This is a genomic window from Streptomyces sp. cg35, from assembly GCF_050410835.1.
GTDB lineage: Bacteria > Actinomycetota > Actinomycetes > Streptomycetales > Streptomycetaceae > Streptomyces.
This window is the reverse complement of the sequence record NZ_CP191268.1, coordinates 3,230,789-3,344,964: the sequence shown is the minus strand read 5'-3', so window position 1 is coordinate 3,344,964 and position 114,176 is coordinate 3,230,789. Positions and strand designations below refer to the sequence as shown.

The following is a 114,176-nucleotide window of genomic DNA, read 5'->3' as shown; positions in this document are numbered from 1 at the left end:
TCGCCGAACGCGTCCAGGCCGCCGCCTCCTGGTCCGCCGGCATGCGCCGCCACCTCGCGGGCAGTACGGGCGCGGAGCTGATGCCGGCGGGCGGCGGCGGCCGCGTCGTGGCCGTCACCGGCGCCAAGGGCGGCGTCGGCACCACCCTCGCCGCCGTCCAGCTGGCCCTGGCCGCCCGCGCCTCGGGCCGCTCGGTCGCCCTCCTCGACCTCGACCTCCAGTCCGGCGACGTGGCGTCCTACCTCGACGTCCAGTTCCGCCGCTCCGTCGCCGACCTCGCCGCGATCCGCGACATCACCCCGCGCGTCCTCCAGGACGCCGTCTTCACCCACGAGACCGGCCTCGACCTGCTCCTCGCCCCCGCCGACGGCGAGCGCGGCGAGGAGGTCACCGACCGCGTGGCCCGCCAGGTCGTGCACGCCCTGCGCGCCCGCTACGAGGTCGTGGTCGTCGACTGCGGTACGCAGATGGGCGCGGCCAACGCGGCGGCGGTCGAACTCGCCGACCAGGCCGTCCTGCTGGTCACCCCGGACGTCGTGGCCGTCCGCGCCGCCAAACGCATGGTCCGCCTCTGGGACCGGCTCCAGATCCGCAAGGCCGAGGAGACCCGCACCGTCGTCAACCGGCAGGCGCGCACCGCCGAGATCCAGCCAACTCTGGTGGAGCGCGTCACCGGCACGAAAACGCTCCGCACCACCGTCCCGGCCGCGTACAAGGAGCTGCAGGCGGCCGTCGACGCGGGCCGCATGCAGGACCTCGACAACCGCTCGACCGTCAAGCAGGCCCTGTGGGCCCTGGCCGGCGAACTCGGCCTGGTCGCCGCCCCCGCCCCCGACACCACCGGCCGCCGCTCCCGCCGCCGCGGCGACAAGGGCGCGGTCACGCTGGAGTTCGCGGCGATGTTCCCGCTCGTGCTGCTCGTGATGGCGCTGATGTGGCAGTGCGTGCTGTACGGGTACACGTACTCCCTGGCCGGGAACGCGGCGGACGAGGCGGCGCGGGCGGCGACCTCGGCTGCCGCCGGGAACGGGGACGCCGCCGGGGCCTGCAAGGCGGCCGGCACGTCGCATCTGCCGTCCGCGTGGCAGGCGGCGCAGATCGGGTGTGCGGACGACGGCGTGGTCATGAAAGCCACGGTCAAGGTGAAGGTGCCGCTCTTCTTCCCCGGGGTGAACCCGGGCTGGTCGGTCACGGGCGAGGCGGGCGCGGCCTCCGAGCAGGACACGTCCCAGTGACGGGCAAGCGTTGCGCGGGGCCGCGGAGAACAGCACCCGCAGGGGTGCGGGGAACCGCGCGACCAGCCACGACGAAACGGCAACCGCCCAAGGGAGATCGACCCGCGACGACGAGAGGGCGTCTGCGGGGAGACGACGGAGTCTCCATGCTGGAGTTCGCCGGCTTCCTCCCGTTCCTCCTGATCATCGGCATGGCCGCGATCCAGCTCGGCCTCGTCGGATACGGGGCGAACCAGGCGGGGAGCGCGGCGCGCGCGGCGGCGCGGGCGGAGTCGCTGAACCAGGGCACGGGTCAGACGGCGGCCGCCGCGTCGGCGAGCGGATGGCTGCACCCCTCGGCCGAGATCGGCGCGGGCGACACCGTCACCGCCACCGTCACGGTCCGCGTCCCGGCGATCATCCCGCTCTTCGACGGCTGGGACCTGACGCGTCACGCCACCATGCCCAACGACCGCACGAACGACGGGAGTTGAGCAGAGGATGAGCCTACGATCCCGAGTCGTCGCCACCCGCGGCACCCCGGAAGGCCCCGGCACGCCCCCGGACCGCGACGAGGGCCTGATCGCCGTCTACCGCGCCAAGCTCCTGGAGGAGATCGACCTCGCGGAGATGTCCTCGCTCCAGGCCGCGGACCGCCGCGTCCGCCTGGAGCGCGTCCTCGGCCACATCATCAGCCGCGAGGGCCCGGTCCTCTCCTCCGCCGAGCGCACCCAGCTGATCCGCCGCGTCGTCGACGAGGCCCTCGGCCTCGGCATCCTCGAACCGCTCCTCGCCGACGCCTCCATCACCGAGATCATGGTGAACGGCCCCGACGCCATCTTCGTGGAGCGCGCGGGACGGGTGGAGCAGCTCCCCATGCGCTTCGCCTCGCCCGAGCAGCTCATGCAGACCATCGAGCGCATCGTCTCCACGGTGAACCGGCGCGTCGACGAGTCCAACCCCATGGTCGACGCCCGCCTGCCCACCGGCGAACGCGTCAACGTGATCATCCCGCCCCTCGCGCTCACCGGCGCCACCCTCACCATCCGCCGCTTCCCGCGCGCGTACAGCCTCACCGAACTCCTCGAACTCGGTTCGCTCGACGAGCACATGCTGATGCTGCTCGCGGCCTGCGTACGGGCCCGCTTCAACATCATCGTCAGCGGCGGCACGGGCTCCGGGAAGACCACGCTCCTCAACGCCCTCTCGGCGCTCATCCCGCCCCACGAGCGCATCATCACGATCGAGGACTCGGCGGAACTCCAGCTCCAGCAGGACCACGTCATCCGCCTGGAGTCGAGGCCTCCCAACGTCGAGGGCAAGGGCCAGGTCACCATCCGCGACCTCGTCCGCAACAGCCTGCGCATGCGCCCCGACCGCATCATCGTCGGCGAGGTCCGCGGCGGCGAGACGCTCGACATGCTCCAGGCCATGTCCACGGGCCACGACGGCTCCCTCGCGACCGTCCACGCGAACACCGCCGAGGACGCCCTCACCCGCCTCCAGACCCTCGGCTCCATGTCCGAGGTCGACGTTCCCTTCGAGGCCCTGCGCGACCAGATCAACTCGGCCGTCGACGTCCTCGTCCAGCTCACCCGGCACGCCGACGGCTCCCGCCGGATCAGCGAGATCGCGCTGCTCGTCTCGCACGGCCGCGAACAGTTCACCATCGCCACGGTGACCCGTTTCGTCGCCCAGCCGTACGTGTCGGGCGCCGCGGAGCCGGAGCAGCGCCGCGTCCACGGCTACTACGAACACCTGCCGTTGCCGCGGCGTCTCGCGGACCGGCTGTATGTGGCGGGGGAGGCGGTCCCGCCGGCGTTCGGGGTCGTCGAGGCCGTCGACATACGGAACACGAGAGAGGCCACGGGATGACCAGGACAGACGCACGCGGGGCGGGCGGCGCAGCATGACGACCCCCGCGCTCATCGCCCTCGGCGCCACCGCCCTCACCTGCGTCCTCGCCATCGCGGGCCTGCACATCCACGCCTCCGGGCGCGCCCAGCGCCAGGCCCTCGTCGACCGCCTGGACGACTACCCGGGCGGCGGCTCCGGCGGCCCGGCGGGCGGCCGGGCACGCCGCTTCACCACGGTCGACCGGCGCCTGCGCCGCACCCGCCTCGGCCGCGCCGTCCACCTGCGGCTCTCCGCGACGGGCCTCGACCTGACGGCGGGCGAGTTCACGGTCTACGTGGCCGTGGTCGTCGTCGCGCTGTGGCTGCTGGCGGCGACGACGCTGGCCCCGTTCTTCGGCCCGATCGCGGGCGCCGTGGCGGTCTGGGCTGCGGTCATCTTCCTCAACTGGCAGCGCCAGAAGCGCATCGAGGCCTTCATCAACCAACTCCCGGACGTGGCACGCCTCCTGGCCAACGCGACGGCTGCGGGCCTGGCCCTGCGCACGTCCCTGGCGATGGCCGCGGAGGAGCTGGAGGCTCCGGCGGGCGAGGAACTCAGCCGGGTCGCCGACCAGCTGGCACTCGGCCGCTCGGTCGACGACGCCCTGGACGAACTGGCGGCCCGCCTCCCCTCCCGCGAACTGATCGTCCTCGTCACCACCCTGGTCCTGGCCAACAAGGCGGGCGGCACCGTCGTCTCCTCGCTCCGGAACCTGACCCAGACCCTGGAGGACCGCAAGGAGACCCGGCGCGAGATCCGCACGATGCTCTCCGAGGTGAACGCGACGGCGTTCACCGTCCCGCTCCTCGGCCTGGGATCCCTGCTCCTGATCAACTCCTCGAACGACGGCGCACTGGCCCGCGTCACCGGCTCCCCCCTCGGCCAGACCCTGATCCTGATCGCCCTCGGCCTGTACGCCATCGGGTTCTTCGTGATCCGCCGCCTGGGAAAGATCGAGGTCTGACCCATGCCGACACCTCTTCTGGGCCTGCTCCTCGCCCTCCTCGCCGGCGCGGCGGTCTTCGGTCTCTTCGCGGGCATCCGCATGTACCGCGCCGAGGCCAAGGTCCCCAGCGACCTGGCCCTCGCCCTCGAAGTGGGCGCCACCCGCGTCTCCACGGCGGGCTCGGCGGTGGACCGGCTCGGCATGCGGTTCGCGCCGCTGGTCCTGCGCCTGATGGGCCCGCGCCGCGTGGACGCCAAGCGCCGGAAGATCGACATGGCGGGGAACCCCGGCGGCCTCACGATCGACCGCTACGCGGCACGCCGCGCCGTCTACGGCCTCTTCGGCGTCGTCATGGGCCTGGTCTTCCTCACCAACGGCCAGCCGCTGCTCGGACTGCTGACCCTGGCCTTCGGCGCGCTCGCCGCCGACGCCCTGATCTGGCAGGCGACACGCGAACGCAAAGAGGTCATCGACCGCACCCTCCCCGACTTCCTCGACGTGCTCGCGGTCGTCGTCTCGGCGGGCCTCGGTTTCCGTCAGGCGCTGGACCGGGTCGCGGAGAAGTACGAGGGCCCCTGGGCCGACGAACTGCGCATCACGCTCCGCCAGATGGACATGGGCGTCCCGCGCCGCCAGGCCTTCGACGAACTCCGCCGCCGCAACGCGTCCGAGCAGGTCGCCCAGTTCGTCTCCGCACTCCAGCAGGGCGAGGAGCTGGGCTCACCCATCGCGGACACCCTGATCCAACTGGCCACGGACATGCGCCGCACGGACGCCCAGAACTCCCGCCGCCGCGCCGCGAAAACCATCCCGAAGGCAACGGTGGTGACGCTGGTCTTCATGCTTCCGGCGACCATGATCCTGATCGCTACGGGCATGTTCCTCGGCTCCGGAACCAACTTCGGCTCAATATTGGGTCGTTGAGGCACTCCTATGTTGACACCGGACTGGCTACAGTGACTTCGAGCAAAGGTTGGCGAATGCGAATTCCTGGCCCTGGCGGGCCGCCGATCCCGTACGAGGGGAGCTGACATCCGATGACGACCCGGGCAACCCCCAGACAACTTACGGTCAAGCCCGGCCCCCAAATTGGCGAAACCAAGTGCACACGGTCGCAGTTCGCGTACGTTGCGTGTGTTGTTTTGGTTGTCGTGGAGGAAGGGGGATCCCGTGATCAAGGACCGAGTGCTCGGGGCGTGGACGACGTGGACGAGTTCGTTGGGGGAGCGTCTTCGGGGGGCCCGGCGGGATTCTGGGGCCGGGTTCGTGGAGTATGCGGGGTTGATGATTCTGATCGCGGGGATCTTCGTGGCCATCGACAGTCTGGGCCTGGACGGATTGATCTCCGGCGCGGTGCTGGACGCCATCAGCAACGTCATCGGCGGCTGACGGACCTCCGCCTTCGGGACGACCGGGGGTCGACGCTCCCGATCTACATCTGGATGACGGCGATCCTGCTGTTCGCCGCGTTCGCGTTCTTCGCGTTCGCCCAGGCGGCCTCGGCCCGTAACGGAGCCCAGTCGGCCGCTGACGCAGCGGCGTTGGCAGCTGTGCAGTCCGTCCGCGACGACGTGATGGACCGCCTCGGCGAGGCAGTGGGGAACGAAGACGACTGGCTCGACTGGCTCACCGGGGACGACCTCGACGGGCTCGGAGGCGGGGCTGCTGCCGCTGCGGGTGATCTGGCGGCGCAGAACGATGCCACGGTCGTCCGCGGTCCGGACGACGCGGAGGTCAACGGACACCCCGGCTACTCGGTGGAGATCCGGACCGATTACGCGGTGGGCGACACCGTCATCCCCGGAACCGAGTCCATGCATGCGACGGCACATGCCACGGCCGTGCTCGAACCCCGCTGCGACTTCTCGTTGGACGCCGATCCTGAGAAGCCCCTCGAACTCGACTGCGAGGGCGGGGATTTCACCATCGACCCCGAGGACTTCGACCCCTTGGACCTGCCCGACGCATCCGACCTGTTCTCCGTGCACCTGGCCGACTGACGATGCGAACGACGAGAAAGAGGGAAGCCCCAGCCATGAAACTTCGGCGTACGACGACGACCCGTCGGCCACTGACCGTGGCGGCGATCACGGCGGGGCTGGTTCTCACGATCGCCGGTTGCGGAGGCGACGGAGGAGGCGACGGCGACAAGGCGAAGGACTCCTCCGCGCCGCCCACGGCCTCGGCCGGCAAGGGCGGGGGCAAGGAGTCCTCGGCGGCCCCGAGCGCGCCCGACAAGGTGCTGGCCGAGGTGAAGGGCGAAGGCGGCATCACGCTGACGATCACATCGGCAGCCCGGGACGCCGGTGGCTTCGTCACCCTGCAGGGCACTGTGGTGAACGGCACCGGGAAGGCCTGGGTGCCGGTCAACTGGCGTGGTGACGAACGGGAGCTGATGGCCAACGGCGGTTCGATCGCCGGTGCCGCGCTCCTGGACGAGGCGGGCAAGAAGAAGTACCTCATCCTGCGCGACACTGAGGGGCGCTGCCTGTGCACGCGCTTCACCGGCGGCGTGCGCAACGGCCAGACCGCTGACTGGTACGCCCAGTTCCCCGCCCCGCCCGAGGGCACCGACAAGCTCACCTTCCAGGTCGGCGCCATGCCCCCCGCGTCGATCGAGATCACAGAGGGCGAATGACGATGCCCCGACGACATCTGACCGCCACCGCGGCGCTCACCACGGTCGCCGCCATCGTTCTGGTCGCCGGCCCGGCGCACGCCGACGACGACCCCACCGGCGCCCCACCCGGCAGCACGACGACGTCTCCGCCGCCAGAGGTGGACGCCAACAGCCCGGGCCTCAAGCTCGCCGACGGCGCGACCCTCGCCCCCGCCAAGGTCCTGGACATCAAGTCCGTCGTCGAGGACATGTCCGGCGACGAGCGCCGCACGGACACCAGTGAGGACATCACCTTCGCCCTCCAGGCCGAGGTCCTGTTCCCCAAGGACAGCGCGAAACTGAACCCCGACGCGAAGGTCCGCATCCAGGCGATCGCGGTCGAGATCACCAGCCAAAAGGCGGCGACGGTCAGGGTGTTCGGCTTCACGGACAACCTGGGCTCGTACGCGCACGGCCTGACGCTCTCGAAGAAGCGCGCGGAAGCGGTCCACGACGCGCTCCAGTCGGCACTGGGCGGGAACGGCGGCAACCTCACGTTCCAGGTCCGCGGCTACAGCGAGGACTATCCGATCGCGGACAACGGCACGGAAGAGGGCCGCAAGAAGAACCGCCGAGTAGAGGTGTCGTTCCCGAAGAGCGACTGACCGGCTAACTCACCAGTCTCACCAGCACCGAGGCGAGATCGGCGAGGAACTGAAGCCAGGGCCGGACCCGCTCGGCCCGCCGTTCCAACCGCTTGCGCCGCCCACCGGCCCGCACGTCCCGCCGCCGCTGTACCGCCCTGTCCCGGGCATGCCGTAAGGCCGTGATGCGCCTCGCCCCGATGCGTTTACGTCGCCTCATGCCGCGACGTTAGCGACGCCGGGGTCCGGGACGCAGGGCGGCGGACCACCAAAGCGGTCGGGGAGTTATTGGCGGTAACCGTAGAACGGGGAGCCCGTACCGTCCCGGGACTTCATTCACCGCTTGGCGAAGGAACTGTGAGGCGCTCGGCATGACAGAGCCCATCCGCTGGCAGAGGTCGACGTTCTCCGGGGGCGGAGACGGCAACACGTGCGTCGAGGTCGCCACGATCGACGGATCGATCCACCTCCGCGAAAGCGACGACCCGGGCACCGAGATGGCCACCACCCCCACGGCCCTCTTCCATCTCCTCAGCGCGCTCAAGACCAACCGCCGATGAGCAGCGCCACTCCCACGAACCTCACCTGGACCCGAGCCGCCCCCGACGGCGCCGAAGGGCCTGGCCCGTGGATCGAAATCGCTTACGGAGAAGATGACTTGGTGCATGTCCGAGACACCTCGGCTCCGGCAATGATCGTCACCACCACTCGCAGGAAGTGGGACGCCTTCGTGCTCGGAGTGCAGGCAGGCGAGTTCGACCATTTCGTGGTGGACCTCTGACGGCGGCCGTCGATGTGCCGGGCTTACCGGAATGTGTGGGCGACGATCCAGTACTCGTCCTCTTCGGCGGTGACAGCGTGCAGAACCCTGTTGCCCATTGAGAACAGCAGAATTCGGGTCTTCCGAGCACGGCAGCGACGCGGTGGCGGCGGGGCTGACGTTCCCTCCGGTGGCCGCGAGAATCGCAGTGGAGGGGGCTGTCGCGCCGTGAAGGGATGGCGTCCCCGTTACTTGTCGGCACCTCTGGAGGAGTGACTCCCAGTCCTCCAGCGTTCACGGCAGGCGTGGAACGAGGGAGAGCCACAGTTCTGCCTCCCTTCTCGTAGGCGTGCCGGCCGGGATCGAGTCCTCCAGCCCTATGAGCGGGGTCAGGGTGTTCTTGATTCTTCTCAGGTGCAGGATCTCTGGCCGAGACAGCGTTTTCCAGTCGGTGGTCATCCTTGATACGTCGGCATAGGGCGCACGCGCGCTTTCGATGACGTCCCGGAACAGTCCTTCGGGGTCGCGGTGCGGATCACGGGCAGCGGGGCCGAAGACTCTGATCATCGTTGCTCTGATCCAAGCGGCGTCAGCGGCTCGCTTGTGGGCCTCGTCCGGCGAGGGAGCGGACTTGTTGGAAATCGCGGCAAGAGCCAGTACGGCCCAGCGCATCCGAAGCGACTCGCCCGACCCGGGGAGCCTCATCCGGGTGGCGGCCAACTCCCTTACGGCTTCCCATGTCTGGTCGTCCCGGCGCGGTTCGTCAGGGCGCTGTGCGTATGCCTCCAACTGCTCCAAGGGGAGTGCGGAGATGTCCTCCCCCTTCAAGAAGCTTGTCCGAGTGCGTCGATGATTCGGATCATGTCGTTCTGGGCGGCAGCGCAAAAGCCTTGGTCGTCTCGCGCGATGGCAACTGCCGCTTCGTTGAGGAGCTCTCCGGCAGGACCCGAATCCTCGACGAGACGAGTCGGCGCGATCATCCAGTTCCGGGCGACCCTGAAGGTCCATGCGGTGCGGGTCGGCGCATCGCGGACAGCCGAAGTAAAGCTGTCCGTCCACGCCTGCCGCGGATTTCTGAAGCGCCATTTGGCGAACGGGACTTGATGATGCCCCAGCAAAGGGTGCCGCGGTACGGCCGCGCCGAACCAGGCCAGATCGTCGAACCCCGTCAATGCCTGCTGGACGCGTGCGTGAGCGTGGGGCATGAAGGCCCTCCTCGTCATGTCACCGACGGCCGGCCCTACGTCGCCCGCCACACCGTCAACGCCCCCGACAGGAAACTGGCCCCGCTCTTGGGGAGCGCCGTCGACTTCGTCGCGACCACGAAAAGGCCGATGTAGCCGTCGGGATGCTTGAAGCAGATCTCGCTGCCGGTCGTGATGATGGCGAGCGGCAGGCGCGTGTCGGCGCCCTTGCCGACGAGCCAGGCGCGGCAGTCGTCGAGGGTGGCGCCCGGTTTGCCGTACACCGGGGCGATCACCGTCCCCCGGGTGGTGGTCTCCAGCGCGCAGCTGAACTCCTTGGCGCAGGTGAAGCGGATGTCTCCCTTGCGGTCCTTGCGCTCGACGCCGTCCGTGATGCTCAGGGAGTTCTTCTCGTTCAGCAGCTTCATGGGGTACGGGGTGGCCTGCGGCGACGACGACGCGTTGGCGGCGGGGCCGGAGTCTTTGGATGTGCCGGACCCGCTGGATGTCCCGGATGCCGTACCCGCTGTATCCGAGGTGTCCGCCGTGCTCGACGTGCCCGACTTGTCCATCGAGCCGGTCCCGCCGCCTCCCGACGACTGCGACGCCCCGGCCGCACCGCGCCCCCCGATCTCGCCCCGCGCGTCCCAGACCTTCCACCCGAGCCCGCCCAGCACCAGGACCGCCGCCATGGCGCCCGCGACCCCGATGAGCGTGTTGCGGCGTCTTCGTGTCCGCACCTGCGCGGGGGTGGGCCACGGCGTCCGGATGTCCGGTGCGCGCCACGGCGACAGCGGCTGGGTGCCGTACGCCTGTGTGGACGCCGGAGCGCTGGGCGCGGCGACCGGCGGCGGGACGGGCACCGCCGGGCCCATGACCTCCTGCCAGACCGCGGGGCCGGCGCCCGCGTCCGCGTCCGGGCCGAGTTCCCGGCGGCACCACTGCACGATCTCCGACAGGGAGGCCCGGTCCGCGGGATCGGCGGCGAGGCAGCGGGCGATCAGCGGGCGGAGCTGTTCGGGCAGGAGCGACAGGTCGGGTCTGTCGTGCACGATCCGGTAGAGGACGCCGACCGCGGGGCCGTCCCCGTACAGCGGTTCGCCGAGCGCGGCGAACGCCGCCGTCTGGCCGAGCGAGAAGACATCGGTCGCCGCCGTGATCTCCCCCGCGCTGCCCGCGGCCGCCTGTTCCGGAGCCATGAACTGCGGGGTGCCGATGGACGTGCCCGTCACGGTGTGCGAACTGATGCCGGAGGCGAGGGAGATGCCGAAGTCGATCACGCGCGGCCCGTCGCACGCCAGCAGCACGTTCGACGGCTTCAGGTCACGATGCACGATCCCGGCGTCGTGGATGGCCCCCAGCGCCTCGGCGATCCCCGCCATCAGCCACAGCACCGCGGGCACCGGCAGCGGCCCGCGCCGGGCCACCGCCTCCGCGAGCGAGGGGCCCGGCACGTACAGCGTCGCGAGCCAGGGCGGCACGCCGTCCGCGTCGCCGTCGATCAACTCGGCGGTGTACGCGCCCCGCACCCGTCGCGCCGCCTCCATCTCCCGCCGGAAGCGGCGCCGGAAGTCCGGGCTGTCCGCCAGCTCCGGCCGTACGACCTTGATCGCCACCGGCCGGCCGCCCTGCGTGTGCGACAGATAGACCCGGCCCATGCCGCCCGCGCCGAGCCGCGCGGCGAGCCGGTACCCGGCCACCGTCCGCGGATCGTCCGCCGCCAGCGGCTCGAAGACCTCTCTCGCCTCGTGCATCCCCTATGCCCCCTGATCCCCTTGCTCCCCTGAGTGCAGAAGCCTAAGGCGCGGTGCGGCCGGGGCCAACGGAGAGGCGGGCCGTGGTGGGGGTGGGGGCCTTCAGTCCTTCAGCCGGACCGGCAGCGAGTCCACCCCGTACACGATCGACAGCTTCCGGAACTCCAGCTCGGCCGGCGTCACCCCGAGCCTCAACTCCGGGAAGCGGCGCACCAGTTGAGGGAACGCCGCACGCAGCTCCATCTTGCCGAGCTCCGCCCCGATGCAGCGGTGGATCCCGTACCCGAAAGCCAGGTGGGACGAGGCCGGCGGACGGGCGGGCAGGAACGCGTCCATGTCGTCGCCGAGGCGCGGATCCCGGTCCGCCGCGCTCAGCGAGACGATCACGATGTCGCCGCCGGATATCCGGACACCGCCGATCTCGGTGTCCTCGCGCGCGAACCGCGGGAACGCCGTCTGCACGACCGTGAGATGACGCAGCAGCTCGTCGACGAAGGGGGCCGCGACCGTCGCCGGGTCCTCCGCGTCGCGCAGCGCCTCGAAGTGCTCCCGGTCCTGGAGCATGATCATGGTGCCGAGCGCGAGCATGCTCGCGGTGGTCTCCAGCCCGCCGGTGAGCACACCGTCGGCGAGGCCGGTCAGTTCCTCGTCCGTGATGGTGTCGCCGTGCTCGCGCACCAGCATGCCGAGCAGGCCCTCGCCGGGGTTGCGCCGCTGCTCGGCGACGACGCCGCGCAGGTAGTCGAGCGACTGCGAGACCGCGCCGAAGGACGCGCCCGCGCCGCCCAGCACGTCGAAGCGGGCGACGGAGAACTGCTGGAAGGCGTCGCGTTCCTCGTACGGGACACCGAGCAACTCGCAGATGACCAGCGCCGGCACCGGCATCGCGAAGTGCTCGACGAGGTCGGCTGTGCCGTCGGCCGACTCCTGCGCCGCCTTCTCCAGGTGAGCGAGCTGCTCCTCGACGATCGCGTGGATGCGGGGCGTGAGGCGCGACAGGCGGCGCATCGTGAACTCGGGAGTGAGGAGCCGGCGCAGCCGCGTGTGGTCCGGCGGGTCGCAGAAGCCGAGGCCGCCCGGATTCTGGTCGGCCCCGGCGCCGCCCACGCCGACCAGATGGCGGAAGTCGTTGCTGAAGGCCTTGGCGTCGCCGAGGACTTCCTTCGCCTCGTCGTAGCCGGACACCAGCCACACCGTCATGCCGGGGATCGGCAGTCTGCTGACGGGCTCACGCTCGCGCAGCTCGCCGATCTCGGGAACCGGGTCGACGCCCTCGCGGCGCAGCGGCAGCAGCGCGGCGTCGGGCAGCTTCGCCAGCACGGACAGATCGAGGCTTCCCCCCTTCTTCCGCAGCCGGGAGAAGTAGAGGCGGGTCAGCCAGGTCGCTATCGCGGAACGTACGGACATGTGCTCGCATCTCGGCGGTGGGACGGACGGGCCTGCGTAGGAAACGCGGTACGTGTGGGGCCGTGGTTCTGACGGTGGCGGGGGTCCGCCAAGGGTACGTGCGTTCACCGGGTCCCGCGGAAGAGGGGCCGACCCCCTGATCCGCCCTGGGGACACCCCCACCGCCGCCCCCGGCAAATACAGATGAACCGGAACCCGGTCCTTGCGACCATGAGGTCCATGAGTTCGGACGAGCACCCCCACGCACACCCCCAGACACACCCCCACCCCCAGTCTCAGACCCACCCCCACGCATCCGCATCACCCGGCCGCTCCTTCGACGAGCTCGTCGCGGAGGCCGTCGCCGCGCCCACCGAGGGCTGGGACTTCTCCTGGTTCGAGGGGCGGGCCACCGAGCAGCGCCCGTCCTGGGGGTACGCCCGCGCCATGGGGGAGCGCCTCGCCCGCGCCGAGGCCGCCCTCGATCTGCAGACCGGCGGCGGCGAAGTGCTGAACCAGGCGCCGGAGCTGCCGCCGCTGATCGCCGCGACCGAGGGCTGGCCGCCGAACGTCGCGAAGGCCACCCGGCTCCTCGCCCCGCGCGGGGTGGTCGTCGTCGCGTCGCCCGAGGACGCCCCGCTGCCCTTCGCCGACGCCGCCTTCGACCTGGTCACCAGCCGCCACCCGGTCAAGGCCCACTTCGCCGAGATCGCCCGCGTACTGCGCCCCGGCGGCACGTACTTCGCCCAACACGTCGGCCCCAGCAGCGTGTTCGAGGTCGTCGAGTACTTCCTGGGCCCGCAGCCGGAGCAGGTCCGCCGGGCCCGCGACCCGTACACGGAGCAGGCGGAGGCCGAGGCCGTCGGCCTGGAGATTGTCGACCTGCGCGCGGAGCGGCTGCGGATCGAGTTCCACGACATCGGCGCCGTCGTCCACTTCCTGCGCAAGGTCGTCTGGATGGTCCCCGGCTTCACGGTCGAGGCGTACCGCCCCCGACTCCTCGCCCTGCACGAGCGGATCGAGCGGGACGGCCCGTTCGTGGCGCACAGCACCCGGCATCTGATCGAGGCCCGCAAGCCCGCCGCGTAGTGCGCTACGGCGAATCACGGCGTCCGCGGCCCGGCAGCGGGCAGGACGCCGCGATCCCGCGAGGTGAGGGCCCTCCCGCCGGTCACCTGAGGCAACCGATTCCGCATCGTTATCGGGACCCACTCGATCCTCACGTAAACCTCACGTAAGTTCAGACCAACGGCAATTCGCGTGAGCAAAGCTGCGCGGCGGTACCGCGCGGCGGAGGGGGCTGCGCGGTGCCGCTTGCCCTCGCGGGAGTCCCGGCCGGCCGGCACGGGACCCGAATGCGCCATATCCGTGACGGTGCCCCGCCCGGCCGAACGCGCGTCAACCGCGTGCATGACACGGGAGGGGGACGCCGAACCCCCGGCGGCGCACCAGTGAATACGGTGTCAAAGACGCCTGTGAGCCCTCTGTGAAGCGGCCTGAAAGCTACCTCCACGCGTCGCCGGACGACTGCGGAAAGTAGTTGTGGCACGCCGATGCACGCAGCATCACTTACGAAGGGTTATGGTGGAAACCCCCCCTCGGGCCGGTCCGTCTCCCCCCCACGGACCGGCCCGTTTTTTTGTCCGTACAAAGGACGCCACAAGCCCCGCTCAGGGGCCCGTGGCGTCCGCGCCGGGTCAGCTCCGGCCGGCCCAGATGTTGGTGCCGGGCGTCGAGACGGCGAACGAATCGATTTCGGTCAGCTCCTCGTCCGTCAGCTTCGCCGCGGCGAGCGCCGCCACGTTCTCCTCCAGCTGCTTCACGCTGGAGGCGCCGATCAGTGCCGACGTCATCCGCTCGTCGCGCAGCACCCAGCTCAGCGCGAGCTGCGCCAGGGACTGGCCGCGGCGCTGCGCGATGTCGTTCAGCCCGTTCAGCCGGCGCACGACCTCCTCGCTCAGCAGATCCGGGTCGAGCGACTTGCCCTGCGTGGCCCGCGAGCCCTCCGGGATGCCCTTCAGGTACTTGCCCGTCAGCAGGCCCTGCGCGAGCGGCACGAAGGAGATGCAGCCCATGCCGGCCGCCTCCAGGGTGTCGAGCAGCCCGTCGTCCTCGGTCCAGCGGTTGATCATCGAGTAGGACGGCTGGTGGATGAGGGCCGGAACGCCCATCTCCTTGAGGATCCGCGCCGCCTCGGCCGTCTGCTCGCTGGTGTACGAGGAGACGCCGACGTACAGCGCCTTGCCCTGCTGCACCGCCGACGCGAGCGCGCCCATCGTCTCCTCGAGCGGGGTCTCCGGGTCGAAGCGGTGCGAGTAGAAGATGTCGACGTAGTCGAGACCCATCCGGTTCAGGGACGCGTCGAGCGACGACAGCAGGTACTTGCGGCTGCCCCACTCGCCGTACGGGCCGGGGTGCATGAGGTAGCCCGCCTTGGTCGAGATGACCAGCTCGTCCCGGTACGGAGCGAAGTCCTGCGCGAACATCTTCCCGAAGTTCAGCTCGGCGGAGCCGGCCGGCGGCCCGTAGTTGTTCGCCAGGTCGAAGTGCGTGACGCCCAGGTCGAAGGCGCGGCGCAGGATCGCGCGCTGGGAGTCGAGGGTGCGGTCGTCACCGAAGTTGTGCCACAGGCCCAGCGAGATCGCGGGCAGCTTCAGGCCGCTGCGGCCGGTGCGGCGGTACTCCATGGAGTCGTACCGGTCCGCGGAGGCGACGTAAGGAGAGGTGTCGTTCATGGGTACGAAGCTACGTCAGTCCACTGACACCCCCTACCTGGCACCTGGTTTCACGGGGGTAGGCTTTCGCCCTCGGGGACTGCCGTCTGCACGGAGGGGCAAAAAGACCGTGAACCTGCGGGAGAGGCTGCGCGGCCTGCTGGTCAGGCTGTACGCGCGCCGGGTGGAAGGCCACCTGGACCACGACCGGGCGCCCAAGCACATCGGGGTCATCATGGATGGCAACCGACGCTGGGCCAAGGCCGCCGGATCCACCACCGCCCAGGGCCATCAGGCGGGCGCCGACAAGATCGAGGAGTTCCTCGGCTGGTGCAGCGAGACGGACGTCGAGGTGGTCACGCTGTGGCTGCTGTCGACGGACAACTTCGACCGGCCCCAGGAGGAACTGGTCCCGCTGCTCGGCATCATCGAGGACACCGTCCGCTCGCTCGCCGCGGACGGCCGCTGGCGCGTCCACCACGTGGGCGCCACCGACATCCTGCCGTCGGGCCTGCAGACCGTCCTCAAGGAGGCCTCGGAGGCCACCGCGCACGTCGACGGAATAGTCGTCAACGTCGCGATCGGCTACGGCGGCCGCCAGGAGATCGCCGACGCCGTCCGCTCCATGCTGCTCGACGCCGCGGAGCAGGGGCAGTCGCTGGAGCAGGTCGCCGACACCGTCGACATCGACCTCATCGGCAAGCACCTCTACACCAGGGCGCAGCCCGACCCGGATCTCGTCATCCGCACCAGCGGCGAGCAGCGCCTGTCGGGCTTCATGCTCTGGCAGACGGCCCACGCCGAGTACTACTTCTGTGAAGTCTTCTGGCCCGCGTTCCGCAAGGTCGACTTCCTGCGCGCGATGCGCGACTACGCGGCCCGGCACCGGCGTTACGGGGGCTGACCCCACGTCACGGGGGACGCAGGTCATCAGGAGTTAACGTACGCGCCGTCCTATGCCGTGGCATGGCTGCGCGTGTTCGAGGGAATAACCCTCCCAGGTCGGTGTCCGAACCACGGACGCCGGTTCTCAGCGGACGGCACGGGGCCGTCCGCCCGGGAGGCCCCTTGCACCAGGACGACCGTACGCAGATGAGTACGGATGACGACTTGGAGGGCCGGCTCTCGGCCCGTGCAGCGCGGCCGGAGACCGGTGAGTCTCTCCCGCCCTCCCGGCCCAGCAAGCCCTCCGTCGCTCCCCGACCTCATCCGAGGGGGTACGTCCTTCCGTGGTGACCAGCAACAAGCGCCACAAGCCTGACCGGCGCACCTATGTTCTCGACACCAGCGTCCTGCTGGCCGATCCGAACGCCATGACCCGATTCGACGAGCACGAAGTGGTGCTTCCCGTCGTGGTGGTCACGGAGTTGGAGGCCAAACGGCAGCATCCGGAGCTGGGGTACTTCGCCCGGCAGGCCCTGCGCCTGCTGGACGACTACCGCATCCGCTTCGGGCGTCTGGACGCCCCGATCCCCACCGGGGAACTGGGCGGCACGCTGCGCGTCGAGCTCAACCACTCCGACCCCAGCGTCCTGCCCTCGGGCTACCGCCTCGGGGACAACGACTCCCGCATCCTCGCGGTCGCGCGCAATCTGCAGGCCGAGGGGTTCGACGTCACGGTCGTGTCGAAGGATCTGCCGCTCAGGATCAAGGCGTCCTCGGTCGGCCTCCTCGCCGAGGAGTACCGCGCCGAGCTCGCCATCACGGACTCCGGTTTCACCGGAATGTCCGAACTGACGCTGCCCGCCGAGCAGGTCGACCTGCTCTTCGAGGAGGACAGCCTCTACGTTCCCGAGGCCGCGGACCTTCCCGTGCACACGGGTCTGACGATCCACTCCGAGCGCGGCAAGGCGCTCGGCCGCGTCACACCCGAGGGCAACGTCCGGCTGGTGCGCGGCGACCGGGAGGCGTTCGGCCTCAAGGGGCGCAGCGCCGAGCAGCGGATCGCGCTCGATCTGCTCCTCGACCCGGACATCGGCATCGTCTCGATGGGCGGCCGGGCCGGCACCGGCAAGTCCGCGCTCGCCCTGTGCGCGGGCCTGGAGGCCGTGCTGGAGCGGCGCCAGCACAAGAAGGTGATGGTCTTCCGTCCGCTGTACGCGGTCGGCGGGCAGGAGCTCGGCTATCTGCCGGGCACCGAGGCCGAGAAGATGGGGCCGTGGGCGCAGGCCGTCTTCGACACTCTCTCGGCGGTCACCTCGCGCGAGGTCATCGAGGAGGTCACGGCCCGCGGGATGCTGGAGGTGCTGCCGCTCACGCACATCCGCGGCCGGTCGCTGCACGACGCGTTCGTGATCGTGGACGAGGCCCAATCCCTGGAACGGAACGTCCTGTTGACCGTTCTGTCCCGTATCGGGGCGAACTCGCGTGTGGTCCTCACTCACGACGTCGCCCAGCGCGACAACCTTCGGGTCGGGCGCTACGACGGTGTCGTCGCGGTCGTCGAGAAGCTGAAGGGGCATCCGCTGTTCGCGCACGTCACGCTCACCCGCTCGGAGCGGTCGCAGATCGCGGCCCTGGTGACCGAAATGCTGGAGGACGGTCAGATCTGAGGTAGACAGCACCAGTTGGTCCCATTTGGCGCCGTCCGGAGAAGCCAGAGAGCTTAGCCGGGCGGCGCCTCGCCGCGTGCGCGTTTCCGGAAAACCCCTGGGGCAAACGGGGTGTGACGTTTGCCACCCGGCACAGAATTGCCTTGCGGCGTCCCGATACGGCAGAGTCACGGTCCTGTCAGGCCCCGCATACGACACTTGTGTACCCCCAGCGGTACGGCATCACCGCAGCCTCGGCTGCAACTGAACTTCATAGAGACCGTCGTATGCCGCCCGAGCACCACGCGGCGCTCCCGAACGGGAGTTGCCCACCGGGCCCGTGCCTCCCGTGACCCGTCAGGTGGGAGGCCAGTGCTGGGGGCACGATTGCGTCCGCGAGGGTCACACTCCAGCGGGCGATGCTGGAAGGAAACCGTGTGAGCCGGATTTCGGTCCGGGGATTCGCAGTGGCCTCGGCCACCGCGGTCACCACTGTCGGCGCCGTCGTGGGTGTTGCCTCGGGCAGCACCGCTCAGCCCTCGAACGAGGCTGAGGCAACGGCCGGCGACGCGACCCTCCTCGCCGACATACCCGCCGGTCAGCAGGCGCAGGTTCAGACCGCGTCGCTGACTCAGCAGGCACAGACGCAGGCCATCGCGGCCGACAACGCGGCGCAGAAGAGTGCGGAGGAAGCGGCTCGCAAGCAGGCCGCCGAGGACGCCGTCGCCAAGCAGAAGGACGCGCAGGCCGCGAAGGAGAAGGCCGAGCAGGAGGCCAAGGAGCGCGAGGAGGCCAAGAAGGCCGCCAGCCGTTCCGCGACCCGCGACGCCTCCAGCTTCGCTACGCAGGCCTCGTACTCGGTCAGCCAGATCCAGGCGATGGCGCGTCAGATGGTGCCGTCCGGTCAGTTCCAGTGCTTCAGCAACATCGTGGACCACGAGTCCAGCTGGAACTACAAGGCCACCAACGCCTCCTCCGGCGCCTACGGTCTCTTCCAGGCACTGCCCGCCTCCAAGTACTCCTCGGCGGGCGCCGACTGGCAGACGAACCCGGCCACCCAGATCAAGTGGGGCCTCAACTACATGAACGGGCGCTACGGCAGCCCGTGCGAGGCCTGGTCGTTCTGGCAGGCCAACAGCTGGTACTGAGCAGGACACCGCTCAACCCTGCGGAGCCCCTCACCGTCCTACGGTGAGGGGCTCCGTCCATGTACGGTCGGAGCCACGGACTCCGGGGGGAGTGGTGAGAGCGCACGGGGGAAAAGGACGAATCATGTCGCGTGTTCCAGGCTGGCTCGGCAGAGTCGGCGCCGGTATCAGCAAGGTGGGCGAGCGTCTGGACGAGCGCCGCGCCGAGGCCGAGCGGTCGGACGGGGATCTGCCCGGCCCGCCCGCTCCAACTGCCGTGCGGCGCACGGAGACCGAGGCGGTGTCCGACAAACCGGCAGCCGACGATCCCTCGCAGGACCACGTGCCCGCGCCGCCGCGGTACGCGCCGGCCATAGCGGCCCGGCCCGAACCGGCCACGGCGGTGCCGTGGGGACTGCGGGTCGCCGCGGAGGCCGCCTGGCGCCTCCTCGTGCTCGCCGGCACGGTCTGGATCCTGATAAGGGTCATCAGCTCGGTGCAGCTGGTGGTGTTCGCGTTCGTCGCGGCGCTGCTCATCACCGCGCTGCTGCAGCCGACGGTGGCACGGCTGCGCCGCCGCGGCGTCCCGCGCGGACTCGCCACGGCCCTCACCGCCATCCTCGGCTTCGTCATCATGGGGCTGGTCGGCTGGTTCGTCGTCTGGCAGGTCCAGGAGAACATCGACAACCTCTCCAACCAGGTGCAGGACGGCATCGACGAGCTGCGCAAATGGCTCCTCAACAGCCCGTTCCACGTCACCGAGGACACGATCAACGACATCGCGAAGTCGCTGCGCGAGGCCATCGGCGCCAACACGGACGAGCTCACGACGGCGGGTCTGGAGGGCGTCACCGTCATCGTCGAGGCGCTGACCGGCATTCTGCTGGCGATGTTCTCGACGCTGTTCCTGCTCTACGACGGCCGGCGCATCTGGGAGTGGACGCTCAAGCTCGTCCCGGCGCAGGCCCGGCCGGGCATCGCGGGCGCGGGCCCGCGGGCGTGGCGGACGCTGACGGCGTACGTGCGCGGCACGGTGATAGTCGCCCTGATCGACGCCATCTTCATCGGCCTCGGCATCTTCTTCCTCGGGGTGCCGATGGCGGTGCCGCTGGCCGTCTTCATCTTCCTGTTCGCGTTCATCCCGCTGGTCGGCGCCGTCGTCTCGGGCGCGCTCGCCGTGGTCGTGGCGCTGGTGACGCAGGGCGTGTTCACCGCCGTGATGGTGCTGGTGGTCGTCCTCGCCGTGCAGCAGATCGAGGGCCACATCCTGCAGCCGTTCATCCTCGGACGTGCGGTGCGGGTGCATCCCCTGGCGGTCGTGCTGTCGGTCGCCGCCGGTGGGATGGTGTCGGGGATCGGGGGAGCGGTGGTGGCCGTGCCGCTCGTCGCCGTGACCAACACGGTGGTCGTCTATCTGCGGTCCTGGTCCCAGGAAGCCGCGATCAGGCAGGCGCCGGCGCCGCACGGCGCGACCGCGATGGACCTCGCGCCGGTGAGCGCACCGCCGGCTCACACCGACGGCGCGTCAGGCTCCACAAGCCCCTCCGGCCCGTCCGACCCCACCGGTTCCGCAAGCCCCTCCGGCGACTGAGGAGCGGGGCCCCGTGGCCCCACAGCACAAAAGTCTGGCCCCGCCGCGAAAGCGACGGGGCCAGACCTTTGTGTGCGGCTTACGCCAGGACATCCTCGGCGTCGACCGTGACGGCCACCGCCTGGATCACCGAAGCGATCTTGAACGCCTCCTGGACGACCTCGCGGTCGACCCCGGCCTTGCGGAGCACCTGCTCGTGCGAGTCGAGGCACATGCCGCAGCCGTTGATCGCGGAGACCGCGAACGACCACAGCTCGAAGTCGACCTTGTCGACCCCCGGGTTGCCGATGACGTTCATCCGCAGGCCCGCGCGCAGCGTCCCGTACTCGGAGTCCGAGAGCAGGTGGCGGGTGCGGTAGAAGACGTTGTTCATCGACATGATGGCGGCGGCCGACTTGGCGGCCTTGTACGCCTCGGGCGACAGGTTCGCCTCGGCCTCGGGCGCCAGCTCGCGCAGGACGCGCGGCGAGCGGGAGGCGATGGCGCACGCCAGGACCGTGCCCCACAGCTGCTGCGGCGGCAGGTCCGAGTTGCCGATGACCGAGCCCAGGTTGAGCTTCAGGTCCTTGGCGTAGTCCGGTATGGCGGACTTCAGTTCGTCAAGTGCCATGTCAGAAAGCTCCGTTCACTCGCCGGAGAGCAGCGCGACCGGGTCCAGGGTCTCGTCGCCCTTGCTCCAGTTGCACGGGCACAGCTCGTCCGTCTGCAGCGCGTCGAGGACCCGGAGGACCTCCTTGGGGTTACGGCCGACGCTGCCGGCGGTCACCATCGTGAACTGGATCTCGTTGTTCTGGTCGACGATGAAGACGGCGCGCTGCGCGAAGCCGTCCTCGCCCTCGATGCCGAGGTCACGCATGAGCTCGTGCTTCGAGTCGGCCAGCATCGGGAAGGGCAGGTCCGTCAGGTCCGGGTGGTCCTTGCGCCAGGCGTGGTGCACGAACTCGGAGTCACCGGAGAAGCCGAGGACCTGCGCGTCGCGGTCCGCGAACTCCTCGTTCAGCTTGCCGAAGGCGGCGATCTCGGTGGGGCACACGAAGGTGAAGTCCTTGGGCCACGCGAAGACGACAAGCCAACCCTTGTCTTCGCGGTTCTTCTTCAGCCATTCCGCATCGATCCGCTCGAACTCCTTGCCCTTCTCGAGCGAGACGCAAGCCTGAAGGTCGAACTCGGGGAACTGATCTCCGACAGAAAGCACAAAAGCCTCCGATGGTGCTGGGTTGGACGAAAAGAACCCTGCCACATCGTGGATCATGCAGGGAAATCGATCATTCCGGTGACTCTGATAGGTGATGGCGATCAGTCGAGGGCTGGGCCACCGGCACTTCTTCCCCATGCCGCCAGTAGCGCAAGCTGGTCCTGATACGTCTGCTGTATCAACTCGCCTATGCGGGCAGCGTGTTCTCGTGTGGCACACCACAGGCGCTGAGCGAGCGCGTAGCCGCTTTGGTGGGGCGCGACGACGAGGTCGGGCCAGAGCGGGTCGAGGCCGAGTACGGTGCGCCGAATCTCCGGCTCGAAGTCGCCATGCCAGCCGACGGGGCGTACGAACTCTGGGGTGGAGGAGGCGCGTCCAAACCATCGTTGCAGGTCGCGCGCACAAGCATCCCGAAGTGCCTCGTCCCTGGACGGTTCCCGGACCAAGTCCAGCAGACGACGCGCCGCGCGGGGGTCGTCGAGGACGACGAGTGGCAGGCGGTGCGGGCGGGACGTGCGGTGACGGCGCGTTCCCGTGTCGTCGAGGAGCGCGGCCGTACGGTCCGTGACCGTAGTGAAGCGGGTTCCGGCATCCGTCAGCCGGAGCCACAGATCCCAGTCCTCCAGCCCCACCCCGGGACGCCAGCCGCCCACCCGCTCGACGAGGCCGCGTCGGTGAGCCACCCGCGACGGCTCGAACAGTGGGGCGAAGAGCTGGAATTCAGGGTGCCAGCACATGTCCAGGGAGGTCGAGGCGGCTGTGCGTGCGCCGTCGCGATCGACAGTGACGTTTCCGGTGGCCACCGCCTCCGCACCCTTGTCGAAGGTGGTCAGCAGTACGGCCAGGTGTTCGGGAAACCACGTGTCGTCATGATCCACGTAGGCGACGATCTCTCCGCGGGCGTGCTCCAGGGCGAGGTTGCGTGGGCCGCTGGGGTGGCCATGGCGGTTCGCGCGCAGAAATCGGATGCGGGGATCGTGGCGGGCGGCCGTCCGCACCACGTCGTCGGTGTCGTCGTCGCTGCCGTCGGAGATCACGATCATCTCCCAGTCGTCGACCGACTGTGCCTGTACGGACTCCAGTGTGGGCACGATCGCCGGACCTCTGTTGTACGTGGGGCAGACGACCGAGACACGAGGCATGGGCGGACCTTTCCGCAGTGGGCCGGGAGACTTGAGAGATTTGGCGACCTGAAACGGTGCCGTTCTTGGCGTGAGGGTATGCCTGTGCCCGAGTTTTTGGCCACGTCCGAGGAACCGGGCGATCGGGCCCCATCGGAAGTAGGGGTAACCCCATCCCCTGGTAGGGGAAGAAACCGGCCCCGGGTACGGGGATTCCGTGTGTGTCGAGCCATAGATTTCTTCTTGCCGGTCGGCGCAGGGGGATGCCGGTCACGGCACGGATCGAAATGTTCCGCGCATACAGAATTCTGGTGCGCGGCATTCAGAAGGTCGGGGGGACATGACCGAGTACTCGGTGCTCATGCCGTTCCTGCCGCGTAGGCCGGAGCAGTTGCTGCAATACGCCGCGCTGGTGGAGTGGACCGGGGCGCGTCGGCTGTGGCAAGGGCAGGCCATGCTGGTGGAGCCGTTCCAGGGCTTCGCCTCCGCGGCCGGCGCCGGCTTCCGGGTGCCGACCGGACTCGGGGTCACGCTGATGCCGCTGCGGCATCCGTACGAGGCGGCCCACCAAGTGCGCTCTCTCGCCCTCGCCACGGGGGAGTCGGTGGTGGCCGGATTCGGCCCGGCGGGCCGGTCCTTCCAGACCAGCCTGATGGGCGCCCCCTACCGAAGCCCGCTGACGGCGGTGCGGGAGTACCTGACCATCGTGCGCGGACTGCTCGACGGCGCCGAGGTCGATGTGCGGGGCGAGTACTTCTCCTGCCGTGCACGGATGGGGCCGGCTGTCGCGCCGCCGATCGATCTCGGACTCGGAGTGCTGCGACCGGGTATGGCGCGACTGGCCGGAGAGATCGCGGACGTCTCGATCACCTGGCTGACCCCGGCGTCGTATCTGGAGCACACCGTGTTGCCCGCGATGCGCGACGGCGCGGCCACCGGCGACCGGGCGACACCGCGGCTCTCGGCGATCGTGCCCGTAGCGCTCGACCGGCCGGACAGGGCGCCCACGGACATGGTGATCGCCAGCAATGCGGCACATATGCAGGCACCGCACTACATCGACATGCTAAAAAAAGCCGGAATCGACATCTCCGGCCTCGAACTGCCGGATGCGGCTCGCCGAATGATCGACGGTGGAGCATTTGTGCACGGCGACATCGGTCAGATCGCGGACAGGCTTTCGGAGTATCGCAAGGCCGGTGTCGACGAAATCATTCTGAATCTTACGGGCGTGTGCAACGTGTACGGCCCGAAAGCTGCCATGAGCGACCTCAAGACAATTCTGGGTGCACTCGCATGACGGGGAAGGTGGAAAAGGTGAGCCGGAATCGGCTTTCTCTGGCCAGGCGGCACCTGATGTCCTGGGGGACCGGGCAGCCGCTGCCGGGCGCGGCCCATGCCGGCATGCAGGGCAGTGTGACGGTCGTCGTGGAGAGCGACGCCCACCTGGCCGCCGTGCTCGCCTCCGATCTCGTCGGGCCCGGCTCGGCCGTCTTCGCTCCGGGCGCGCCGGCGGACGCCGCCGCCGACCGCCGGGTGGCGCTCGTCATGGGGTACGAGGGTTCGCTGGGCGAGCCCGGCGGCGACCTCGTCCTGGAGGACGACGACACCTTCTACCTGCAGACGCAGGACTACGGCACGTCCGCCTACATGTCGGTGATCGGAGCGACGCTCGTCCGCGTCATGGAGGACGGGGACTTCGAGGCGTTCCTCACCGACGCCGACGCGGCGTTCAGCGAGGGCACGTTCCCCTCGTTCGTGACCGACCCCGCCGTCCAGCTCACGGACGTCGCCGCGCTGGGAGCCGATCTTGCCGACGACGGCCCACGCACCCGGCTGTATGTACGGGCCGACGGCTCCATCAGCACCGGACCGGGGGGTCTCGAGCTGGCGCGCATCGACGACGGCCCGCACCTCTTCGGTGCCGTGACCGAGCGGTGGGAGAAGGCGAACACTCTCAGTGCACTGCCGTGCGCCGCCGCCCTCGCAGATGTCGTCGACGACGGCATACGGGTACGAGAGCTGGCCGGCCGCCCCTGGATCGGGCGTTACCTGAAGGCGATCGAGGCAGTACGCGAACTGCGGGCGCGAGGGGAGTCACAGATCCGGGTGTCGGGATTCGGAGGCCGGCTTGCTCCGGTGCCCGCGGAATCCCCTGAGCCCGTCGTCGGCTGCCATGACGTCGATGACGCCGCCGTGCCGCTGCTGCTGTGGACGGATGACGCCGCGTTCGTCCGGGCGGAGGGCCGGACCTTCCGGATCAGCCGTACGGCGGGCGAAGCGGTGGAAGCCCTGCTGGTCCGGGGTTCTCTGGACGCGGCGTCAGCCGTCGCGGACCGGGTGCTGCTCGCCGAGGTGGTCCGAACCTTCGCGGCCGGCGGAGTGCGGCTGGTGCCCGTCTCCGGTGAAACCGCCGGTAGCGGCGACGAGTTGGCCGGAGCGACAAGGTGACGTCCCCCACCGATACCGTCCCTGCCCTCGGCCGGCTGCCGGGACGTGCCGGAGCCCTGCTGGCGGAACTCGGCGACCGGGCGGAACTGCACGACCTGTACGACGAGGCGGGGTCGGCGGTCTACCACGACATCACAGCGAGCGACACGCACGAGGTGCGGGAACTGGTCGCCCTGGTACGGCAGTCGACCGGACCGGTCCTCGAACTCGCGGCAGGATCCGGTCGGCTGACCCTTCCACTGCTTGCCACCGGGCGTCATGTGACCGCACTCGAACTGTCCCCGGGCATGCTCGCCGCCCTGGACGAGCGTCTGGCATCGGCCCCCGTGCGGCTGAGGGAGCGCTGCACGCCGGTGCGTGGCGACATGAGCCGGTTCGATCTGGGGCAGCGCTTCGGCGCGATCGTCCTGGGCACGACATCCGTGTCGCTCCTCGACGCACCAGGCAGGGCAGGACTGTTCGCGGCGGTGCGTGAGCACCTCGCTCCGGGCGGACGCTTCCTGATCTCCACGGTCGATGACGCCCTGCCCGGGAACGGCGTGGAGGGCGAGGACGGCGAGGGGCCCGGATCCGACGAGAACGTGTATGAGCTGGCCGGCGCCAGCGGGCGCGTGTACCGCATGCACGAGTACTGGCCGTCCGGTGCCACCACCCGCAAGGTCACCGTCTTCCCCGGTGACACCGACGGAGCGCAGGACGGGCCGGTGCCCGTCTTCACGAGCTCCATCGCGATCGTGCCCGCCGACCTGCTCATCGATGAGACGACCGTCGCCGGACTGTCGCTCGTGGCCCGCCATCCGCTGCCCACGGGCGGCGCACGGCACCGCGACGTCCTGCTCGAAATGGAGGTGACGGCATGAGCGCCACCGGTGCGGACCGCCGACCACCCGCGGTCGCCGAGGGCACGACCGCCCTGTGGCCGTCCCTGCTGTCCCCCGCCGATCACGGCAGGGACGACCTGTGCGCGGTCGCCGCCGAAGGAGTGAGGGTCCGCTTCGCCGACGGACGTCAACTCCTCTGTGGTTCGAGTGGGTTGTGGAACACCAACCTCGGCTATGGCAACCCCGTGATCGCGGACGCGACCGCGCGGGCCCTGCGCGACGCCTCGTACCTGAGCGTCTTCCGGTACGAGAACGCCTACGCCCGCCGGGCCGCGGCGGAGCTGGTCGACCTGTGCGGCGCCGGGCACTACGGCAAGGTGCTGTTCTCCACGTCCGGCGGCGCGGCCAACGACCTGGTGATGAAACTGGCACGGCAGTACCACGCGCTGCGGGGCACGCCCCGGCGCAAGGTCGTGGTCGGACTGCGCGGCAGCTATCACGGACTGACCTACGGCTCGTTCTCCCTGACCGGTGACGACCTGGGGCAACAGGTGTACGGGGTCGACCAGCGACTCGTGCGGCACGTCACGCCGAACGACCCGGACGAGCTGGCGACCCTGCTGCAACGGCAGGGCGCGCAGATCGCCGCCGTCGTCGTCGAACCAGTGCTCGGCACCGGGGCCGTACCGCTCGACGACGCGTACGTCGCCGAGTTGCTCCGACTGCGCGACGTCCACGGGTTCCTGCTGGTGGCCGACGAGGTGGCCACCGGGTTCGGCCGTACCGGCAGCTTCTTCGCCTCGCAGCGCTGGCCCGGACAACCGGATCTGCTCGTCGCCTCCAAGGGCCTGACCAACGGCACCTGTGCGGCCGCGGTCGTCATCGCCTCACACCAGGTCGCGGACGAGTTCACCGGCTCCGGTGCCCTCCTGACCCACGGTGAGACGCAAGCCGGTACACCGGTGACCTGCGCGGCGATCCTGGCGACGCTGGACGAGATGCGCAGGCTGGACGCGGTGGCGCGCGGCCGTCGTCTCGCCGACCGGCTCGACACCGAACTCGGGCGGCTGGTGTCCGAGCACCCCGACGTATCCGCGACCACCGGCATCGGCTGTTTCCGCTCCGTGCGGGTGCGCGGGGCCGACGGCTCGGCCCTGCCGAACTCCGAGGTGCCGGCGCTCGTCGCCGCGATCCGCGACGCGGGCGCCATCGTCCACCCCGGCCTGCACGGCATCCAGCTCTTCCCGGCCCTCACCTACACCGAGGACGAACTGACCGAGCTGATGGAGTGCGTCCGCACGGGCCTGACCGCGTACGCGCGGACGGCACGGAACGCGGAGGGCGGCGCATGACGCTCGGCTGGCACTGCCCGACGCTCATGATGTACGGCTGCGACGGCCTGGCGCCTTGGCTGCGCAACCGTGCGGAACGCGCGAGCACGCTCGTCGTCGACGGCGCCGTGGCCGATGCTCCGGTGACCACCCGTGTCCACGAGCAGCTCGCCAGGGCCGGCCATGAAGTCGAGACCGTCGAACTCTCGGGTTCCGGCGGTCTCGCGGAAGTGGAGACGCTGGCGGACCGCCTCTCCGGTGTGCGGCTCGTCGTCGGGGTCGGCGGCGGCTCGCTGCTCGACCGGGCGAAGCTGGCCGTGCAGATGAACGCGGTCCCTGACACCCGGGCCCGGCTCGCCACACCGCAGCGCAGCGGCCTGGTGCTGCTGCCGGCCGTTCCGGCACCGGCCCGCGCGGCACTCGTCGCCGTACCGACCACGCTCGGCACCGGTTCGGAATGCAGCTCGGTGGCGTGCCTGACCGTGTCCGGTGCCAAACGCCTCGTCATGGGAGCGTCCCTGTACCCGGACGCGGCCGTGATCGACCCGTTGGCGACATCGACCCTGCCGCACGAACTCGTCGCGGAGGGCGTCCTCGAGGTGCTGTTCCGGCTGACGGGGCTGTACGTCGGAGACCACGGGGACGCGCCCACCGAGGACGCGCTCGCCGAGACGCTGATGATGCGCGCGGTACGGCTCGGATGGGAGTTGCACGCGGCGCGGACGGCCGGGGACGAGGCCGGGCACGCTCGGCTGCGCGCCGAGGCGGCCAAGGTCAGTGGGCTCAGCCACGCGGGCTGGGTGGTGCTGGGACGTCCGCCGTACGCGAGCAAGGGCTGGTACCTCGCCAACGAGCTGTCGTCGGCCCTCGGGGTCCGCAAGATGACGGCCGTCACCGCGCTCCTGCCGCCTCTGTGGCAGGCCGTCACCGACGGCGACAGCAGGCTCGGCTCCGGCCCTCGCCTTGCCCGGTTGTGGCAGGCGCTACGGACGGCCGGACCACGAGAGTTGTCCGTCGACCCGGCCACCGGCGTGGCAGAACTGGCCGACGCCTGGCGCGTGGACCGGAGCCTCACGGCGGACGACGCGCAGCTGAAGGCCGTATCGGCCCGAGCGCTGCGCGCCTGGGGCGCGGGCCTGCCGATGCTCGACGGCCTCACCGCCGCCGACATCACGGGCCTGCTGCGCCAGGCCACCCGGGACGAACCCTCGTAGGGGAGCCCGCACACGAAGACTTCCGTCGCCGCATGCCCGGGCGTACGACGGCGGATGCCCTGAAGGAACAGCACAGACAAGGAGGGGGGACAGATATGCAGGCGATCGAGAACGCCGCGCAGGACTTCACGCCCGCGCTGGAGCTCGGCATGCAGGAGCTGGAGGCCATGGAGGCGCCGGGCTTCTGGTCCGTGACCGGCTACGTCAGCGGCGCCGGTGTCAGCGGCGCTGTCACGTACAGCGTCGTGGCGACCGTCCTCACCTGATCTTGGTCCCGGGCCGTCCCACTACGGCCGCCGGTACCACCGAATCGTCACGAGCCTTTGAGAGGAGGTGAAGAGCATGCAGGAGAACAACCTCGACATCTCCGCGCTGGAGCTGGACATGCAGGAGCTGGAGGCCATGGAGGCCCCGGGCTTCTGGTCCAACTTCAAGGACGGCGTCACGGTGTCCGTCGCCGTGAGCGCCATCTACGGCGGCGTCGCCGTCACCTGAGCACCACCCGTCCGCCCGCGGTCACACCCCGAGCTGTGACTGCGGGCTGAGGGACCAACCCGGTTGCGGGCGGGCAGCTGACCGCCCGCAACCGGGTCCGCGGCCATGTGAGCGCGGCATCAAGCAACCGAGAGGGAAGGCATGTCGAAGAAGCAGGCTCAGACACGGGCCAAGTCCAACCAGAAGATCGCCTATGCGATTCCGCTGCTGGTCGTCGGGCTCGCCTTCTGCCAGATGACGCTCGACGGAACCGCGGCCCGGATCGGACAGGCCGCCTTCACGATCGCCCTCCTCGGCTGTGTCGTCCGTATGACACTCAACGTGCGCGCGGCGAGGAAGGCATGACCGGCGGCCCGGTCGTCACCTGCACAAGGCTGACCAAGAGCTTCGGCCGGGTGACCGCTGTCCAGGACGTCACCTTCGAGGCCGGTTCCGGCCGGATCGTCGGCCTGCTCGGCCGCAACGGCGCGGGCAAGACGACCACCCTGCGCATGCTGCTCGGACTGACCGCTCCCACCGCGGGCGAGGCCACGGTCTTCGGCCACCGGTACGCCGAACTGCCGCACGCCGCCCACCGGATCGGCGTCAGCATGGACGGCATCGGCGCCCTGCCGGGGCTCAGCGGCCGGCGCGACCTGCGGATCTGGGCGCGCATGCTCGGACTGCCCGCGCGCCGCGTCGACGAGGTACTGGAGCGGGTCGGTCTCGGCGACCGGGCCGACCGTAAGATCAATGGCTACTCCACCGGCATGAAGCAGCGCCACGCCCTGGCCTCCGCGCTGCTGGCCGACCCTGAACTGCTGATTCTCGACGAGCCCGCCAACGGCCTCGACCCCGATGGAATCCGCTGGCTCCGCACCTTCCTGCGTTCCCTGGCCGACGAGGGACGTACGGTCCTGATCTCCAGCCATCTGCTGGCCGAGGTGGAGCAGACCGTCGACGACGTGGTCGTCATCGACCGCTCCCTGCGCTACAGCGGTTCCCTGCACGACCTCACCCGCGGTGGCGAGGTCCGACTGGAGGACCGCTTCTTCGAGCTCGTCGACGCTGCCACGACCGAGGAGTCCGTCCATGCGTGATCTGCTGGCCGCCGAATGGGCGAAGGTGTGGTCCGGACGGGCCGCCTGGTCGCTGGCCCTCATCGGCACGGTGCTGTGCGTCCTGGCCGGCAGCGGATACGTCGCCAGTGGTGACGCCGACATCGCCAAGGGCGCCACCACCATCCAGGACGTCACGGACCAGCTGGTGCGCTCCTGGTTCATGATGCTGTTGATGTCCGCGCTGCTCGGCGCCGTCTACGTGAGCCGTGAGTACCAGGCGGGCGCGGTCGGCCGGTCGGTGCTGCTCAGCGGCGGCCGGACCCGGCTGCTCGTGGCGAAGCTGGCCGTCGGCACCGCGATGGGGGTCGCCTTCGGGCTGCTGGCCACCGTCTGCGCGGCCGTCTCACCATGGATCTTCCTGCGGAGCACCGAGCACGATCCGGCGTGGACCCAGGAGACGACGCTCACGCTCGTCGGCGTGTTCGTGGTGACGGTGCTCGGCGCGCCCTGGGGGGTTCTGCTCGGCTGGATCCTGCGGAACCAGGCCGCCGCGGTGGCGACGGTGCTCGGGCTGACCCTGTTCGTCGACGAGGCGCTGCTGCGGGTGGCGCCGGTCATCGGCAAGTTCACCATGACCATCGCCATGAGCTCCGTGTACCGCGACGGCAAGCCCGAACTGCTCGCCGAACCCTGGGCGTTCGTGGTGATCGGCGCCTGGCTGGCCGTCGCCGGGTTCCTGGCGCACCGGTTCCTGCACCGTCGGGACGTGCTGTGAAGCGCGGCGGCGCGCTGCTGACCCGCCCCCGCGGCAAGGCAGCGGAGCCCACCGCCGAGGAGCGTGCCGCGCTGCTGGCACGTCCCCGCCTCGCCCCCGACGTCCAGGTGCACGACCCCATCGAGGACGGGGCACCCTGGCTGGTGCAGCGCGGATCCCAGCACTACATCCGCGTCGGCGCCGACATGGTGCGGCTGCTGCGGTCCATGGACGGGGCACGCGACCACGCCGGTCTTGTGCAGGTACTCGGGCCGCCGTGGCGCGAAGGTGATGTCGGGCGGGCCGTGGAGCGCCTCGACCGGATGGACCTGATCGCGGACGGCATGAAGCGCCGCCACAGCGGAGCCCGGTTCAAATACGTGCCCCCGCTGACGTTCCAGTTCACGGTTCTTCGTCCGGACCGCCTGCTCCAGCGGCTGACGCCACTGCTCGGCCTGCTGGCGGGCCGGGCCGGTGCCGTGTGCGCCCTGCTGCTCTCGGTGGGCGGTGTGCTGGCTCTCGCACTTCAGGCCCCCGACGTCTACCGGGCGCTCGGCGAGCCCCTGCCGCTCAGCTATCTGGCAGCCCTTGCCTGCGCCTCGATCGTCACCACCGCGCTGCACGAGCTGGGGCACGGTCTCGTCCTGGCCCACCACGGCGGCAAACCCAGCCGCATGGGCGTCATGCTCTTCTACCTGACGCCTGCCTTCTTCTGCGACGTCTCCGACGGCTGGCGGCTGCCGCACCGGCAGCAGCGTGTCCAGGTCGCCGTCGCGGGCATCGCCACCCAGACGATGATCGCCGGCACCGCCGCGCTCACCGCGTGGGCGGCAGGCGGGACCGGCGGGGCACTCAACGCCTGGGACGCGGTCCTCGTCTTCGCCGTCTCGACCTATACGACAAGCCTGCTCAACCTGCTGCCGTTCGTGAAGCTCGACGGTTACATCGCCCTGATGAGCCACCTCGACCTGCCGCACCTGCGAGACCGGACCATGACGGACGCCCGCTCCTTCCTGGCCAGGTCGCTCTTCGGCGGTACGGGGTACACCCGTGAACTTCCGCAGCTGCGCTGGTCGGTGGCGTTCGGCCTGGCCTCCATGGCGTTCCCGCTCTACCTGATCGCCGTCGCCTGTTCGCTCTGGCTCGGCCTCATCCAGGGCACCGGGCTCGTCGGCGCCTCGCTCGTTCTCACGGGAGTCTGCGCTCTCTTGTACCGCGCCTGGACCGGGGGCCGTCGGCTGACCCGGCAGGCACGGGAGGCCGGCGCCCGCACCGGCCGGATCACGGCGGTCTGGCTCCTCGTCGGCGGGGCGGCGACAGCCGTGGCGGCCTTCGTGTCCGTCCCGTACACGATCACCGGCGGTTACGTCACGGAAGGCGGGCGCACGACGCTCGTCCTGTCCGGTACGGCTGACCGGGACGCGCTGCACGCGGGGGCGAAGGTCTCGCTCGAACGCCAAGGCATGGTCACCCGTGCCGACATCGCCACGGCGCAGATCACCGAGTCCACCGGGACGCAGGGCACCGCGCCCCTGTCCGCGTTCGTGCCGGTGCGTGAGGGCGACACCGTGCCGGTGCCGGCCCACCGCGTCCCCATGCGGGTGACCGACGGTGAACCGGAAGGCGCAGGCGCGGCGCGGGTGTCGGCCGGGCAGCGGTCGCTGGGCGCATGGCTGTACCTCAACTACATAGCACCTGCCTGGCGTTGAGCTCACGCGGCGCCCGGCGTACACCGCAGTGCTCCCCTGGAGCGGAGAAGATCATGGACATCTTTCAGTACCTGGCGTTCTGCCCGCCCGGCACCCCGTATTTCGATGTGCCTTCGTCGCGGGGCGCCGCCGAGGACGACTATCCCCTGGCCCAGGACGAGCTGCCCGACGGCTGGACCCGCACCCTCGGCACGGAGTGGGCGGTGCTCGCGCCGCCGAGCCCTCGACTCCCCGCACAGGGCTGGAAGATCCATGTGTCGGCGACGCCGGGGAACGCCGAGCACGTGCTCGGCGTCGTCGCGAAGTACTGCACCACCGAGCAGGTGATGTTCAAGTTTCTGCGTGGTCCGGGAACGCTCAAGCGGCGCAACGGCAAATACGGCGACCGCAGCGGCAGCGGGAAGTTCGTGACGATCTATCCGCGCGACGACGGCCATCTCGCGCGCGTCCTGGCCGAGTTGGGTGACCTTCTCGACGGGGAGCCAGGCCCGTACATCCTCAGCGACCTGCGGTGGCGCTCGGGTCCGCTCTATGTGCGCTACGGCGGCTTCGTCCTGCGCTCGAAGCTGTCCCCGTCCGGCGAGACCGTGTACTGCATCGAGAATCCCGACGGCGAACTCGTCCCCGACCGGCGGGGCCCGGGCTTCCGGCCGCCCGAGTGGGTCACCCTTCCCGACTGCCTGACCGAGGCGGTCGCGGCACGCAACTCCGGTATGCTGCGGGACTTTCCGTTCACCGTCACCCGCGCCCTTCACTTCTCCAACGGCGGCGGCGTGTACCAGGGAACCGACACGCGTGACGACCGCAAGGTCCTGGTGCGGGAGGCCCGCCCCCATGCCGGGCTCGACGGCGACGGACGGGACGCCGTCATCCGACTGGGGCAGGAACACCGGGCCCTGGAAAAGCTGCAGGGCTCGCCGTGCATCCCGGAACTGATCGACCATCGCAAGGGGCACGAGCACTACTACCTGATCCGTGCATACGTGGAAGGAAATCCGCTCTCCAAGGAGATGGCCCGGCGCAATCCGCTGGCGCGCGGCAGCCAGGACCCCGCGGAGTTCGCCGAGTACGCCCGCTGGGCCGTGCACGTGCTCGACCAGATCGACGAGGGCGTCGCGGGCATGCACGAGCGCGGCGTCGTCTTCGGTGACCTGCACCCGGGCAACATCCTCGTCGACGAGGACGGCAAGGTCACCTTCATCGATTTCGAAACCGCCAGCGACGCCGACGGCGGGTCCGTCCAGCACATGGGAGCGGTCGGCTTCATGGCCCCCGCCGGATACACCGGACGGGCCGTCGACCGCTACGCGCTGGGCTGCCTGCGACTGGCCGTGTTCGCCCCGCTGGCCGGCGCGGTGACCTGGTCCCCGCACCACAAGGTCGCACAGCTCCTCGATCTGCTGGCCGCGCACTACCCGCTTCCCGACGGATTCGCCGCGCAGGTGTACGCGGATCTGGGGCCCGCACTCGCTCCGCAGGCGGCCTCCACCGTGAAGGAGATCCCCACTTGGCCGTCGCCCAGGTCGGCCGAATGGCCCGTTCTGCGAAACGAGTTGACCGAAGGGATCCTCGAATCCGTCTCGCGGGAGCGTACGGACCGGCTGTTCCCCGGTGACGCCGAACAGTTCGCACGTTCCCTCGGCGGAGCTGCCTTCGCGTACGGCGCGGCCGGTGTCCTGTGGGCCCTGCACCACGCCGGTGCGCCGATGCGGCCGCAGCACCTGGACTGGCTGATCACCGCCGCGCGGTCGGCGGCGGAGTTGGCGCCGGGGTTCCACCGAGGGCTCTCGGGCATCGCCCACACTCTGGCCGAAGTGGGCCGAGAGGAAGAAGCCCGCGAACTTCTCACGCGCATCACGCCGGCCGACCTCGACCGGGCCGACGACAGCCTCTACGACGGGCTCGCCGGAATCGGGCTGACCCAGCTGCACCTGGCGTCGCGCACCGGGGACAAGGAACTGCTCGCGGCCGCGCAGGACCTGGCCGTCCGCGTGGCCGAGCAGCGGCCGGCGGAGGCAGTGCCGTCGTACGGGCTGCTGCGTGGCCCGGCAGGCGGTGCGCTGTTCCTGCTGCGTATGTACGAACACACCGGCGAGGCAGGACTGCTGACGGCCGCCGAAAGGCGTGTGCGCGCTGATCTGGCGGGGCTGGGCTGGCGCGAAGGAGCCTTCGAGGCCGGCGCCGCCGGACGCCTTCCGCTGTTCGCCGGCGGCAGCGGAGGCACCGCCATGGTCCTGCACGAACTGCTCCCTCGACTCAACGCTGAAGTACCGGAGTTGGTGGCCGCACGAGACGCCGTCCGGCACGCCACGGCACTGCCGTTCACCACACAGGGCGGGCTGTTCCACGGCCGGGCCGGAGTCCTGATGGCGCACCTGCGGCTGTCGGGCGGCAGCCCCGATGAGGAGGTGGTCCGTCGCCACCTCGACGGATTCGGCCTGCACGCCGTGCACCTCTACGGCCGCCCCGCGTTTCTCGGCACCGAGTGCCTGCGGGTCTCCACCGATATGGCCACCGGAACCGCCGGCGTCCTGAGCGCGCTGGGCTCGGCGCTGGGCGGCAGCAGGTCCTGGCATCCGTTCCTGTGACCACCCCTGAGGAAAGTGCCCCGTGATCGACTTCAATGCCTCCCTCGATCCCGTCAACGGACTGGTCGACACCTCCGTACTGCTGCCTCCGTCCCCGCCGGTGGACTTGCTGTGGCGCTCCATGGTCAGCCTCGTCGGCGCTGCCGAGGGACACCCCGGCGGTACCGCCACGGGCGGCGGGCGAGCGCTGGACCCGCAGGTCGTCGGTGCCTACGGCCACTCGCGCCGCGACGCCGTGACGCGAGGCGTGGGGGAGGGCGTGGAGCGGTACGCACTGTTTCCCCACCGGGCCGCGCCCGCAGGGGCGGTGCGCCGCAGACGGAGCGAACTCGACGGCTCTGCACTGGAGTTCGAGCGCGCGGACGTGGCGCTCGGATCACCGGAGGCGGTAGACGAGAGGATGAACTGGTACCCGGCCCGCCGCGTCGTCGACGACACCCGGGTGTGGGTCCCCGCGCCGCTGGTCGATTACCCGGTCGCTGTGCCACAACAGGGAGCGGAGTTGCGGCACTTGTTCGACCCGAGCCCGTCCGGGGCGGCGTCCGGGCAGGGGACCGGGCACGCGCTGCGTTCGGCACTTCTGGAGATCGTCGAGCGCGATGCGCTCCTGGTGGCCTGGCAGCGGCAGTCGGCACTTCGCCTCGTCGACCTGGATGCGTCGCTGACAGGCCGTGACAACGCGAACTGGCGGCGCCTCGCCCGGCTTCGGGAGGCCGCGCGCCGGGCCGGCCTGACCCTGCTGGCGGCGGATCTGCCGACGGCGATTCCCGGCGTGGTGTGCACGGTCGGGATCGTGCTCGACACGACCGCGTCCGTGCCCTTGGCCACCGTCGGGTGCAACGCCACCGACGACGTGGCCTGGAGCATCCTCGGTGCGCTTCAAGAAGCCCTGCAGATCCGCTCGGTGATCGTCAACGCCTGGCAGGCGGGGTGGGGCGATGCCCCGACTCCCGCCCCCACGACGATCCTCGACGACGCCGACCGGCTCCGGTACGTGGCGTCGCGGGAGAACTTCCATGCGGTACGGCGCTGGCTCTCGCATTTCCGGCCACCGCTCGCGCCGTCCGTCGAGCATCGGGTGAGGACGGACGACATCGTGCGGGCCATGGCGGCCGACGGCGCCGATCCGCTGGTGGTGGAGCTCACCCACCGACTGCCCACGCCGCTGCAGGACATGGGGTGGGCGGCGGTCAAGGCGATCGTGCCCGGTTATCAGCCGCTGCGCATGATCGAGCGCCTGGACTTCACCTGGAACCGTTCGCGCCTTGCCACCGCCACCCAGCGCACGGGGCTCCCCGCTGTGCCGTGCGACCCTCACCAGGGGGAGGATGCCGGCCCGGGGCCGCATCCCTTGCCGTGACGTTTTGACCAGCAACGACCGGAGAGCACCATGACCATGAACATCACACTGGGCGAGCAGGTACTGCTCCTCTGCCTCGACGACTCCGGGACGGTGCGGCAGCAGCCGACGGCCGAATACATGATCGCGGCCGGTGCTCTGCTGGAACTGGCGATGGCCGACCGGGTCCACCTGGACGGCGCGAGGCTCGTCACCACCGACACCACCGCGGTGGGATCCGCGTCCCTGGACCCCGTACTGGCCCGGCTCGCGGAGCCGGCGAAGAAGACGGGCGACGCCCAGGAGTGGATCTTCGCCCTGCACAAGGAGGCGTTCGCGGCCGCCCGCCAGGATCTGCTCGGCAAGGGACTCGTCCGGGAGGAACGCGGACGCACGCTGGGCATCATCAAGACCACCCGCTACCCCGAGACCGACGGCAGGGCCCGCGCCGAGGTACGCCACGCTCTCGATGAAACGGTCGTCCAGGGCGCCGAACCCGATGAGCGCACCGCGGCTCTGATCACGCTCATCCACCACGGCGACCTGCACGGCATCGCCTTCCCCGACGCCGACTCGGCGGCGGTGAAGCGGCGTTGCGCCGAGGTGGCCGAGGCCCACTGGGCCCGGCCCGCGCTGCGCGCGCTCGTCGACGCGGTGGCGGCCTCGGTCGCGTACTTCATGAGTCTGGTGGCGGTCAATGCGGCCGTGAACTCGTAGCGGCGGAGCGCGACTCGACAACCGCGTCGGTGGGCGGGGCACCTGGTGCCCCGCCCACCGACTTCTTTGTTTGCAACTCCAATGCCTCATCGCGGAGTTGGAGCATCTGTGAATTTGAGGTGGATCTGAGATTCCACCCAACTGGAATTTCCGGTGTGCTCAGAGGGTGTCGATGCAGTGTGCATCGTGTTAGTTTTCGGAAACGATCACGCCGTGCTTCGATAGAGCGCTTGTGCGGTCAACCGGGCCTGACCAGCACGGAAGTCATGCCGCGGCGTGTTTTTGGGTGCTATCTGGCCCGCGTGACTTGCGACAGGAAAAACGGGGAAGCATGGAACGTATAGCCCTTGTCACCGCCGCGCCGTCGTTGCAGCGGCGGCTGACCGATGTGCTCACGTCGAAAGGGTGGGGAGTGATCGACTGGGACTTCTCTCCCGCGGCCGAGAAGTCCGCCGTCGATGTCATCCTGGTCGAATCGGGATCATTGCCCCGGCATCCCCAACTTCCCTGGTCCGAACGCCCTTTCGTCGTCCTGGTCTATGGTGCGGACGATCCGTTCTGGCAGTCGCCGTACGCCCACAAGGCCATGGGCGTCGTCGACCGGGATGATCCCGATCAGGGCTTCGTCGACGCGGTGGCCCAGGTGCTCAGCGGGCGCGGCTGGCTCTCGCCCGAGCTGGTGCCTCGCGTCCTGGCCAGCATTCCGGTTCGAGAGCGCAGACAAGGGTCGGCGGCCGAGGGAATGGACCGCCTGACCGACCGCGAGCGGGACATCGCGCTCCTGGTGGCGCAGGGTCTTTCCAACTCGGAAATCGCCCAGCAGCTCGTCATAGGGCATTCCACTGTGAAGTTCCACGTTTCGAACGTGCTGCAGAAGACCCAGTGCCGCGACCGTGCGCAGCTCGCGGTCCTGATGCACTCGGCCGGTGCGGCAAAGACCCGTATCGCCGCGTGACAGGTGGACGGGGCGGGACGCTGGTCCATCCGCCCCGTCCATGCCCGTCCACAGACGGGGGCGAGCCCCGACCGACGGCGGAAGCCGGTGCGACCGGGCGTCGTTAGCCTCGGTCATCAGCCCGCGCGGAAGGTGATCGGACATGCGAACCCCAGCCCCACATGTCTCCGTGGTCTGTCCCACCTTCAACCGCTCGGCGGCCATCGGGGCGACCCTCGACTCCGTGCGCGGCCAGTCCGTGCGGGACTGGGAACTGATCGTGGTCTCGGACGGCAGCACCGACGACACCGACGACCACGTGCGCGCGGCTGCCGCCAGGGACCCGCGCATCCGGCTGATCCGCACGGCGCGACACGGCCATCCCGCCGAGCCGCGCAACATCGCTCTGGCACAGGCGCGGGGCAGTGTCATCGCCTACCTCGACCACGATGATCAATGGCGCCCCGGGCATCTGGCCGCGGTGACCGCAGTTGTCCACTCCGGCGCTGATCTCGTGGCCACAGGGTTCGAACTCCGCGACGCCGACGGGACGACGACGGCTGTCTCCCAGCCGCACGAGATGTGCTGGCACCCCGAGTTCCAGGTCTTCGGAGTGATCTTCGAACCGTCCCGGGTCGCCCACCGGCGCGGAGTCGCCGAACGGGTCGGCGGCTGGCGCGCGGGTGCCGGCATGGAGGACTGGGACCTGTGGCTGCGCATGACGGACGCGGGACAGCGGTTCACCACCGTCGCGGACCGCACCGCGGTGCTCTTCGACGACACCTCGACCCGCAGGCACCGGATACCCGCCCTGCACCACGTGCCCGTCGCTACCTTCGACGATCCGGCTCACGCGCGGGACGCGCTGCGGGAGGTGCACGACCCACGTCACGCTGCCGCCCTGCGAGCCGCGCACCGGCAGGACACCAGGGCGTGGCTGGCACGCCTCGCCGCATCAGAGGACTTCGTCCGACCCGTGGGCGTGCAGGCCGACGTGCTTCCCGTCCTTGCCGATGCCATGACGGACGCCGCGCCGTCCGAGACGGATCTGGTGCTGACTCGGCGCGGCCGAACGTTCGTCCTGGCCAAGCCGGTACGGTGCGCCAACGCCGCCCACGCGGATCGGATCGGAAAGTTGGTCCGCACGGCCCAACCGCACGTTCTCGCTCTGCTGCGGGAGCTGGCGCACGGCGCGCTCCCGAGCACCGTCGGACGTGCCCGGTGAAGGCACTGATCCTGGCCGGCGGAACAGGCAGCAGACTGTGGCCCCTGACCCACACCACCGCCAAGCAACTGGTCCCTGTGGGCGGCCGGCCCGTGCTCTTCTACGCTGTCCAGGCCATCGTGGAAGCAGGCATCACGGACATCGGCGTGGTGATCGGCGCCACCGGTGACGAGATCCGGGCCGCCCTTGGGGACGGCTCCCGTTTCGGCGCGAGTGTCACCTACCTCCAGCAGGAACGCCCCCTGGGGCTCGCGCACGCGGTACGCGTCGCCCGGGACTGGCTGGGCGACGACGACTTCGTGATGTACCTCGGGGACAATTTCGTCATCGGCGGCATCAGCGAGGTGGTGCAGGGGTTCCGTGCCGACCGCCCGGACGCGGGCATCCTGGTGACCCGGGTGCCTGACCCCTCGCTCTTCGGCGTCGTCGAGCTCGGCCCCGACGGAGGGGTGGTCCGTCTCGAGGAGAAACCGGCACAACCGCGCAGCGACCTCGCTCTCGTGGGGGTCTACCTCTTCACGCCCGCTGTCCACGAAGCCGTCGCCGCCTGCACGCCGTCGGCGCGCGGTGAACTGGAGATCACCGACGCCGTGCAGTGGCTCGTCGATCACGGCCGCACCGTCACGGCGACCCCGATCACCGGCTACTGGAAGGACACCGGGAACGTCGCGGACATGCTGGAGGTCAACCGTTGTGTCCTGGAGAACCTTTCCCCCGAGAACGAGGGCAGCGTCGACGCGGCGAGCGAGATCGTGGGCCGTGTGCGGATCGAGAAGGGCGCCCGCGTCGAGAACTCGCGCATCGTCGGGCCCGCGGTGATCGGAGTGGACACGGTCATTCGCGACAGTTACATCGGCCCCTCCACGTCCATCGACGCGAACTGCGCCGTGCACGGCAGCGAGGTCATGTTCTCCATCGTGCTGCGCGACTCGCGCATCGAGCACGCGGGGCGTGTGGAGGGCTCTCTCATCGGCCGGTCGGTCCGCGTCGTGGGCACCGTGCGGACGCCGCATGCCCACCGACTGGTCCTTGGCGATCACAGCCGTATCGAAGTAGCCGTCTGACGCGCCCCGTCCCGCGAGCGTCACGGGCCCGTGCCCCTGAACCCCGACACGAAAGACCTGCACCGCATGAGAGTTCTCGTCACCGGAGGCGCCGGATTCATCGGCTCCCATCTGGTCCGGTCCCTGCTGTCCCCGAGCGACGCCCGTGGCGCAGGGCCTGACGTGGTCACCGTCCTGGATGCGCTCACCTACGCCGGCAACCGGGCCAATCTGGGCGACGCCGTGCGCGACCGGCGCCTGCGGTTCGTGCACGGGGACATCCTCGACATCGAGCGCGTGACGGCGCTGATGGCCGACCACGACGCCGTGGTGCATCTGGCCGCCGAATCACATGTCGACCGCTCCATCGACAGCGGTCGTGCCTTCGCGGCCACGAACGTCCTGGGCACGCAGACCCTCCTGGAGGCCGCTGTCCGTGCCCCGCACCCCGTGACCTTCCTGCACATATCCACCGACGAGGTCTACGGTTCCATCCCGGCCGGATCATGGTCGGAGAGCCGCCCGCTCGAGCCCGCGTCCCCGTACTCCGCGGCGAAGGCCGGATCCGACCTCCTGGCTCTGGCCTACCACCGCACGCACGGCCTCGACGTCCGCATCACCCGCTGTTCCAACAACTATGGCTCCTACCAGTTCCCCGAGAAGATCATTCCGCTGTTCGTCACCAACCTGCTGCGCGGCCGGTCGGTCCCGCTGTACGGGGACGGCGGACAGGTACGCGACTGGCTGCATGTCGAAGATCACTGCCGCGCGATCCGCCTGGTTCTCGAAGGCGGCCGTCCCGGTGAGGTCTACAACGTCGGCGGTGGGCTTGAGTTGACGAACCGCCAACTCACGGAGCGGATCCTGGCGGCCTGCGACGCGGACTGGACAAGCGTCGAGCATGTCGCCGACCGTCCGGGGCACGACGCCCGGTACAGCGTTGACTGGTCGAAGATCCGTGACGAACTCGGTTACGCGCCCCGCCGCACCTTTGACGAAGGACTCGCCGCCACCGTGGACTGGTACCGCACCCACCGATCATGGTGGGAGCCGCTCGTCGGCGCGCGTCCGGCCCTGGTACGAGAGTGACCACCTGGCTGGTCACCGGTGCCGGTGGCCTTCTCGGACGGGACATGTCAGCCGTACTTCCGCCAGGGCGGACAACGGCCCTGACCCGTCAGGGCCTGGACATCACCGACTTCGAGGCGGTCGCGGACACCGTGGGCCGACTGTGTCCGGACATCGTCGTCAACTGCGCGGCGTGGACGGACGTGGATGCCGCGGAGAACCACGAAGCCGCCGCGACCGAGGTCAACGCCACGGCCGTACGCAACCTCGCGCGAGTCTGCGCCCGCACGGGAGCCCGGCTCCTCCACATCTCCACGGACTACGTCTTCTCGGGGGCCGGGCCCGGCGGAGAGCCGCGGCGCACGCCGTACCCCGAGAACGCCGATCCCCGGCCGCTGACCGCCTACGGCCGCAGCAAACGGGCCGGTGAGAGGGCGGTGCTCGACGTGCTGCCCGACGCCGCGACAGTGATCCGTACCGGCTGGCTCTACGGACGACACGGCCGCAGTTTCGTCCGGACCGTGCTCGACCGGGCACGATCCGCCGAAGAGTCCCATGTGGTCAACGACCAGTACGGGCAGCCGACGTGGAGCAAGAGCCTGGCGGGTCGGCTGAAGATCCTGGGCGAGGCGACTTCGCGACCCGGCGTGCTGCATCTCACCAGCACAGGACACGCCACCTGGTACGAACTCGCCCAGGAGATCTACCGATGGGCCGGTGCGGATGCGGCATTGGTCAGTCCGATCAGCACCGCCGATCTCGGCAGGCCCGCACCGCGACCCGCGTGGAGCGTGCTGGCTCATGACCGCGCCTCGGCCGCCGGGCTCGGCGTGCACCACCACTGGCGCGACGAGCTGCGCCGCGCCCTGCCTCATCTGGTCGACGGCCTGAAGGGGCGTACTCCGCAGCGCAACAGGGATGAGGAGACGCATGGCCACCGCTGACGAAGGCGCGAAGCTCCGACCGCTCGCGATCGACGATGCCTGGATCGTGGAACCGGTTGTCCACCAAGACGACCGGGGCAGCTTCCACGAGTGGTTCCGAGCCCCGGACGTCATGGCGTCCACCGGCGCCTCTTTCCGGACGGCGCAGGCCAACTGTTCGGTTTCCCGCCGCGGGGCGCTGCGAGGGATCCACTACACCAACGCCTCGCAGGGGCAGGCCAAGTACGTCACGTGCGTGCGTGGCGCCATCCTCGACGCGGTCGTCGACCTGCGGGTGGGGTCACCCACCTACGGCATGAGCGAGCTGATCCGGCTCGACGCGGACCATCGGCGCGCCGTCCATCTGAAGGAGGGACTGGGGCACGCCTTCCTGGCGCTGACCGACGACGCCACGGTCGTCTACCTCTGCTCCGCTTTGTACGCCCCGGACCATGAGGGAACCGTCCATCCGCTCGACCCGGACCTGGGGATCCCCTGGCCCTTGGCCGATGTCGGTACGCCGATCCTGTCGGCCAAGGACGCCGCGGCTCCCACGCTCGCGCAGGCGCGTCGGTCCGGAGGGCTTCCTGTTTACGCCCGCGACGCCGTGCACGCCCGCGACGCCTCCGAGGCTCATGCGCCGGACGGCGAGAGCTTGAGGCACAGAATGCATTGATTACGGAAATAGCTAGACTCGGTCATGTTGATCGGAGGTGGCTATCAGTGGCCGTACAGAACGGAAAGCCCGTGGGGGCGCGGAAGCGGCAGCCGAGCCTGGCGCAGCTGCGGGCGTTCGCCGCGGTCGCGGAGCATCTGCACTTCCGGGACGCGGCCGCCGCGATCGGGATGAGCCAGCCCGCCCTGTCCGGCGCCGTGTCGGCGCTGGAGGAGACGCTCGGGGTGACCCTTCTCGAGCGTACGACGAGAAAAGTGCTGCTCTCGCCGGCCGGGGAACGGATCGCGGTACGGGCCAGGGCCGTGCTCGACGAGGTCGGCACGCTCCTGGAGGAGGCCGAGGCGGTGCGGGCGCCGTTCACCGGCGCGCTGCGGCTCGGGGTGATCCCGACCGTCGCGCCCTATCTGCTGCCCACCGTGCTGCGGCTCGTGCACGACAGGTATCCGGACCTGGACCTCCAGGTGCACGAGGAACAGACCTCGTCCCTCATCGAGGGCCTGACGGCCGGCCGGCTGGACCTGCTGCTGCTCGCCGTGCCGCTGGGGGTGCCCGGCGTCACCGAACTCCCGCTGTTCGACGAGGACTTCGTGCTCGTCACCCCGCTCGACCACTGGCTCGGCGGGCGCGAGGGCATCCCGCGCGAGGCGCTGCGCGAGCTGAACCTGTTGCTGCTCGACGAGGGGCACTGCCTGCGCGACCAGGCACTCGACATCTGCCGGGAGGCCGGCCGTGGTGACGCGCCCGTCACCACGACCGCCGCCGGTCTCGCCACCCTGGTCCAACTCGTCGCCGGCGGACTGGGGGTGACGCTGCTGCCGCGGACCGCCGTCGCCGTCGAGACCAGCCGCAGCAGTCAGCTGCTCACCGGGTACTTCGCGGAGCCGGCGCCCACGCGCAGGGTCGCCCTCGCGATGCGCACGGGGGCGGCCCGCTCCGCGGAGTACGGGGAACTGGCCGCGGCCCTGCGCGTCGCGCTCCAGGGGTTGCCGGTCAAGATCAGCCCCTCCGGCGACTGAGGAGCGGGGACCGGGGCGCGGCCCCGTGACCCGAGCACCGTCGCCGCTCGCTACTCGGTGCGGAGGCCGTTCGCGCGCATGAGGCGCCACAGCGGCGGCATCGACAGCAGCGTCACCACGACGATCAGGGCGCCGCCGATCGCCGCCAGCGGGAGGAACAGCAGCCAGTCCGAGACCGGCTTGCCGATCATGCGGAGCATCAGCCAGCCGATACCGAGACCGCCCGCGACGGCCAGCACCATGCCCAGGACCACCGGGATCGCCGTCTGCCACAGCACCGACCAGGCGAGCGTCCTGCGGCGCGTGCCGTAGGCGACGAGCACCGACAGCAGGCGCCTGCGCTCCCGGAGCTGCTCGATCTGCGAGACCAGCATGGACGCCGCGATGAGGGTCATCGTGACGGCGGCCGCCGTGAACAGGCCGGTGCGGATGCTCGCGTACTCCTTGTCCCGGGCGACGGCCCGGAACGTCCACACGCTCATGCTCGGATCGATGCGGAACGCGGTGTTGCGGGCGAGGTCGTAGGCGTCCGGCACGGACTCGTCCAGCACCATCTGCGCGGACGTCACGGCCGTGTGCAGCCGGGCCGGGTCGAGGGCGCCCGGGGTGGTGAGGATGCCGCTGAACCGGTTGCCCGCCGGGTCGCGGCGCGAGGTGACCGTCGTGGTGTCCTTCGGCAGCGTCCAGCGCACCGGCTTCTTGTCCTTGACGCCGGGCGTGTACGACTTGCCGTCGTCGACGGTGAGACGGGCGCCGGGCCGCGCCACCGAGGCGAGCTCCTTCTCCGAGTACGCGTCGCCCGAGCCGGTGACCCGGAACGTGTCGCCGTCCGCGCACGACGTGATGCGGGCCAGCTCGCGCAGCGACGCGCAGTCGCCGACGTCCACCGAGACGCTCGGCACGTAGTCGTCGGCGTCGGGCTTCGCGCCCACCACGCTCGCCGTGGTGCCGACCGTGCCGATGACGCTCTTCACGCCCTCGGTCGCCCCGAACTCCCTGACCATCCGGGCCGCCAGCTCACCGCTCGGGAAGCTGGCGGACGCGCCCACCTGGGCCCGGCTCGGGTCCTGGCCGGTCACCCGGTTGAAGTCGTCGTTGATGCCGACGGTGAACATCTGCAGGGCGATGCCGCCCGCGACCGCGATGGTGATGCCCGCGACCGCGCGGGTCGCGCCGCTGCTGCTCAACTGGAGCCTGCGCGTGGCCAGTTGCCAGGGCACCGGGCCGCCGCGCATCCGCCGTACGGCCACCTCGACGAGCCAGGGCAGCACCGCGATGAGGCCCGTCAGGCTCAGCACGATGCCGGCCACGAGCCGGATCATGCCCAGTCTGCCGACCGTGTCGTCGGCGTCGGAGGTGAGCAGGAGCAGCACGCCGACCACCGGCACCGGGATCCGCCACCACACCCGGCGGGCCCGGGTCCGGCCGCCGCGCACCACGCCCAGCGGCTCGATCGTCACCGAGCGCAGCGCGAACACGGTGACCGCGACGGCGGACACCGGGACCGCGAGCAGGATCAGCACGGCGAGCGCGGGCGAGGGCACGAAGTCGCCGGGGAACGCCGACAGCCGGTAGACCTGCAGCACGGCGAGGAGCTGCCGCCCGGCGAAGAACACGCCGAGGCCGATGGCGAGGCCGACGACCGCGCCGAACAGCGCCTCGCCCGCCGCGATCCGCCGGGTCATCCGGGCGTCGGCGCCGACCAGGCGCAGGGCCGCGAGCCGCCGGTCGCGCCGTTCGCCGCCGAACCGTACGGCCGTCGCGATGAAGATGGCGACGGGAACGAGCAGGACCACGCAGGCCAGCACGACGAGGAGGATGAGGATGGGACTGGTCTCGTCGCTCATCGGCTTCGCGCCGAAGTGGTCGAGCCGGTAGGCGCCGCGGTCGGTGCTGAGCGAGTCGCTGCCCACGTACACGTACAGGTCGAAGGGGTCGCTCAGACCCGTGTCGCCGATCGTGCCCACGACGCGGTAGTCGTAGCGCTCCTTGAGGAGCTTGCCCTCGGGCGAGCCCAGCAGCTCCTCGAGGGCGGGCGAGACGACCATCTCGCCGGGCCCGGGGAGCCTGCTCACGCCGGGCGGCAGGACCGGGTGTTCGCCCTCGGCCTGCAGCAGATGGCCGCCCACGGTGTCGCCGCGGTACTGCGACGAGGCGTCGGCCTGCAGGACCGTGCTGTCGCTCGCCGCGACCGCCGAAGGCTCGGGCGCCATCCGGGCGTCGAGCCGGGCGTCGCGGTTCTCCAGGAACGTGGGGACCGACGCGGCGCCCAGCAGCACGGCCACGCCGAGCCCGACGCCTATCGCGGTGAGCAGCGTACGGATCCAGCCCTCACGGCCGCCCGACGCGGCGAAACGGATGCCGAGGCCGAGGTCGCGCAGCCAGCCGGAGGGGCCGGGCGCGGCGCCGGGTGCCGCCGCCCGCGCGGTGCGTTCGCGGTCGTCCAGGAGCGTCATCGGGCGAACTCCATGTCCCGCGTCTTCCCGTCCCGTACGACGATCTCGCGGTCCGAGTACGCCGCGACCCGCGTCTCGTGCGTGACCAGGACGACGGCGGTGTTCGCGCCGCGCGCGGCGTCGGTCAGCAGCTCCATCACGCGCTCGCCGTTGAGCGAGTCGAGCGCGCCGGTCGGCTCGTCCGCGAACAGCACCCGCGGGTTCGTCACCAGCGAGCGGGCCACGGCGACGCGCTGGCCCTGACCGCCCGACACCTCGCCGGGCCGCTTGCCCGCGAGGCCGTCGACCTCCAGGCGCTCCAGCCAGGACGCGGCCCGGCGCTCGGCCTCCTTGCGCTTGACGCCGGTCAGCCGCAGCGGCAGCGCCACGTTCTCGACACAGGTCAGCTCCGGGACCAGCTGGCCGAACTGGAAGACGAAGCCGAACTCGGTGCGGCGCAGGGCGCTGCGCTCGGCGTCCGACATCGCGGTCAGGTCGCGGCCGTCGTACGTGATCGAGCCCGTGTCCGGGAGGACGATGCCGGCCAGACAGTGCAGCAGCGTCGACTTGCCCGAGCCCGAGGGGCCCATGACGGCGACGATCTCGCCCGGGTGGATGGCGAACGAGGCGCCGTCCAGGGCGGGCGTCGGCCCGTACGACTTGCCCAGATCGCGGGCGGCGAGGAGGGATCCGGCAGGGGTCATGAGGGGCGCACCTCCGCGGCGAGCCTGTCGAGGCGCGCGGCGGTCAGCTCCAGCCAGCGCAGGTCGGCTTCCAGGTGGAACAGGGCGTGGTCGCAGATCAGCTGGTCGGCGAGGTCGCCCTTGCGCTTGCGGTCCGTGAGGATGCGCATCAGACGCAGGTGCTCGGCGCGCTGGGTGTCGAGGATCTCGCCCGCGTCGCGCTCGGTGAGCAGGGCGAGGACGACCTTGGTGTAGAGCGTCGACTGGAGGTACGGCTCCGGCTTCTCCGGGGTCGCCAGCCACTGCTGGACGTCCGTGATGCCGGCTTCCGTGATCGCGTAGCGCTTCCGCTCCGGGCCGCCGCCGGCCTCTATCCCGTCGACCTCCACGAGGCCGTTCTTCAGGAGGCGGGACATCGTCGAGTAGACCTGCCCGTAGTGCAGCGGCTTGTCGTGCCCGAACGTGTCGTCGAAGGTGCGCTTCAGGTCGTAACCGTGGCGGGGCCCGGATTCCAGGAGCCCGAGAAGGGTGTGGCCGATGGACATGCGGAGCACTGTACACGGTGTGTATACCCGAGGTGTATAGGTGGGGTTCGTCACCGGGTGCGGGTGCGGGTGCGGGTGCGGGTGCGGTGCGGGGCGGTGGGGGCTGGTCGCGCAGTTCCCGCGACCAGCCCCCCCCGCTAGCCGTCGGCCGCCGAACCGTCCGTACCGTCCGGGCTCCGGGGCGGACGCCCCCGCCGCGGGATGGGCCCGGCCGAGCCGGGCAGCCGCCCCGCCTCGGCGAGGGCCCGGCGCAGGACGAACTCGATCTGCGCGTTCGCGGAGCGCAGCTCGTCCCCGGCCCACCGGGCCAGCGCCTCGTGCACCGCGGGATCGAGCCGCAGCAGAACCTGTTTGCGTGCCGGAGGCGGCGTCACTGGTAGAGCGTCCCGGTGTTGACGACCGGCTGCGCGGCCCGGTCCCCGCAGAGCACGACCAGCAGATTGCTCACCATCGCGGCCTTGCGCTCCTCGTCGAGGGCGACGAAGTCCTGCTCGGTGATCCGGGCGAGCGCGTCCTCGACCATGCCCACCGCGCCGTCGACGATCAGCCGGCGGGCGGCGACCACGGCGCCGGCCTGCTGGCGCTGGAGCATCGCCGAGGCGATCTCGGGCGCGTACGCGAGGTGCGTGAAGCGGGACTCGATGATCTGCACGCCCGCGGCCTCGACCCGCGCGTGCAGCTCGACCGCGAGCTTCTCGGTGATCTCCTCGGCGTTGCCGCGCAGCGAGAGCCCGCCCTCGTCGTGCGCGTCGTAGGGGTACTCGATGGCGATGTGCCGGACGGCCGCCTCGGTCTGCGTCGAGACGAACTCCAGGAAGTCGTCCACCTCGAACGTGGCCTGCGCGGTGTCCTCGACCTTCCAGACGACGACCGCGGCGAGCTCGATCGGGTTGCCGTAGGCGTCGTTGACCTTCAGCACGGCGGTCTCGTGGTTGCGTACGCGCGTCGAGATCTTGGTGCGCGAGGTGAGCGGGTTGACCCAGCGCAGGCCGTCCTCGCGGATGGTGCCCCGGTAGCGGCCGAAGAGCTGGACGACGCGGGCCTGGCCCGGCGCCACCATGTTCAGGCCGCCCATGGCGAAGAGCGACGCGATCGCGAGGAGGATGCCGACGACGATCAGCGCGGCCTTGGCGCCGGCCGAGGTGAGCGTGGCGCCGGTCGCTACCAGGACCACGCCGACGATCAGGCCGATGAGCCCGAGCAGCAGCGCGAGCCCGCCCCCGATGCTGTGCGCCGTGAACTCGCGCACACGGGCCTTCGGCATCGTCGGTACATCCGGTGTGGCGTCCGTCTCGGACATGGCAGTCCCCGTTTCTCTGAGCTGGAGGTTCGTGGCCGTCGCGGCCCGACCCTGTCTAGCAAAGTGATATCACTTTACTCCGCTCGGCAACCATAGGCACCCCTGGATCGTCGGTTCCCATGGGGCAGGTGCTGATTGTCACGTCCGGAAATGACCGGATCGGCAGGGTTTTGCCTTAAGTGGCGGTGTTAGCTTCATGAGCTGATTCGGCACAGAAGTGCACGGAAACACCAGTCGTGATCACGAACGAGAAGCGGAGCAACTGAGGTCATGGGCCGAGCGGATGCGAGGAAAGCGCAAAAGCGCGCGGCGCGGCCGTCGGGCATACGCCGCTTCTTCACGTGGAAGAAGCTCCTGGGTGCGTTCTTCGGGTTCGTGCTGCTGTGCATGGGCGCGTTCGTGGTGCTGTACCTGGTGATCGACGTGCCCGAGGGCAACCCCGACGCCAAGCTGCAGAGCAACGTCTACAAGTACAGCGACGGCACCACCATGGCCCGCACCGGTGAGGTCAACCGCGAGATCGTCGACCTGTCCGAGGTGCCGAAGCCGGTCCAGCGGACCTTCGTCGCCGCCGAGAACAAGACGTTCTACAAGGACAAGGGCATCGACCTGAAGGGCACCGCCCGCGGTGTCCTCAACACGGTCACCGGCAAGGGCAAGCAGGGTGGTTCGACGATCACCCAGCAGTACGTGAAGAACTACTACCTCACGCAGGACCAGACCGTCTCGCGCAAGCTGAAGGAACTGGTCATCTCGCTCAAGGTCGACCGCAAGAAGTCCAAGGACGACATCCTCGCCGGCTACATCAACACCAGCTACTACGGCCGCGGCGCCTGGGGCATCCAGGCCGCCGCCAACGCCTACTACGGCATCGACGCCTCGAAGCTGACGGTGGAGCAGGGCGCGTACCTCGCGGCGCTCCTCCAGGCCCCGAACCAGTACGACTGGGCGATCGCCTCCGACACCGGCAAGACCCTGGCGAAGCAGCGCTGGAACTACGTCCTCGACAACATGGTCGACATGCACTGGCTCAGCGCGAGCGAGCGTCAGGGCATGAAGTTCGAGGAGCCCGAGGCGCCGAAGGCGGCCGCCGGACTCCAGGGGCAGGAGGGCTACCTGTACACGGCCGCGAAGGAAGAGGTGCAGAAGGACCTCAACCTCACGGACGAGCAGTTCGCCGCGGGCGGCTACACGATCACCCTCAACATCGACCGCAAGAAGCAGAAGCAGCTGGAGAAGTCGGTCAAGCAGCAGCTCTCCGACAACCTCAACCGCAAGAAGAAGCCGGACTCCCGGGTACAGGCCGGCGCCGTCTCGGTCGACCCGAAGACCGGCAAGGTGCTCGCGCTGTACGGCGGCGAGGGGCTCAGCAAGCACTACGTCAACAACGCCACGCGCACCGACTACCAGCCGGCCTCCACCTTCAAGCCGCTGATCCTCGCGGCCGCCCTGGAGAGCAACGCCAAGACGCAGACCGACCAGTCGATCAAGGCGAGCACGGTCTACGACGGCACCAACAAGCGCCCCGTGGTCGAGAACGGCAAGAAGGTCGGCTTCGCCCCGCCGAACGAGGACAACCGCAGCTACGGTCCGGTCACCGTGCAGACCGCCATGAACAAGTCCATCAACTCCGTCTTCGCGCAGATGGGCGCCGACGTCGGCATGGACCAGGTCATGTCGATGGCGAAGAAGCTCGGCATGGACGACGCCGACCTCAAGCCGTACTACGCGCAGACCCTCGGCACCATGGGCGCCAGCCCGATGGAGATGGCGGGTGTCTACGCGACGCTCGACAACCACGGCAAGCAGGTCACCCCGCAGATCGTGAAGTCGGTCTCCAAGCAGGGCCAGCCGGTCGATCTGCCGAAGGCGATCGGCGAGCAGGTCATCAGCCGCGGCGCCGCCGACTCGGTCACCTCGGTGCTGACCGGCGTGGTCGACGACGGTACGGCGAAGACCTCGGTGCGGGACAACCCGGCCCGCGACGGTCAGCAGGTCGCCGGCAAGACCGGTACCTCCGACTACAACCGTTCGGCCTGGTTCACCGGGTACACCCCGGACCTGGTCACGTCGGTGGGCCTGTTCGGCGAGGGCGCGCTGAAGACGTCGGAGGCGGGCAAGCACGTCTCGATGGAGGGCGCCGGCGGCCTTCCCCGCGTCGACGGCGGCAGCTTCCCGGCCCGCATCTGGGCGCAGTACATGTTCAACTCGACCAGCGCCAACAGCAAGTTCGACCTCGACACCGACATGGGTGCGGGCGTCGAGCCGACCACGACGGCACCGTCGACGCCGACCCAGGAGCCGTCGACCCCGTCGACCCCGAGCGACACGCCGACCACGACGCCGCCGTCGACCCCGTCGACGCCGACCGAGACCCCGACCACCGGGCCGCCGACGGACGAGCCGACGGACGGCACCCCGTCGACCCCGTCGGACACCGGCTCGCCGACCTTGGGCATCCCGGAGAACCCGCTCGACGGCAACAACGACGACGGCAGAGGCGACTAGCAGAGGCGACTAAGGGCCACCCGCCCGAGACCGCCTCATATGCCGAGGGGCCGGAACCCAGCTGGGTTCCGGCCCCTCGGCACTGCGCTGTCCGGCCGCTGCCGCGCGGCCCGGCTCACTCCCCGTCCGGGGCGCGGTCGCCCGCGGGCCGCGCCAGCTCGAACCAGACGACCTTCCCGGTGCTCAGCCGGGTCGCTCCCCAGCGCCGGGCCAGCCGGTTCACCAGGAACAGGCCGCGCCCGCCCTCGTCGGTGGCCCGCGCCTGCCGCTGCCGGGGCAGCTGCGGCACGTCGTCACCGACCTCGCAGCGCAGCACATCGGTCCGCAGCAGGCGCAGCGTCACCGGCCGCGAGGCGTACCGCACCGCGTTCGTCACGACCTCGCTCACCAGCAGCTCGACCGAGTCGGTCATCTCCTCGAGCCCCCAGCGGGCCAGCGCACTGCGGGCCAGCCGCCGCGCACGGCCCGGCGCCGCGTCCTCCGGCTCCAGGAACCAGTACGCGACATCGCTCGGCGCGATCCCGTCGAAGCGGGCGGCGAGCAGCGCGATGTCGTCGTCCCGGTCGCCCGGACCGAGCATGTCGAGGACGTCGTCGCAGAGCGCCTCCAGCGGCGGCGGATGGTCCGGGCCCGTCAACTGCGCCGTCGCGGCGAGCCGTTCGCGCAGCTGCTCTATGCCGGTCCACACGTCCCGCAGCCGCGACTCGACCAGCCCGTCGGTGTACAGCAGCAGCGTGGCGCCCGCCGGGGCGTCCAGCTCGACGGCCTCGAAGTCGACGCCGCCGACCCCGATCGGCGCGCCCGGCGGCACCCGCAGCACCTCGGCGCGGCCGCCCAGGTGCAGCAGCACCGGCGGCGGATGCCCGGCGTTGGCGATGGTGATGCGGTGCGCGACCGGGTCGTACACCGCGTACAGGCACGTCGCCATCCGGTCCGTGCCGAGCCGCTGCGCCTGCTCGTCGAGATGGTGCAGCACCTCCTGCGGCGGCAGATCGAGCCCGGCCAGGGTCTGCGCGGTCGTGCGCAACTGGCCCATGATCGCGGCCGAGGTCATCGAGTGGCCCATGACGTCCCCGACGACCAGCGCGACCCGGCTGCCCGGCAACGGGATCGCGTCGTACCAGTCGCCGCCGACCCGCGCCGTCTCCGCCGCCGGCAGATAGCGCGAGGCGAGCCGCACCCCGGTCGGACGCGGCAGCGTCTCCGGCAGCATCGTGCGCTGCAGTTCGTCCGCGATGTACGCCTCGCGCCCGTACAGCACCGCCTTGTCTATGCCGAGCGCGCTGTGCGTGGCCAGCTGCCCGGCCACCAGCAGATCGTCGCCGTCGAACGCGGCCCGGTCCGGGCGGCGCAGGAACACCGCCGCGCCGATCACCCGGCGCCGCCCCCGCAGCGGCGCCAGAATCGCGCGACGCCCCGTGGGCAACGCCCTCTCCCCGCCGAGGAGTTCGGGCAGCGCGGCGAGCGCGGCGGGCGAGTCCGCGAAGACCGGCCGCACCCCGCGCAGCACCTCGGCCAGCGCGCCGCCGCCCCGCACCTCGCACAACTCGGCGCTGTCCGGAGCGAGTTCGACCTGCGGCACAAGGATGCTGGGCGCCGGGACGCCGTCCGCGTCCAGGTCCTCGGCGGCGTCCGGAACCCGGTCGCTGCGGCGCAGCCGCAGCACCATCGGGCCGGTCGGGCGCTCGTCGCCGACCGGCAGCGGCTCGCGCAGATAGACCAGGATCGCGTCCGCGAACGTCGGCACCGTCGCCCGGCACAGGCCCATCACGATCTCGTCGAGGTCGATGCCGCGCGCGATGCGCCGGGTCGCCGCGCCGACGAAGCGCAGCCGGTCACCGTCGCGGCGCATCGCCGTGGGCTGGCCCGGCGGCCGCGGCTGACCGGAGCGCCGCTCGCCGCCGTCCGGCGGGCCGGCCGGACGCACCGGCTCGGGCGAGGGCGAACGCGGCTGCGAGTGCTCCGCGTCCGCCGAGGCCGACGGGACGGAAGAAGGGGTGGCAGCGCGCCGTGGCTGCTGCGGTAAGCCGTCGCCGGCCGGGGTCCCGGAGGCCTGTGGGGTACGCCTGAGGGCCCCGCGGGGCTCGGCGGGGCGGGCCGCCGTGCCGTGGTGGCGGCCTTCGTGGGAGCCTTGATGAGAGGCTGAGTGCTCCGTCACGCGTGTCGAATCCGTCCGTCCGGGGCTGCGCGCCGTGTCACTGGCCGGTGCGTCGGCAGTTGAGGAACAGCTGGTGCTCGGGTGGGGCGTGGGTGCTGGCGGGAGCGTACGCGTACGTCTCCTCCCCGGTGATCTCGAAGCCCGCATCGCGTACGACCTGGCGCAGTTCGTCCCGCAGGAAACCCGATACCCGGATTGTGTGGCCCAGGAACGGAATTTCCGCGTCATCCAGGTCGGCCTCGACCATGGACAACGCCAACAGGCCGTCAGGCCGCAGCAGCGAGCGCAGCAGCCGCAGCGCGTCCGGTATCTCGGCGCGCCCCAGCATCAGCAGCGTGAAGAAACAGGTGACGGCGTCGAACTGCCCCAGACCGTCCGGGCCCTGGGCGCTCAGCGTGGTCAGGTCGGCCTGGTGGAACTCCGCCTCGGGCACCTGCTTGCGGGCCAGCTCCAGCATGCCGGCGGACAGATCGACACCGACCACCTGGTGCCCCGCGTCCACGAGTTGACGGGCCGTCGGCACACCGGTGCCGCAGCCCACGTCGAGGACCCGCGCGCCGGGCCTCAGCTGAGACAGGAGCCGCTGCACGGCCGCCAGTTGGCCCTCCTTGTGCGGAAACGCTTCGTCATAGCGTCCGCCGATCGCGTCGAACGCCGCGGCCTGACCCGACCGGTCCGTCCTGTCCGTTCCGCCCACGTTCACGGTCTCCCGCCGCCCCTCGATGACCTCATTGACATCGTTGACATCGTGTCAGACCCACCGTATGCGCGAAGAGTTGCTGCTGGAGCCGCTCTTTGTGCTGCCTCCCGCGACACTGTGCGCTCTTGCGGAGGACGATCCTACGTTTCCCCCATGGGGGCGCATCAAGGGTCTCATGAGGACACGTGCGCGGGCGTACGGTCCCAGTCCGCCGGAAGCGCCGGGACCGGCCACGCGGGGTCGGGCCGCCAGTGCTGCCAGCCGTCCGAGAAAGGGTGCCCCCAGTCCTCGATCACCTCGATCGCCCGCTGCCCCGCGGCCCGCACCCCGGCGGCCCCCGCGGCACTCATCAGGCCCACGGCCTGCGCCTGAGCGAACTCGTCCTCGTCGTGCCAGCGCCAGCTCCCGTCCGGGTACACCGACAGATCGAGGAAGTGGTCCTCCGAGTCGACGCCCCCGGACCAGCGCACGCGCGGCTCCTCCAGGTTCACGTACCAGTTGCGGAACGACCAGTCCGGCTCCCAGAACAGCCACACCGACCAGGGCTCGCCCGGCCGCGCCACCTTCAGCACCCCCGCGCCGAACCAGCGGTCGCGCTGCACCGTGCGCGGCTTCGTGTAGCGGGTGGCGAGCGGCTCGCGGTGCACCGGGGTGCCGTCGGCGAGCACCGGCTTCACGCACTCGGTGCCCGGCGCCATCCACACGGCGAGCAGCTCGGGGGAGTCCTGGACGACCGTGACGGGACGACAGATGTGAAAACCGTCTCCCCCATTGGCGCGGTAGCGCCACAGGATCGACTCCCCGGGCACCCAGCGCCCGCCACCCTCGTCAGCCCGGTCGTAGTCCGTCATGGACAGATATTAGGTGCCGTTGGCATAGGACGCTGCGGTGCGCGTCACGAAATACGTCAACCGGCCACGAGCTGTTACGGGTGGGTCATCCGCAGGACATCCAGCGCCTCGTCGAGCTGCTCCACCGTCAGGTCCCCGCGCTCCACGTACCCGCCCGCCAGGACGACCTCACGGATCGTCCTCCGCTCGGCGAGCGACTTCTTGGCGACCTTCGCGGCCTCCTCGTAGCCGATGTACTTGTTGAGCGGCGTGACGACGGACGGCGACGACTCCGCGTACTCGCGGGCCCGCTCGCGGTTGGCGGTGATGCCGTCGACGGTGCGGTCGGCCAGCAGCCGCGACACGTTCGCGAGCAGCCGGATCGATTCCAGGACGTTCTTGGCGATGACCGGCAGCATCACGTTCAGCTCGAAGTTGCCGGCGGCGCCCGCCGCGGCCACCGTCGCGTCGTTCCCGGTCACCTGCGCGGCGACCATCAGCGTCGCCTCGGGAATGACCGGATTCACCTTGCCCGGCATGATCGACGAACCGGGCTGCAGATCCGGCAGGTTGATCTCGGCGAGCCCGGTGCGCGGGCCCGACGCCGCCCACCGCAGATCGTTGGCGATCTTCGTCAGGCCGACCGCGATGGTGCGCAGCTGCCCGCTGGTCTCCACGATGCCGTCGCGCGCGCCCTGCGCCTCGAAGTGGTCGCGGGCCTCCGTCAGCGGCAGCCCCGTGGCCCGGGCGACCTCGGCGATGACGGCGGCCGAGAACCCGGGCGGCGTGTTGATCCCGGTGCCGACCGCCGTGCCGCCCAGCGGGAGTTCGGCCAGCCGCGGCAGCGACGCGGTGAGCCGCTCGACGCCGTAGCGGACCTGCGCCGCGTAGCCGCCGAACTCCTGGCCCAGCGTCACCGGCGTCGCGTCCATCAGATGCGTACGCCCCGACTTCACGACGTCCGCGAACTCGGCGGCCTTGCGCTCCAGCGACGCCGCGAGGTGCTCCAGGGCCGGGATCAGGTCGTGCGTGACGGCGGCCGTGGCCGCGATGTGGATCGAGGACGGGAAGACGTCGTTCGACGACTGCGAGGCGTTCACGTGGTCGTTCGGGTGGACGTCGCGGCCCAGGCGCTCGGTGGCGAGCGTGGCCAGCACCTCGTTCGTGTTCATGTTGGACGAGGTGCCGGAGCCGGTCTGGAACACGTCCACCGGGAACTCGTCGTCCCAGCGGCCCGCGGCGACCTCGGCGGCCGCGTCCGCGATGGCGCCGGCGATGTCCTTGTCGAGCACGCCGAGCTCCGCGTTCACCTTCGCGGCGGCGGCCTTGATCCGGGCGAGCGCCTCGATGTGCGCGCGCTCGAGACGTGCGCCCGAGATCGGGAAGTTCTCCACGGCGCGCTGCGTCTGCGCCCGCCACTTGGCGTCCGCGGGCACCCGCACCTCGCCCATGGAGTCGTGCTCGATCCGGAACCCGTCGTCGTTCGGCATGCTCGTCTTCCTCCTCGTGGCTCTGTCCGTGCCAGCGTCGCGCACCCGGCGGGTATTCCGGCCGTGTCCGGTGCGGGTGTCGTGGGAACCCGCGGGACATGACGACGACACTCGGAGGATTCGTCCTCGGCACCCCCGACCCCGCCGCCCTCGCCGACTTCTACCGCGCCCTGCTGGGCTGGGAGGAGGCCGAGCACCAGCCGGAGTGGGTACGGCTGCGCGACCCGGCACAGGAGCGCCCCGGCCTCGGCTTCCAGCGGGAGACCGACCACACGCCCCCGGTGTGGCCGCAGCGGCCCGGCAGCCAGCAGATGCAGGGGCACCTCGACCTCCAGGTCGACGACCTGGAGGCGGAGACCGCGCGGGCCCGCGCGCTGGGCGCGACGCTGGAGGCGCACCAGCCGCAGCAGGACGTCCGCGTGCTGCGCGACCCGCACGGCCACCCGTTCTGCCTGTTCCTGCCCGGCGCCTGACGCGCGAAGGCCCCCTCCGCGCCGGGAGGGGGCCTTCACGTACCGAGAGATCAGGACAGCTGCGAGCCCTGGCGCACCGGGATGCTCGTGAACGTCGGCGCCGGGGCCGGGTCCTTGAAGAAGTCGTTGCCCTTGTCGTCGACGACGATGAACGCCGGGAAGTCCTCGACCTCGATCTTCCAGACGGCCTCCATGCCGAGCTCCTCGTACTCGACGACCTCGACCTTCTTGATGCAGTCCTGCGCGAGACGCGCGGCCGGGCCGCCGATCGAGCCGAGGTAGAAACCGCCGTGCGCGTCGCACGCGTCGGTGACCTGCTGCGAGCGGTTGCCCTTGGCGAGCATCACCTTGGAGCCGCCCGCCGCCTGGAACTGCTCGACGTAGGAGTCCATGCGGCCGGCCGTCGTCGGACCGAAGGAACCGGAAGCGTACCCCTCGGGAGTCTTGGCCGGACCGGCGTAGTACACCGGGTGGTCCTTCAGGTACTGCGGCATCTCCTCGCCCGCGTCCAGGCGCTCCTTGATCTTGGCGTGCGCGATGTCGCGGGCCACGACCAGCGGGCCGGTCAGGGAGAGGCGGGTCTTCACCGGGTACTTGGTGAGCTCGGCGAGGATCGCGTCCATCGGCTGGTTCAGGTCGACGTTCACGACATCGCCCTCTTCCAGGTGCTCGTCCGTCGTCTCCGGCAGGAAGCGCGCCGGGTCCGTCTCCAGCTGCTCCAGGAAGACGCCCTCGGCGGTGATCTTCGCGACGGCCTGGCGGTCGGCCGAGCAGGACACGGCGATGGCGACCGGGCAGGACGCGCCGTGCCGCGGCAGGCGCACCACGCGCACGTCGTGGCAGAAGTACTTGCCGCCGAACTGGGCGCCGATGCCGATCTTCTGCGTCAGCTCGAAGACCTTCTCCTCCAGCTCCTTGTCACGGAAGCCGTGACCGAGCTCGGAGCCCTCGGACGGGATCTCGTCCAGGTAGTGCGCCGAGGCGTACTTCGCGGTCTTCAGCGCGTACTCGGCGGACGTGCCGCCCACCACGATCGCCAGGTGGTACGGCGGGCACGCGGCCGTGCCCAGCGAACGGATCTTCTCCTCCAGGAACTTCATCATGGAGCCCTCGTTGAGGACCGCCTTCGTCTCCTGGTAGAGGAACGACTTGTTGGCGGAGCCGCCGCCCTTCGCCATGAAGAGGAACTTGTAGGCGCCGCCGTCGGTCGCGTACAGCTCGATCTGCGCGGGCAGGTTCGAGCCGGTGTTCTTCTCGTCCCACATGGTCAGCGGGGCCATCTGCGAGTAGCGCAGGTTCAGGTTCTTGTACGCGTCGTAGATGCCCTTGGAGAGCGCCTTCTCGTCCTCACCTTCGGTGAGGACGTTCTGCCCGCGCTTGCCCATGACGATCGCGGTGCCGGTGTCCTGGCACATCGGCAGCACTCCGGCCGCGGCGATGTTCGCGTTCTTCAGCAGGTCGAGCGCGACGAACTTGTCGTTGTTCGACGCCTCGGGGTCGTCCACGATGCGGCGCAGCTGCGCGAGGTGGGCCGGGCGCAGGTAGTGCTGGATGTCGTGGATGGCCTCCTCGGCGAGCTTGCGCAGCGCCTCCGGCTCGACCTTCAGGAACGTACGGCCGTCCGGCCCCTCGGCGGTGGTGACGCCCTCCGAGGTCACCAGGCGATACGGGGTGGTGTCCTCGCCCTGGGGGAGCAGATCGGTGTACGCGAACTCAGGCATCTCGCCCATTCCTCTTTCGGCCGGTGGCAGCTGGCATCCGTTGGCAGCGCCAACCAGCGTAGAACCTGGCCGCGCCGGCGGGCCTGTGAGGTAAGGCTCAGTTCGCACCTCGCAGGCTCTGGGGTCTGCCCGGCGGGTCAGGTCGCGTCCGGGTGGCGTGCTGGTCGGCGTGCCAGGCCCCGCGCCCGCGACAAGATCCGCCGGACAGACCCTAGTCGCGATCTATCGCGTTTGGGTACGCTGCTGTCGTGGACCTTGAGAAGCGCCCCCAGCAGAGCGCCCCCGTGGCGGAGCCGACCGACCTGCGTGCCTCGGACGCCGACCGCGACCGCATCGCGGACATCCTGCGCGAGGCGCTCGCCGAGGGGCGGCTCGACGCGGAGGAGCACGCCGAGCGCGTCGAGGGGGTCTACCGCGCCAAGACGGTGGGTGAGCTGGAGCCGCTGGTCAGGGACCTGCCCGGCGCACACACGCCCCGCCCCGAGGTGGCCGCGGGCCCGCCGCCGAGCCGCCCGGCGCCCGGCACCATCCCGGCCGTCGCGAGCGAGAACCTCGTGGCGGTGTTCAGCTCCACCACCCGCAAGGGACGCTGGCGCGTGGGCCGCCGCACGCACGCGTACGCCGTGTTCGGCAACGTCGAGATCGACCTCAGCGAGGCGATCTTCGAGTACCCGCAGGTCTACATCAAGGCCGTCTCGGTCTTCGGCAACGTCGAGGTCCGCGTCCCGGAGAACATCTCGCTGCGCGGCAGCGGCGGCGGCGTCCTGGGCAACTTCGAGGTGGACACGCTCGACGCCACGGAACCCGAGGCGCCCGTCGTGTACGTCGACGGCATCGCGGTCCTCGGCAACATCGAGGCGCGGCCCAAGCGCGGCCGGCTCGTCCGCAACCTCGAGAAGCACCTGCGCAAGCACCTCGGCTGAGGCGCGCGCTCCGCCGCCCGAACTCCCGTATGCGCTCGGGAACTTCCGTGCTTCGGAACTCAGTGCATAGGCGTCGACACAGCGGGTAGAGCTTGCTGCATCGTCTCTCGCTCGCGAAAGCCGTCGTAAGCCGTCGTCAGGAGTAGACCGTGCTGCATCCGCCGCATCAGTCCCTGCAGGTCGCTGCCGTACCGCCCCAGCGGGTGCCAGTGAGTGACAGGGATCAGGACGCACCGTGGCACACGGAGGCCGTGTGCAGGCGCGACGAGGCGGGACTCTTCTTCGCCCCATCCAAGGAACCCACCGCCGCGCGCCTGTCGCGCGAGGACGCGGCCAAGCGGGTCTGCGCCCGCTGTCCCGTCCTGGTCGAGTGCCGCGAGCACGCCTTGCTCCAGCCGGAGCCGTACGGAGTGTGGGGCGGCCTCACCGCGGCCGAGCGCCGTGTCGTCCTGGCGCGCAGGCGCCGCCGCGAGGTCGAGCTGAAGAAGGCGGCTCCGACGACGGTGGCGGCCGCCGGATAGACCGAGCGTGAACGTGGTCGGGGGCGCCCCCTTGCACAAGGGGGCGCCCCCGACCACGTGTCCGCCGAAGCGGCTCCGGACGGCTCCGGTCCGGCTACTTGGCCCGGTCGAAGTCGATCGCGCTGTACGCCCGCAGCTTGCTCAGCCGGTGCTCGGAGTCGATCTGCCGGATCGTGCCGGACTTGGACCGCATCACGAGGGACGACGTCGTCGCCGTCTCGGAGCGGTAGCGCACGCCGCGCAGCAGTTCGCCGTCGGTGATGCCGGTGGCGACGAAGAAGACGTTCTCGCCGGAGACCAGGTCGTCCGTGGACAGCACCCGGTCCAGGTCGTGCCCGGCGTCCACGGCCCGCTGACGCTCCTCGTCGTCCTTGGGCCACAGCTTGCCCTGGATGACGCCGCCCAGGCACTTGATCGCGCAGGCGGAGATGATGCCCTCGGGGGTGCCGCCGATGCCGAGCAGCAGGTCGACACCGGAGTCCTCGCGCACCGCGAGGATCGAGCCCGCGACGTCGCCGTCGGAGATCAGCTTGATCCGGGCGCCGGTCTCGCGGACCTCCTTGATGATGCCCTCGTGGCGCGGCCGGTCGAGGATGACGACGGTGACGTCCTCGGGGGAGGCCTTCTTCGCCTTGGCGACCCGGCGGATGTTCACCGACACCGGCGCGTTGATGTCCACGTAGTCGGCCGCCTCGGGGCCGGCCACCAGCTTGTCCATGTAGAAGACGGCGGACGGGTCGAACATCGTGCCGCGGTCGGCGGCGGCGAGCACGGCGATCGCGTTCGGCATGCCCTTCGCGCACAGCGTCGTGCCGTCGATCGGGTCGACGGCGATGTCGCACTCGGCGCTCGTCCCGTCCCCGACCCGCTCGCCGTTGAACAGCATCGGCGCCTCGTCCTTCTCGCCCTCGCCGATGACGACGACACCGTTCATCGAGACGGTGGAGACGAGGGTCCGCATGGCGCGCACGGCCGCGCCGTCCGCGCCGTTCTTGTCCCCGCGGCCGACCCAGCGGCCCGCGGCCATCGCCGCCGCTTCCGTGACACGGACGAGTTCCAGGGCGAGGTTGCGGTCCGGGGCCTCAGAGGGGACCACGAGTTCGGACGGCAGCTGGTGATGTTGCTCGGTCATCGAGGCGCACCTTTCTGTTCCGGCTTTTCACCGGGATACGACGACGGCCGGATGAGGGTTGATGGCGACGACTCTATCGCCAGTCCGACAATCTGAGCAGACCGCCCCACGGATGAGCGGACCCGGCGATGTCGGGCCGCACATATCGGGACCTCCCGGCGGAGATCATCCGGCGACCTGCGACGATGGGGCGCGTGGCAGGAAGAAATGGCAAGAAGACGGTCGGCAGCCTGGTCCTCTCGCTCGGCGTCTGCGTCGTCGCGGCGGGTGTCGCGTACGTGTTCATCCCGCACGACGACTCCAAGGAACCGCAGGTCAAGCGGGTGGACTACCGGATCGAGCTGCTGACGGCCCGGCGCGCGGCCTCGTACCCGGTGGCCGCTCCCACCGGTCTCCCGACGGCCTGGAAGCCGACGTCCGTGCGCTACCAGGGCGACCCGAACGAGGCCTGGCACCTCGGCTTCCTCGACCCCGACGGCCAGTACGTCGCCGTCGAGCAGTCGACCGACAAGCCGGTCCGGTTCATCGACGACGCGAGCCAGGGCGCCGAGGAGACCAGCCGCACACAGACCATCGGCGGCGAGAGCTGGCAGCGGTACAAGGGCGAGAAGTACGACGCCCTGGTGCTGAAGCAGAAGGGCTCCACGACCATGGTGACCGGCACCGCCGGCTTCGGTCAGCTGACGAAGATGGCCGAGGCGCTGGAGATGAAGAAGGAAAAGACTTCCTAGTACGCGCGCGCCGGTGCGTGCGCATGCGTGAAAGGGCCCCGGCTTCGAGTGAAGCCGGGGCCCTTTCGGGTATGTGCGGGGGAATCAGGCGTCCTCGCCGGGCTTGCCGATGTTGATGACCATGAGCGGGGTGTGGTCGGCGTCCAGGAACTCCTTCTGGAGGCCGGCGAAGTCGACACCGGTCATCGGGCCCGCGGCGAGCCCGGCGGCGCGCACGCCGATGATGCTGTGTTCTCCCGGGGGTGACCCGCGGACCCCCAGCCGGACAAACGGGTCGCGCCGGTGCGGGGGTGTGCGAGAGGGCCCCGGCTTCGGGTGAAGCCGGGGCCCTCTCGCAGGTGCGGGTGTGGCTCAGACGGTCGTGATGACCTGGTCCAGCTCGAGGCGCGGGGAGCGGGGGAACCAGGCGTCCTCGCCGGGCTTGCCGATGTTGATGACCATGAGCGGGGTGTGGTCGGCGTCCAGGAACTCCTTCTGGAGGCCGGCGAAGTCGACACCGGTCATCGGGCCCGCGGCGAGCCCGGCGGCGCGCACGCCGATGATGAAGTAGGCGGCCTGCAGCGCCGCGTTCAGCAGGGCGGCCTGCTCGCGGACCGGGCGCTCCGAGAAGAAGGCGTCCTTGGCCTGCGGGAAGTGCGGGAGCAGCTGCGGGAGCTCCTCGTGGAACTCGTTGTCCGCGGAGAGGATCGCGACCAGCGGGGCGGTGGCGGTCTTCGGGCGGTTGCCCTCGGCCATGTGCTGCACGAGGCGCTCGCGGGCCTCGGGGGAGCGGACCAGGGTGATGCGCAGCGGCGACTGGTTGAAGGCGGTCGGGCCGAACTTGACCAGGTCGTAGATCGCCTGAACCTGCTCGTCGGTCACCGGCTCGTCGGTGAAGGTGTTCGCGGTGCGGGCCTCGCGGAAGAGCAGGTCCTGGGCGGCGGGGTCAAGAACGAGAGACATCGATCAACCTTCTCGGTACGACGTGACGGCTGCGACGATCCGATCCGTCCGGATCAGCCGGTGCCTCCGACCCTACGCCGATGAGGTTCAACTTTCAACCAAACCCCTCGTGACCCTGTTCACAAGCGTCCCTCACTCCTCCTCGGCGTCGTCCCCGGCGGCCTCGCCGCCGTCGCCGTCGTCCGTCTCGGCCAGCGCCGCGTCGAGCCGGGCCCGCGCCCCGTCCAGCCAGCGACGGCACACCTTCGCCAGCTCCTCGCCGCGCTCCCACAGGGCGAGGGACTCCTCCAAGGACGTGCCGCCGGCCTCCAGCCGCCGTACGACATCGATCAGTTCGTCCCGCGCCTGCTCGTAGCCGAGCGTCTCGTCGGCCGTCTTCGTGGTCATGCTGCTGTCCGTCCTCACGCTTCGGTTTCTGTGGCCAGTGCTTCCGTGGCCGGTCCATCTGTGTCCGGTGCCTCTGCGGCCGGTGCCGCTGTGACGCGTACGGTGAACTCGCCCTCCGCGACCCTGGCCCGCAACTCCTCGTCCGGCGCCGCCTCGGCCGGGGCGCGCACCACATGACCGTCCGCCTTCTGCAGCACCGCATAGCCGCGCTTGAGCGTCGCCGCGGGGGAGAGGGCGACCACGCGCGCGTGCGTGTGCGTCAGCTCGGACTCGGCGCGGTCCAACAGATGGCCGAGCGTGCGCCGGGCCCGCTCGGTCAGCGCCGCGACCTGCTCCTCGCGCTCGTCGACCATGCGGTGCGGGTCCTCTATCGAGGGCCGGGACAGCGCCGCGGCCAGGCCCCGCTCCTCGCGCTCGACGAACGCCTCCACGCTGCGCCGCGCCCGGTCGCGCAGCCAGCGCACCCGCTCGTACTCCTCCCCGACGTCCGGCACCACCTTCTTCGCCGCGTCGGTGGGCGTCGAGGCGCGCAGATCGGCGACGTAGTCGAGCAGCGGGTTGTCCGGCTCGTGCCCGATGGCGGAGACGACGGGCGTACGACAGGACGCCACCGCCCGCACCAACTGCTCGTCCGAGAACGGCAGCAGGTCCTCCACGCTGCCGCCGCCCCGCGCCACGATGATCACGTCGACGTCGGCCCGCGCGTCCAGGTCCTTGACCGCCTGGACGACCTGCGGCACCGCGTGCACACCCTGCACCGGCACATTGCGCACCTCGAAGCGGACGGCCGGCCAGCGGTGCCGCGCGTTCTCCAGCACATCGCGCTCGGCCGCCGAGGCGCGGCCGCAGACCAGCCCGATCAGCTGCGGCAGGAACGGCAGCGGCTTCTTGCGGTCGGCCGCGAACAGCCCCTCCGCCGCCAGCGACTTCTTCAGCTGCTCCAGACGCGCCAGCAGCTCACCGACCCCGACCGGGCGGATCTCGGCGGCGCGCAGGGAGAGCTGCCCGCGCGGCGCGTACCACTCCGGCTTCGCGTGCACGACGACCCGGGAGCCCTCGCGCACCACGTCCGCCACCGCGTCGAACACCTGCCGGTAGCAGGTGACCGACACCGAGATGTCGTACGACGGGTCGCGCAGCGTCAGGAACACCACGCCCGCCCCGGGTCTGCGGGACAGCTGGGTGATCTGCCCCTCGACCCACACGGCGCCGAGCCGGTCGATCCATCCGCCGATGAGCCGGGAGACCTCGCCCACGGGCAGCGGGGTCTCGGGGGACGTGTTGGCAGCCATGCCGCGAGGGTAGCCGCCGGGACCGACAGCGATGTGGGGCACACGGGTTGTCCTGACCGGGCCCCGGCGTGACCTCCCGGGCTCGCGCGCGCACCGTCCCTAGCGTCGGCCGGTATGACAAGAGTGATCAAAGCAGCGGTCCCGGCCGCGGCGGTGGCGACCTGTGCCGTGTGCGCGGGCGGGCTGCTGCTGGCCGCGGGCCCGGTGAGCTCCGCGCCGGCCGCCGCCCTGCGCGACACCGTGACCATCGGCAACCCCGTCGCCGGGAACAACGGCTTCGGGGTCGTCACCGAAGACGACGCCTACCTCGGCAGCACCGAGTCGGAAGGGCCCGTCGCCGTCGGCGGCGACCTGCGCTTCGGCGCCGGCTACAACGTCTCCCTGAACACCGCCGGCTCCTTCACCGCCCCCGGCGACACACAGCCCACCGCGCTGCTCGTCGGCGGCCGCGTCCGCTACGACCAGAGCGACCCGTCCGGCGTCCTCAAGGTCCTGCAGAACGGCTACGTCAAGATCGGCGACATGACCGGCGGGCACGCGCTGGACACCGACAGCAACGGCGCCTCCGTCAACACGCACGTCAACGCCGCCGGCGCCCCGTACGACGCCACGCCCCGGATCGAGCTGAGCACGCGCCAGGCCGCCGCGAGCGTCGGCCCCGCGAACCTGATGGACTTCCCCGGCCTGTTCACCACGTACCGGGACCGCGCGCAGCAGATGGCGACCTGCGCGAACAACGTCGTGCTGCGCGACGGCAACGGCGATCCGCTGCCCGACCAGACGACCGTCGCGCCGAACTCCCAGATCAAGATCTCCCTCGACAGCGGCCGCACCAACGTGCTGCACGTCACCGGCGCGATGCTCAACAACATCTCGACCCTGACGCTGCTGAACCAGCCGACGGCCGACGCGCCCCTGGTCATCGTGGTGGACACCAGCGCGGAGGGCGGGGACTTCACCTGGCACGCGCCGACGATGGCCGGGGTCGGCAGCTCCCAGACCCACATCCTGTGGGACTTCCCGGACGCCACGAAGATCACCAACCCGGACGGCGACCAGATCGAAGGCACGGTCTACGCGCCGAGCGCCGAGTTCATCGACCTCGACTCCTCGAACATCGAGGGCGACGTCATCGTGAAATCGCTGGTCCAGGGCTCGACCGCGGCCGTAGGGGGCAGCGCGGTGAACGCGGGGGAGATCCACTACCACCCGTTCGACGGGAAGGTGCAGTGCGAGGACGAGCCGACGCCGACCCCAAGTCCTACGCCGACGAAGTCGCCCGACGGCGGTACGGCCACCCCCAGTCCCACGCCGACCCCGACGCCCACCGCGACACCGACGGGGAACACGTCGCCGACCCCCTCGCCCACCCCCACCCCGACCGGGAGCACCTCGACGCCCACCCCGACGCCCACCCCGACCGGGGGCACGAACACGCCCACGTCGCCCGCCCCGACCCACTCGACGCCCACGAGCCCCTCGCCGACCGGCCCCGCGCTCGCGCACACCGGCTCGGACCGGCGGACCTCCGCCGTCCTCGGCGGCATCGCGGTCGCCCTGGTCGTCACGGGTGCCGGAGCGATCGCCCTGGGCCGACTGCGCAGGAACGGACGCCACCGCTGACCCCCTGACCAGCCCCAGGGGCGGGCGACGGCCGGACTACGCCGGGTCCGCCGCCCGCCCCCGCTGCGCCACCAGCACCACGAGCCCCACGACCAGCCAGATCGCACCGACCACCTGGGCCGCGCCCGACGCCTCCACGATCACCGCGACGGTGATCGCCGCGCCGAGCACCGGGACCAGGACGTGCCGCCACCAGCTCACCGGACCGCCCCGGCGCCGTACCGCGAAATAGCCGACCACACTGGCGTGCAGCAGCGTGAAGGCGGTCAGCGCGCCGATGTCGACGACCGAGACCAGGTGGTCCATGCCGTCGTCGCGCCGCGCCGCCCACACCGCCGCCACCAGCGTGATCACCGCCGCGATCAGCAGCGCCACCCGCGGCACCCCGGAGTCCGTCCGGGACAGCGCCTTCGGCAGCCGCCGGTCACGGGCCATCGCGAACAGCAGCCGGCCCGCCGCGGCCTGCCCGGCCAGCGCCGCGAACGCCGCGCCGATCGCCTTGCTCACCGCCACCAGGTCGTGCAGCCACCCGCCGACCGACGCGTCCACGGCGTCGTAGAACGCGGACCCCTGCTTGCCCGGATCCGCCGCCAGCTGCGCCGAGGTTGTCGGCTCAAGGAGCGCCACCAGGTACGTCTGCAGCACGAACAGCACACCCGTGAACGCCAGACAGAACAGCACCGCCCGCGCCACCTTCGCCGAGCCGCCCGTCACCTCCTCGGCGAACGTGGCGATCGCGTCGAAGCCCAGATACGAAAGGACCGCCACCGACACCGCGCCGATCACCGCCGACAGGGCGAACGCGCCCTGTGTACCGTCCCCGGTCAGCGGCGACAGCCAGTCCCGCTCCGCGCCGTCCCGGGCCAGCACCACGATCGCGGACACCACGAACACCAGCAGCACCACGATCTCCAGCGCCAGCACCGCGAAGCCGACCCGGGCCGCTGCCCGTACGCCCCACAGGTTCAGCAGCGTCGTGATGACCACCGCCAGCGCCGTCCACACCCACCGCGACACCGACGGCACCAGCGCGTTCATGGCGATGCCCGAGAAGAGATACGCCACGGCCGGGATCAGCAGATAGTCCAGCATCGCCATCCAGCCCGCGATGAACCCCGGCCCCTTGCCGAGGCCCACGCGCGCGTAGGCGTACACGGACCCCGCCCGCGGAGCGACCCGCACCATCTGGGCGTAGCTGAATGCGGTGAACGCCATCGCGACCGTCGCCACGATGTAGACCAGCGCGACCGCGCCGTGCGACTTCGCGTCGAGGGTGCCGAAGACACCGACGGGCGCCATCGGGGCGATGAACAACAACCCGTAGACGACGAGGTCCCGGAAACCGAGAGAGCGCCGCAGCGCCGCCTCTTCATGGGTCGTGTCGGCGGACATCCTGCCTCCGTGGGTCGCGAGGATCCCAGTCTCACCAGACGGGGGATCTTTGGCCTCCTGGGCGCGCCCTTACGATGGGAGGCATGACTGCTACGACTGGCTCCCGCCGCGTCCTGCTCGCCGCCCCCCGTGGCTACTGCGCCGGTGTGGACCGTGCCGTGATCGCCGTCGAGAAAGCCCTGGAGCAGTACGGTTCCCCGATCTACGTCCGCCACGAGATCGTGCACAACAAGTACGTCGTGCAGACCCTCGAGCGGAAGGGCGCCATCTTCGTCGAGCAGACGGACGAGGTCCCCGAGGGCTCCATCGTGATGTTCTCCGCGCACGGCGTCGCCCCGACCGTCCACGAAGAGGCCGAGCGCGGCAAGCTCGCCACCATCGACGCGACCTGCCCCTTGGTCACCAAGGTCCACAAGGAAGCGATCCGCTACGCCAACGACGACTTCGACATCCTCCTGATCGGCCACGAGGGCCACGAGGAGGTCATCGGCACCTCCGGCGAGGCCCCCGACCACATCACGCTGGTCGACGGCCCCGAGGACGTCGCCAAGGTCGAGGTCCGCGACCCGGACAAGGTCGTCTGGCTCTCCCAGACCACCCTCTCCGTCGACGAGACGATGGAGACGGTCGACGCCCTCAAGACCAAGTTCCCCGGTCTCGTCTCGCCGCCCAGCGACGACATCTGCTACGCCACGCAGAACCGCCAGCTCGCCGTGAAGCAGATGGGCGCCGAGTCCGACCTCGTCATCGTCGTCGGCTCGCGCAACTCGTCGAACTCGGTGCGCCTCGTCGAGGTCGCCAAGCTGGCCGGCGCGAAGGACGCCCACCTCGTCGACTTCGCGAGCGAGATCGACGAGGCCTGGCTGGACGGCGTGACCACCGTCGGCGTCACCTCGGGCGCCTCCGTCCCCGACGTCCTCGTCGAGGAGGTCCTGGAGTACCTCTCCCAGCGCGGCTACGCGGACGTGGAGATCGTCAAGGCGGCCGAGGAGTCCATCACCTTCTCGCTGCCGAAGGAACTCCGCCGCGACCTGCGCGCCGAGGCGGCCGCTCTGGTGGACGGTTCCCCGGCCGAGAAGTGACCGGAGCCACGGCGTCGTACCGTGGTGCCCATGGAGATCTTCGGTGTGGACATCGGCGGATCCGGGATCAAGGGCGCCCCGGTCGACCTGGAGCGCGGTGATCTCGCCCAGGAGCGGTTCAAGGTACTGACCCCGCAACCGGCCACGCCCGACGCCGTGGCCGACGGGGTCAAGCAGGTCGTCGACCACTTCGAGGGCGGCTGCGACCGGGTCGGCATCACCTTCCCCGGCGTCGTCACCGGCGGCTCCACGATCCGTACCGCCGCCAACGTCGACAAGAGCTGGGTCGACGTCGACGCCCGGGCCCTGCTCAGCGAGAAGCTCGGCGGCCTGCCCGTCACGATCCTGAACGACGCGGACGCGGCGGGCGTCGCCGAGATGAGCTTCGGCGCGGGACGCGGCCGCAAGGGCACCGTGCTGCTGCTCACCTTCGGCACCGGCATCGGCAGCGCCCTGTTCAGCGAGGGCGTCCTCGTCCCCAACACCGAGCTCGGCCACCTGGAGCTCGACGGCCACGACGCCGAGCACCGCGCCTCCACCAAGGCCAAGGAGGACCACGACCTGAGCTGGGAGCACTGGGCCAAGCGCGTCACGAAGTACCTGGCCCACGTCGAGATGCTGTTCTCGCCGGAGCTGTTCATCATCGGCGGCGGCGTCAGCCGCAAGGCCCACAAGTTCCTGCCCCTGATCGAGGGCATCAAGGCGGAGATCGTCCCGGCGCAGCTGCAGAACAACGCCGGGATCGTGGGCGCGGCGATGACGGCGTCGCGCACCTGAGGCAGGCCCTGGCCGCTCTCGCTACGCGGTACGCCGCCGAGGGGCCGGGGCCTTCGACGGCGGCGCGGACCGGTCGGCCCGCCGCTGCGCGGCCCGGCGGGCCATCAGCCGGACCTTGCGCACGGTCACGATGACACCGGCGACGAGCGTGCCGCCGTACAGCCAGCCCGCGTTCATGGCGAGCGTCGTGAAGACACCCATCAGCTGCGCACCGAGCCCGCCCGCGCCGTCGGCGATCGGCACCGCTCCGACGGCGAACGCGATCGGCACCGTCACCGGCGCCGTCACCAGGTCCGCCTTCCGCACCCACACCGCCGTCAGTCCGCTGACCAGCAGGAACAGCACGCCGTACACGGCCGGCGCCCCGCCGAACAGCAGCATGTCCAGCAAGCCGAGCACCAGCATCACGGCCGCGCAGAACAGGCCGCTGCCCAGCCCCGTCAGCCGCGGGTTCGGGAAACGGCGCAGGGCGAGCACGATCGGCGGCACCCGGCGGCCCTGGCGGGCGGCCCGGTAGACGGTGGCGGACTCGGCGGTCGTGGCGGCGCGCTCGCCCTGCGCCTGCGGCGGCAGCGGGGCCGTGCGGCGGGGGCGGGATTGCGGGGGACGCGTCCTGGGTTGCTCCACACGCCCAACATAGGTGGGCTTATGTGCGGAATAGGCCACGGGACACGCCCTTTGGCCGAGCTTGACTGTCGCTGGTCGCGTGTTCGATACATCGCCGGGGCGGGTGCGGTGAGGCCGTAGACTGGTGGACTGCCCACACCTCTCCTCTTGTACGGGAAGTCGCAACGTGTCGCTCACGATCGGAATCGTCGGTCTGCCGAATGTCGGCAAGTCGACCCTGTTCAACGCCCTGACCAAGAACGACGTGCTCGCGGCCAACTACCCGTTCGCCACCATCGAGCCGAACGTCGGCGTGGTCGGCGTCCCCGACACCCGCCTCACCAAGCTCGCCGAGATCTTCTCCTCCCAGAAGGTCCTCCCGGCGACGGTCGACTTCGTCGACATCGCGGGCATCGTGCGCGGCGCCAGCGAGGGCGAGGGCCTGGGCAACAAGTTCCTGGCGAACATCCGGGAGTCCGACGCGATCTGCCAGGTCATCCGCGCCTTCAAGGACGAGAACGTCGTGCACGTCGACGGCAAGGTCTCGCCCAAGGACGACATCGAGACGATCAACACCGAGCTGATCCTCGCGGACCTCCAGACAATCGAGAAGGTCCTGCCGCGCCTCCAGAAGGAGTCGCGCATCAAGAAGGACATCGCGCCGAAGGTGAAGGCCGTCGAGGAGGCCAAGGAGATCCTGGAGCGGGGCGACACCCTCTTCTCGCAGGGCATCGTCCAGGGCTCCGGCAACGAGGAGCTCCTGCACGACCTGCACCTCCTCACCACCAAGCCCTTCCTCTACGTCTTCAACGTCGACGAGGACGAGCTCACCGACGACACCTTCAAGGCCGAGCAGAGCGCCCTGGTCGCCCCGGCCGAGGCGATCTTCCTCAACGCCAAGCTGGAGGCGGACCTCGCCGAGCTCGACGAGGAGGACGCGATGGAGCTCCTGGAGTCCGTCGGCGCCGAGGAGCCCGGCCTCGCCACGCTCGCCCGCGTCGGCTTCAACACCCTCGGCCTCCAGACTTACCTGACGGCCGGCCCCAAGGAATCCCGCGCCTGGACGATCAAGAAGGGCGCCACGGCCCCCGAGGCGGCCGGCGTCATCCACACGGACTTCCAGAAGGGCTTCATCAAGGCCGAGGTCATCTCCTTCGACGACCTGGTCGAGACGGGCTCGGTCGCGGACGCCCGCTCGGCGGGCAAGGCCCGTATGGAGGGCAAGGACTATGTGATGCAGGACGGGGACGTGGTGGAGTTCCGGTTCAATGTGTAGCGGCTGACGCATCACCACGTCGCTGATCTGGCAAACATGCAGGTCAGGGAGGGCTCGGCTCTTCGGGGCCGGGCCCTTAGTTTTTCCCGTGCTGGGATAGCTGACCCTTCGTCGCCTGTCGTCATCCCTGGTCATCCGCACCGTGCTGGGATGAGGGCGCGCCCGCGTGAGTGGGTAAGCAGGACTTCCCTAAGCCATCGCCGCGGCAGTCGAGCGCAAACGGTGCGGGCAGATTTTTGGGTGCCCTTTGAGCTCCAGCAGGTAGACGCCGCCAGGCACAGCGATCAGGAGGTCGCACTCGTTGATCCGGCCTGTGACGCCGGTGAACTGAAACGTCGCCCACGCCCGGTAGGGCTCGGCGGCAGGCATCAGCTGCCGCACATGGTCGAGGCCTTCCTGCTCCCACCGGAAACCGGACCGGCGCGGCTGGAACCAGCGCTCGCGAGCCGCTGGAGGGCCGGGCTTGGGAGCGGTCGGCGTCACCTGAGGACCTCCGGGGTGGGGCATGCCATGACGTGGCAAGCCTAGCGAGGTCGCTCGCGGCGGCGGAGCGCATGTCGTTGCTGACGGCCAGGTGTATGGAAGGCCGCGTGACGAAGCGATTACTCGTGCCGCGCACTGTAGACCTCAGCGTGCCACGCATAGGGTCACGCTCCGTCGAGAGGTGACCGTCTCAGCGCATCACACGGACGTGAAGGTCGAGGACTCGGTAGCCAGAGCACGAAGCTTCTCGCGGGTTTCGGGATCGGTCGAGTACACCACCGTGCCGATCATCCCTCGCGTCAGCAGGACCTTGTACGTATTGCGAATCAGCCGGTCGACATCCGCGTCCGGGGTGGACTTCTTGAAGACCGGATCCTTGGACGCTGAACGGTCGATGATCCAGCGGTCGCCGCGCCACACCAGGTCAGGGCCGATGATGACGCCGCTCCAGTCGTACTCGAAGCCTTGGGCTGTGTACACACAGCCCACTTGTCCGAAGCCGGCGGGATCGGTCGCCCACAACGCGGCCGGAGGCGCGCCGGCGACCGATCGGTCGCCGAAAACGTTCCAGGGCCGCTCCCACCCTTCGACGACGACGTCTGAGGGGAGCGCCTGCCCGGGCGGCACCTTCTTCGTCCACTTCCAGCAATAGCCCGCGGACATGCGCGCGCTGTAGCCCTGGGATCGGCGGTCGTCGAGAAACGCTTCCATTTCCTGGGGGCTGTCCGCGACCGTGAGCTGCATCTTGTCGTCGGGTTCCCACACCACCGGGCCGCCTGGTTCAAGGCCCAATAGTCGTACCACCCAGCGAAGGTACGCATCGCTCCCACCGCAGCGGAACTGACTGTCCAGCGGTACCACCCGACAATGGAGGCCCTTCTTCGCTGCGGCTTCCTTGATTTCCACGACCGTGCCCATTTCGCCGGGACGTACGACCTGATGCTCGTCGAGCAGGAAGACCGGGACGCGAGCTGCGTCGATGAGCTCCTCGATCTGGGCCTTGCCGGTGCGGTTCGACGCCGGCGTATAGCGATTGGCAGAAGTTTCCCGCATGCGGTGGGCTTCGTCACAGATCAGGACGTCGAGACTGTTGCGGTCCGCAGTCATGAAGCTGTTGAAGTACTTGAAGAGGTCCTTCACCTCACGCTTCCTGGCGCCCGCCACTTTCCTCATGGTTGTCGTGAACGAGCTGGAACCCGTCGCGTGTAGGGCGGTGGTGCCCTGCCGGTACAGCTCGCCGAGGAGTGACAGGGCGATGACGCTCTTACCAGTGCCGGGTCCTCCGGTGACGATCACGATCTCCTTGTGATCGGATTGCTTGGCCCGGCGTACGGCGTTCAGGACCGTGCGGTACGCAATCTGCTGCTCGTCCAGCAACACGAACTGCTCACGTTCTCGAACCTCTTGGGCAGCCACTGCCATGAGCTGCTTGGACGGACCGATCTTCCCGTTGACCAGTTCGTCCGCGGCCGCGGCGCCGGAATCCGGACCCAGCTTCGTGCGCAGATAGTCGATGAATTCGCCGCGTCGCGCCCCGATGAAGAGCTGACCGTACTGATTCTGCTCGGCCTCGAAGAGCCCGTTTACGCCGAACTCGGTGGCGTTGTGGAGATACGCGGCGCCGTTGACACGTTCCGGATGTTCAGCGAGTGCTCCGTTGAAGGAGACGAGGTACTCGCAATAGCCGCGGACCTGGTCGACTGGATTGAGTACCGCCCGTGCGTAGGAGTCGATGCGGCACAACGACGGATCGTCGTCGTCGGGTTCCGCGCTGCTCCACTGTTTCAACTCCACGACGACGTAACTCGGGAGTCCTGTATCGGGGTGCACGCCGGCCAGAACCGCGTCGGCTCGTTTGCTGTTCAACGGCAGTCCGTATTCCAGAAGGACCTCCACCTGCCCGAGCCCGGCGTCGTTGAGTGCGCTCGCGAGTACGGGAATGCTTCGCTCCCACGAGCGCACCTCGGACGGACCGGGCTTATGGCTGTGAACGTGCACGAACTGCTCCGTCAGGCGGAAGAACAGGGCACCGGAATGGCACTCGGCAGCGACCGTTGCGGCAGAGTCGCGGAACAGCAAGACAGGCCCCCCAGGCAGCACGAAGAAACTCGCGCGGGTGGGGGCATTTCCTTCATGACTCCGCCAGGCGGAGCGGAAGCCCGGCGGGCCGCAGCTACGTAGGGATCAAGGTTACCCGTGCCGTCTGCGATAGTCCGGTGGCAGCTGTGATCCTTCGGCAGTGAGCTTCGGCTGGGCGCCGTCGTAGTGCTGCATGCCTATGGCGCCGGGGATGAGCCTGCGTAGTTCGTTGTGGGTCGCGGGGTCGACCGCGTAGACAACGGTGCCGACGACGCCTCGGGTGAGGAGCACGTGGTAGGCATTGAGGATGCATCGGGTGACGATCGCATCGTCGATCGGACCGCGGAAGGCGGGATCGCACGAAGCGCTCCGGTCCATCTTGAACTTTCCGTCGCGGAAGAGCAGATCGGGTCCGATGATGACGCCGTTCCAGTCGTACTCGAAGGTCTGTGCCGTGTAGACGCAGCCGATCTGATCGACACCTCGGCGATCGGTCGACCACAGGTCCGACCGTGGTGCGTCAGGGACGCTGTGCTCTGGCTTCACGTTCCAAGGCCGGCGCCAGTCCCTGATGTGTACGTCGTTGACCAGCTGTTCGCCGGCCGGGTTGCTCCACGGCCAGCAGAAGCCCGCGGTGATGCGGGCTGTGGCGCCTTCGAAGTGGCGTGCCCGGATGAACTGCTCCATCTGCTCAGGTGAGTCGGCCATCATCAGGGTCATCTTCCCGTCCGGTCGCCAGGCGACCGGATCAGAGGCGTCAAGGCCCAACAACTGTTGGACCCAGCGCTGGTACCGCTTGCTACCGCCTGCTCGGAACGTTCCCTCCAGATCGGTCACTTCGACATCGCAGCCCATGTCCTTTGCCAGCTCTTTGAGATAGGTGGCAGTGCCCACCTCGTCCGGACGAATCGACTGATGGTCGTCGAGCAGGAAGATGGGTACCTTGGCGGCTCTGATCACCTCGGTCGCCTGTGGCCTGTCGTCGTCTCGCAGCTCTTTCGGAGTCCAGCGGTACGTCGAGCTGCGCCGCATGCGGTGGGCCTCGTCGCAGATGAGGACATCGATGCTGTCGGGTGGGGTCTCACTGAAGCTGTTGAAGTAGCGGTACAACTTGACGGCTGCACGACGCTTGTCCGCTGTCTGCCCTCTGCGAGCCGTGCCGAGCATGATCTCGCGCAGAGTCTCCGTGTAGGCGTGAGAGCCACTTGCCAGAACTGTCTCGCGGCCCTTGAGCCCGAGGGCACGCTGCATTTCGAGGGCCACTGCGCTCTTCCCGCTGCCAGGGCCGCCCCGCAGGATGTACACGCGCTTGGCGCCAGGATCTGGGGCGGGACTGTGGGCCGCTGCGGCGTCATAGAACAATCCGACGTCGAATCCGGTGAAGTGTGCGGTCTTCTCCAGGTGCCGCGTGATCCGGTCGACGGCGACGTACTGCTCGTCGAGGAGCGTCAGTCCTCCACCGACGACAGAGCGCTGACGGGCCACGTCGGTGACCTTGAGCAACGGGTCCTGGCGGGCCTGCTCCAGGGCTGACGCGGCCCGCTTCCCGGACGCGGGAGAGAACCTCGAGGTAAGGACTCGCCGGAAGCGGGCCAGGTCGTCGAGGGTGTAGAGGAAACCATGGTTGGTTTCGGGTAGAGCGAACAGCGCCTCCACATCCGCGTCACGTGCGTTGTGGAGGAGTGCCACGCCCATCAACTGATCCTCGTTTTGGCGAAGATGGGGTAGATAGCGCAGCATGTACTCGCAGTAGCGCTGGACCTGCCGGACCGGATGCAGCTTGTTCTTCCCGTCGCCGAATCCCAGATCGACGGCGATGGGGCACAGGGGGTCCACCGTGGCGTGCCGCACCTGCTTCAGCTCAACTGCGAGGTAGGAATCCGTCTCCGTACCGGGATGCCGACCGCACAGCACCAGGTCAACCGCAGAGTTGGTATGCGGCAGGTCAACCTCAATCTGCACCTCAACTTCGTCGAGGCCGCAGTCCAGCAGAGCTTTGACTACTACGGGGAGGCTGTTGTTCCAGGAAGCGATGTCGCCCTGGCCAGCCGCTCCTCCCTTGATCCGGGAATGCTCCTGGATCAGTTGCTCGGTGAGCGGAAGGTGCGCCGATCCGGCTCGGGCCACGATGAGTCGGCCGAGCTCGGCTGCGGACAGTTGCAGGAGCACGAAGGATCCCCAGGCACGAGATGACTCGTGCGGGTGGGGGCATGTCCTTCGTGACTCCGCCGAAGCGGAGCGGAAGCCCGTCGGGCCGCAATGACGTTGTGCAGATTACCCGGCTGCGAAGCAAGGAGGGCGGGCCTCCGGAGGCCCGCCCTCCGCCCGGCTCAGCCGAGGCGGTGCACCACGAACTGCGCCAGAGCCCACGCCAGGTTCGAGCCGAGGCTCGCCACGATGCCAACCAGAACATCACGGACCCAGGTGCGGCGCTTGGGCATGTACTCGACGGCAACCACAGGAATGCGTCCCCTTCGGGTCGTTCGGTGACGGCGCCGGATGGCTCCCGCCGGGAGCGCACCATGGGGCTGAGTCACCAAACCGAAGGGCATTCGCATGCTCCTTAGGTCACGTCGCGTACACCCTCCGAGGAAGGAGTGCGGTGCAGAGGAACGATAGTCCACGAGGGGGGGAACGCAGGCAAGGAGTTAATGCATAAACGTCGACGGGCCGGTGGGGCGAGGGGCGTGGATGGAATGAGATGGCCGGCTGGGCATCTGAGTAGCTCGTGGTGCTGGGATAGAACGCCCGTGCTGGGATGACCCCTGGCAAACCCGCGTTTCCGCAGGTGGGAGCTCTGCCCTACAGATCCCGGTTCAACGTGTAGCCGCAGACGCATCCCTACGTCGCTGATCCGGCAAACACCCAGGTCATAAGGGGCCCGACTCTTCGCAGTCGGGCCCCGCTCTTTCCCGGGTCGTCATTGCTCCTCGGCCAGGTCTTCGGCGACGCCACGTTTCGGCGTGAATGCTAACGTCAATGTTACTAACATTGTTGTTAGTCTCATGCGTGGAGGTCGGCAGACGTGGTGGACTTCGTTGGCCGGCGCCAAGAGCTGGCGACGCTGGAGCGAGAGCTCCAGAAGGTGGCGGCCGGGGTCGGCGGGGAGCGGCCCGGTCGGTGCGTGATGTTGCGTGGGCGGCGCCGGGTGGGAAAGTCGCGACTGGTCGAGCGGTTCGCGGAACGCTCGGGGGCCCCCTTCTTGTTCTACGCCGCTACCGGGGCGTCCCCGGCGGATGATCTGGCACGGCTGGCCCGGGACGCCCAGGCGTCGACGCTGCCGCTGGCGCGGCTGGTGGCCGCCGCGCGGCCGGAGAGCTGGGACGCCGCGTTCGATGTGCTGGCCGCGGCGCTGCCCGCCGACCGGGCGAGCGTGCTGGTCATCGACGAAGTGCCGTATCTGATGGACAGCGGCGGCGCCTTCGAGGGGATGCTGCAACGGGCCTGGGACCGGGTCCTGGAGACCAAGCCGGTGCTGCTGGTCCTCATCGGCTCCGATCTTTCGATGATGGAGGCGCTGAACGGTTACGGGCGCCCCTTCCATCAGCGCGGCCGGGAGATGGTGCTGGGGCCGCTGAACCCCGCCGAGGTGGGGAGGATGCTCGGGCTGGATCCGGCAGAAGCGTTCGACGCCGCGCTCGTCACCGGTGGGCTGCCGCTGATCTGCGCGGAGTGGCCACGGGGTGCGGGGCTGTGGGACTTCCTCGGTGAGGCGCTGAGTGACCCGGTCTCCGCCCTGCTGGTGTCGGCCGAGCGCTCGCTGGCGGCCGAGTTCCCGCCGCAGGCGCAGGCGCGCACGGTGCTGGCGGCCATCGGCAGTGGCGAGCGGACTTTCACCAACATCGCCCGTGCGGCCGGCGGCATCGGGGCCACGCCGCTGCAGCGCGCGCTGGAGCTGCTCACGGACAAGCGGATCGTCGCCGCGGAGCTGCCCGTGTCACCGCGTCCGTCGAAGGACCGCCGCTACCGCGTGGCAGATCCCTACCTGCGGTTCTGGCTGCACCTGCTCGGCCCGTCCATGGAGGAGATCGAGCGAGGGCGGGGCGATCTGACCCTGGCGCGCATCCGGGAGAACTGGACCAGTTGGCGCGGCCGGGCAGTCGAACCCCTTGTCCGTGAGGCCCTGGCGCGGATGCTCCCCGACGACCGGTTGCCTGCGGCCCCCGCAGTGGGCGGCTACTGGACCCGCACCAACGACGTCGAGATCGACATCGTCGGCGCGGACCGTGCCCCCGTCGCCAAGGAGCTGTTCTTCGTCGGCTCCATCAAGTGGCTGGAGCGGTCTCCCTTCGACCGGCACGACCTGGCGGCTCTCCACCGACACCGGGCCGCCCTCACCGACGGACCCGTTCCGGTCGTGGCGGTCGCGCGCAGCGGCGTCGACGCTCCGGGCCTCGATGCCGCCTACGGCCCCGGCGATCTGCTCGCCGCCTGGCCGCTGTGAGGGGGCGGGACGGTCTGTCCCGCCCCCTCACCCGGGCGGATCAGCCCAGCTTCGCCGCCTGTGCGTCGATCACGGCCGTCGGCTGCTCGAACGCCTCACCGCGGGTGACCGCCGCGATGTTGAAGGAGGAGAACCCGGCGAGCGTGTTGCCCTGCCGGAAGACGACGACCTTGGTGTCGGCGGGAGTGCCGTCCTGCTTCGTCCCCACCGTCCAGGCGACCGCGTCCTGCCCGGCGGCGACCTTCTCCTCGCTGACCTTCGTGACCTGCTGCTTCTCCCCGTCGACCGTCATGGTGAAGCCGCCGGCGCACTTCTTGCCGGCCTCCCGCAGCGCGGTGAGGGCCCGCTCGGCGCCGTCGGCGTCGTAGGACCACAGGGAGGTGAGGGTCTTGGTGATGTCGAGCGAGTCGATCGTCGCGTCCTCGGCCTCCTTCTCCGTCATCTTCCCGAGCTCCGCCGTCGAGGGCATGCCCTTCTTGGCCTTCTCGGACTTGTGGACGACGAGCCGCTGGACGGTCGCGGCGGGCTCGCCCGCGGGGAGGGCCGACAGCGCCTGGGCGATGGGCTTGCACTGCGACTTGTCGACGGACAGCGCGTCGGCCTCGAAGACGTCGTCCTTGCCGGGCTTCGTGATCTCGTGGTCCTTGACGTCGCCCTGGGCGACCGCGAGCTTCTCCAGCTCGCCGGCGGTGAGGGTCTTCGCCGCCGTCTTCTCCGCCGCGGCGCCGCCCGCCTTCTTGTCCCCCTCGTCCGAGTCGCTGCCACCGCAGGCGGTGACGAGAAGGACGAGGGAGACCGCGGAAGCGGTCAGGGCGGTACGGCGAAGGGTGGTGGCTCGCATGGTGCTTCTCCAACTGATCAACGCCCCGCGCTCGGATGCGGCGCGGGGTTCACGTGAGCAGGACAAACATGGCCCGGCCAGGGTTGTGCTCTCTCCCGCAATTGATCGAACTCGAACGGCCCGCCGCGGGCGCCGCCCGCCTGACTAGGGTCGACCCGTGACCACAGCCCTGAACCCCGCCGCCCCCCTCGACCCCCTCGACCAGCGGATCGTCGCCGCCCTGCAGATCGACGGCCGGGCCTCCTGGCGGCGGATCGCCACCGCGCTGGAGGAGCCGGAGCGCAAGATCGCCCGCCGGGGGCTGCGGCTGCTGGAGAGCGGGGCCGTCGTGGTGCGCGGGCTCGTCGTGCGGGGCGAGACCGTGATCCTGCGGATGAACTGCCGGCCCGGCGCGGTGCGGGACACGGCCGTCGCCACGGCCCGCCGCGAGGACGCCATCTTCTCGTACGTACTCGCGGGCGCCGCCGACTGTGTCGCCGAGCTCCAGTGCGCGCAGGGTGGGCTGGCGCGGCTGATGCTGGACGAGGTGCCCGCGCTGCCGGGGCTCGTCGAACAGCAGGTCTCGCCGGTGCTCCGCTACTTCCGCACCGTGCACGAGTGGTCGCCCGGGATCCTCGGCGCCGACGAGATCGAGGCGCTCGGCGGACGGTCGCCGGTGACCGACGGGGTCGGGGCGCCGGACGTCGAGGCGGCCGGCCCCGAGGAGCGGGCGATCCTGCGGGCGCTCGCCGAGGACGGCCGCCGCACGCACGACGAACTCGCCGCGATCGCCGGGGTATCGGTGGCCACGGCCCGCCGCCGCGTGGAGTCCCTGACGCAGCAGGGACTCGTCAGCATCCGGGCCGCCGTGGAACCTGCGCTGCTCGGGCTGCCCGTCGAGGCGCTGCTGTGGATCAGGACCCGGCCCGACGAGGTCGAGGCGGTGGGGCGGCTGCTCGTCGAGTCGCCGCTCGTGCGCTACGCGGCCGTGGTGATGGGCGAGCACCAGCTCCTGGTCGACGTGACCCAGCCGTCGAAGTCCGCGCTGCACGCGTTCCTCACCGAGTCGCCGTGGGTGCGGCGGGTGGAGGCCGTGCAGTCGCATCTGGTGGTGGAGGCGTGGAAGCGCAGCGGGGTGCCGACGCGAGGGCCGGTGCACTGAGTCTCACGACCACCCGCTACCGCGAAGTCGTCCAGAAGTTTCATGTGAATGAATTCAGCGTCTTAAAAGTTCATGGTGTACGAGTCATTGACTGAAACGGTCATCGGCCCGCAGTGTGGTGGCGCACACCGTCGCCTCCCGCCCGAGGACCGCCATGCCCGCACGCCCCACCGGTTCCGATGACCTCTGTGCCCTCGACGCCGTCGAGCTCGCCACCCGGATCCGCCGCCGCGACCTGTCGGCACGCGAGGTCGTCACCGCCCACCTCGACCGCATCGAGCGGATCAACCCGGCCGTCAACGCCATCGTGACCCTGGATGCGCAGGGCGCGCTCGAAGCGGCTGACCGTGCCGATGAACTCGCCGCTTCCGGTGCCGAGTTGGGGCCGCTCCACGGACTGCCCATCGCCTTCAAGGACACCCACCTCACCCAGGGGATGCGCACCACGCACGGCTCCCCGCTCTTCGCCGACCACGTGCCCGACGAGGACGAACTCCTCGTCCAGCGCATCCAGTCGGCGGGCGCCATCCGCATCGGCAAGACCAACGTCCCCGAGTTCGCCGCCGGTTCGCACACCTTCAACCCCGTCTTCGGCGCGACCCGCAACCCGTACGACCTCACCCGGTCCGCCGGCGGCAGCAGCGGCGGCGCCGCGGCCGCGCTCGCCGCCCGCCTCCAACCCCTCGCCGACGGCTCCGACATGGGCGGCTCGCTGCGCAACCCGGCCTCGTTCTGCAACGTCGTCGGACTGCGCACTACCCCGGGCCGAGTGCCCTGCCTGCCCTCCGGCGACCTGTGGGAGACCCTCGCCGTCGCCGGGCCCATGGGCCGCACCGTCGCCGACACCGCCCTGCTCCTGTCGGTCATGGCGGGCCCCGACCCGCGCAGCCCGCTGTCCCTGGAGACCCCCGGATCCGTCTTCCGCGCCCCGCTGGACCGCGACCTGACGGGACTGCGCGTCGCCTACGCCCCCGACCTCGGCGGACGCGTCCCGGTGGACCCCGACGTGCGTGCCGTCGTCGACCGGCAGGCGGCCGTCCTCGAAGACCTGGGCTGCACGGTCGCCGAGGACTGCCCCGATCTGGACGGCGCCGACGACGTGTTCCTGACGCTGCGCGCCCACACCTTCCAGCACGCCTTCGGCCGCTACCTCGCGGCCTCCCGCGACGCCCTCAAGCCCAGCCTCGTACGGAACATCGAGCAGGGGCAGAAGCTCAGCGGCGCCGACCTCTCCCGCGCCCGCGCCGAGCACACCCGCCTCCACCTCGCCGCCGTCGCCTTCTTCGAGCGCTACGACGTACTCATCGCCCCGGTCAGCCAAGTCGCGCCCTTCGACGTCGAGTCGGAGTACCCGACGCTCGTCGACGGACAGCAGCAGCACACCTACCTGGACTGGATGCGCTCCGCGTACCTCCTCTCCGTCCTGGGCGCACCCGCACTCTCCGTCCCCGCCGGCTTCACCGCGGCCGGACTCCCCGTGGGCCTGCAGATCGTGGGCCCGCCGCGCGCCGAGCGCACCGTCCTCGAAGTCGGCGCCGCCCACGAGGCGGCCACCGGCCACGGACGGCGCGCCCCCGACCTGCCCTAGACCGCACGTATCCGCGACCTCACCGCCTCGGCCTGCACTCCGGGCGCTCAACTCCCCTCAGCTGGAGCCCTGATGAGATCACCGCACGCGCTCTGGGCCGCCGTGCCCGTCCTGGCCTTCCTCAGCACACCGTTCCTGCCGTTCGTCGACGGGGCGCACCTGTGGCTCGGCATCCCGTCCGTCCTGTGCTGGTGCCTGATCTGGACCGCGGGCACGACGGCCGCGCTCGTCCTGGCCGACCGCCTCACCGGCCCCCGCGACGACGAAGAGGACGGGGTGACCACGTGAACAGCACCATGGTCATCACGGTCCTCGGCATCGTCGCCATCGCCGTGGTCGGGGTCAGCGGACGCCGGCCCCCGAGCGGCGAACTGGGGGAGTGGACCGTCGGCCAGCGCCGCTTCTCCACCTTCACCACCTGGTTCCTGCAGGCGGGCGAGGCGTTCACCACGTTCAGCTTCCTCGGCCTCGCGGGCATCGCGTTCGGCGGCGGCGTCGCCGCGTCCTTCGCCCTGTGCTACCTCTCCATCAGCCTCGTCCTCCAGTACTTCACCTCACCCCGGATGCGCCAACTCGGCCTGCAGGGCGGCTATCTGACCCAGGCGGACTTCTTCGTCGACCGCTACCGCAGCCCCCTGCTCGGGAAGGTCGTCGCCGTCGTCGGCGCGGTGTTCCTGCTGCCCTACCTCCAGCTCCAGATCACCGGCCTCGGTCTCATCGTGCAGCTCGCCACCGGCAGCCGTGCCGGCGGCAACTGGAGCATGGTCCTCGCCACCGTGCTCACCGTCGGCTTCGTCCTGTGGTCCGGCATCCGCGGCATCGCCCGCGTCGCCTACCTCAAGGACGCGCTGATGATCGCCGGGCTCGTGGTGCTCGTCGTGGCCGTCGCGGTCTCGGTCGACGGCGGCATCGGCGGCCTCTTCACGACGATCCGGGACACCCACCCCCAGCTCCTGACCCTCCATCAGGGCGGCTACGACGGCATGTTCTTCGTCACCGCGGTCATCATCTCCAGCATCGGCGGCGGCCTCGGCACCATGGCCCACCTGTGGCCGCCCGTCCTCGCCGCCCGCAGCGGACGCGCCCTGCGCTCCAACGCGATCTGGCTCCCGCTCTACCAACTCGCCCTCGGCATCCCGATCATCGTCGGCTTCGCGGGCGTCCTCCTCGTCCCGAAGGACGCGGCACCGAACTCCGTCGCCCTCACCCTCGCCGGACAGACCCTGCCCGGCTGGCTCGTCGGACTGGTCGCCGTCGCGGCCGCCTCCGCCGCGATGGTGCCGTCCGCGGCGATCGTCGTGGGCATCTCCAGCCTGCTCTCGCGCAACCTGTTCAGCGTCCGCGACCCCCGCACGCAACTGCGCACCAACCACGTGTGCGTCATCGCCGCGGCCACCCTCGCCCTCGTCCTCGGCCTGGCCCGCCCCGGCCTCCTCTCCGACCTGCTCCTGCTCACCTACGGCGGCCTCACCCAGCTCGCCCCGGCGATCGTGATGGGCCTGGCGCGGACGGTACGACTGCACTGGGTGCCCGCCCTGCTGGGCATCGTGACCGGCGTCGCCGTACTGACCTGGCTGACGTTCGGCGGCGTGGACGTCGGCACGGTGGACACGGGCCTGATCGCCCTCGCGGTCAACCTGGCCGTCACGGCAGGGGCGCAGCTCGCGGTGCGGCGCCCCCGGCCGGAACCGGCCGCCGCCGCCCTGGACCCGGTGGGCTGAGAGCCCGGGCGGCGCGGCGCGGAGTGCTACCGCACGGTCAACTCACCGACGGGCCGCGCCTTTTCACCGGTCTGCGTCACCCGCACGTACCGCGCCGTCCCGCCCGCGGCGAACGGCACCCAGCGCCGGCCGTCCCCCGACATCCGGACCCGGTACGACCGCGTACCCGTCACCGTCACCCGGGACAGGGTCCGCCCCGCCCCCAGGTCCACCGTCAGCGAGGCGCCGGGGCGCGCGGGCAGCCAGGTCGTCGCCGGGTTGCCGTCGACCGCCGCGCCCGCGTACTGGCCGGGGTCCTCGGACGTCGCCGTCGCCGGGCGGCAGCGCGCCAGATCCGCCGTGGGGACGAGGTCGGGGCGCCGGGTCGGCAGGGTGAGACCGGTGGCGGTCACCCGCTTGCGGCCGGCCGGCGTGTCCACCGTGAACGGCTCGCCCGACGTGAGCCGCACCGTCGTCCGCTCCGCCCCGATCGCCACGTCGTACGACCGTCCCCGCCACCGGAGCCCCGTGACCTTCACCCCCGTCGAGAGCTGCGGCGGCAGCATCGGATCCAGGTGCACGGCGTCGTCGTCCCGCAGCCTGAGCCCCGTCAGGCCGTGCGTGAACACCTGCAGGAAACCGCCCTTGCCGGTGAGGAAGTCCTGCGCCGGTGAACCCGCGAGCGCGTCCCCCGCACCCGCCTTCGCGCCGCGCGACTCCGAGAACGTACCGAACGGCCCCCGGAAGAACGGCCGCGACGCCCGCTCCAGGAAGGTGTACGTCGAACATCCCGGCTCACCGATCGCCGCCGCCGCGACCGCGTGCACCGAGTCCGTCATCGCCGGGCCGTCGCGGTCGGTGTGCGCCGCGTAGTAGTCGAGCGTCGCCGCCGCCGCGCCCTTCGGCATCGGCCGCCAGTCCAGCGGATACAGCAGCAGCACGGCGTCGGCCTGCTTGATGTCGGAAGCGCCGCCGCCGATGTCGTACCCCGCGTACTGGAGGAACACCTTGCGCCGCGCGTCGTACGGAATCCGCAGCCGGCCGGCGATCCGCGTCCACTCCGGCGACGGCTCCGCACCGACGAGCCGCGCCGCCCGCGCCGCCGACCGCAGCGACATCGCGGCGACGGCGTTCGTGTAGACCCCGTCGTCGACACCGTTGCTGTACTCGTCCGGCCCCGCCACGTCCTTGATCGAGTACGAGTACCGGCCGGCCCCGTCGTCGTTCTTCGTCACCCGCGAAGTCCAGTACTCCGCAAGGCCCTTGAGCAGCGGCCAGCCCTTCGCGCGCAGCCACGCGCGGTCCCCGGTCGCCTGGTAGTACTGCCAGGCCGCCAGTGCGATGTCTCCCTGGAGATGGTTCTGGATGACACAGTGCGGCGGGTACCAGCTCTGGCACTCCTTCCAGAGCGATCCCGAACGCGCACTCGTCCAGGGGTACATGAGGCCGCCGACGGACGTCTTGCGCGCGTTGTCCGCCGCGGCGGCGCGGGTGCGGTGGCGGTACTCCAGTACAGGCCGGGCGAGTTGTGGCCGCGTGGCGAGCAGCGAAGGGAACATCCAGGTCTCGGCGTCCCAGAACACCATCCCCGCGTAGCCGTCGCTGCTCAGGCCGGTGGGCGGGATGCTGTCACGCGCGCCGGGCCGGACGGAGGCCAGCAGGCCGTACTGGGCCGCGCGCACCTGTCTCTGCAGCGCGGGGCGCCCGGGGACCTCGATGTCCGACGCCCACAACTTCTGCCAGGCGTCCGTGTGTTCACCCATGAGCGCGTCCCAGCCCGCGGCCGCCGCGCGCTGGGAGGCCGTGACCGCGTCGGCGCGGGGCGAGCGGGAGGTGCGGGCCGTGTCGACGCCGACGTACTTGACGACGTCGTAGCGGGTACCGCTGCTCACGCCGAAGTCCGCGCTCTGGCGTGAGCTCAGGCCGTCCGTGCGGGCCGCCGGGCGGGTGCGGCCCGGCGCGCGCAGCGTGGACGCCACCGCGCCCTCCGTCCCCGTCCCGTCCGTACGGAACCCGACCGCCGTCGTGCGCTTGCCCGCCGGGCCCGCGCCGGTCGCCGTGACGCGGCGGGCGCCGCGGCCGTCGATGCGATCGGTGACGCCGACCCTGCCGCTCCAGCGCGGCGTCAGGCGCAGCCGGACCGCGCCCACGTGCGGGCGGGCCCGGTCCGCGAGCACCTCGAACGTCAGATCCGTACGGCGGCCGTTCTTGTGCACCCACGTGAGGGACGTCCGCACGATGCCGCAGCGCAGATCGAGACTCTGCCGGTAGCCCGTGGTGCGGCTGCCGGGCCCGTACGTCTCGCCGTTCGCCGTCACGTCGAGGCCCGTCCAGGTGGGGAGGGCGGCGAGGGCCTGGCGGTGGGCGGTGTTGGCGGGGCCGCGGGCGTAGAGGCCGGACACGAAGGCGCCGTCGTACGGGTGCGTGTACAACGGCCAACCGGTCTTGGCGTCGGGGCCGCCCGGGGCGGCGTATCCCGTGCCGGTGGGCGGGACGCGGAGGCCGAGGTATCCGTTGCCGGCGTAGGCGTGGAACGGGTCGTCGGGTGGGGGCGGGGTGCGGGCGGAGAGGGTCCAGGCGGGGGTGTCGCAGGGTGGGGTCCGGCTTGTGTCCGGCGCGGCCCGGGCGGTGGTGGCGGGGAGGAGGGAGGTGGTGAGGGCGGTGGCGAGGGCGAGGGTGCTGAGGAGGCGGCTTGTGGCGGTGGCGGTGGTCACGGGTCGAGGGTGCGGGGTGGGGGCGGGACGGTGTGGCATGCGCGCCGGGGGTGTAGGCGGGGCGGGCGAATTCTGGTGCCGGGTGGGGTTACGCATGGAAGGGAGGGGGGCGTCCGGGGCCGTCGTGGCGGCTTTCCCTCGTCTCCCCTAGGTGTGTGGTCGGGTGCGGGGCCGCCCTGGGCATGTCCGTGCTCGCCATCTTCATGGCCCCGCCGACTGCTTCGGCCGCCCTCACAGACCGGCCCCTCCCGTCTCGTACGCGAGTGATCGCCGGTGGATCCGACCCGCGCCCCTGATCGAGCTCCTCCGGCGATCGAAGCGCGTCAGGTGGACGGAGTGGGGGCTGCCAGGCCCGTTTTGAGGCCCGCGCCGCAGAGGGGGACCACGGCGGTACGGCCGTTCAGGATGGCCGAGAGGGAGCCTCCGTCGCGGGTCGCGGCCCAGCAGGCGACGCCGGTCGACTCGACGTACAGGCCGCGCGAGGCGAGGTCGAGCTGTGCGTGCCTGATCTGATCCTCCGTCACCGTATGGAAGGCGCCGCCGGACTCGCGTACTGCCCGAAGGATCTGGCGGGCGCGGGGCGGGCGGGGGATCGCGATGCCCTCCGCGAAGGTGGGGGCCATGGGGGTCACGCCCACCAGGTCGTCCGCTCCCGCCTGCCAGGCCTCGGCCAACGGTGCGACCGCCGCGGCCTGTACGGCGTGCAGCGCGGGCCGCCGGTCGATCAGGCCCGCGGTGTGCAGCTCGGCGATGGCGAGGGCGGCGCCGAGGAGAAGGGTGCCGTTGCCGACGGGTACGACGAGCGCGTCGGGAAGGCGGCCACCGAGGTCCTCCCAGAGCTCATGGACGTAAGTCTTCGTGCCGTGCAGGAAGTAGGGGTTGTGGACGTGGCTCGCGTAGAAGACGCCGTCGTCGGCCGCCGCACGGGCCGCCTGCGCCGTGGCCTCGCGATCCCCTGGCACCACTTCGAGCCGGGCGCCGTGCGCCCCGATCTGCTCCAGCTTCTTGGGGGACGTGCCCGAGGGAACGTAGACGGTGCACGGCAGTTGGGCGCGGGCGCAGTACGCGGCGACGGCCGTCCCGGCGTTGCCGCTGCTGTCGGCGATGACACGTTCGGGCCGTAGCCGGGCGGCCAGGGCGGCGAGCATGACGGCCCCGCGGTCCTTGAAGGACAGCGTAGGCATGAGGAAGTCCAGCTTGGCCGAGACGTTGTCGGTGAGCCGGACGACCGGTGTGCGGCCCTCGCCGAGCGTGCAGTCGGGTGTGGGGAGGGGCAGGCACTCGGCGTAACGCCACAGCGAACTCACCCGCCCGGCGAGGGACTTGAGCGGTGCTGGAGTGGGCGCGTAGTCGAGGTCGAGCGGTCCTCGGCAGGCCGGACAGCACCAGTCGAGCGACCCGGCGGGCACACGGGTCCCGTCGAGGGGGCAATAGCAGTCGGGAAGGGCGGTCATGGGAGCACCCTAGGCAAATCGACGTAGGAGAAGGACGCGCACGAGGGGGAGTGTTCGGTGTCCGGGCGGTCGTCGGCAACGCCTCCCCGGCGATCACTCGCGTACGAGACGGGAGGGGCCGGTCTGGGGATGTACGCGCGCAGCACAGTGCACGCGGTGAGGGCGGCCGAAGCAGTCGGCGGGGCCATCAAGATGGCGAGCACGGACATGCCCAGGGCGGCCCCGCACCCGACCACACACCTAGGGGAGACGAGGGAAAGCCGCCACGACGGCCCCGGACGGCCACCCTCTCTTCCACGCGTGACCCCGCCGCACCCCAACCGCACGCACACTCGATCCAGGAGTCGATGTGTGAAACATCCACTACCTGGAGAAAGTCGCTGGGTAAAGCCCTCAGAGCCTGCTTGTCATCACTTCGAGTGATTCCTTGGCCTTTGCTTGCACGGCTCAACCCACGGTTGCCAGGCTGTTGCTGTCTGTCAATCTGATGGGATCTGAGGGGAACAACCAGTGACATTCGGTGAGCAGCCGGCGTACCTGCGCGTCGCGGGAGATCTGCGCAGGAAGATCGTCAATGGTTCGCTGCCGCCGCACACACGTCTTCCCTCACAGGCCAGGATCCGCGAGGAGTACGGGGTCTCGGACACGGTCGCCCTGGAGGCCCGCAAGGTTCTCATGGCCGAGGGGCTCGTCGAGGGGCGGTCCGGGTCCGGGACGTATGTGCGCGAGCGACCCGTGCCGCGCCGCGTGGCCCGCTCCGGTTACCGGTCGGGTGGTGGCTCCACGCCGTTCCGGCAGGAGCAGGCCGACCCGGCGGCGCGCGGGACGTGGGAATCGCGCAGCGAGCAGGGCGAGGCGGACAGCGGGGTCGCCGAGCGCCTCGGCATCCGCGCGGGCGACCGCGTGATGTGTACGAGGTACGTGTACCGGGACGCGGGCGAGGCGGTCATGCTGGCCACGTCGTGGGAGCCGCTGGCCGTCACCGGCCGCACCCCGGTGATGCTCCCCGAGGAGGGCCCGCTGGGCGGCTGCGGCGTCGTCGACCGCATGGCGGCGATCGACGTGATCGTGGACAACGTGACGGAGGAAGTGGCCGCCCGCCCCGGCCTGGCCGAGGAGTTGAGCGCGCTCGGCGGGGTGCCGGGGCATGTGGTGCTCGTGATCCACCGGACGTTCTTCGCCTCGGGCCGACCGGTGGAGACGGCCGACGTCGTGGTCCCGGCCGACCGGTACCGCATCGCATACCACCTGCCGGTGAAATGACCCGGGCGAGACCCGCAGAGGCCCGGAAGATCCCGGGAAGTGACCGATACCCGGGGCGGCCCGTCCGGACCATGTGATCGCGAGTTAACCCGGGCCGAGCCGACGTAACCGGCGGGCAATCCCGCGCGGCACCGCATTGTCATGCACGCCTCCTACCTTCCTTCTGCGTACCGGCCGTACCGGTATACCGCTGACGGATGGACGAACGGGAAGCCGACGATGACCGAGACCGCCCTGCCCACCGCCGATCCGGCGGCCCCCGAACCGCCCGACGGGGGCACGCCCAAGCGCAGTTACGCCAAGCTGGCGGCCGACGAGTCCCGCGAGGACTTCTCGCTGCGCTACGCCCCGCACTCCTACCGGCGCTGGTCGCCGACGATGGTCGCATCCACGGCGCTCGGCGGCATCGCCTACCTCGCGGACTTCGCGATCGGGGCGTCGATCGTGTTCACGTACGGATTCACCAGCGGTCTCGCCTCGATCCTGTGCGCGGCGACGATCATCTTCCTGACCGGCATCCCGATCGCCCGGGCCTGCGCCAAATACGGCCTGGACATGGACCTCATCACGCGCGGCGCCGGCTTCGGCTACTTCGGGTCGACGCTGACCTCGCTGATCTACGCCTCGTTCACGTTCATCTTCTTCGCGCTCGAAGGCTCGATCATGGCGCAGGCGATGCACGAGGTCGTCGGACTCCCGCTGCCCATCGGATATCTGATGACGACGCTCATCGTCATCCCGATCGTGTTCCGCGGGATGGGCGCGCTGGCCAAGGTGCAGGCGTGGACGCAGCCCATCTGGCTGATCGGGCTGGTGCTGCCGTTCGTGATCCTGCTGTTCCACTCGCCGGGCTCGTTCGGGGAGTTCACGCACTTCGGCGGCACCGAGGGGGCCGGCAGCGGCTTCTCCTGGCTCGGCTTCGGGCTGGGGACCGGCGTAGCGCTGTCCCTCATCGCGCAGATCGGCGAGCAGGCCGACTACCTCCGCTTCATGCCGGCCAAGACGGACGCGAACAGGAAGCGATGGAATCTGGCCGTTCTCGCCGCGGGTCCCGGCTGGGTGATCATCGGTGCCGCGAAGCAGATCGGCGGCGCGCTGCTCGCCTTCGTGGCGCTGGAGGCCGTCGGCAAGACGCACGCGCTGGAGCCCATCGCCCCGCAGGTCGAGGCGCTCAAGCCGTGGCTGGGCTCGGTGGCGCTGCCGATCGCCGCGCTGTTCGTCGTCGTGTCACAGATCAAGATCAACGTCACGAACGCCTACAGCGGCTCGCTGTCCTGGTCGAACTTCTTCTCCCGCGTGACCCACCGTCACCCGGGCCGGGTCTGGTACATCTTCCTCAACCTCGCCATCGCGCTGACGCTGATGGAGATGAACATGTTCGCCGCGCTCAACAAGCTGCTCGGCTTCTACTCGAACGTGGGCATCGCCTGGATCGCGGCCGTCGCCGCCGACCTCGTCATCAACAAGCGGGTGGGCTGGAGCCCCAAGTACATCGAGTTCAAGCGCGCGTACCTGTACGCCGTGAACCCCGCGGGCTTCGGCTCGATGGTGATCGCGTCGGTCGTCTCCATCATGGCGTTCTTCGGCCTCTTCGGTGAGTACGCGGAAGCCTTCTCGACCTTCATCGCGGCCGGCCTCGCGCTGATCCTGTGCCCGCTGATCGCCTGGGCGACGAAGGGCAAGTACTACCTGGCCCGCCCGAATCCGGTGAACGGTCCGGACGTGGATGTCGAGGACATCACCGCGACGCATCTGTGCAGCGTCTGCGAGACGGCGTACGAACTCCCGGACATCGCCGACTGCCCCGTGCAGTCCGGACCGATCTGTTCGCTGTGCTGCTCCCTGGATGCGGAGTGTGGCGACGCCTGCACGAAGCGGCCGTCGGGCGAGCCGGTTCTGATGCCGATACCGACGGTGCGCACGAGCTGAAACGGCACCACTGGGGGACAGGGGGCGCATCTATGCAGATGCGCCCCCTCGGCGTGGTCGCGAAGCGTCGCCGCGGTGGCTTGTTGCGTATCTCTTTGTGCCAATGCGTATCCGCTCCGTAAAGGTCAGGCGTACGCTCGGGCATATGCGGATTGCGGTTTCCTCAGAATCCTTAGGGGGCGGGGCGCGATGCGAGCCGGAGTCGGGGAGTGGAGGGGCGCGATGACGGACAGCACGACCACACTTCCGTGGCTTGTCATACGTCAGGACGACAACGGCAACCGCTACCGCGTCGGGCGGTACGCGACGAGGGCCGAGGCCCAGCGCATCGCCGACAGCCTCGACGACCGCGGCCACAAGCAGCTCTACTGGGTCGAGCGCCTCGCCCAGACCGCGGGCCCGGGACAGAACGGAACGGTGCGCTGACGGAGCCGTAGGCTCCGGCACATGTCTTCCGCACCCTCAGCAGAACCGATCGTGGTGGTCGCCGCCGCCCTGTACGACGACGCGGGCCGCCTGCTCGCCGCGCGACGGAGTGCGCCCCCCGAGCTCGCGGGCCGCTGGGAACTGCCCGGTGGCAAGGTGGAGCCGGGCGAGACCCCCGAGGACGCCCTGGTCCGCGAGCTGGACGAGGAGCTCGGCGTGGCGGCCGAGCCGGTCGACCGGGTGCCGGGCGAGTGGCCCCTGAAACCCGGCTATGTGCTGCACGTATGGCGCACCCGCCTGCTCTCCGGAACCCCGGCCGCGCTCCAGGACCACGACGAGCTGCGCTGGCTGTCGACCGGCGAGATCTGGTCGGTCGACTGGCTGGATCAGGACGTCGGCGCGGTGCGGGAGGTGCTCGACGGGACGCTGCGGGACGCCGGCGGGCCGCCGTCCCGCCACGGCGCACAGGCGTGATCCGGGCCGACCGGAAGAGCCGCGCGTACGCCGTCCGTACCACCGCGCCCCCATGGAGGCGATAGCACGCGGCCACGTCAGGGTATATCCCGATTAACACTCTGAAACCGGACAGATCTCTCGCGGGCCAGGGAAGTGATCGGCGTGCTCCACACCGACGGCGACTGCGCCGAGTGGGCCTTCCCCGCCGACCCGACGGCGGTCCGCAGGGCCCGCTGGGCGGTCCGGACGCAGCTCGGCGACTGGGGCCTCGACGAACTCGGAGACGTCACCGCACTGCTGGTCAGCGAGCTGGTCACCAATTCACTGCGGTACGCGTCGGGCCCCATCGGGGTCCGCCTGTGCCGCTCGCCCGGACCCGGCGGCGCTCGCGGCGCCCTCCTCGTGGAGGTCTCCGACCCGCTGCCCGACCCGCCCCGGGCCCGCGCCGCCGACCCCGACGACGAGGGCGGCCGAGGTCTGCAACTGGTCGCGGGTGCCTCGCGGCGCTGGGGCACGCGGCCGGGGGACGCGCGGACGGGCGGCAAAACCGTGTGGTTCGAGCTGGCCCTGCCTGGTTAGACGAGAGGTCAGAGCAGCAGGTGTGGGACGCCGTGTGTGGGTGCACCCGCACCCTGGGTACGGAAAGAGTCGGTCCTGACGGGCCAAAAAACGTCGGGAGCGTGGTGTGATCGTGAACACCGTGTTGTGCGGCTCCGTAGTGCTGGATACTGCGGGCAGCCGCCCCGGTGACCGGTGCCGGACGTGGTGAGCTGGAGGGGACGGTTCGCGTGAGCGAGATACCAGCGAAGGCCAAGGTGTCCGAGGGTCCCTCGGACACGGCGTCGACGCGGGATGCGGACCGGACGCCGCAAGACGGGATCGGGCCGAGTGCGGCCGATACCTGGCAGTCGAGCCCGCCGGGTTCGATCTACGACTACATCAAGGTCGCCTCCTTCTCCCTGGGGCCCGACGGACTGATCGACCAGTGGAGCCGACGGGCCGCGCGCCTCTTCGGCGTCGCGCCGGAGGACGCCGTCGGCAAGGACCCCATCGAGGCGTTCGTCCCCGCCGACCTGCGCGAGCGCGGTCACCGCAAGATGGCGGAGATCCTCGACGGCCGCGAGTGGACGGGCGTCGTCCCGTTCCGGATGCCGCCCGAGGACGGCGCGGACGCGTCGGCGGACCGGCCCACCGGCCGCGCCGAGGTCTACGTGATGCCGACGACCACCGATTCCGGCGAGCACGCCGCGGTCTGCATCGTCGTGGACGTACGGACCCTGCGGCGCATCGAGACGGACCTCGCCTCCTCGCAGGCGATTTTCGGTCAATCTCCGTTCGGCTTCCTGCTGTTCGGCACCGACCTCAAGGTGCAGCGGGCCAACCGCACCTTCACCGCGGTCTTCGGCGGCCAGGTCGACGACCACCGCGGCCGCACCGTCCACGACTACCTGCCGCGCCACGAGGCCGACCGCGTGCAGGGCGCACTGCGCCGGGTCCTGGAGACCGGCGACGCCGTCACCGACATGCAGCTGGTGGGGACCGCCCCGGACTCGTCCGAGCGGCGCCACTGGTCCATCAACCTCTACCGCGTGCACAGCGGTTCGGGCCGCCCCATCGGCGTGGCCGGGCTCTCCACCGACGTCACCCGGCGCCACGCCGCCGCCCGCGAGGCCGCGCACGCCCGCCGCAACCTCGCGCTCCTGAACGAGGCCGGCGCGCGCATCGGCAACTCCCTGGACCTGGAGACGACCGCCCGCGAACTCCTCGACGTCGTCGTCCCCGGCTTCTGCGACCTGGCCTCCGTCGACCTGTACCAGGGCCTCCTCGCCGGCGACGAGGCCCCGCCGGGACTCGCCGACGGCAGCGCCGAGCTGCGCCGGGTCGCCGCCGCGAGCGCCGTCGCGGACGTGCCGTTCCTCGACCTGGGCGGCGAAGCGCCCGTCAGCGTAGGGGCGGTGCACCGCTTCGCGTTCAACTCGGCCTGCGCCGACGCCCTGCGCACCGCGCGCCCCCAGCTCCTGCCCGCCGAGCCGGGCGACCTCGTACAGTCCACGCTCGCCGTGCCGATGGTCGCGCACGACACGGTCGTCGGGCTCGTGCAGTTCTCCCGTACGAAGGGCAGCGAGCCGTTCAACGAGCGGGACCGGGCGCTCGCCGTGGAGCTGGCCGCGCGCGCCGCGGTCTGTATCGACAACGCGCGCCTGTACCGCCGCGAGCACGAGCGCGCCCTGATCCTGCAGCGCTCGCTCCTGCCGCCCGACAACCCCGAGGCGTCCGGCCTCGACATCGCCTGCCGCTATCTGCCCGGCAACGCGGCGACCGAGGTAGGCGGCGACTGGTTCGACGTCATCGAACTCCCCGGGCACCGGACCGCGCTGGTCGTCGGCGACGTCATGGGGCGCGGTCTGCGCGCCGCCGTCGCCATGGGCGAACTGCGCACGGCGGTACGGACCCTGGCGCTGCTCGACCTCGAACCGGCCGAAGTGCTCAGCGCGCTCGACGAGATCGCGCGCGGGCTCGGCACGCCCGGCGGCGTCCAGCAGGCGACGCGCGCGGCCCGCAGCAAGCCGTCCGACGCCGACCTCTCCGAGGTCTACCTCGCCACCTGCGTCTACGCGGTCTACGACGCCGTCACCCGGCGCTGCACCTTCGCCAACGCGGGGCATCTGCCGCCCGTCCTCGTCGAGCCGGGCGAGGGCGCTCTCATGCTCGACGTGCCGCCCGGGATGCCGCTCGGTGTGGGCGGCGAACCGTTCGAGGAGGTGGAGGTCGAACTGCCGGAGGGCTCGCTGCTCGCCCTTTACACGGACGGCCTCGTCGAGTCCCGGGACCACCCCCTGGACGAGGGGCTCTCCGCGTTCCGCGCGGCACTCGACGACCCGTCACCGGCGCTGGAGGACGTGTGCGACCACGTCCTCACCACCCTGGACACGCACCACGGCGAGGACGACATCGCCCTGCTCATGGCCCGGATCCAGGGGCTGCCGAGCGGGCACGTCGGCGACTGGACGCTGCCGCGCGAGCCGAAGTCCGTCGGGCGGGCCCGCGAGTTCACGCGGGCGCAGCTGACCGCCTGGGAGCTCGAACCCCTGGTGGACACCACCGAGTTGCTCGTCAGCGAGCTGGTCACCAACGCCCTGCGTTACGGAGAGGGCGACATCAGGCTCCGGCTGCTGCTCGACCGCACGCTGGTCTGCGAGGTGTGGGACGCGGGCCTCGTGCAGCCGCGGCGCCGCCGCGCCCGGGACACCGACGAGGGCGGCCGCGGCCTCCAGCTCGTCGGTCTGCTCAGCGCCGCCTGGGGCTCGCGCCGCACACCGCGCGGCAAGACCGTGTGGTTCGAACTCCCGCTGCCGGACGGCGGGTCGGCCCTCGTGGACCCCACGGAGGCGCTGCTCAGCCTGTTCTAGGAGGGGCTCTGGGATCCTGCCTTCAACGAGGCGAGCCGTGCCTCGATCTCGGCCGCGTCGCCGAGCGAGTCCAGCTGCTCGAACTGCGCGTCCAGTGAGGACTCGGCGAGCTCCTGCTTGCCGAGCGCCTTGGCCTCCTCGCGGCGCACCTTCTCCTCGAAGCGGTTCAGCTCGCTGGTGGGGTCCAGTACGTTGATGTTCTTCGCGGCGTCCATCATCTGGTTCTGCGCCTGCGCGGTCTTCGCGCGGGCCACCAACTGGTCGCGCTTCGACTGGAGGTCCGTCAGCTTGGCCTTCATCTGGTCCAGGCCCGACTTCAGCTTGTCGACCACCTCGGTCTGCGCGGCGATCGTCGGCTCGGCGCTCTTGGCCTCCTTCTCGGACTGCAGCTGCCGCCCGAGCGCGACCTTCGCGAGGTTGTCGAACGTGTCGGCCTCCGCCGCGGTCCCGGCGGCCCGCAGCTCGTCCGCCTTCTTGCTGGCGGCGAGCGCCTTGGTGCCCCACTCGGCGGCCGCGTCCACGTCCTCCTTGTGGTCCTGCTCCAGCATCCGCAGATTGCCGATGGTGGCCGACACGGCGTCCTCGGCCTCCCGGATGTTGTTCGTGTAATCGCGGATCAGCTGGTCGAGCATCTTCTGGGGATCCTCGGCGCTGTCGAGCAGCGCGTTGATGTTCGCCTTCGCGAGCGTCGCCACCCGGCTGAAGATTGTCTGCTTCGTCATGGTCAAGTCCCTTGGAGCGTAGGCTCGTCGTGGTGGTCGAGGTGGGCGAATGCTGGTCAGAAACGTCCGCCGCCGCCTCTGCGGCCGCGGGTCCCCCCTCCGCCGAAGCTGCCGGGCCCGCCGCCCCCGCCGCCGAACCCGCCGCGTCCGCCGCCGCCCATGCCACGACTCGCGCCGCCCAGGATCTGGCCGAGGATGATCCCGCCGAGCACGGCGCCACCGGTGCCGCCCCCGCCCCGGCCGCCGCCTCCGTAAGGGTTGCCGTACGAGCGCACGTCCCGCTCGGCGAGCGACTGCGCCTGCCGGGCCAGCGCGTCGGCCTGCTGCGCCTCCGCGAGCGCCGCGCACGCGTCGCTCTCCTCGGCGCCCTGTGCGTTCGCCAGATGCCGCTGGGCCTCCGCGAGCCGGGTGCGGGCCTCGCTGCCGACGGCGCCGCGGTGCGTCGTGATGAAGTCGGCCGCCGCGCCGGTGCTGCTGCGCGCCGCGAGCAGGGCCTGCCCGAGGAGCGAGCGGGCACGCGCGGTGCCCGCCTCGCGCTCCCGCGCCGCCGCGAGCGCCTCGTCGAGCGCCGCGTCCGCCTCCTCCACCCGGCGCAGTGCGTCGATCGGGTCGTACGAGCCCGCGGCCAGCTCCCTGCGGACGTCGCCGACGACGGACTCGGCGCGCGCGATGCGGCCGCGCAGATCGGCCGTCGACACGCCCTGCGTGGTCCCTTCGAGCAGGCCGCGTGCGTCCGCGAGATCCGCCTCGGACTCGGTGAGCGCGGCGGGCAGCTTCTCCTGCGCCTCGGCGAGTTCGCCGGCCAGCCGCTCGATCGCGGTGACGAACGTGCCGGCCTGGTCGACGGCGCCCTCGGCCGCCCGCAGGAAGACGGCGGCCTTGCCGTTGTCGCCCGCGTCGACGGACTGGCGGGCCTGGTTGAGGTTGGTCGTGGCGAACACGAGCCGGTCCTTGGCCTGTTCGAGGTGACCGGCGACGGGCAGCAGCGCGGCGGGCGCGTACCGCGCGCCGAGCGCGGTCAGGGTCTCCTGCGCGCGGCCGGTGTGCGCCGTGAGCTCGCGGAAGGCCCGCTCGGCGTTGGCCAGCGCCTCGGGCGCCGTCTGCTCCAGGGAGCGCAGCCGGTCGAAGTCCTCGGACTCCTTGTCGAGCCGTCGTCCCGCCTCGGTGCAGCGGCTGATGATCTCGTCGAGCATCCGCCGCTTCGTCGCGTCGTCCTCGGGGAACGCGTCGTCGAGCTGCTGGCGCAGCTTGAACGCCGCCGTCAGCTCCGACTGCGCATAGCCGAGCGCCTCCTGGAACGGCTTCACCGCCTCCTCCCCGAACTGGGCGGTGGCGAAGCCGAGTTCCTCGGTACTGGTGCGCACCGAGTCGTCGGTCTCCACCAGCAGGTGCCGGGCCTGCTGGTCGAGCTCGGGCAGCGGTGTGGCCTGCGGCTTGCCCCAGCCCTGGGTGCCCGCCGCGCCCCCGCCCGGCGTGGTGCGGCCGTTCATCCGCTTCTTGCGCCGGGTGTACGAGTACGCGGCCAGGGCCCCCGCGCCGCCGACGGCGATGACGGGGAGCACCAGGTCCCCGGTGCCGGTCCCGCCGCTGTCGCCGCTCGCGCCCGGGTCGACGGCGCCCGGCGTGATCGTCGGGGTGGGCACGGGCCGGCCCGCGACGACGGCCCCGATCCCGTCCGCGGCACCGATCGCGGCGCCGGCCCAGTCGTTCTTGCGCAGGGCCGGCTCGACGGCGGTCCCCGCGATCTCCTGGATCTGGGCGTCGGTCAGCCGGGAGTCCTGGTCCACGGAGAGCGCGTACTGCCGGTCGTGGGTGGCCACGGCGAGGAGTACGTCGTTGAGGCCGAGGCCGTTCTTGTCGGCGGTGGCGTCGGCCCAGTCCTGCGCGGAGCGGCCGGAGAAGTCGCGTACGTAGGTGACGAAGAGCTGGATGCCGCGCTCGTCGTCGAGGTCGCCGAGCGCGGAGGCGACGACGTCCTCCCGGTCCCCGAGGGCGTCCACCTTGTCGGTGATCTGGCCGGTGCGGGAGAGGGTGACCGGGTCGTCGGCGCGGGCGGAGGCGGCGGGCAGCAGCAGCCAGAGCAGTGCGAGCAGCGCGGCCGCAGCTGTCCGCACGGCTATCGGGGCCGGGCGTGGGCGACTCTCGGACGGGGGCACATTTCGGAGGTTATGTCCGTATGGAGGGTGTCGCGACCGGGGCGCCCCCACAGCGCCCACGGCCGCGGCACCCGGTCTGCGGCGGCCCGGGCCCTTCCGGGCCGGCCCCGCTCTCGCGGGCCCGCGGGGTCAGGGGCCGCGGGCCCGCGAACGGGCCGGGTCCGCGGGGTCAGGGTCCGCGGTCCCGTACGTCTCGGAGCGGCCGGCGGGGGGTGCGCCGCTCCGGACGGTCATGGGGCGGGTGCCGGCGTCTGCTGCGCGGGCACCCACCGGCAGGGAGGGGGGTCAGCCGCGCGGCAGGACCCGCTCGCGCCCCAGGCCGCCGAGCCAGACGGCGGCGGGCTTCGCGGTGCGCTCGAAGGTGCCGGGGGCGACGGAGATCAGGCCGAAGGTCGCCTTGTAGGTGCCCCACTCGTAGTTGTCGAGCGCGCTCCAGGCCAGGTAGCCCCGGACGTCGATGCCGTCCTCCATGCAGGCGGCGACGGCGTCGAGCGCGCCCGCGTAGTAGTCGATACGGCGGTCCTCGTCACCGGTGGCGATCCCGTTCTCGGTGACGATCAGCGGCACGCCGGGACCTACCAGCGCGGCGGTGTGCCGGATCGCGTGGCCGACGGCGGCCGGGTAGTACTCCCACTGCGTCAGGGTCCGCTCCGCGTCGTCCGGCGCCGGGACGGGACCCTGCGCACCGATCTTCGTCCGGGTGTAGGACTGCACGCCGATCCAGTCGTCGCCGCGCGCGGCCTCGATGAAGACGTCCTCGCGCGGGGCCCGGTAGGCGGCGGTGACGTCCTCGGCGCCGGGCAGCGCCTGGTAGACCTGATTGGCGATCGTCCAGCCCACCTGGATCCCTGCGTCGAGGGACCGCACCGCCTTCACCGCGGCGTGGTGCGCGGCGATGACGGCGTGGGTCGTCTCCTCGTCGGGGAACGGCAGACCGGCGGGCGGGAAGCCCTGCTCGCCCCGCTTGGCGAGGCCCGCCATCACGGCGATCATGTTCGGCTCGTTGATGGTGCAGACGTGGCTCACGCCCTCGCCGATGATGGGCGCGCACTCCTCGACGTACCGCGCGAAGAGCTCCACGGCGCCGTCGGCGGTCCACCCGCCGAAGTCCTCGAACCACTGCGGGACGGTGAAGTGGTGCAGCGTCACCATCGGCCGCAGCCCGCGGGCGAGCGCGCCCTCCACCATCCGCCGGTAGTGCGCGATCTCGGCCTGGGAGAAGTACCCGCGGGCCGGCTCGATCCGGGCCCACTCCACGCTGAACCGGTAGTCGGTGAAGCCGAGTTCGGCGAGCAGGTCCATGTCCTGCTCCCAGCGGTGGTAGCTGTCGCAGGCGTCCAGGCTCGGCTCCTGGATCCCCGCTGCCGGGTCGTGCTCCTTGCGCCACCAGTCGCTGTTGATGTTGTTGCCCTCGATCTGGTGGGCGGCGGTGGAGGCGCCCCACAGGAAGCCGTCGGGGAAGGGGGTGCTGCTGCGCGTCATGGTGATGGCTGTCTTTCTGCGTGCGGGGGGAAGTGTGCGGGTCCGCGCGGGACCGGGGCGCGACGGTGGCCGGCGCCGGCTACTTCATGCCGGCGGTCGCGATGCCCTGGGTGAAGTGCCGTTGCAGGACGGCGAAGACCAGCAGGACCGGCAGGACGACGAGCAGCGAGCCCGCCATGAGCATTCCGTTGCCGCCGCCCACCGTGCGGTTGGGGTCGTTGGCGAAGGTCGCGAGGGCCACCGGGAGCGTGTACTTGCCGGGGTCGTTGGTCGCGATCAGCGGCCAGATGAAGTTGTTCCACGACCCGAGGAACGTGAAGATCGTCAGCGTCGCGAGGGCGGGCTTGACCAGCGGGAGAACGATCCGCCAGAAGATGTACCACTCGCCCGCGCCGTCCATCCGGGCCGCCTCGAGCAGCTCGTCGGGGATGGTGACCATGAACTGCCGCATCAGGAAGACCCCGAAGGCCCCGGCGGCGAAGGGCAGGACGAGCCCCATGTAGCTGTCGAGCAGATTCAGCTTGTTCATCAGCACGTACAGCGGAAGGATCATGAGGTTGCCCGGCACCATCAGGGCGGCGAGCACGACCCCGAAGACCTTCGAGCGGCCGCTGAAGTTCAGCTTGGCCAGGGCGTAGCCGAGCATCGAGCAGAACAGCAGATTGCACACGGTCACGAGCACCGCGACGATCAGCGAGTTCAGGAAGTAGCGCGGCATGTCGAGCTGGTCGAGCAGGTCGCTGAAGTTCTGCAGCGTCCAGGTCGAGGGGAGCCACACCGGCGGGCTGGCCGTCAGGTCCTTCTTGGTCTTGAAGGCGCTGAGCGCCATCCACAGGAAGGGGGCGGCCATCACCAGCAGGCCGAGCGAGGCGACGACGTAGAGCAGTGGTCTGCGGACGCGGCCCTCGCGGCGGCCCGGACGGGCCGGGGCGGTGGACGGCGGAGCCGGTGCGGCGTGCTGGGCGCTCATTTCGTGTTGTCCTTCATCAGTCGCAGCTGCAGCACCGTGATGCCCATGATCACCACGAACAGGACGTACGCCATGGCGCTCGCGTAGCCCATGTTGAAGAAGTTGAAGCCTTCGCGGTACATGTCGAGCGACACGGTCAGCGTGGCGTCGGACGGCCCGCCCTGCGTCATCACGAACGGCTCCTCGAACACGTTCAGGTAGCCGATCGTCGTGATGACCGTGGCGTACAGCAGGGTCGGGCGCAGCAGCGGCACCGTGATGCGGCGCAGCTCCTGCCAGGCGCCGGCCCCGTCGAGCCGGGCGGCCTCGCGCACCTCGGTGGGGATGGCCTGGAGTCCGGCGATCATCAGGACCATGACGGTGCCGAGGTTGCGCCAGACCGCCATCGCGATCAGCGAGGGCATGGCCCAGGTCTCGGAGCCGAGGAAGTCCGGTGTGGAGAAGCCGAACTGCGCGCCGAGGCCCGCGATCAGACCGTCCGACGGGTCGAGCACGAACCGCCAGACGATCGCCACGGCGACGATGGTCGTGACCACCGGCGCGTAGAAGCCGACCCGGAAGAAGGTGCGGGCCCGGTCGATGCCGTTGTTGAGCAGGATCGCGATGAGCAGTCCGAGCCCGATGGTCAGCGGCACCCCGACGACGACGAAGTAGGCCGTGTTGAACAGGGCCTTGAGGAACTTGTCGTCGCCGAACAGCTGGACGTAGTTGTCGAAGCCGACGAACTTCGCCTCCAGCGGCCGGGTGACGTTGCGCCGCCCGAAGTCGGTGAAGCTCATCAGGAGCGTCGCGACGATCGGGAAGAGCATGAAGACGCCGAACAGCACCAGGAAGGGGGTGGAGAACAGCCAGCCGGCCAGGTTCTGCTTTCCCATCGAGCGCTTCCTGCCGCGCCCCTTGCCGGGAGCGGTCCCGGGATCCGGGGCCTTGACGGCCCCGGACCGCGGGGGAGTGGGCCGCTCAGCGGCGGCGCCACCGGGTGTCGTGGTGGACGACATGGTCTGCCCTTCGGACCGATTGCGTACGCGATCTCACAGCTGGAGCGTCGGTTACTTCACGAGGCTCTCGATCTCGCCCTGGGCCTTGTCGAGCGCTTCCTTCGCGGAGGACTTGCCCTGGGTGACGGACTCGACGGCCTCGTCGATCTTCGAGGTGATCTCGGTCCACTTCGGCTGGACCGGGGAGACCTTGGCGGACTCCATCTGGGCCTTCCAGACCTTCATGTTCGGGTCGGTGGCGAGCTCACCGGACTTCCAGGCATTGAGATTGGCCGGGAGGTCCTTGGTGCGCTTGAACCAGTCGGACTGCCCCTTGGCGTCGGTCAGGTACCGGATGAACTCCTTGGCGGCGGCCTTGTGCTCGCTGTCCGCGGAGATCGTCAGGGCGGAGCCGCCGGCCATGGACGCGGAGGTCTTGTCGGTGGGCACGCTCGCGACGGCCCACTTGCCCTTGAGGTCGGGGTAGTTGTCGTCGAGCAGCCCCATGATCCAGGGACCGCCGAAGAACATCGGCACGGCGCCGGTGTTGAAGTCCTTGGTCACGTCGTAGCCGGGACGTACGGACTTCTCGCTGAGGCCCTTCTTGAAGTAACTGCCGTAGTTCTGAAGGGCCTTGACGGCGGCGGGGCTGTTGGCGACGACCTTGCCGCCGTCCGTGACGATCTCGCCGCCGGCGGAGTACAGGAACTGGTAGAAGCTCTGCACGGTGTCGAGCCCGCCCGGCTGGATGGACAGGCCCCACTTGGAGCCGGCCTTGGCCTGGTACTTCTCGGCGGCCTGCTGCAGCTCGGCCATGGTGGCCGGGGCCTTGTCGACGCCGGCCTTCTTCGCGAGGTCGGTGCGGTAGAAGAGCACGCGGGTGTCGACGTACCACGGCACACCGTAGGTGTCGCCGTCGACGGTGCCCTGCTGCCAGCCCGCCGGGAAGAAGTCCTTCTCCTGGAAGACCTTGGTGTCGACCGGCTCCAGGGCGCCCATGTCGGCGAACTCGCCCATGTAGCTCCCGCCCATCTGCATCACGTCGGGCAGCCGTCCGGCGGCCGCGGCGGCGACGAGCTTCTGGTGGGCGACGTCCCAGCCGATCGGGGTGACCTTGACCGTGATGTTCGGGTTGGCCTTCTCGTAGACCTTGGCGACGTCGGCGAGCTTCTCGCCCTCGGTGCCCATGGCCCAGACCGACAGGGTCTGCTTCTTGTCCGCCGCGACGTCGCCGCCGCCGGAACCGCCACAGGCGGTGAGGGTCAGCGCGGACGCCAGGCTGACGGCGATCGCGGCGGTGGTGGCGCGGCGGTTCATGGACGGCTCCTCCTTGAGCGGACCGTGGATGTATGCGCTGTCTGTAAGCGCATACATCACTCTGTGGCAGCCCGGCCGGATGTGGCAAGAGGGGTCTTGGTCACACTCCCGTAACGGGAGTGACATCCGGTGGCCGTCCGGTGCCGCGGCGCCGGCGCGCGGCGCGGCCGCACGCTCGCGTACCGCACCGAACGTTTGCAAACCGAAAATATCTGACCTGCCCCGATTCACCGCGGTCCACTTGGCGCGAAGTGGCCTGGCGGGGATGTGACACCGGCCGCACGGACCGGCGACGGCCGGGCATATGCCCGAGTCCTGGGAAGCCGGGCACCGCCTCGCCTAAGGTCACGCCCATGACTGCCACGCACCCAGCCTTCGTGCACGACTTCCCGTTCGACCCCGCCTACGGCCTGACCCTCGACGACCTGCTGCGCGTCCCGGCCCCCGAGGCGCCCGCGGACTTCGCCGACTTCTGGCGCGAGCGGTACGAGGAGGCGCTGCGGGTGGCGCCGAAGCCGGAGGTCGGCCGGGTCGTCGAGGAGCGCGACGGGGTGCGGGTGCACGAGGTGACGTACGCGTCCCTGGGCGGGGTCCGCCTCGGCGGCTGGCTGGTGCTCCCGGTCGAAGGGCCGGTGGAGCACGGCTTCGTCATCGGGCACGGATACGGCGGCCGGGACGCGGCCGGCCCGGACGTCCCGCTGCCGCTGCCGCGAGCGGCGGCGATCCTGCCGTGCGTACGGGGGATGGGGGAGCGCGGTCTGCTGCCCGGGGTGCCGTCGGTGTCGGCCGAGCACGTCCTGCACGGGATCGCGTCCCGCGACTCGTACGTCATCGGGGAGTGCGTCGCCGACCTGTGGTGCGCGGCGACGGCCCTGCTCGAACTCGTCCCGGAACTCGCCGAGTCGGGCCCCCGCCTCGGGTATCTCGGGGAGAGCTTCGGAGGCGGCCTCGGGGCGCTCGCGCTGCCGTGGGACGACCGTTTCGCGGCCGGTCAGCTGACGGTCCCGACGTTCGGCAACCATCCGCTGCGCCTGACCCTCGACTGCATCGGCAGCGGGGCCTCGGTGCGCCGCCACCACCAGGACCACCCCGAAGTCATCGACGTGCTGCGCTACTTCGACGCGGCGACGGCGGCGACCCATCTCCACAAGCCGATACTCGTGGCCCCGGCCCTCTTCGACCCCTCGGTACCGCCGCCGGGGCAGTTCGCGATCCACAACGCCGTGGCCTCCGGCGGGGAGCTGCACGTCCTGGACGCGGGACATTTCGAGTGGCCCGGGCTGGAGCGGGCCGTCTCTGAACTGGCCGCGGCCAAGGGGGAGTTCTTCGAGAGGGAGCTGAAGTAGGAGGCCGGTTCGAGGGGGCCCGCTGGTCTGTCGCCCTGCGCTGCACCCCAGCCCCGGGGCTCCGCTCCTCAATCGCCGGAGGGGCTTGATTGGTGCACTCGCGTACGAGACGGGAGGGGCCGGTCTGGGTATGTGCGCGCGCAGCACAGTTCACGCGGTGACGAGGCCCGAAGCAGTCGGCGGGGGCATCAAGATGGCGAGCACGGACATGCCCAGGGCGGCCCCGTACCCGACCACACACCTGTCGGATCGAAACGGATAGCCGCCAACAAAGCCCCAATCGGCCACCCTCCATTCACAGCGCGCTACCGCACCCACAACTCGCCCGCCGCGCCACAGACACCGGCAGCATCATCGACACCGGCTCACCGCCCCGCGGCCCCCCGTTCAGCCGCCGCACCAACAGCTCCACGGCCTCCTCGCCCATCCGCCGCATCGGCTGCCGCACCGTGGTGAGCGCCGGCCGCACCAGCCGGCTCAGCGCGATCCCGTCGAACCCGGTGACCGCGACATCGTCCGGCACCCGCACACCCCGCCGCTCCAACGTGTGCAGCGCCCCCACCGCCATCTGGTCATTGGCGAACAACAGCGCCTCGGGCCGGTCACCGTCACTGCCGCCGCCACCGTCACCGGCCCGGTCGAGCAGCACACCCGCAGCACGCGCCCCCTCCGCCTGGGTCATCATCCCGACCCGCAGATCCGGCTCGGCCGGCACCGCGAGACCCGCGGCCCGGCACGCCTCGACGTACCCCCGGAACCGCGCCTCGACATCCGGCGACTCCTCGGCCGAACCGACGTACGCGAGCCGCCGCAGCCCGTGGTCCTCGATCAGGTGCCGGGTCAGTTCGCGCTGGCCGTCGGCGTTGGCCACCTCGATGTGGTCGAGGTGGTCGAGGTGGTCCTGCTCGCGCGGCCCGGCGAGCATCACCACCGGCTGACGGCGCGAGATGACCTCCAGCTCCTCGGTGGGAACGGTGCGGGCCAGCACCGCGAACCCGTCGACGCGACCGGCCACCTTCGCCACCAGGCTCTCCGGCCCGCCCTTGAGGGACGCCGCGATCAGCAGGGCGTACCCGTGGCGGCGCGCGGCGCGTTCCATGCCGCGGATGATCTGGTCGGAGTAGAGCATCGCGGCGTCGTCGTCCGCCTCCTCGCCCGTGCCGGCCTCCGCCTCGGACTCGGCGTCCGGGTCGGAGTAGTCGGGGAAGCAGAGACCGAGCACGCCGGTGGACCGGCTGGCGAGGCCGCGCGCGTTGCCGCTGGGGACGTAGCCGAGCTCGCGGGCCGCGGCGAGGACCCGTTCGCGGGTCTGGACGCGGACCGAGTCGGGGTTGCGGTAGACCCGGGACACGGTGGCGATGGAGACGCCGGAGCGGTCGGCGACGTCGTACACCGTGGGGGCTGTGCTCACTGGGTGGGACCCCCGAGTCTGAGTGAGGCGGCAAATGAAAGCGCATTCACCCTAGGTCGGGATCCCACGAGGGAGCAAGACCGGCCAGCCGGCACAAGCTGCTGCGCGGGCGCGCCGGGCACGGGCACGAACCGCTACGGCCCGAGCACCAGCGGCACCAGCCCGACCGCACTCCTCAGCCGCGAGGGCGTAGACATCGGCGGTGCGGCCGCGGCCGCACCAGGGGCAGGGGCAGGGGCAGGGGCAGGGACAGGGTCAGGGCGACAGTACGAGCCGCGGCAGCTCGGTCGTGCGGTGCTGGTCGCCCGGGCGCAGGCCCGACTTCTTGCTGTTCTTCCAGGTCATGGAGACGACGGGGGTGTCACCATCGCCGATGGTCACCTTCGACCCGGCGAACCGCTCGCCCGGGGCCGTCTTCGTGCGCAGTTTCCCGGCGATCTTCTCGGCGGACTCCTGCGAGGTGGCCAGCGCGCAGAGCTTCTCGGTCGACGCGGAGCCCTGCGCCCGTGCGCCGATGCCGAGCAGGGTGACGCCCTGCTTCCGATAGCCGGGGCGCTTGCCGTACAGGCCGGCTTCGTACACGTCGTCGCCCAGGCACGCGACGACCTCCTTGTACGCGGCGTCGTCCGCCACGGTGCGTCCGGGCGGATCGAGGGGCAGTGTGACGGTGCCGGTGAAGCGGGTGACGCGGGCGGAGCCGGACACGTCGACATCGGCCTGTCCCCGCTTGCGCAGCCGCAGGGCGCCGGAGTCGTCGTCGGTGGCCTTGTAGCCGCGCTTCTTCATGGCGTCCCGCACGGCGTCGACGTCGAACGTGCCGGTCAGCCGCTGGCCGTCGCCGTTGTTCGGCATCACCGCCGTCTCGACGTTCTTCGCGTCGAAGCCGTACGTGCTCTTCAGCGGCTTCCCGGAGTAGGGCTGCCCGGTCAGCTCGATGATCCCGTAGCCGTCGAGGCCGCGGTAGAGCGACCTGTCCGCGGCGGTGAGACGGCGCGCGGCGGTGACATTCCAGTACGTGACGCCCTGCTCGGCCACCTTCGCCGGCACCCCGGACAGGGCGGCGGTGAGGCCCTTGCCCCCGCCGCCTCCCTTGTCGTCCTTTGCCCCGCAGGACACCACGCCCACGCTCAGCACTCCGGCCAGCGCCGGCGCCACGAATCTCTTGGTCACCATCCCCATGCGCGGCAGTCTGGCACGCGCGGATCACGGCCCGGCTACGACGACGACCTCCGCCGGATCTTGTTCCCCAGCCACACCACCGGATCGTACTTACGGTCAACTGCCCTTTCCTTCAAGGGAATCAGCGCATTGTCTGTGATTTTGATGCCTTCGGGGCACACCTCGGTGCAGCACTTCGTGATGTTGCAGTAGCCCAGGCCGTGCTCGTCCTGGGCGGTCTTCTTGCGGTCCAGGCCGCCCTCGGCCGCCGCGTCCAGCGGATGCATGTCCAGCTCGGCGACGCGCATGAGGAAGCGCGGGCCCGCGAAGGCCGTCTTGTTCTCCTCGTGGTCGCGCACCACGTGGCAGGTGTCCTGGCACAGGAAGCACTCGATGCACTTGCGGAACTCCTGCGAGCGGTCCACGTCCTCCTGCATCATCCGGTACTCGCCGGGCCCCACCCCCTCCGGCGGCACGAACGCGGGGACCTCGCGCGCCTTCGTGTAGTTGAACCCGACGTCGGTCACCAGGTCCCGCACCACCGGGAACGCCCGCAGCGGCGTCACGGTGATGACGTCGTCCCGCCCGAAGACGGACATCCGCGTCATGCACATCAGCCGCGGACGCCCGTTGATCTCCGCGGAGCACGAACCGCACTTGCCCGCCTTGCAGTTCCAGCGGACCGCCAGATCGGGGGCCTGGGTCGCCTGCAGCCTGTGGATGATGTCGAGGACGACCTCCCCGTCGTTCACCTCGACGTCGAAGTCCTCCAGGCCGCCGCCGTCCGTGTCCCCGCGCCACACCTTGAAGCGGGCCTCATACGCGCTCACTCGTACAGCTCCTCTTCGGCCAGGTACTTGACCAGCTCCTCTTTCTCGAAGAGGGCCAGCAGGTCGGGGCGGATGGGTTCGGTGGTCTCGCGTACGAGGTCGATCTGGCCGCGCACCGGGTCCGTGGCCGCCAACCCGCCGGTGGGATCGCGGAGTTGGCACAGCAGGTTCACCCGCCGCCACTCCCGGTCCATCGCCGGATGGTCCTCGCGGGTGTGGCCGCCGCGCGACTCCTCGCGCTCCAGGGCGGCGCGGGCGATGCACTCGCTGACCAGCAGCATGTTGCGCAGGTCGAGGGCGAGGTGCCAGCCCGGGTTGAACTGCCGGTGCCCCTCGACGCCGGCCCGCCGTGCCCGTACCCGCAGATCCGCGAGCTTGCGCAGCGCCTCTTCCATCTCGGGCTCCCGGCGGATGATGCCGACCAGGTCGTTCATCGTCTGCTGGAGTTCCTGGTGCAGGGTGTACGGGTTCTCGGGGACGGTGCCGTCCTCCTGGCCCTCCGCGGAGAAGGGGCGCAGTGCCTCGGCGGCCGCGGTGTCGAGCTGGAGGTCGGCGAGCGCGGGCCGGTCGGTGAGGCCGAGCGCGTAGGTCGCGGCGTGCAGGCCCGCGCGGCGGCCGAAGACCAGGAGGTCGGAGAGCGAGTTGCCGCCGAGCCGGTTCGAGCCGTGCATGCCCCCGGCCACCTCGCCGGCCGCGTACAGGCCGGGCACGCCGCGGGCCGCCGCCGTGTCGGAGTCGACGGCGATGCCGCCCATCACGTAGTGGCAGGTCGGCCCGACCTCCATGGCCTCGGCGGTGATGTCGACGTCCGCCAGCTCCTTGAACTGGTGGTACATGGACGGCAGCCGGCGCCGGATCACCTCGGCGGGCATCCGGGAGGAGACGTCGAGGAACACGCCGCCGTGCGGTGAGCCGCGCCCGGCCTTCACCTCGGAGTTGATGGCCCGCGCCACCTCGTCGCGCGGCAGCAGTTCGGGGGGCCGCCGGTTGTGGTCGGGGTCGTCGTACCAGCGGTCGCCCTCGGCCTCCGACTCGGCGTACTTCTCCTTGAAGACGTCGGGGATGTAGTCGAACATGAACCGCTTGCCCTCGGAGTTCCTCAGCACCCCGCCGTCGCCGCGCACCGACTCCGTGACGAGGATGCCCTTCACCGACGGCGGCCAGACCATGCCGGTCGGGTGGAACTGCACGAACTCCATGTTGAGCAGGGGCGCCCCGGCGAGCAGCGCGAGCGCGTGCCCGTCGCCCGTGTACTCCCAGGAGTTCGACGTCACCTTGAAGGACTTGCCGACGCCGCCGGTCGCCAGGACGACGCTCGGGGCGTCCAGCACGAAGAAGCGTCCGCTCTCGCGCTGGTAGCAGAACGCGCCGGACACCCGGTCGCCGTCCTCGTCCTTCAACACCCTTGTGACGGTGCATTCCTGAAAGACCTTCAGGCGTGCCTCGTAGTCGCCGCACTCCTCCATGTCCTGCTGCTGGAGCTGGACGATCTTCTGCTGGAGGGTGCGGATCAGCTCCAGGCCGGTGCGGTCGCCGACGTGGGCGAGGCGGGGGTACTCGTGCCCGCCGAAGTTGCGCTGCGAGATCCGGCCGTCCTTCGTGCGGTCGAAGAGGGCGCCCCAGGTCTCCAGCTCCCACACCCGGTCCGGGGCCTCCTTCGCGTGCAGCTCCGCCATCCGCCACTGGTTGAGGAACTTGCCGCCGCGCATCGTGTCGCGGAAGTGGACCTGCCAGTTGTCCCCGGAGTTCACATTGCCCATGGCGGCCGCGATGCCGCCCTCCGCCATGACGGTGTGGGCCTTGCCGAACAGGGACTTGCAGATCACCGCGGTACGGGCGCCCCGCTCGCGCGCCTCGATCGCGGCCCGCAGCCCGGCGCCGCCCGCGCCCACCACGACAACATCCCACTGCTGCCGCTCCACCACACTCATCACAAGGCCCCAACCATTAGAAGAACCGCGGATCGTCGAAGGCGCCGGACGCGACCAGGTACACGTAGAAGTCGGCGAGCGCCACGCTCACCAACGACGCCCAGGCGAGCAGCATGTGACGGGCGTTCAGCTTCCCGACCCAGCCCCAGAGGCGATAGCGCACGGGGTGTTTCGAGAAGTGCTTGAGCCGGCCGCCGATGATGTGCCGGCACGAGTGGCAGGAGATCGTGTACGCCCAGATCAGCGTGATGTTCAGCAGGAACACCAGGGTGCCCAGGCCCATGTGGCCCCACGCGTAGTGCTCGTCGCGGAAGGCGAGCACGGTGTCGTAGGTGAGGATGCAGGCGACGAGCACGGCCGCGTAGAAGAAGTAGCGGTGGATGTTCTGCAGGATCAGCGGGAACTTCGTCTCGCCGCTGTACTTCTTGTGCGGCTCGGCCACCGCGCAGGCCGGCGGTGACGCCCAGAAGCCGCGGTAGTAGGCCTTGCGGTAGTAGTAGCAGGTCAGCCGGAAGCCGAGCGGGAAGATCAGGATGAGCAGGGCGGGGGACAGGCCCCACCAGCCGCCGAAGATCTCCCAGTTGGGGCCGTGCCGCATCGGCACGCAGTTCTCGGAGAGGCACGGCGAGTAGAACGGTGACACGTACGGGGCCGCGTAGTAGTCCGCATTGGCGAAGGCCCGCCATGTCGAGTAGACGACGAAGGCGAACAGGCCCGCCGCGGTCGCGGCCGGGGCCAGCCACCAGCGGTCCGTGCGCAGATGGGGCGCGGCGATCGCGGCACGCGTCCGTCCTCGGACGCCGGTGCCGCCGCGGGTATGGACTTCGGTATCGGTGCTGGTGGGTTCCGTGCCGGTGGCCAACGAAGCCTCCGCTCGAAGGGACGGGGGGACCGAGGTGGATACGTCAGGGGGCGTGCCTGTCCCGTGCGCCGAGCCCCTCGTCGTCCGAGTCGGTCCACAGGGAGCTGTCGTACGGGGTGTCCGGGATCGGCACGAGCCCCTGCGGGCGGTGCGGGCCGTCCGGGGCCGTGGCCGATGCGCGCAGCAGGGCCACGCTCTCGCGCAGGTGGTCGGTGTCGGCGCGTACCCGGCGCAGGTCGGGCCCGCCGAGCTGGGGCTGAATGCGGCCCACGGCTCGCGCGAGGTCGTCCACGCAGCGCTGAATCACCGTCAAGTCGTCGTTCAGGGACATGACTTGCCCTCGCTTCCGCTGGTGCGGCGGAGATGCTCATGCGCCTGCGAGTGTCGCGCGTCACATCGCCGTTTGTGAAGGGAGCGGGGCGGATTCCCGGGGCGCGCTTGTGTGCGCGCCCCCTGTTCTGCGCCCTGCGGGTGGGGTGGGTCCGGATGTGTCGCGGGTGCGGGCCGGTGGGGCTTCTCGCGCAGTTCCCCGCGCCCCTGGAGCATGCGGCTGCGCCGCTGCTCCCTCGATGGGATGCCGCACGCAGTGCGCATCTCAGGGGCGCGGGGCACTGCGCGACCAGCCCCCCCACCGGCCCGCACCCGCGACACGCCCCGGCGCGGCCCCCCGGTGGACCCCGGATTGGGCCGCAAGAGTGGCATCCGGCCCCGCCCCCGCCGTGTCGCCGCCCCCCTGAGGGCCCCGTCCCCTTCTCTGGGCGATAGATGTGATCAGCGACATATACCGCCAAACGAGATCAACCGGCCCGCACCGGAGGTAGACGCCGAGATGCACCCAACCCCCAGGCGCCCAGGCGCAGCCATCCGCTCGGCCGCGTTCCTCGTGAGCGGCGCGCTCGCCGTGACCGCCCTCGCGGGGTGCGGCACCGACGACGAGGCGGGTGCCCCCTCCGCCCGGCAGGACATCGCGCCTGCCGCCCGCGACCAGGTCAAGGACGGCGGCACCCTGCGCTGGGCGATCGACGCCCTGCCGGGCACCCTCAACTCCTTCCAGGCGGACGCCGACGGGGCCACCGGCCGGATCGCCGGCGCCGTCCTGCCGTCGATGTTCCGCCTCGACGCGCAGGGGCGTCCGCAGCGCGACGCCGACTACCTGGAGAAGGCCGAGGTCATCGAGACCGAGCCGAAGCAGGTCGTCCTGTACAAGCTGAACCAGCAGGCCGTCTGGAGCGACGGCCGTGAGATCGGCGCCCCCGACTTCGCCGCCCAGTGGCGCGCTCTGTCCGGCAAGGACACCGCGTACTGGACCGCCCACAACGCGGGCTACGACCGCATCGAGAAGATCGAGCGCGGCGCCAACGACCTGGAGGTCCGGGTCACGTTCTCCAAGCCGTACGCGGACTGGCGCGCCCTGTTCTCGCCGCTGTACCCCAAGGACGTCATGGGGACACCGGACAACTTCAACGACGGCGCGCGCCGCAAGCTCAAGGTGACCGCGGGCCCCTTCGCCCTCGACAAGGTCGACCGGGACGACAAGCAGGTCACCCTGAAGCGCAATCCGCGCTGGTGGGGTCGCCCCGCCAAGCTCGACAAGCTCGTGCTCGCCGCCGTGCCGCGCGACAAGCGGGCCGCGGCCCTCGCCGCCGACGAGCTCGACCTGGCCGACCTCGACGCGGGCGGCGCCGACCGCATCGCCTACGCCGCCCGCGACAAGGGCGCCACGGGTCCGCTCACCCACGGCCCGGGCGCCGCCCTCACCCCCGGCAAGGCGCTGCGCTCCTGGGCGATCGTGCACGGCGACGACGAGGAAGCGGCGGACGAGGAGATCGCGGCCCGCAAGAAGACCCGTAAGGCGATCAAGAAGTACGCCAAGGAACAGGCGAACCTGCACGGCTTCCAGGTCCGCAAGTCCCTCGAACCGGCCTACACGCAGCTCGCCCTGAACGGTTCCGAGGGCCCGCTCGCCGACGAGCGGGTACGCCGCGCCGTGGCCCGCGCCCTCGACCGCAGCCAGCTCGCCGAGGTGGTCCTCAAGCCGCTCGGCCTGCCCGTCACCACCGTCGACAACCACCTCGCCCTGGCCGGGCAGTCCGCGTACGCCGACAACAGCGGCGCGCTCGGCGACCAGGACACCGCCGAGGCGCAGGCGCTGCTCGCCGAGGCGGGCTGGGTGCCCGGCGGACCGGTCACGGAGAAGAAGGAGAAGCCGAAGACGGCGGGCAGCGAGGCGGACCGCGCCGAGGGCACGGAGGACGCCGAGGACGCCGAGGACTCCGGCGACGGCACGTACATCGTGGGCGAGGACGACAAGCCCGCCGACCACGCGCCGCCGCTGCTGGGCCCGGGGCCGATCGCCGCCGCCCAGTACGCCGCGCTCCTGCACCAGGCCGACGCCGTGAAGCTGCGCAAGGCCGACAAGGAGAAGCGCAAGCACCCGAGCGGGCAGCACCACAAGAGCGGCAGGAAGCAGCACGCCGCCGAGAGCCTCGGCAACGACGCCAAGCAGTACGCCAAGCAGGGCGGCGCCCCCGGCGCGTACGCCCCGAAGGGCACCGCCGCTCCGGCCGGCGCGGCGGCGGGCGCGCTCGCCAAGGACGGCAAGCCGCTCACGCTGCGCTTCGTGCTCCCTTCGGGCCCGGGCTCCGAGCAGCTGCGCGCGGTCGCCGACCGGATCACGCAGATGCTGCAGAAGATCGGTGTCCGCACGGACGTCATGAAGGTCGACGACGAGAGCTACTTCAAGGACCACATCGCGTCCGGCTCGTACGACCTGGCGCTGTACTCGTGGCCGGCCTCCGCGTACCCGGCCACCGACGCCCGGCCGATCTACGCCAAGCCGATCCCGGCCGCGGACGGCTCGCTCACCGTCGAGCAGAACTACACGCGGGTCGGCACCGACCACATCGACCAGCTCTTCGACCAGGCGATCGGCGAGCTCGACGCCGACGAGGAGCGGGCCCTGGTGAAGCAGGCCGACGCCCAGATCTGGGCCGCTGCAGGATCGATTCCGCTCTATCAGCGCCCCGAGCTGGTGGCGGCCCGCCCGAACCTCGCCAACGCCGGGGCCTTCGGCTTCCAGGAGCCGGAGTACGAGGACATCGGCTACCTGAAGAAGGGGGCGAAGCCCTCCGCGTCGCCCTCGGAGAAGTAGCCCCCGCCGGCCCCGTCCCGATCTTCCAGCTCAGATCGAGCTCAACTCCCTTGCCCGCGGGACTGCCCTGCGGGCAAGGTTCGTTGTACCCATTGACCTGCAGTTTTCTTGAGACGATCACTGCTTCCGGGCCTCCCCGCAGGGCCCGGCAGCGCCCCCACCCGTCAAGCCACGTACCATGGGGTGAGGCCGTGGCGTGTCCAGCCCGGCAGGGCGCGCGTATCACTGATGTACGCGCAGCCGTCCACTCACTCCGGGAGTACGCCGCAATATGGCCACGCGCCACGACATCCGAAACGTCGCCATCGTCGCTCACGTCGACCACGGCAAGACGACCATCGTCGACGCCATGCTCAAGCAGGCCGGCTCGTTCGCCGCGCACGCCGCCGAGTCGCTCGACGA

The 114,176-nt window shown here is 70.5% G+C and carries 103 protein-coding genes and 1 pseudogene (2 of these 104 running past the window's edge); 60 read left to right on the top strand and 44 right to left on the bottom strand.

Annotation, left to right across the window (positions count from 1 at the left end; genetic code table 11):
* The 11 genes from ACQUQD_RS15235 to ACQUQD_RS15185 all read left to right on the top strand — a co-directional run.
* Positions 1-1,235, top strand: partial view of an AAA family ATPase gene (locus ACQUQD_RS15235; protein WP_428952614.1) — the 3' portion only. The gene continues 355 nt to the left of window position 1, outside the view; 1,235 of the gene's 1,590 nt are visible here — the last part of the coding sequence; the start codon falls outside the window, past its left edge; its stop codon occupies positions 1,233-1,235.
* Between the two features lie 146 nt (positions 1,236-1,381).
* Positions 1,382-1,708: a TadE/TadG family type IV pilus assembly protein gene (locus tag ACQUQD_RS15230; RefSeq protein WP_428952613.1), complete on the top strand. Its 327-nt coding sequence runs from the start codon at positions 1,382-1,384 to the stop codon at positions 1,706-1,708.
* A 7-nt stretch (positions 1,709-1,715) separates the two neighbouring features.
* The gene (locus ACQUQD_RS15225) at positions 1,716-3,089 is read left to right on the top strand and encodes a CpaF family protein (protein WP_428952612.1); all 1,374 of its coding nucleotides are present in this window, start codon (positions 1,716-1,718) and stop codon (positions 3,087-3,089) included.
* A 34-nt stretch (positions 3,090-3,123) separates the two neighbouring features.
* A complete protein-coding gene (locus ACQUQD_RS15220; RefSeq protein ID WP_428952611.1) occupies positions 3,124-4,074 on the top strand; it encodes a type II secretion system F family protein in 951 nt (316 codons plus the stop codon).
* 3 nt (positions 4,075-4,077) lie between these two features.
* Complete coding sequence (locus tag ACQUQD_RS15215) at positions 4,078-4,980, top strand: DUF5936 domain-containing protein (RefSeq protein WP_428952610.1); 903 nt, start codon at positions 4,078-4,080, stop codon at positions 4,978-4,980.
* A gap of 246 nt (positions 4,981-5,226) precedes the next feature.
* Positions 5,227-5,445: a hypothetical protein gene (locus ACQUQD_RS15210; RefSeq protein WP_428952609.1), complete on the top strand. Its 219-nt coding sequence runs from the start codon at positions 5,227-5,229 to the stop codon at positions 5,443-5,445.
* Positions 5,394-6,056, top strand: a complete 663-nt coding sequence (locus tag ACQUQD_RS15205; RefSeq protein ID WP_428957562.1) for a pilus assembly protein TadG-related protein — start codon at positions 5,394-5,396, stop codon at positions 6,054-6,056. Before ACQUQD_RS15210 ends, ACQUQD_RS15205 begins: the two co-directional genes overlap by 52 nt.
* Positions 6,057-6,091: 35 nt before the next feature.
* Positions 6,092-6,694, top strand: coding sequence for a hypothetical protein (locus ACQUQD_RS15200; protein ID WP_428952608.1), 603 nt, complete (start codon positions 6,092-6,094; stop codon positions 6,692-6,694).
* A complete protein-coding gene (locus ACQUQD_RS15195) occupies positions 6,691-7,320 on the top strand; it encodes an OmpA family protein (RefSeq protein ID WP_428952607.1) in 630 nt (209 codons plus the stop codon). Before ACQUQD_RS15200 ends, ACQUQD_RS15195 begins: the two co-directional genes overlap by 4 nt.
* Positions 7,321-7,670: 350 nt before the next feature.
* A complete protein-coding gene (locus ACQUQD_RS15190) occupies positions 7,671-7,859 on the top strand; it encodes a DUF397 domain-containing protein (protein ID WP_428952606.1) in 189 nt (62 codons plus the stop codon).
* Entirely contained in the window at positions 7,856-8,080 is a 225-nt protein-coding gene (locus ACQUQD_RS15185) for a DUF397 domain-containing protein (protein ID WP_428952605.1), read from the top strand. The genes ACQUQD_RS15190 and ACQUQD_RS15185 overlap by 4 nt, the downstream gene beginning before the upstream one ends.
* Positions 8,081-8,353: 273 nt before the next feature.
* On the opposite strand, the gene ACQUQD_RS15180 is transcribed toward ACQUQD_RS15185, so the two are convergent.
* From ACQUQD_RS15180 to ACQUQD_RS15165, 4 genes are all read right to left on the bottom strand, one after another.
* On the bottom strand, positions 8,354-8,887 hold the full coding sequence (locus tag ACQUQD_RS15180) for a hypothetical protein (protein ID WP_428952604.1): 534 nt from the start codon (positions 8,885-8,887) through the stop codon (positions 8,354-8,356).
* A complete protein-coding gene (locus ACQUQD_RS15175; RefSeq protein ID WP_428952603.1) occupies positions 8,884-9,264 on the bottom strand; it encodes a hypothetical protein in 381 nt (126 codons plus the stop codon). Before ACQUQD_RS15175 ends, ACQUQD_RS15180 begins: the two co-directional genes overlap by 4 nt.
* A gap of 35 nt (positions 9,265-9,299) precedes the next feature.
* Positions 9,300-10,997, bottom strand: coding sequence for a serine/threonine-protein kinase (locus ACQUQD_RS15170; protein WP_428952602.1), 1,698 nt, complete (start codon positions 10,995-10,997; stop codon positions 9,300-9,302).
* A gap of 102 nt (positions 10,998-11,099) precedes the next feature.
* Positions 11,100-12,404 (bottom strand): cytochrome P450, encoded by a 1,305-nt coding sequence (locus tag ACQUQD_RS15165; RefSeq protein WP_428952601.1) that lies wholly within the window; start codon positions 12,402-12,404, stop codon positions 11,100-11,102.
* Between the two features lie 219 nt (positions 12,405-12,623).
* On the opposite strand from ACQUQD_RS15165, the gene ACQUQD_RS15160 reads away from it, so the two are divergent.
* On the top strand, positions 12,624-13,472 hold the full coding sequence (locus ACQUQD_RS15160; RefSeq protein ID WP_428952600.1) for a class I SAM-dependent methyltransferase: 849 nt from the start codon (positions 12,624-12,626) through the stop codon (positions 13,470-13,472).
* Between the two features lie 608 nt (positions 13,473-14,080).
* Here the strand turns inward: ACQUQD_RS15160 and mgrA are convergent.
* Positions 14,081-15,118 carry an L-glyceraldehyde 3-phosphate reductase gene (gene mgrA / locus ACQUQD_RS15155; protein ID WP_428952599.1) on the bottom strand — a complete coding sequence of 346 codons (1,038 nt, stop codon included), beginning with the start codon at positions 15,116-15,118 and terminating at the stop codon, positions 14,081-14,083.
* A 109-nt stretch (positions 15,119-15,227) separates the two neighbouring features.
* Here mgrA and ACQUQD_RS15150 point away from each other — a divergent pair, with 109 nt between their 5' ends.
* The 4 genes from ACQUQD_RS15150 (at position 15,228) to ACQUQD_RS15135 (ending at position 20,346) form a co-directional block, all read left to right on the top strand.
* Complete coding sequence (locus ACQUQD_RS15150; protein WP_428952598.1) at positions 15,228-16,001, top strand: isoprenyl transferase; 774 nt, start codon at positions 15,228-15,230, stop codon at positions 15,999-16,001.
* 325 nt (positions 16,002-16,326) lie between these two features.
* The gene (locus ACQUQD_RS15145; RefSeq protein WP_428952597.1) at positions 16,327-17,649 is read left to right on the top strand and encodes a PhoH family protein; all 1,323 of its coding nucleotides are present in this window, start codon (positions 16,327-16,329) and stop codon (positions 17,647-17,649) included.
* A gap of 398 nt (positions 17,650-18,047) precedes the next feature.
* The gene (locus ACQUQD_RS15140) at positions 18,048-18,776 is read left to right on the top strand and encodes a lytic transglycosylase domain-containing protein (protein WP_428952596.1); all 729 of its coding nucleotides are present in this window, start codon (positions 18,048-18,050) and stop codon (positions 18,774-18,776) included.
* Between the two features lie 124 nt (positions 18,777-18,900).
* Entirely contained in the window at positions 18,901-20,346 is a 1,446-nt protein-coding gene (locus tag ACQUQD_RS15135) for an AI-2E family transporter (protein ID WP_428952595.1), read from the top strand.
* 79 nt (positions 20,347-20,425) lie between these two features.
* Here the strand turns inward: ACQUQD_RS15135 and ACQUQD_RS15130 are convergent, their stop codons facing one another.
* The 3 genes from ACQUQD_RS15130 to ACQUQD_RS15120 form a co-directional block, all read right to left on the bottom strand.
* On the bottom strand, positions 20,426-20,956 hold the full coding sequence (locus tag ACQUQD_RS15130; protein ID WP_428952594.1) for an alkyl hydroperoxide reductase: 531 nt from the start codon (positions 20,954-20,956) through the stop codon (positions 20,426-20,428).
* Between the two features lie 15 nt (positions 20,957-20,971).
* Positions 20,972-21,541 (bottom strand): peroxiredoxin, encoded by a 570-nt coding sequence (locus tag ACQUQD_RS15125; RefSeq protein ID WP_428952593.1) that lies wholly within the window; start codon positions 21,539-21,541, stop codon positions 20,972-20,974.
* 101 nt (positions 21,542-21,642) lie between these two features.
* Positions 21,643-22,683, bottom strand: a complete 1,041-nt coding sequence (locus ACQUQD_RS15120) for a glycosyltransferase family 2 protein (RefSeq protein WP_428952592.1) — start codon at positions 22,681-22,683, stop codon at positions 21,643-21,645.
* A 319-nt stretch (positions 22,684-23,002) separates the two neighbouring features.
* Between ACQUQD_RS15120 and ACQUQD_RS15115 the strand changes: the two genes are divergently transcribed.
* The 21 genes from ACQUQD_RS15115 to ACQUQD_RS15015 all read left to right on the top strand — a co-directional run bounded on the left by ACQUQD_RS15115 (position 23,003) and on the right by ACQUQD_RS15015 (position 44,006).
* Positions 23,003-23,962, top strand: a complete 960-nt coding sequence (locus tag ACQUQD_RS15115; protein WP_428952591.1) for an LLM class flavin-dependent oxidoreductase — start codon at positions 23,003-23,005, stop codon at positions 23,960-23,962.
* Between the two features lie 56 nt (positions 23,963-24,018).
* Entirely contained in the window at positions 24,019-25,113 is a 1,095-nt protein-coding gene (gene mpaB, locus ACQUQD_RS15110) for a daptide biosynthesis RiPP recognition protein (RefSeq protein WP_428952590.1), read from the top strand.
* The gene (mpaM, locus tag ACQUQD_RS15105) at positions 25,110-25,973 is read left to right on the top strand and encodes a daptide-type RiPP biosynthesis methyltransferase (RefSeq protein WP_428952589.1); all 864 of its coding nucleotides are present in this window, start codon (positions 25,110-25,112) and stop codon (positions 25,971-25,973) included. The genes mpaB and mpaM overlap by 4 nt, the downstream gene beginning before the upstream one ends.
* Entirely contained in the window at positions 25,970-27,286 is a 1,317-nt protein-coding gene (gene mpaD, locus ACQUQD_RS15100; RefSeq protein WP_428952588.1) for a daptide-type RiPP biosynthesis aminotransferase, read from the top strand. Before mpaM ends, mpaD begins: the two co-directional genes overlap by 4 nt.
* Positions 27,283-28,479, top strand: coding sequence for a daptide-type RiPP biosynthesis dehydogenase (mpaC, locus tag ACQUQD_RS15095; RefSeq protein ID WP_428952587.1), 1,197 nt, complete (start codon positions 27,283-27,285; stop codon positions 28,477-28,479). The genes mpaD and mpaC overlap by 4 nt, the downstream gene beginning before the upstream one ends.
* A 95-nt stretch (positions 28,480-28,574) precedes the next feature.
* Positions 28,575-28,745: a daptide-type RiPP gene (locus ACQUQD_RS15090; protein WP_428952586.1), complete on the top strand. Its 171-nt coding sequence runs from the start codon at positions 28,575-28,577 to the stop codon at positions 28,743-28,745.
* 76 nt (positions 28,746-28,821) lie between these two features.
* The gene (locus ACQUQD_RS15085; protein WP_428952585.1) at positions 28,822-28,974 is read left to right on the top strand and encodes a daptide-type RiPP; all 153 of its coding nucleotides are present in this window, start codon (positions 28,822-28,824) and stop codon (positions 28,972-28,974) included.
* Between the two features lie 141 nt (positions 28,975-29,115).
* Entirely contained in the window at positions 29,116-29,319 is a 204-nt protein-coding gene (locus ACQUQD_RS15080) for a hypothetical protein (protein ID WP_428952584.1), read from the top strand.
* Positions 29,316-30,053, top strand: coding sequence for an ABC transporter ATP-binding protein (locus tag ACQUQD_RS15075; RefSeq protein ID WP_428952583.1), 738 nt, complete (start codon positions 29,316-29,318; stop codon positions 30,051-30,053). The genes ACQUQD_RS15080 and ACQUQD_RS15075 overlap by 4 nt, the downstream gene beginning before the upstream one ends.
* Positions 30,046-30,789, top strand: a complete 744-nt coding sequence (locus tag ACQUQD_RS15070) for an ABC transporter permease (protein WP_428952582.1) — start codon at positions 30,046-30,048, stop codon at positions 30,787-30,789. Before ACQUQD_RS15075 ends, ACQUQD_RS15070 begins: the two co-directional genes overlap by 8 nt.
* Entirely contained in the window at positions 30,786-32,477 is a 1,692-nt protein-coding gene (mpaP, locus tag ACQUQD_RS15065) for a daptide biosynthesis intramembrane metalloprotease (protein WP_428952581.1), read from the top strand. The genes ACQUQD_RS15070 and mpaP overlap by 4 nt, the downstream gene beginning before the upstream one ends.
* A 53-nt stretch (positions 32,478-32,530) precedes the next feature.
* A complete protein-coding gene (gene lanKC, locus ACQUQD_RS15060) occupies positions 32,531-35,065 on the top strand; it encodes a class III lanthionine synthetase LanKC (RefSeq protein WP_428952580.1) in 2,535 nt (844 codons plus the stop codon).
* 22 nt (positions 35,066-35,087) lie between these two features.
* Positions 35,088-36,425: a YcaO-like family protein gene (locus ACQUQD_RS15055; protein WP_428952579.1), complete on the top strand. Its 1,338-nt coding sequence runs from the start codon at positions 35,088-35,090 to the stop codon at positions 36,423-36,425.
* Positions 36,426-36,455: 30 nt separating this feature from the next.
* Complete coding sequence (locus ACQUQD_RS15050; protein WP_428952578.1) at positions 36,456-37,121, top strand: GOLPH3/VPS74 family protein; 666 nt, start codon at positions 36,456-36,458, stop codon at positions 37,119-37,121.
* A 331-nt stretch (positions 37,122-37,452) separates the two neighbouring features.
* Complete coding sequence (locus ACQUQD_RS15045) at positions 37,453-38,076, top strand: helix-turn-helix domain-containing protein (RefSeq protein ID WP_428952577.1); 624 nt, start codon at positions 37,453-37,455, stop codon at positions 38,074-38,076.
* Positions 38,077-38,218: 142 nt separating this feature from the next.
* Complete coding sequence (locus ACQUQD_RS15040; RefSeq protein ID WP_428952576.1) at positions 38,219-39,280, top strand: glycosyltransferase family 2 protein; 1,062 nt, start codon at positions 38,219-38,221, stop codon at positions 39,278-39,280.
* A complete protein-coding gene (locus tag ACQUQD_RS15035; protein ID WP_428952575.1) occupies positions 39,277-40,344 on the top strand; it encodes a glucose-1-phosphate thymidylyltransferase in 1,068 nt (355 codons plus the stop codon). The genes ACQUQD_RS15040 and ACQUQD_RS15035 overlap by 4 nt, the downstream gene beginning before the upstream one ends.
* 66 nt (positions 40,345-40,410) lie before the next feature.
* The gene (rfbB, locus tag ACQUQD_RS15030; RefSeq protein ID WP_428952574.1) at positions 40,411-41,412 is read left to right on the top strand and encodes a dTDP-glucose 4,6-dehydratase; all 1,002 of its coding nucleotides are present in this window, start codon (positions 40,411-40,413) and stop codon (positions 41,410-41,412) included.
* A complete protein-coding gene (rfbD, locus tag ACQUQD_RS15025) occupies positions 41,364-42,335 on the top strand; it encodes a dTDP-4-dehydrorhamnose reductase (protein WP_428952573.1) in 972 nt (323 codons plus the stop codon). Before rfbB ends, rfbD begins: the two co-directional genes overlap by 49 nt.
* Entirely contained in the window at positions 42,322-42,990 is a 669-nt protein-coding gene (locus tag ACQUQD_RS15020) for a dTDP-4-dehydrorhamnose 3,5-epimerase family protein (protein ID WP_428952572.1), read from the top strand. Before rfbD ends, ACQUQD_RS15020 begins: the two co-directional genes overlap by 14 nt.
* Before the next feature lie 71 nt (positions 42,991-43,061).
* Positions 43,062-44,006 (top strand): LysR substrate-binding domain-containing protein, encoded by a 945-nt coding sequence (locus ACQUQD_RS15015; protein WP_428957561.1) that lies wholly within the window; start codon positions 43,062-43,064, stop codon positions 44,004-44,006.
* A 50-nt stretch (positions 44,007-44,056) separates the two neighbouring features.
* On the opposite strand, the gene ACQUQD_RS15010 is transcribed toward ACQUQD_RS15015, so the two are convergent.
* The 5 genes from ACQUQD_RS15010 to ACQUQD_RS14990 all read right to left on the bottom strand — a co-directional run bounded on the left by ACQUQD_RS15010 (position 44,057) and on the right by ACQUQD_RS14990 (position 48,969).
* Positions 44,057-46,462 (bottom strand): FtsX-like permease family protein, encoded by a 2,406-nt coding sequence (locus ACQUQD_RS15010; RefSeq protein ID WP_428952571.1) that lies wholly within the window; start codon positions 46,460-46,462, stop codon positions 44,057-44,059.
* Positions 46,459-47,145: an ABC transporter ATP-binding protein gene (locus ACQUQD_RS15005; RefSeq protein ID WP_428952570.1), complete on the bottom strand. Its 687-nt coding sequence runs from the start codon at positions 47,143-47,145 to the stop codon at positions 46,459-46,461. Before ACQUQD_RS15005 ends, ACQUQD_RS15010 begins: the two co-directional genes overlap by 4 nt.
* Positions 47,142-47,669, bottom strand: a complete 528-nt coding sequence (locus ACQUQD_RS15000; protein ID WP_428952569.1) for a PadR family transcriptional regulator — start codon at positions 47,667-47,669, stop codon at positions 47,142-47,144. The genes ACQUQD_RS15005 and ACQUQD_RS15000 overlap by 4 nt, the downstream gene beginning before the upstream one ends.
* A 137-nt stretch (positions 47,670-47,806) precedes the next feature.
* Positions 47,807-48,043 (bottom strand): hypothetical protein, encoded by a 237-nt coding sequence (locus ACQUQD_RS14995; RefSeq protein WP_428952568.1) that lies wholly within the window; start codon positions 48,041-48,043, stop codon positions 47,807-47,809.
* Positions 48,040-48,969 carry an SPFH domain-containing protein gene (locus ACQUQD_RS14990; protein WP_428952567.1) on the bottom strand — a complete coding sequence of 310 codons (930 nt, stop codon included), beginning with the start codon at positions 48,967-48,969 and terminating at the stop codon, positions 48,040-48,042. Before ACQUQD_RS14990 ends, ACQUQD_RS14995 begins: the two co-directional genes overlap by 4 nt.
* A 270-nt stretch (positions 48,970-49,239) precedes the next feature.
* Between ACQUQD_RS14990 and ACQUQD_RS14985 the strand changes: the two genes are divergently transcribed.
* The gene (locus tag ACQUQD_RS14985) at positions 49,240-51,477 is read left to right on the top strand and encodes a transglycosylase domain-containing protein (protein WP_428952566.1); all 2,238 of its coding nucleotides are present in this window, start codon (positions 49,240-49,242) and stop codon (positions 51,475-51,477) included.
* 115 nt (positions 51,478-51,592) lie between these two features.
* Here ACQUQD_RS14985 and ACQUQD_RS14980 read toward each other — a convergent pair whose 3' ends face one another.
* The 4 genes from ACQUQD_RS14980 to ACQUQD_RS14965 all read right to left on the bottom strand — a co-directional run bounded on the left by ACQUQD_RS14980 (position 51,593) and on the right by ACQUQD_RS14965 (position 56,655).
* Positions 51,593-53,635, bottom strand: coding sequence for a SpoIIE family protein phosphatase (locus ACQUQD_RS14980; protein WP_428952565.1), 2,043 nt, complete (start codon positions 53,633-53,635; stop codon positions 51,593-51,595).
* 37 nt (positions 53,636-53,672) lie between these two features.
* On the bottom strand, positions 53,673-54,338 hold the full coding sequence (locus ACQUQD_RS14975) for a class I SAM-dependent DNA methyltransferase (protein ID WP_428952564.1): 666 nt from the start codon (positions 54,336-54,338) through the stop codon (positions 53,673-53,675).
* Positions 54,339-54,508: 170 nt separating this feature from the next.
* Positions 54,509-55,186, bottom strand: a complete 678-nt coding sequence (fomD, locus tag ACQUQD_RS14970; RefSeq protein WP_428952563.1) for a cytidylyl-2-hydroxypropylphosphonate hydrolase — start codon at positions 55,184-55,186, stop codon at positions 54,509-54,511.
* Positions 55,187-55,260: 74 nt separating this feature from the next.
* On the bottom strand, positions 55,261-56,655 hold the full coding sequence (locus ACQUQD_RS14965) for a class II fumarate hydratase (RefSeq protein ID WP_428952562.1): 1,395 nt from the start codon (positions 56,653-56,655) through the stop codon (positions 55,261-55,263).
* A 98-nt stretch (positions 56,656-56,753) separates the two neighbouring features.
* Between ACQUQD_RS14965 and ACQUQD_RS14960 the strand changes: the two genes are divergently transcribed.
* Positions 56,754-57,128, top strand: a complete 375-nt coding sequence (locus tag ACQUQD_RS14960) for a VOC family protein (protein ID WP_428952561.1) — start codon at positions 56,754-56,756, stop codon at positions 57,126-57,128.
* Between the two features lie 50 nt (positions 57,129-57,178).
* Here the strand turns inward: ACQUQD_RS14960 and ACQUQD_RS14955 are convergent, their stop codons facing one another.
* Complete coding sequence (locus ACQUQD_RS14955; RefSeq protein ID WP_428952560.1) at positions 57,179-58,849, bottom strand: fumarate hydratase; 1,671 nt, start codon at positions 58,847-58,849, stop codon at positions 57,179-57,181.
* 248 nt (positions 58,850-59,097) lie between these two features.
* On the opposite strand from ACQUQD_RS14955, the gene ACQUQD_RS14950 reads away from it, so the two are divergent.
* Together ACQUQD_RS14950 and ACQUQD_RS14945 are read left to right on the top strand one after the other, a co-directional pair.
* Positions 59,098-59,772, top strand: coding sequence for a DUF1707 SHOCT-like domain-containing protein (locus ACQUQD_RS14950; protein WP_428952559.1), 675 nt, complete (start codon positions 59,098-59,100; stop codon positions 59,770-59,772).
* Between the two features lie 149 nt (positions 59,773-59,921).
* The gene (locus ACQUQD_RS14945; protein WP_428952558.1) at positions 59,922-60,293 is read left to right on the top strand and encodes a WhiB family transcriptional regulator; all 372 of its coding nucleotides are present in this window, start codon (positions 59,922-59,924) and stop codon (positions 60,291-60,293) included.
* Positions 60,294-60,387: 94 nt separating this feature from the next.
* Here the strand turns inward: ACQUQD_RS14945 and glpX are convergent, their stop codons facing one another.
* Positions 60,388-61,425: a class II fructose-bisphosphatase gene (gene glpX / locus ACQUQD_RS14940; protein ID WP_428952557.1), complete on the bottom strand. Its 1,038-nt coding sequence runs from the start codon at positions 61,423-61,425 to the stop codon at positions 60,388-60,390.
* 194 nt (positions 61,426-61,619) lie between these two features.
* On the opposite strand from glpX, the gene ACQUQD_RS14935 reads away from it, so the two are divergent.
* On the top strand, positions 61,620-62,156 hold the full coding sequence (locus ACQUQD_RS14935; protein WP_428952556.1) for a DUF4245 domain-containing protein: 537 nt from the start codon (positions 61,620-61,622) through the stop codon (positions 62,154-62,156).
* Positions 62,157-62,240: 84 nt separating this feature from the next.
* Here the strand turns inward: ACQUQD_RS14935 and ACQUQD_RS14930 are convergent.
* From ACQUQD_RS14930 to xseA, 4 genes and pseudogenes are all read right to left on the bottom strand, one after another.
* Positions 62,241-62,384 (bottom strand): annotated as a pseudogene (locus tag ACQUQD_RS14930) (malonic semialdehyde reductase); the annotation flags it as partial.
* Between the two features lie 123 nt (positions 62,385-62,507).
* Positions 62,508-63,098 carry a malonic semialdehyde reductase gene (locus ACQUQD_RS14925; protein ID WP_428952555.1) on the bottom strand — a complete coding sequence of 197 codons (591 nt, stop codon included), beginning with the start codon at positions 63,096-63,098 and terminating at the stop codon, positions 62,508-62,510.
* Between the two features lie 132 nt (positions 63,099-63,230).
* On the bottom strand, positions 63,231-63,485 hold the full coding sequence (locus tag ACQUQD_RS14920; protein ID WP_428952554.1) for an exodeoxyribonuclease VII small subunit: 255 nt from the start codon (positions 63,483-63,485) through the stop codon (positions 63,231-63,233).
* Positions 63,486-63,499: 14 nt separating this feature from the next.
* A complete protein-coding gene (gene xseA, locus ACQUQD_RS14915; RefSeq protein ID WP_428952553.1) occupies positions 63,500-64,777 on the bottom strand; it encodes an exodeoxyribonuclease VII large subunit in 1,278 nt (425 codons plus the stop codon).
* 114 nt (positions 64,778-64,891) lie between these two features.
* On the opposite strand from xseA, the gene ACQUQD_RS14910 reads away from it, so the two are divergent.
* On the top strand, positions 64,892-66,400 hold the full coding sequence (locus tag ACQUQD_RS14910; protein ID WP_428952552.1) for a collagen-binding domain-containing protein: 1,509 nt from the start codon (positions 64,892-64,894) through the stop codon (positions 66,398-66,400).
* A gap of 36 nt (positions 66,401-66,436) precedes the next feature.
* Here the strand turns inward: ACQUQD_RS14910 and ACQUQD_RS14905 are convergent, their stop codons facing one another.
* Entirely contained in the window at positions 66,437-67,792 is a 1,356-nt protein-coding gene (locus ACQUQD_RS14905) for an APC family permease (protein WP_428952551.1), read from the bottom strand.
* Between the two features lie 74 nt (positions 67,793-67,866).
* Between ACQUQD_RS14905 and ACQUQD_RS14900 the strand changes: the two genes are divergently transcribed.
* Positions 67,867-68,874: a 4-hydroxy-3-methylbut-2-enyl diphosphate reductase gene (locus ACQUQD_RS14900; RefSeq protein ID WP_428952550.1), complete on the top strand. Its 1,008-nt coding sequence runs from the start codon at positions 67,867-67,869 to the stop codon at positions 68,872-68,874.
* Positions 68,875-68,904: 30 nt separating this feature from the next.
* Positions 68,905-69,651 (top strand): polyphosphate--glucose phosphotransferase, encoded by a 747-nt coding sequence (gene ppgK, locus ACQUQD_RS14895; protein WP_428952549.1) that lies wholly within the window; start codon positions 68,905-68,907, stop codon positions 69,649-69,651.
* 21 nt (positions 69,652-69,672) lie between these two features.
* Here the strand turns inward: ppgK and ACQUQD_RS14890 are convergent, their stop codons facing one another.
* Positions 69,673-70,278 (bottom strand): DUF6542 domain-containing protein, encoded by a 606-nt coding sequence (locus ACQUQD_RS14890; RefSeq protein WP_428952548.1) that lies wholly within the window; start codon positions 70,276-70,278, stop codon positions 69,673-69,675.
* Positions 70,279-70,444: 166 nt separating this feature from the next.
* Here ACQUQD_RS14890 and ychF point away from each other — a divergent pair, with 166 nt between their 5' ends.
* Entirely contained in the window at positions 70,445-71,533 is a 1,089-nt protein-coding gene (gene ychF, locus ACQUQD_RS14885; RefSeq protein ID WP_428952547.1) for a redox-regulated ATPase YchF, read from the top strand.
* Between the two features lie 189 nt (positions 71,534-71,722).
* On the opposite strand, the gene ACQUQD_RS14880 is transcribed toward ychF, so the two are convergent.
* From ACQUQD_RS14880 to ACQUQD_RS14865, 4 genes are all read right to left on the bottom strand, one after another.
* Positions 71,723-72,016, bottom strand: coding sequence for an NERD domain-containing protein (locus ACQUQD_RS14880; RefSeq protein WP_428952546.1), 294 nt, complete (start codon positions 72,014-72,016; stop codon positions 71,723-71,725).
* 198 nt (positions 72,017-72,214) lie between these two features.
* Entirely contained in the window at positions 72,215-74,095 is a 1,881-nt protein-coding gene (locus tag ACQUQD_RS14875; protein ID WP_428952545.1) for a DNA/RNA helicase domain-containing protein, read from the bottom strand.
* 111 nt (positions 74,096-74,206) lie between these two features.
* Positions 74,207-76,264: a DNA/RNA helicase domain-containing protein gene (locus ACQUQD_RS14870; protein WP_428952544.1), complete on the bottom strand. Its 2,058-nt coding sequence runs from the start codon at positions 76,262-76,264 to the stop codon at positions 74,207-74,209.
* 161 nt (positions 76,265-76,425) lie between these two features.
* The gene (locus tag ACQUQD_RS14865; RefSeq protein ID WP_355216752.1) at positions 76,426-76,554 is read right to left on the bottom strand and encodes a DUF6408 family protein; all 129 of its coding nucleotides are present in this window, start codon (positions 76,552-76,554) and stop codon (positions 76,426-76,428) included.
* A gap of 566 nt (positions 76,555-77,120) precedes the next feature.
* Here ACQUQD_RS14865 and ACQUQD_RS14860 point away from each other — a divergent pair.
* A complete protein-coding gene (locus tag ACQUQD_RS14860; protein ID WP_428952543.1) occupies positions 77,121-78,539 on the top strand; it encodes an ATP-binding protein in 1,419 nt (472 codons plus the stop codon).
* A gap of 40 nt (positions 78,540-78,579) precedes the next feature.
* Here ACQUQD_RS14860 and ACQUQD_RS14855 read toward each other — a convergent pair whose 3' ends face one another.
* On the bottom strand, positions 78,580-79,380 hold the full coding sequence (locus tag ACQUQD_RS14855; RefSeq protein WP_428952542.1) for a hypothetical protein: 801 nt from the start codon (positions 79,378-79,380) through the stop codon (positions 78,580-78,582).
* A 157-nt stretch (positions 79,381-79,537) separates the two neighbouring features.
* Between ACQUQD_RS14855 and ACQUQD_RS14850 the strand changes: the two genes are divergently transcribed.
* The 4 genes from ACQUQD_RS14850 to ACQUQD_RS14835 all read left to right on the top strand — a co-directional run bounded on the left by ACQUQD_RS14850 (position 79,538) and on the right by ACQUQD_RS14835 (position 83,830).
* Positions 79,538-80,521: an Lrp/AsnC family transcriptional regulator gene (locus tag ACQUQD_RS14850; protein ID WP_428952541.1), complete on the top strand. Its 984-nt coding sequence runs from the start codon at positions 79,538-79,540 to the stop codon at positions 80,519-80,521.
* Positions 80,522-80,675: 154 nt separating this feature from the next.
* Positions 80,676-82,109: an amidase gene (locus tag ACQUQD_RS14845; protein ID WP_428952540.1), complete on the top strand. Its 1,434-nt coding sequence runs from the start codon at positions 80,676-80,678 to the stop codon at positions 82,107-82,109.
* Between the two features lie 72 nt (positions 82,110-82,181).
* Positions 82,182-82,397, top strand: a complete 216-nt coding sequence (locus ACQUQD_RS14840; RefSeq protein ID WP_428952539.1) for a hypothetical protein — start codon at positions 82,182-82,184, stop codon at positions 82,395-82,397.
* On the top strand, positions 82,394-83,830 hold the full coding sequence (locus ACQUQD_RS14835) for a sodium:solute symporter family protein (RefSeq protein WP_428952538.1): 1,437 nt from the start codon (positions 82,394-82,396) through the stop codon (positions 83,828-83,830). The genes ACQUQD_RS14840 and ACQUQD_RS14835 overlap by 4 nt, the downstream gene beginning before the upstream one ends.
* A 26-nt stretch (positions 83,831-83,856) precedes the next feature.
* Here ACQUQD_RS14835 and ACQUQD_RS14830 read toward each other — a convergent pair whose 3' ends face one another.
* Positions 83,857-86,562, bottom strand: coding sequence for a glycosyl hydrolase family 65 protein (locus ACQUQD_RS14830; RefSeq protein WP_428952537.1), 2,706 nt, complete (start codon positions 86,560-86,562; stop codon positions 83,857-83,859).
* A gap of 284 nt (positions 86,563-86,846) precedes the next feature.
* Positions 86,847-87,977 (bottom strand): threonine synthase, encoded by a 1,131-nt coding sequence (locus tag ACQUQD_RS14825; protein ID WP_428952536.1) that lies wholly within the window; start codon positions 87,975-87,977, stop codon positions 86,847-86,849.
* A 510-nt stretch (positions 87,978-88,487) separates the two neighbouring features.
* Here ACQUQD_RS14825 and ACQUQD_RS14820 point away from each other — a divergent pair.
* The 6 genes from ACQUQD_RS14820 to ACQUQD_RS14795 all read left to right on the top strand — a co-directional run bounded on the left by ACQUQD_RS14820 (position 88,488) and on the right by ACQUQD_RS14795 (position 95,461).
* Entirely contained in the window at positions 88,488-89,240 is a 753-nt protein-coding gene (locus ACQUQD_RS14820) for a GntR family transcriptional regulator (protein ID WP_428952535.1), read from the top strand.
* 219 nt (positions 89,241-89,459) lie between these two features.
* Complete coding sequence (locus tag ACQUQD_RS14815) at positions 89,460-91,169, top strand: purine-cytosine permease family protein (protein WP_428952534.1); 1,710 nt, start codon at positions 89,460-89,462, stop codon at positions 91,167-91,169.
* Positions 91,170-91,391: 222 nt separating this feature from the next.
* Positions 91,392-91,595 (top strand): SPOR domain-containing protein, encoded by a 204-nt coding sequence (locus ACQUQD_RS14810; protein ID WP_428952533.1) that lies wholly within the window; start codon positions 91,392-91,394, stop codon positions 91,593-91,595.
* Between the two features lie 21 nt (positions 91,596-91,616).
* A complete protein-coding gene (locus ACQUQD_RS14805) occupies positions 91,617-92,069 on the top strand; it encodes a (deoxy)nucleoside triphosphate pyrophosphohydrolase (RefSeq protein WP_428952532.1) in 453 nt (150 codons plus the stop codon).
* A 144-nt stretch (positions 92,070-92,213) separates the two neighbouring features.
* Positions 92,214-92,630, top strand: a complete 417-nt coding sequence (locus ACQUQD_RS14800) for an ATP-binding protein (RefSeq protein ID WP_428952531.1) — start codon at positions 92,214-92,216, stop codon at positions 92,628-92,630.
* Positions 92,631-92,839: 209 nt separating this feature from the next.
* On the top strand, positions 92,840-95,461 hold the full coding sequence (locus ACQUQD_RS14795; RefSeq protein WP_428952530.1) for a SpoIIE family protein phosphatase: 2,622 nt from the start codon (positions 92,840-92,842) through the stop codon (positions 95,459-95,461).
* Here ACQUQD_RS14795 and ACQUQD_RS14790 read toward each other — a convergent pair.
* The 6 genes from ACQUQD_RS14790 to ACQUQD_RS14765 form a co-directional block, all read right to left on the bottom strand.
* A complete protein-coding gene (locus tag ACQUQD_RS14790; protein WP_428952529.1) occupies positions 95,458-96,183 on the bottom strand; it encodes a PspA/IM30 family protein in 726 nt (241 codons plus the stop codon). The two genes, ACQUQD_RS14795 and ACQUQD_RS14790, sit on opposite strands and share 4 nt — an antisense overlap.
* A 56-nt stretch (positions 96,184-96,239) precedes the next feature.
* Positions 96,240-98,297 carry a TPM domain-containing protein gene (locus tag ACQUQD_RS14785; protein ID WP_428952528.1) on the bottom strand — a complete coding sequence of 686 codons (2,058 nt, stop codon included), beginning with the start codon at positions 98,295-98,297 and terminating at the stop codon, positions 96,240-96,242.
* Positions 98,298-98,624: 327 nt separating this feature from the next.
* Positions 98,625-99,821 carry a glycoside hydrolase family 1 protein gene (locus ACQUQD_RS14780; protein WP_428952527.1) on the bottom strand — a complete coding sequence of 399 codons (1,197 nt, stop codon included), beginning with the start codon at positions 99,819-99,821 and terminating at the stop codon, positions 98,625-98,627.
* Positions 99,822-99,900: 79 nt separating this feature from the next.
* Entirely contained in the window at positions 99,901-100,791 is an 891-nt protein-coding gene (locus tag ACQUQD_RS14775) for a carbohydrate ABC transporter permease (protein WP_428952526.1), read from the bottom strand.
* Complete coding sequence (locus ACQUQD_RS14770; RefSeq protein ID WP_428952525.1) at positions 100,788-101,789, bottom strand: carbohydrate ABC transporter permease; 1,002 nt, start codon at positions 101,787-101,789, stop codon at positions 100,788-100,790. Before ACQUQD_RS14770 ends, ACQUQD_RS14775 begins: the two co-directional genes overlap by 4 nt.
* Before the next feature lie 51 nt (positions 101,790-101,840).
* The gene (locus ACQUQD_RS14765) at positions 101,841-103,085 is read right to left on the bottom strand and encodes a sugar ABC transporter substrate-binding protein (protein ID WP_428952524.1); all 1,245 of its coding nucleotides are present in this window, start codon (positions 103,083-103,085) and stop codon (positions 101,841-101,843) included.
* A 353-nt stretch (positions 103,086-103,438) separates the two neighbouring features.
* On the opposite strand from ACQUQD_RS14765, the gene ACQUQD_RS14760 reads away from it, so the two are divergent.
* Positions 103,439-104,431: an acetylxylan esterase gene (locus ACQUQD_RS14760; RefSeq protein ID WP_428952523.1), complete on the top strand. Its 993-nt coding sequence runs from the start codon at positions 103,439-103,441 to the stop codon at positions 104,429-104,431.
* A gap of 295 nt (positions 104,432-104,726) precedes the next feature.
* Here the strand turns inward: ACQUQD_RS14760 and ACQUQD_RS14755 are convergent, their stop codons facing one another.
* The 6 genes from ACQUQD_RS14755 to ACQUQD_RS14730 form a co-directional block, all read right to left on the bottom strand.
* The gene (locus tag ACQUQD_RS14755; protein ID WP_428952522.1) at positions 104,727-105,842 is read right to left on the bottom strand and encodes a LacI family DNA-binding transcriptional regulator; all 1,116 of its coding nucleotides are present in this window, start codon (positions 105,840-105,842) and stop codon (positions 104,727-104,729) included.
* A 255-nt stretch (positions 105,843-106,097) separates the two neighbouring features.
* Positions 106,098-107,021, bottom strand: coding sequence for a hypothetical protein (locus ACQUQD_RS14750; RefSeq protein WP_428952521.1), 924 nt, complete (start codon positions 107,019-107,021; stop codon positions 106,098-106,100).
* Positions 107,022-107,056: 35 nt separating this feature from the next.
* Positions 107,057-107,830 (bottom strand): succinate dehydrogenase/fumarate reductase iron-sulfur subunit, encoded by a 774-nt coding sequence (locus ACQUQD_RS14745; protein ID WP_428952520.1) that lies wholly within the window; start codon positions 107,828-107,830, stop codon positions 107,057-107,059.
* Positions 107,827-109,761 carry a fumarate reductase/succinate dehydrogenase flavoprotein subunit gene (locus tag ACQUQD_RS14740; RefSeq protein ID WP_428952519.1) on the bottom strand — a complete coding sequence of 645 codons (1,935 nt, stop codon included), beginning with the start codon at positions 109,759-109,761 and terminating at the stop codon, positions 107,827-107,829. The genes ACQUQD_RS14745 and ACQUQD_RS14740 overlap by 4 nt, the downstream gene beginning before the upstream one ends.
* A gap of 16 nt (positions 109,762-109,777) precedes the next feature.
* On the bottom strand, positions 109,778-110,623 hold the full coding sequence (locus ACQUQD_RS14735; protein WP_428952518.1) for a hypothetical protein: 846 nt from the start codon (positions 110,621-110,623) through the stop codon (positions 109,778-109,780).
* A 43-nt stretch (positions 110,624-110,666) separates the two neighbouring features.
* A complete protein-coding gene (locus tag ACQUQD_RS14730) occupies positions 110,667-110,954 on the bottom strand; it encodes a hypothetical protein (RefSeq protein WP_428952517.1) in 288 nt (95 codons plus the stop codon).
* Positions 110,955-111,452: 498 nt separating this feature from the next.
* Between ACQUQD_RS14730 and ACQUQD_RS14725 the strand changes: the two genes are divergently transcribed.
* Positions 111,453-113,774: an ABC transporter family substrate-binding protein gene (locus ACQUQD_RS14725; RefSeq protein WP_428952516.1), complete on the top strand. Its 2,322-nt coding sequence runs from the start codon at positions 111,453-111,455 to the stop codon at positions 113,772-113,774.
* A 271-nt stretch (positions 113,775-114,045) separates the two neighbouring features.
* Positions 114,046-114,176: the 5' portion of a translational GTPase TypA gene (typA, locus tag ACQUQD_RS14720; protein WP_428952515.1), read on the top strand. The gene runs 1,777 nt beyond the window's last position; only the first 131 of its 1,908 coding nucleotides appear in the window; it begins with the start codon at positions 114,046-114,048; the stop codon falls past the right edge of the window.

Bases quoted from the DNA above. Each gene is read 5' to 3' on its own strand.
- ACQUQD_RS14905 (WP_428952551.1), bottom strand. From the start codon at position 67,792: ATGTCCGCCGACACGACCCATGAAGAGGCGGCGCTGCGGCGCTCTCTC.
- ACQUQD_RS15160 (WP_428952600.1), top strand. From the start codon at position 12,624: ATGAGTTCGGACGAGCACCCCCACGCACACCCCCAGACACACCCCCAC.
- ACQUQD_RS14760 (WP_428952523.1), top strand. From the start codon at position 103,439: ATGACTGCCACGCACCCAGCCTTCGTGCACGACTTCCCGTTCGACCCC.
- ACQUQD_RS15115 (WP_428952591.1), top strand. From the start codon at position 23,003: ATGACCGAGTACTCGGTGCTCATGCCGTTCCTGCCGCGTAGGCCGGAG.
- ACQUQD_RS14920 (WP_428952554.1), bottom strand. From the start codon at position 63,485: ATGACCACGAAGACGGCCGACGAGACGCTCGGCTACGAGCAGGCGCGG.
- ACQUQD_RS14750 (WP_428952521.1), bottom strand. From the start codon at position 107,021: ATGGGGATGGTGACCAAGAGATTCGTGGCGCCGGCGCTGGCCGGAGTG.
- ACQUQD_RS15190 (WP_428952606.1), top strand. From the start codon at position 7,671: ATGACAGAGCCCATCCGCTGGCAGAGGTCGACGTTCTCCGGGGGCGGA.
- ACQUQD_RS15075 (WP_428952583.1), top strand. From the start codon at position 29,316: ATGACCGGCGGCCCGGTCGTCACCTGCACAAGGCTGACCAAGAGCTTC.
- ACQUQD_RS14730 (WP_428952517.1), bottom strand. From the start codon at position 110,954: ATGTCCCTGAACGACGACTTGACGGTGATTCAGCGCTGCGTGGACGAC.
- ACQUQD_RS15170 (WP_428952602.1), bottom strand. From the start codon at position 10,997: ATGCACGAGGCGAGAGAGGTCTTCGAGCCGCTGGCGGCGGACGATCCG.
- ACQUQD_RS14805 (WP_428952532.1), top strand. From the start codon at position 91,617: ATGTCTTCCGCACCCTCAGCAGAACCGATCGTGGTGGTCGCCGCCGCC.
- ACQUQD_RS15005 (WP_428952570.1), bottom strand. From the start codon at position 47,145: ATGACCCCTGCCGGATCCCTCCTCGCCGCCCGCGATCTGGGCAAGTCG.
- ACQUQD_RS14770 (WP_428952525.1), bottom strand. From the start codon at position 101,789: ATGTCGTCCACCACGACACCCGGTGGCGCCGCCGCTGAGCGGCCCACT.
- ACQUQD_RS15080 (WP_428952584.1), top strand. From the start codon at position 29,116: ATGTCGAAGAAGCAGGCTCAGACACGGGCCAAGTCCAACCAGAAGATC.
- ACQUQD_RS15140 (WP_428952596.1), top strand. From the start codon at position 18,048: ATGCTGGAAGGAAACCGTGTGAGCCGGATTTCGGTCCGGGGATTCGCA.
- ACQUQD_RS14965 (WP_428952562.1), bottom strand. From the start codon at position 56,655: ATGCCGAACGACGACGGGTTCCGGATCGAGCACGACTCCATGGGCGAG.
- ACQUQD_RS14840 (WP_428952539.1), top strand. From the start codon at position 82,182: ATGAGATCACCGCACGCGCTCTGGGCCGCCGTGCCCGTCCTGGCCTTC.
- ACQUQD_RS15195 (WP_428952607.1), top strand. From the start codon at position 6,691: ATGACGATGCCCCGACGACATCTGACCGCCACCGCGGCGCTCACCACG.
- ACQUQD_RS15135 (WP_428952595.1), top strand. From the start codon at position 18,901: ATGTCGCGTGTTCCAGGCTGGCTCGGCAGAGTCGGCGCCGGTATCAGC.
- ACQUQD_RS14815 (WP_428952534.1), top strand. From the start codon at position 89,460: ATGACCGAGACCGCCCTGCCCACCGCCGATCCGGCGGCCCCCGAACCG.
- ACQUQD_RS15230 (WP_428952613.1), top strand. From the start codon at position 1,382: ATGCTGGAGTTCGCCGGCTTCCTCCCGTTCCTCCTGATCATCGGCATG.
- ACQUQD_RS14955 (WP_428952560.1), bottom strand. From the start codon at position 58,849: ATGCCTGAGTTCGCGTACACCGATCTGCTCCCCCAGGGCGAGGACACC.
- ACQUQD_RS14740 (WP_428952519.1), bottom strand. From the start codon at position 109,761: ATGAGTGTGGTGGAGCGGCAGCAGTGGGATGTTGTCGTGGTGGGCGCG.
- ACQUQD_RS14810 (WP_428952533.1), top strand. From the start codon at position 91,392: ATGACGGACAGCACGACCACACTTCCGTGGCTTGTCATACGTCAGGAC.
- ACQUQD_RS15070 (WP_428952582.1), top strand. From the start codon at position 30,046: ATGCGTGATCTGCTGGCCGCCGAATGGGCGAAGGTGTGGTCCGGACGG.
- ACQUQD_RS15225 (WP_428952612.1), top strand. From the start codon at position 1,716: ATGAGCCTACGATCCCGAGTCGTCGCCACCCGCGGCACCCCGGAAGGC.
- ACQUQD_RS15020 (WP_428952572.1), top strand. From the start codon at position 42,322: ATGGCCACCGCTGACGAAGGCGCGAAGCTCCGACCGCTCGCGATCGAC.
- mpaD (WP_428952588.1), top strand. From the start codon at position 25,970: ATGAGCGCCACCGGTGCGGACCGCCGACCACCCGCGGTCGCCGAGGGC.
- ACQUQD_RS14960 (WP_428952561.1), top strand. From the start codon at position 56,754: ATGACGACGACACTCGGAGGATTCGTCCTCGGCACCCCCGACCCCGCC.
- ACQUQD_RS15215 (WP_428952610.1), top strand. From the start codon at position 4,078: ATGCCGACACCTCTTCTGGGCCTGCTCCTCGCCCTCCTCGCCGGCGCG.
- ACQUQD_RS15010 (WP_428952571.1), bottom strand. From the start codon at position 46,462: ATGACGCTCCTGGACGACCGCGAACGCACCGCGCGGGCGGCGGCACCC.
- glpX (WP_428952557.1), bottom strand. From the start codon at position 61,425: ATGACCGAGCAACATCACCAGCTGCCGTCCGAACTCGTGGTCCCCTCT.
- ACQUQD_RS14825 (WP_428952536.1), bottom strand. From the start codon at position 87,977: ATGACCGCCCTTCCCGACTGCTATTGCCCCCTCGACGGGACCCGTGTG.
- ACQUQD_RS15165 (WP_428952601.1), bottom strand. From the start codon at position 12,404: ATGTCCGTACGTTCCGCGATAGCGACCTGGCTGACCCGCCTCTACTTC.
- ACQUQD_RS15050 (WP_428952578.1), top strand. From the start codon at position 36,456: ATGACCATGAACATCACACTGGGCGAGCAGGTACTGCTCCTCTGCCTC.
- ACQUQD_RS15200 (WP_428952608.1), top strand. From the start codon at position 6,092: ATGAAACTTCGGCGTACGACGACGACCCGTCGGCCACTGACCGTGGCG.
- ACQUQD_RS15120 (WP_428952592.1), bottom strand. From the start codon at position 22,683: ATGCCTCGTGTCTCGGTCGTCTGCCCCACGTACAACAGAGGTCCGGCG.
- ACQUQD_RS14725 (WP_428952516.1), top strand. From the start codon at position 111,453: ATGCACCCAACCCCCAGGCGCCCAGGCGCAGCCATCCGCTCGGCCGCG.
- ACQUQD_RS14925 (WP_428952555.1), bottom strand. From the start codon at position 63,098: ATGTCTCTCGTTCTTGACCCCGCCGCCCAGGACCTGCTCTTCCGCGAG.
- ACQUQD_RS15090 (WP_428952586.1), top strand. From the start codon at position 28,575: ATGCAGGCGATCGAGAACGCCGCGCAGGACTTCACGCCCGCGCTGGAG.
- ACQUQD_RS14855 (WP_428952542.1), bottom strand. From the start codon at position 79,380: ATGCGAGCCACCACCCTTCGCCGTACCGCCCTGACCGCTTCCGCGGTC.
- ACQUQD_RS15220 (WP_428952611.1), top strand. From the start codon at position 3,124: ATGACGACCCCCGCGCTCATCGCCCTCGGCGCCACCGCCCTCACCTGC.
- ACQUQD_RS14775 (WP_428952526.1), bottom strand. From the start codon at position 100,791: ATGAGCGCCCAGCACGCCGCACCGGCTCCGCCGTCCACCGCCCCGGCC.
- ACQUQD_RS14910 (WP_428952552.1), top strand. From the start codon at position 64,892: ATGACAAGAGTGATCAAAGCAGCGGTCCCGGCCGCGGCGGTGGCGACC.
- ACQUQD_RS14985 (WP_428952566.1), top strand. From the start codon at position 49,240: ATGGGCCGAGCGGATGCGAGGAAAGCGCAAAAGCGCGCGGCGCGGCCG.
- mgrA (WP_428952599.1), bottom strand. From the start codon at position 15,118: ATGAACGACACCTCTCCTTACGTCGCCTCCGCGGACCGGTACGACTCC.
- ppgK (WP_428952549.1), top strand. From the start codon at position 68,905: ATGGAGATCTTCGGTGTGGACATCGGCGGATCCGGGATCAAGGGCGCC.
- fomD (WP_428952563.1), bottom strand. From the start codon at position 55,186: ATGACGGACTACGACCGGGCTGACGAGGGTGGCGGGCGCTGGGTGCCC.
- ACQUQD_RS15175 (WP_428952603.1), bottom strand. From the start codon at position 9,264: ATGCCCCACGCTCACGCACGCGTCCAGCAGGCATTGACGGGGTTCGAC.
- ACQUQD_RS15185 (WP_428952605.1), top strand. From the start codon at position 7,856: ATGAGCAGCGCCACTCCCACGAACCTCACCTGGACCCGAGCCGCCCCC.
- rfbB (WP_428952574.1), top strand. From the start codon at position 40,411: ATGAGAGTTCTCGTCACCGGAGGCGCCGGATTCATCGGCTCCCATCTG.
- ACQUQD_RS15040 (WP_428952576.1), top strand. From the start codon at position 38,219: ATGCGAACCCCAGCCCCACATGTCTCCGTGGTCTGTCCCACCTTCAAC.
- ACQUQD_RS15130 (WP_428952594.1), bottom strand. From the start codon at position 20,956: ATGGCACTTGACGAACTGAAGTCCGCCATACCGGACTACGCCAAGGAC.
- ACQUQD_RS14900 (WP_428952550.1), top strand. From the start codon at position 67,867: ATGGGAGGCATGACTGCTACGACTGGCTCCCGCCGCGTCCTGCTCGCC.
- ACQUQD_RS14780 (WP_428952527.1), bottom strand. From the start codon at position 99,821: ATGACGCGCAGCAGCACCCCCTTCCCCGACGGCTTCCTGTGGGGCGCC.
- mpaB (WP_428952590.1), top strand. From the start codon at position 24,019: ATGTCCTGGGGGACCGGGCAGCCGCTGCCGGGCGCGGCCCATGCCGGC.
- ACQUQD_RS14790 (WP_428952529.1), bottom strand. From the start codon at position 96,183: ATGACGAAGCAGACAATCTTCAGCCGGGTGGCGACGCTCGCGAAGGCG.
- lanKC (WP_428952580.1), top strand. From the start codon at position 32,531: ATGGACATCTTTCAGTACCTGGCGTTCTGCCCGCCCGGCACCCCGTAT.
- ACQUQD_RS15085 (WP_428952585.1), top strand. From the start codon at position 28,822: ATGCAGGAGAACAACCTCGACATCTCCGCGCTGGAGCTGGACATGCAG.
- ACQUQD_RS15000 (WP_428952569.1), bottom strand. From the start codon at position 47,669: ATGTCCATCGGCCACACCCTTCTCGGGCTCCTGGAATCCGGGCCCCGC.
- rfbD (WP_428952573.1), top strand. From the start codon at position 41,364: ATGGTGGGAGCCGCTCGTCGGCGCGCGTCCGGCCCTGGTACGAGAGTG.
- ACQUQD_RS14830 (WP_428952537.1), bottom strand. From the start codon at position 86,562: ATGCCACACCGTCCCGCCCCCACCCCGCACCCTCGACCCGTGACCACC.
- mpaC (WP_428952587.1), top strand. From the start codon at position 27,283: ATGACGCTCGGCTGGCACTGCCCGACGCTCATGATGTACGGCTGCGAC.
- ACQUQD_RS14765 (WP_428952524.1), bottom strand. From the start codon at position 103,085: ATGAACCGCCGCGCCACCACCGCCGCGATCGCCGTCAGCCTGGCGTCC.
- xseA (WP_428952553.1), bottom strand. From the start codon at position 64,777: ATGGCTGCCAACACGTCCCCCGAGACCCCGCTGCCCGTGGGCGAGGTC.
- ACQUQD_RS14845 (WP_428952540.1), top strand. From the start codon at position 80,676: ATGCCCGCACGCCCCACCGGTTCCGATGACCTCTGTGCCCTCGACGCC.
- ACQUQD_RS14990 (WP_428952567.1), bottom strand. From the start codon at position 48,969: ATGTCCGAGACGGACGCCACACCGGATGTACCGACGATGCCGAAGGCC.
- ACQUQD_RS15045 (WP_428952577.1), top strand. From the start codon at position 37,453: ATGGAACGTATAGCCCTTGTCACCGCCGCGCCGTCGTTGCAGCGGCGG.